110 protein-coding genes, 4 tRNA genes, 1 rRNA gene, 1 riboswitch and 1 other annotated feature (1 of these 117 running past the window's edge) are annotated in these 115,343 nt (G+C 50.3%); of the genes, 86 read left to right on the forward strand and 29 right to left on the reverse strand.

Annotated features, from left to right (window positions below; genetic code table 11):
* The 4 genes from AC0LWF_RS11990 to AC0LWF_RS12005 form a co-directional block, all read left to right on the forward strand.
* Positions 1 to 238, forward strand: a 23S ribosomal RNA gene (locus AC0LWF_RS11990); the annotation flags it as partial.
* A 178-nt stretch (positions 239 to 416) separates the two neighbouring features.
* Positions 417 to 492, forward strand: a tRNA-Thr gene (locus AC0LWF_RS11995).
* A 41-nt stretch (positions 493 to 533) separates the two neighbouring features.
* Positions 534 to 609: transfer RNA gene (locus tag AC0LWF_RS12000), tRNA-His, on the forward strand.
* 27 nt (positions 610 to 636) lie between these two features.
* Positions 637 to 711 (forward strand) — tRNA-Gln (locus AC0LWF_RS12005).
* Between the two features lie 148 nt (positions 712 to 859).
* Here the strand turns inward: AC0LWF_RS12005 and ade are convergent.
* A complete protein-coding gene (ade, locus tag AC0LWF_RS12010) occupies positions 860 to 2,608 on the reverse strand; it encodes an adenine deaminase (RefSeq protein WP_474652231.1) in 1,749 nt (582 codons plus the stop codon).
* A 55-nt stretch (positions 2,609 to 2,663) separates the two neighbouring features.
* A riboswitch (purine riboswitch) is annotated at positions 2,664 to 2,763 on the reverse strand.
* 148 nt (positions 2,764 to 2,911) lie between these two features.
* Between ade and AC0LWF_RS12015 the strand changes: the two genes are divergently transcribed.
* A complete protein-coding gene (locus AC0LWF_RS12015) occupies positions 2,912 to 3,913 on the forward strand; it encodes an aminoglycoside phosphotransferase family protein (protein WP_474651772.1) in 1,002 nt (333 codons plus the stop codon).
* Positions 3,914 to 3,932: 19 nt separating this feature from the next.
* Complete coding sequence (locus AC0LWF_RS12020; RefSeq protein WP_474651773.1) at positions 3,933 to 4,562, forward strand: AAA family ATPase; 630 nt, start codon at positions 3,933 to 3,935, stop codon at positions 4,560 to 4,562.
* Here the strand turns inward: AC0LWF_RS12020 and AC0LWF_RS12025 are convergent.
* The 6 genes from AC0LWF_RS12025 to AC0LWF_RS12050 form a co-directional block, all read right to left on the reverse strand.
* Positions 4,525 to 4,905 carry a YheC/YheD family protein gene (locus AC0LWF_RS12025; protein ID WP_474651774.1) on the reverse strand — a complete coding sequence of 127 codons (381 nt, stop codon included), beginning with the start codon at positions 4,903 to 4,905 and terminating at the stop codon, positions 4,525 to 4,527. The genes AC0LWF_RS12020 and AC0LWF_RS12025 overlap by 38 nt on opposite strands.
* A gap of 475 nt (positions 4,906 to 5,380) precedes the next feature.
* On the reverse strand, positions 5,381 to 5,620 hold the full coding sequence (locus AC0LWF_RS12030) for a hypothetical protein (RefSeq protein WP_474651775.1): 240 nt from the start codon (positions 5,618 to 5,620) through the stop codon (positions 5,381 to 5,383).
* A gap of 76 nt (positions 5,621 to 5,696) precedes the next feature.
* A complete protein-coding gene (locus tag AC0LWF_RS12035; RefSeq protein ID WP_474651776.1) occupies positions 5,697 to 7,583 on the reverse strand; it encodes a metallophosphoesterase in 1,887 nt (628 codons plus the stop codon).
* Between the two features lie 129 nt (positions 7,584 to 7,712).
* Positions 7,713 to 8,633 carry an ABC transporter permease gene (locus AC0LWF_RS12040; RefSeq protein ID WP_474651777.1) on the reverse strand — a complete coding sequence of 307 codons (921 nt, stop codon included), beginning with the start codon at positions 8,631 to 8,633 and terminating at the stop codon, positions 7,713 to 7,715.
* A complete protein-coding gene (locus tag AC0LWF_RS12045) occupies positions 8,630 to 9,517 on the reverse strand; it encodes an ABC transporter permease subunit (protein WP_474651778.1) in 888 nt (295 codons plus the stop codon). The genes AC0LWF_RS12040 and AC0LWF_RS12045 overlap by 4 nt, the downstream gene beginning before the upstream one ends.
* A 147-nt stretch (positions 9,518 to 9,664) precedes the next feature.
* The gene (locus AC0LWF_RS12050) at positions 9,665 to 10,420 is read right to left on the reverse strand and encodes an SDR family NAD(P)-dependent oxidoreductase (protein WP_474651779.1); all 756 of its coding nucleotides are present in this window, start codon (positions 10,418 to 10,420) and stop codon (positions 9,665 to 9,667) included.
* A 431-nt stretch (positions 10,421 to 10,851) separates the two neighbouring features.
* Between AC0LWF_RS12050 and AC0LWF_RS12055 the strand changes: the two genes are divergently transcribed.
* On the forward strand, positions 10,852 to 13,602 hold the full coding sequence (locus AC0LWF_RS12055) for a sensor domain-containing phosphodiesterase (protein ID WP_474651780.1): 2,751 nt from the start codon (positions 10,852 to 10,854) through the stop codon (positions 13,600 to 13,602).
* 28 nt (positions 13,603 to 13,630) lie between these two features.
* Complete coding sequence (locus AC0LWF_RS12060; protein WP_474651781.1) at positions 13,631 to 15,283, forward strand: thiamine pyrophosphate-binding protein; 1,653 nt, start codon at positions 13,631 to 13,633, stop codon at positions 15,281 to 15,283.
* Between the two features lie 27 nt (positions 15,284 to 15,310).
* On the opposite strand, the gene AC0LWF_RS12065 is transcribed toward AC0LWF_RS12060, so the two are convergent.
* Positions 15,311 to 15,880, reverse strand: a complete 570-nt coding sequence (locus AC0LWF_RS12065; RefSeq protein WP_474651782.1) for a hypothetical protein — start codon at positions 15,878 to 15,880, stop codon at positions 15,311 to 15,313.
* 577 nt (positions 15,881 to 16,457) lie between these two features.
* On the opposite strand from AC0LWF_RS12065, the gene AC0LWF_RS12070 reads away from it, so the two are divergent.
* From AC0LWF_RS12070 to AC0LWF_RS12090, 5 genes are all read left to right on the forward strand, one after another.
* On the forward strand, positions 16,458 to 17,933 hold the full coding sequence (locus AC0LWF_RS12070) for a protein adenylyltransferase SelO (RefSeq protein WP_474651783.1): 1,476 nt from the start codon (positions 16,458 to 16,460) through the stop codon (positions 17,931 to 17,933).
* 119 nt (positions 17,934 to 18,052) lie between these two features.
* Positions 18,053 to 18,985, forward strand: a complete 933-nt coding sequence (locus AC0LWF_RS12075; RefSeq protein WP_474651784.1) for a phosphotransferase family protein — start codon at positions 18,053 to 18,055, stop codon at positions 18,983 to 18,985.
* 24 nt (positions 18,986 to 19,009) lie between these two features.
* Positions 19,010 to 19,597 carry a DNA-3-methyladenine glycosylase I gene (locus tag AC0LWF_RS12080; RefSeq protein ID WP_474651785.1) on the forward strand — a complete coding sequence of 196 codons (588 nt, stop codon included), beginning with the start codon at positions 19,010 to 19,012 and terminating at the stop codon, positions 19,595 to 19,597.
* Complete coding sequence (locus AC0LWF_RS12085; RefSeq protein WP_474651786.1) at positions 19,590 to 19,922, forward strand: HAD-IIIA family hydrolase; 333 nt, start codon at positions 19,590 to 19,592, stop codon at positions 19,920 to 19,922. The genes AC0LWF_RS12080 and AC0LWF_RS12085 overlap by 8 nt, the downstream gene beginning before the upstream one ends.
* A gap of 23 nt (positions 19,923 to 19,945) precedes the next feature.
* Positions 19,946 to 20,128: an HAD hydrolase-like protein gene (locus AC0LWF_RS12090; RefSeq protein ID WP_474651787.1), complete on the forward strand. Its 183-nt coding sequence runs from the start codon at positions 19,946 to 19,948 to the stop codon at positions 20,126 to 20,128.
* Positions 20,129 to 20,175: 47 nt separating this feature from the next.
* On the opposite strand, the gene AC0LWF_RS12095 is transcribed toward AC0LWF_RS12090, so the two are convergent.
* Positions 20,176 to 20,817 (reverse strand): TetR/AcrR family transcriptional regulator, encoded by a 642-nt coding sequence (locus AC0LWF_RS12095; protein ID WP_474651788.1) that lies wholly within the window; start codon positions 20,815 to 20,817, stop codon positions 20,176 to 20,178.
* A gap of 129 nt (positions 20,818 to 20,946) precedes the next feature.
* Here AC0LWF_RS12095 and AC0LWF_RS12100 point away from each other — a divergent pair, with 129 nt between their 5' ends.
* From AC0LWF_RS12100 to AC0LWF_RS12140, 9 genes are all read left to right on the forward strand, one after another.
* On the forward strand, positions 20,947 to 21,519 hold the full coding sequence (locus tag AC0LWF_RS12100) for a cysteine hydrolase family protein (RefSeq protein ID WP_474651789.1): 573 nt from the start codon (positions 20,947 to 20,949) through the stop codon (positions 21,517 to 21,519).
* A gap of 10 nt (positions 21,520 to 21,529) precedes the next feature.
* Positions 21,530 to 22,786 carry a multidrug efflux MFS transporter gene (locus AC0LWF_RS12105; RefSeq protein ID WP_474651790.1) on the forward strand — a complete coding sequence of 419 codons (1,257 nt, stop codon included), beginning with the start codon at positions 21,530 to 21,532 and terminating at the stop codon, positions 22,784 to 22,786.
* Positions 22,787 to 22,899: 113 nt separating this feature from the next.
* A complete protein-coding gene (locus AC0LWF_RS12110; protein WP_474651791.1) occupies positions 22,900 to 24,375 on the forward strand; it encodes a sensor histidine kinase in 1,476 nt (491 codons plus the stop codon).
* Positions 24,372 to 25,058: a response regulator transcription factor gene (locus tag AC0LWF_RS12115; RefSeq protein WP_474651792.1), complete on the forward strand. Its 687-nt coding sequence runs from the start codon at positions 24,372 to 24,374 to the stop codon at positions 25,056 to 25,058. Before AC0LWF_RS12110 ends, AC0LWF_RS12115 begins: the two co-directional genes overlap by 4 nt.
* 56 nt (positions 25,059 to 25,114) lie before the next feature.
* Positions 25,115 to 26,266 carry an MGDG synthase family glycosyltransferase gene (locus AC0LWF_RS12120; RefSeq protein WP_474651793.1) on the forward strand — a complete coding sequence of 384 codons (1,152 nt, stop codon included), beginning with the start codon at positions 25,115 to 25,117 and terminating at the stop codon, positions 26,264 to 26,266.
* A gap of 130 nt (positions 26,267 to 26,396) precedes the next feature.
* The gene (locus AC0LWF_RS12125) at positions 26,397 to 27,137 is read left to right on the forward strand and encodes a YheC/YheD family protein (protein WP_474651794.1); all 741 of its coding nucleotides are present in this window, start codon (positions 26,397 to 26,399) and stop codon (positions 27,135 to 27,137) included.
* A 249-nt stretch (positions 27,138 to 27,386) separates the two neighbouring features.
* Positions 27,387 to 28,475, forward strand: coding sequence for a hypothetical protein (locus tag AC0LWF_RS12130; protein WP_474651795.1), 1,089 nt, complete (start codon positions 27,387 to 27,389; stop codon positions 28,473 to 28,475).
* 60 nt (positions 28,476 to 28,535) lie between these two features.
* Positions 28,536 to 29,423 (forward strand): L,D-transpeptidase family protein, encoded by an 888-nt coding sequence (locus AC0LWF_RS12135; RefSeq protein WP_474651796.1) that lies wholly within the window; start codon positions 28,536 to 28,538, stop codon positions 29,421 to 29,423.
* 218 nt (positions 29,424 to 29,641) lie between these two features.
* Positions 29,642 to 30,850, forward strand: coding sequence for an MFS transporter (locus AC0LWF_RS12140; protein ID WP_474651797.1), 1,209 nt, complete (start codon positions 29,642 to 29,644; stop codon positions 30,848 to 30,850).
* Between the two features lie 600 nt (positions 30,851 to 31,450).
* On the opposite strand, the gene AC0LWF_RS12145 is transcribed toward AC0LWF_RS12140, so the two are convergent.
* The gene (locus AC0LWF_RS12145) at positions 31,451 to 31,735 is read right to left on the reverse strand and encodes an NUDIX domain-containing protein (protein WP_474651798.1); all 285 of its coding nucleotides are present in this window, start codon (positions 31,733 to 31,735) and stop codon (positions 31,451 to 31,453) included.
* Positions 31,736 to 31,945: 210 nt separating this feature from the next.
* Here AC0LWF_RS12145 and AC0LWF_RS12150 point away from each other — a divergent pair, with 210 nt between their 5' ends.
* The 3 genes from AC0LWF_RS12150 to AC0LWF_RS12160 all read left to right on the forward strand — a co-directional run bounded on the left by AC0LWF_RS12150 (position 31,946) and on the right by AC0LWF_RS12160 (position 34,833).
* Positions 31,946 to 33,136 carry a MalY/PatB family protein gene (locus AC0LWF_RS12150; protein WP_474651799.1) on the forward strand — a complete coding sequence of 397 codons (1,191 nt, stop codon included), beginning with the start codon at positions 31,946 to 31,948 and terminating at the stop codon, positions 33,134 to 33,136.
* A gap of 119 nt (positions 33,137 to 33,255) precedes the next feature.
* On the forward strand, positions 33,256 to 34,350 hold the full coding sequence (locus tag AC0LWF_RS12155; RefSeq protein WP_474651800.1) for a hypothetical protein: 1,095 nt from the start codon (positions 33,256 to 33,258) through the stop codon (positions 34,348 to 34,350).
* Positions 34,351 to 34,371: 21 nt separating this feature from the next.
* On the forward strand, positions 34,372 to 34,833 hold the full coding sequence (locus tag AC0LWF_RS12160; protein ID WP_474651801.1) for a hypothetical protein: 462 nt from the start codon (positions 34,372 to 34,374) through the stop codon (positions 34,831 to 34,833).
* A gap of 39 nt (positions 34,834 to 34,872) precedes the next feature.
* Here the strand turns inward: AC0LWF_RS12160 and AC0LWF_RS12165 are convergent, their stop codons facing one another.
* Positions 34,873 to 35,421: a hypothetical protein gene (locus tag AC0LWF_RS12165; protein WP_474651802.1), complete on the reverse strand. Its 549-nt coding sequence runs from the start codon at positions 35,419 to 35,421 to the stop codon at positions 34,873 to 34,875.
* Positions 35,422 to 35,644: 223 nt separating this feature from the next.
* Positions 35,645 to 35,913, forward strand: a binding site (T-box leader).
* A 134-nt stretch (positions 35,914 to 36,047) separates the two neighbouring features.
* Here AC0LWF_RS12165 and asd point away from each other — a divergent pair.
* The 12 genes from asd to AC0LWF_RS12225 all read left to right on the forward strand — a co-directional run bounded on the left by asd (position 36,048) and on the right by AC0LWF_RS12225 (position 49,999).
* On the forward strand, positions 36,048 to 37,133 hold the full coding sequence (asd, locus tag AC0LWF_RS12170; protein ID WP_474651803.1) for an aspartate-semialdehyde dehydrogenase: 1,086 nt from the start codon (positions 36,048 to 36,050) through the stop codon (positions 37,131 to 37,133).
* Positions 37,134 to 37,337: 204 nt separating this feature from the next.
* Positions 37,338 to 38,450 carry a 4-hydroxyphenylpyruvate dioxygenase gene (gene hppD / locus AC0LWF_RS12175; protein ID WP_474651804.1) on the forward strand — a complete coding sequence of 371 codons (1,113 nt, stop codon included), beginning with the start codon at positions 37,338 to 37,340 and terminating at the stop codon, positions 38,448 to 38,450.
* 31 nt (positions 38,451 to 38,481) lie between these two features.
* A complete protein-coding gene (locus AC0LWF_RS12180) occupies positions 38,482 to 40,485 on the forward strand; it encodes an AMP-binding protein (protein ID WP_474651805.1) in 2,004 nt (667 codons plus the stop codon).
* Between the two features lie 52 nt (positions 40,486 to 40,537).
* Positions 40,538 to 41,494, forward strand: a complete 957-nt coding sequence (locus tag AC0LWF_RS12185; RefSeq protein WP_474651806.1) for a hypothetical protein — start codon at positions 40,538 to 40,540, stop codon at positions 41,492 to 41,494.
* Position 41,495: 1 nt separating this feature from the next.
* Positions 41,496 to 42,764, forward strand: coding sequence for a fumarylacetoacetase (gene fahA / locus AC0LWF_RS12190; RefSeq protein ID WP_474651807.1), 1,269 nt, complete (start codon positions 41,496 to 41,498; stop codon positions 42,762 to 42,764).
* Between the two features lie 21 nt (positions 42,765 to 42,785).
* Positions 42,786 to 43,943, forward strand: a complete 1,158-nt coding sequence (locus AC0LWF_RS12195; protein WP_474651808.1) for a homogentisate 1,2-dioxygenase — start codon at positions 42,786 to 42,788, stop codon at positions 43,941 to 43,943.
* 36 nt (positions 43,944 to 43,979) lie between these two features.
* Entirely contained in the window at positions 43,980 to 45,752 is a 1,773-nt protein-coding gene (locus AC0LWF_RS12200; protein WP_474651809.1) for an aromatic amino acid hydroxylase, read from the forward strand.
* 593 nt (positions 45,753 to 46,345) lie between these two features.
* On the forward strand, positions 46,346 to 48,607 hold the full coding sequence (locus AC0LWF_RS12205) for a stalk domain-containing protein (protein WP_474652232.1): 2,262 nt from the start codon (positions 46,346 to 46,348) through the stop codon (positions 48,605 to 48,607).
* A 10-nt stretch (positions 48,608 to 48,617) separates the two neighbouring features.
* Positions 48,618 to 48,839: a hypothetical protein gene (locus AC0LWF_RS12210; RefSeq protein WP_474651810.1), complete on the forward strand. Its 222-nt coding sequence runs from the start codon at positions 48,618 to 48,620 to the stop codon at positions 48,837 to 48,839.
* Positions 48,803 to 49,051, forward strand: a complete 249-nt coding sequence (locus tag AC0LWF_RS12215; protein WP_474651811.1) for a hypothetical protein — start codon at positions 48,803 to 48,805, stop codon at positions 49,049 to 49,051. The genes AC0LWF_RS12210 and AC0LWF_RS12215 overlap by 37 nt, the downstream gene beginning before the upstream one ends.
* A 22-nt stretch (positions 49,052 to 49,073) precedes the next feature.
* Entirely contained in the window at positions 49,074 to 49,199 is a 126-nt protein-coding gene (locus tag AC0LWF_RS12220; protein ID WP_474651812.1) for a hypothetical protein, read from the forward strand.
* 77 nt (positions 49,200 to 49,276) lie between these two features.
* On the forward strand, positions 49,277 to 49,999 hold the full coding sequence (locus AC0LWF_RS12225) for a YebC/PmpR family DNA-binding transcriptional regulator (protein ID WP_474651813.1): 723 nt from the start codon (positions 49,277 to 49,279) through the stop codon (positions 49,997 to 49,999).
* A 43-nt stretch (positions 50,000 to 50,042) separates the two neighbouring features.
* On the opposite strand, the gene AC0LWF_RS12230 is transcribed toward AC0LWF_RS12225, so the two are convergent.
* The 3 genes from AC0LWF_RS12230 to AC0LWF_RS12240 are packed head-to-tail and all read right to left on the reverse strand — an operon-like array spanning position 50,043 to position 53,232.
* Positions 50,043 to 51,047 (reverse strand): ABC transporter permease, encoded by a 1,005-nt coding sequence (locus AC0LWF_RS12230; RefSeq protein ID WP_474652233.1) that lies wholly within the window; start codon positions 51,045 to 51,047, stop codon positions 50,043 to 50,045.
* A 44-nt stretch (positions 51,048 to 51,091) separates the two neighbouring features.
* The gene (locus tag AC0LWF_RS12235) at positions 51,092 to 52,060 is read right to left on the reverse strand and encodes an ABC transporter ATP-binding protein (RefSeq protein WP_474652234.1); all 969 of its coding nucleotides are present in this window, start codon (positions 52,058 to 52,060) and stop codon (positions 51,092 to 51,094) included.
* Positions 52,060 to 53,232 carry a COG1470 family protein gene (locus AC0LWF_RS12240; protein ID WP_474651814.1) on the reverse strand — a complete coding sequence of 391 codons (1,173 nt, stop codon included), beginning with the start codon at positions 53,230 to 53,232 and terminating at the stop codon, positions 52,060 to 52,062. Before AC0LWF_RS12240 ends, AC0LWF_RS12235 begins: the two co-directional genes overlap by 1 nt.
* Before the next feature lie 163 nt (positions 53,233 to 53,395).
* Between AC0LWF_RS12240 and AC0LWF_RS12245 the strand changes: the two genes are divergently transcribed.
* Both AC0LWF_RS12245 and AC0LWF_RS12250 read left to right on the forward strand, forming a co-directional pair.
* Positions 53,396 to 53,983 carry an RNA polymerase sigma factor gene (locus tag AC0LWF_RS12245; protein ID WP_474651815.1) on the forward strand — a complete coding sequence of 196 codons (588 nt, stop codon included), beginning with the start codon at positions 53,396 to 53,398 and terminating at the stop codon, positions 53,981 to 53,983.
* A complete protein-coding gene (locus AC0LWF_RS12250) occupies positions 53,980 to 54,774 on the forward strand; it encodes an anti-sigma factor domain-containing protein (protein WP_474651816.1) in 795 nt (264 codons plus the stop codon). Before AC0LWF_RS12245 ends, AC0LWF_RS12250 begins: the two co-directional genes overlap by 4 nt.
* A 242-nt stretch (positions 54,775 to 55,016) precedes the next feature.
* Here AC0LWF_RS12250 and AC0LWF_RS12255 read toward each other — a convergent pair whose 3' ends face one another.
* Complete coding sequence (locus tag AC0LWF_RS12255; RefSeq protein ID WP_474651817.1) at positions 55,017 to 56,594, reverse strand: putative glycoside hydrolase; 1,578 nt, start codon at positions 56,592 to 56,594, stop codon at positions 55,017 to 55,019.
* Positions 56,595 to 56,744: 150 nt separating this feature from the next.
* Between AC0LWF_RS12255 and AC0LWF_RS12260 the strand changes: the two genes are divergently transcribed.
* The 13 genes from AC0LWF_RS12260 to AC0LWF_RS12320 all read left to right on the forward strand — a co-directional run bounded on the left by AC0LWF_RS12260 (position 56,745) and on the right by AC0LWF_RS12320 (position 65,351).
* The gene (locus AC0LWF_RS12260; RefSeq protein ID WP_474651818.1) at positions 56,745 to 57,785 is read left to right on the forward strand and encodes a stalk domain-containing protein; all 1,041 of its coding nucleotides are present in this window, start codon (positions 56,745 to 56,747) and stop codon (positions 57,783 to 57,785) included.
* A 98-nt stretch (positions 57,786 to 57,883) separates the two neighbouring features.
* Positions 57,884 to 58,651 carry a YheC/YheD family protein gene (locus AC0LWF_RS12265; RefSeq protein ID WP_474651819.1) on the forward strand — a complete coding sequence of 256 codons (768 nt, stop codon included), beginning with the start codon at positions 57,884 to 57,886 and terminating at the stop codon, positions 58,649 to 58,651.
* Positions 58,652 to 58,757: 106 nt separating this feature from the next.
* On the forward strand, positions 58,758 to 59,171 hold the full coding sequence (locus AC0LWF_RS12270; RefSeq protein ID WP_474651820.1) for a response regulator: 414 nt from the start codon (positions 58,758 to 58,760) through the stop codon (positions 59,169 to 59,171).
* Positions 59,172 to 59,206: 35 nt separating this feature from the next.
* Entirely contained in the window at positions 59,207 to 59,440 is a 234-nt protein-coding gene (locus AC0LWF_RS12275) for a winged helix-turn-helix domain-containing protein (protein WP_474651821.1), read from the forward strand.
* 418 nt (positions 59,441 to 59,858) lie between these two features.
* Positions 59,859 to 60,566: a DUF554 domain-containing protein gene (locus AC0LWF_RS12280; RefSeq protein WP_474651822.1), complete on the forward strand. Its 708-nt coding sequence runs from the start codon at positions 59,859 to 59,861 to the stop codon at positions 60,564 to 60,566.
* 31 nt (positions 60,567 to 60,597) lie between these two features.
* Positions 60,598 to 61,092, forward strand: a complete 495-nt coding sequence (locus AC0LWF_RS12285) for a GNAT family N-acetyltransferase (protein WP_474651823.1) — start codon at positions 60,598 to 60,600, stop codon at positions 61,090 to 61,092.
* A gap of 188 nt (positions 61,093 to 61,280) precedes the next feature.
* A complete protein-coding gene (locus AC0LWF_RS12290; RefSeq protein WP_474651824.1) occupies positions 61,281 to 61,715 on the forward strand; it encodes a hypothetical protein in 435 nt (144 codons plus the stop codon).
* Complete coding sequence (locus AC0LWF_RS12295; RefSeq protein ID WP_474651825.1) at positions 61,712 to 61,903, forward strand: hypothetical protein; 192 nt, start codon at positions 61,712 to 61,714, stop codon at positions 61,901 to 61,903. The genes AC0LWF_RS12290 and AC0LWF_RS12295 overlap by 4 nt, the downstream gene beginning before the upstream one ends.
* A 30-nt stretch (positions 61,904 to 61,933) precedes the next feature.
* A complete protein-coding gene (locus tag AC0LWF_RS12300) occupies positions 61,934 to 62,662 on the forward strand; it encodes a glycosyltransferase family 2 protein (protein WP_474651826.1) in 729 nt (242 codons plus the stop codon).
* Complete coding sequence (locus tag AC0LWF_RS12305; protein ID WP_474651827.1) at positions 62,652 to 63,800, forward strand: glycosyltransferase; 1,149 nt, start codon at positions 62,652 to 62,654, stop codon at positions 63,798 to 63,800. The genes AC0LWF_RS12300 and AC0LWF_RS12305 overlap by 11 nt, the downstream gene beginning before the upstream one ends.
* A 9-nt stretch (positions 63,801 to 63,809) precedes the next feature.
* The gene (locus AC0LWF_RS12310; RefSeq protein ID WP_474651828.1) at positions 63,810 to 64,889 is read left to right on the forward strand and encodes a polysaccharide pyruvyl transferase family protein; all 1,080 of its coding nucleotides are present in this window, start codon (positions 63,810 to 63,812) and stop codon (positions 64,887 to 64,889) included.
* 121 nt (positions 64,890 to 65,010) lie between these two features.
* Positions 65,011 to 65,199, forward strand: a complete 189-nt coding sequence (locus tag AC0LWF_RS12315; protein WP_474651829.1) for a polysaccharide deacetylase family protein — start codon at positions 65,011 to 65,013, stop codon at positions 65,197 to 65,199.
* On the forward strand, positions 65,196 to 65,351 hold the full coding sequence (locus tag AC0LWF_RS12320; protein ID WP_474651830.1) for a polysaccharide deacetylase family protein: 156 nt from the start codon (positions 65,196 to 65,198) through the stop codon (positions 65,349 to 65,351). Before AC0LWF_RS12315 ends, AC0LWF_RS12320 begins: the two co-directional genes overlap by 4 nt.
* A gap of 162 nt (positions 65,352 to 65,513) precedes the next feature.
* On the opposite strand, the gene AC0LWF_RS12325 is transcribed toward AC0LWF_RS12320, so the two are convergent.
* On the reverse strand, positions 65,514 to 65,687 hold the full coding sequence (locus AC0LWF_RS12325; protein ID WP_474651831.1) for a hypothetical protein: 174 nt from the start codon (positions 65,685 to 65,687) through the stop codon (positions 65,514 to 65,516).
* 21 nt (positions 65,688 to 65,708) lie between these two features.
* On the reverse strand, positions 65,709 to 65,861 hold the full coding sequence (locus AC0LWF_RS12330; RefSeq protein ID WP_474651832.1) for a hypothetical protein: 153 nt from the start codon (positions 65,859 to 65,861) through the stop codon (positions 65,709 to 65,711).
* A gap of 702 nt (positions 65,862 to 66,563) precedes the next feature.
* Here AC0LWF_RS12330 and AC0LWF_RS12335 point away from each other — a divergent pair.
* The 3 genes from AC0LWF_RS12335 to AC0LWF_RS12345 are packed head-to-tail and all read left to right on the forward strand — an operon-like array spanning position 66,564 to position 68,089.
* Complete coding sequence (locus AC0LWF_RS12335) at positions 66,564 to 66,833, forward strand: hypothetical protein (protein WP_474651833.1); 270 nt, start codon at positions 66,564 to 66,566, stop codon at positions 66,831 to 66,833.
* A 1-nt stretch (position 66,834) separates the two neighbouring features.
* The gene (locus AC0LWF_RS12340; RefSeq protein ID WP_474651834.1) at positions 66,835 to 67,833 is read left to right on the forward strand and encodes a phosphotransferase enzyme family protein; all 999 of its coding nucleotides are present in this window, start codon (positions 66,835 to 66,837) and stop codon (positions 67,831 to 67,833) included.
* Position 67,834: 1 nt separating this feature from the next.
* Entirely contained in the window at positions 67,835 to 68,089 is a 255-nt protein-coding gene (locus AC0LWF_RS12345) for an AAC(3) family N-acetyltransferase (protein ID WP_474651835.1), read from the forward strand.
* Between the two features lie 109 nt (positions 68,090 to 68,198).
* On the opposite strand, the gene AC0LWF_RS12350 is transcribed toward AC0LWF_RS12345, so the two are convergent.
* The 3 genes from AC0LWF_RS12350 to AC0LWF_RS12360 all read right to left on the reverse strand — a co-directional run bounded on the left by AC0LWF_RS12350 (position 68,199) and on the right by AC0LWF_RS12360 (position 71,055).
* Positions 68,199 to 68,801 carry a Gmad2 immunoglobulin-like domain-containing protein gene (locus AC0LWF_RS12350; RefSeq protein ID WP_474651836.1) on the reverse strand — a complete coding sequence of 201 codons (603 nt, stop codon included), beginning with the start codon at positions 68,799 to 68,801 and terminating at the stop codon, positions 68,199 to 68,201.
* Between the two features lie 150 nt (positions 68,802 to 68,951).
* Entirely contained in the window at positions 68,952 to 70,253 is a 1,302-nt protein-coding gene (gene murA / locus AC0LWF_RS12355) for a UDP-N-acetylglucosamine 1-carboxyvinyltransferase (protein ID WP_488656654.1), read from the reverse strand.
* Positions 70,237 to 71,055 carry a DeoR/GlpR family DNA-binding transcription regulator gene (locus AC0LWF_RS12360; protein ID WP_474651837.1) on the reverse strand — a complete coding sequence of 273 codons (819 nt, stop codon included), beginning with the start codon at positions 71,053 to 71,055 and terminating at the stop codon, positions 70,237 to 70,239. The genes murA and AC0LWF_RS12360 overlap by 17 nt, the downstream gene beginning before the upstream one ends.
* Positions 71,056 to 71,567: 512 nt before the next feature.
* Here AC0LWF_RS12360 and AC0LWF_RS12365 point away from each other — a divergent pair.
* From AC0LWF_RS12365 to AC0LWF_RS12380, 4 genes are read left to right on the forward strand one after another with little or no spacing between them, the layout of a single operon-like run.
* Positions 71,568 to 72,749 carry an alanyl-tRNA editing protein gene (locus AC0LWF_RS12365; RefSeq protein ID WP_474651838.1) on the forward strand — a complete coding sequence of 394 codons (1,182 nt, stop codon included), beginning with the start codon at positions 71,568 to 71,570 and terminating at the stop codon, positions 72,747 to 72,749.
* A gap of 38 nt (positions 72,750 to 72,787) precedes the next feature.
* A complete protein-coding gene (locus tag AC0LWF_RS12370; protein ID WP_474652236.1) occupies positions 72,788 to 73,072 on the forward strand; it encodes a stalk domain-containing protein in 285 nt (94 codons plus the stop codon).
* Positions 73,069 to 73,896, forward strand: coding sequence for a nucleotidyltransferase domain-containing protein (locus tag AC0LWF_RS12375; RefSeq protein ID WP_474651839.1), 828 nt, complete (start codon positions 73,069 to 73,071; stop codon positions 73,894 to 73,896). The genes AC0LWF_RS12370 and AC0LWF_RS12375 overlap by 4 nt, the downstream gene beginning before the upstream one ends.
* Before the next feature lie 14 nt (positions 73,897 to 73,910).
* Positions 73,911 to 74,492 (forward strand): histidine phosphatase family protein, encoded by a 582-nt coding sequence (locus AC0LWF_RS12380; RefSeq protein WP_474651840.1) that lies wholly within the window; start codon positions 73,911 to 73,913, stop codon positions 74,490 to 74,492.
* 88 nt (positions 74,493 to 74,580) lie between these two features.
* On the opposite strand, the gene AC0LWF_RS12385 is transcribed toward AC0LWF_RS12380, so the two are convergent.
* Complete coding sequence (locus tag AC0LWF_RS12385) at positions 74,581 to 74,877, reverse strand: hypothetical protein (RefSeq protein WP_474651841.1); 297 nt, start codon at positions 74,875 to 74,877, stop codon at positions 74,581 to 74,583.
* Positions 74,878 to 75,567: 690 nt separating this feature from the next.
* Between AC0LWF_RS12385 and AC0LWF_RS12390 the strand changes: the two genes are divergently transcribed.
* Both AC0LWF_RS12390 and AC0LWF_RS12395 read left to right on the forward strand, forming a co-directional pair.
* The gene (locus tag AC0LWF_RS12390; RefSeq protein ID WP_474652237.1) at positions 75,568 to 75,945 is read left to right on the forward strand and encodes a VOC family protein; all 378 of its coding nucleotides are present in this window, start codon (positions 75,568 to 75,570) and stop codon (positions 75,943 to 75,945) included.
* Positions 75,946 to 76,093: 148 nt separating this feature from the next.
* Positions 76,094 to 78,190, forward strand: a complete 2,097-nt coding sequence (locus AC0LWF_RS12395; protein ID WP_474651842.1) for a transglycosylase domain-containing protein — start codon at positions 76,094 to 76,096, stop codon at positions 78,188 to 78,190.
* Here AC0LWF_RS12395 and AC0LWF_RS12400 read toward each other — a convergent pair.
* The 3 genes from AC0LWF_RS12400 to AC0LWF_RS12410 all read right to left on the reverse strand — a co-directional run bounded on the left by AC0LWF_RS12400 (position 78,187) and on the right by AC0LWF_RS12410 (position 82,406).
* A complete protein-coding gene (locus AC0LWF_RS12400; RefSeq protein WP_474651843.1) occupies positions 78,187 to 80,331 on the reverse strand; it encodes a molybdopterin oxidoreductase family protein in 2,145 nt (714 codons plus the stop codon). The genes AC0LWF_RS12395 and AC0LWF_RS12400 overlap by 4 nt on opposite strands.
* Positions 80,332 to 80,387: 56 nt before the next feature.
* Positions 80,388 to 81,623, reverse strand: coding sequence for a nitrate/nitrite transporter (locus AC0LWF_RS12405; RefSeq protein WP_474652238.1), 1,236 nt, complete (start codon positions 81,621 to 81,623; stop codon positions 80,388 to 80,390).
* A 213-nt stretch (positions 81,624 to 81,836) separates the two neighbouring features.
* On the reverse strand, positions 81,837 to 82,406 hold the full coding sequence (locus AC0LWF_RS12410; RefSeq protein ID WP_474651844.1) for an ANTAR domain-containing response regulator: 570 nt from the start codon (positions 82,404 to 82,406) through the stop codon (positions 81,837 to 81,839).
* Between the two features lie 316 nt (positions 82,407 to 82,722).
* On the opposite strand from AC0LWF_RS12410, the gene nirB reads away from it, so the two are divergent.
* The 18 genes from nirB to AC0LWF_RS12500 all read left to right on the forward strand — a co-directional run bounded on the left by nirB (position 82,723) and on the right by AC0LWF_RS12500 (position 102,497).
* The gene (nirB, locus tag AC0LWF_RS12415) at positions 82,723 to 85,221 is read left to right on the forward strand and encodes a nitrite reductase large subunit NirB (RefSeq protein WP_474651845.1); all 2,499 of its coding nucleotides are present in this window, start codon (positions 82,723 to 82,725) and stop codon (positions 85,219 to 85,221) included.
* The gene (nirD, locus tag AC0LWF_RS12420) at positions 85,214 to 85,546 is read left to right on the forward strand and encodes a nitrite reductase small subunit NirD (RefSeq protein ID WP_474651846.1); all 333 of its coding nucleotides are present in this window, start codon (positions 85,214 to 85,216) and stop codon (positions 85,544 to 85,546) included. The genes nirB and nirD overlap by 8 nt, the downstream gene beginning before the upstream one ends.
* Before the next feature lie 14 nt (positions 85,547 to 85,560).
* Positions 85,561 to 86,391 carry a uroporphyrinogen-III synthase gene (locus AC0LWF_RS12425; RefSeq protein ID WP_474651847.1) on the forward strand — a complete coding sequence of 277 codons (831 nt, stop codon included), beginning with the start codon at positions 85,561 to 85,563 and terminating at the stop codon, positions 86,389 to 86,391.
* A gap of 223 nt (positions 86,392 to 86,614) precedes the next feature.
* The gene (locus AC0LWF_RS12430; protein ID WP_474651848.1) at positions 86,615 to 87,169 is read left to right on the forward strand and encodes a GNAT family N-acetyltransferase; all 555 of its coding nucleotides are present in this window, start codon (positions 86,615 to 86,617) and stop codon (positions 87,167 to 87,169) included.
* 171 nt (positions 87,170 to 87,340) lie between these two features.
* Complete coding sequence (locus tag AC0LWF_RS12435; RefSeq protein ID WP_474651849.1) at positions 87,341 to 87,577, forward strand: hypothetical protein; 237 nt, start codon at positions 87,341 to 87,343, stop codon at positions 87,575 to 87,577.
* A 434-nt stretch (positions 87,578 to 88,011) separates the two neighbouring features.
* A complete protein-coding gene (locus AC0LWF_RS12440; protein WP_474651850.1) occupies positions 88,012 to 88,659 on the forward strand; it encodes a DUF4912 domain-containing protein in 648 nt (215 codons plus the stop codon).
* Between the two features lie 22 nt (positions 88,660 to 88,681).
* Positions 88,682 to 91,555: a 1,4-alpha-glucan branching protein domain-containing protein gene (locus AC0LWF_RS12445; RefSeq protein WP_474651851.1), complete on the forward strand. Its 2,874-nt coding sequence runs from the start codon at positions 88,682 to 88,684 to the stop codon at positions 91,553 to 91,555.
* Positions 91,552 to 93,966 carry a sugar phosphate nucleotidyltransferase gene (locus tag AC0LWF_RS12450; protein ID WP_474651852.1) on the forward strand — a complete coding sequence of 805 codons (2,415 nt, stop codon included), beginning with the start codon at positions 91,552 to 91,554 and terminating at the stop codon, positions 93,964 to 93,966. Before AC0LWF_RS12445 ends, AC0LWF_RS12450 begins: the two co-directional genes overlap by 4 nt.
* Positions 93,967 to 94,130: 164 nt before the next feature.
* A complete protein-coding gene (locus AC0LWF_RS12455) occupies positions 94,131 to 94,418 on the forward strand; it encodes a hypothetical protein (RefSeq protein WP_474651853.1) in 288 nt (95 codons plus the stop codon).
* A gap of 121 nt (positions 94,419 to 94,539) precedes the next feature.
* The gene (locus AC0LWF_RS12460) at positions 94,540 to 95,244 is read left to right on the forward strand and encodes a Na-translocating system protein MpsC family protein (RefSeq protein WP_474651854.1); all 705 of its coding nucleotides are present in this window, start codon (positions 94,540 to 94,542) and stop codon (positions 95,242 to 95,244) included.
* Between the two features lie 116 nt (positions 95,245 to 95,360).
* Positions 95,361 to 96,542 (forward strand): ATP-binding protein, encoded by a 1,182-nt coding sequence (locus tag AC0LWF_RS12465; RefSeq protein ID WP_474651855.1) that lies wholly within the window; start codon positions 95,361 to 95,363, stop codon positions 96,540 to 96,542.
* A 266-nt stretch (positions 96,543 to 96,808) separates the two neighbouring features.
* Complete coding sequence (gene thiM, locus AC0LWF_RS12470) at positions 96,809 to 97,621, forward strand: hydroxyethylthiazole kinase (RefSeq protein ID WP_474651856.1); 813 nt, start codon at positions 96,809 to 96,811, stop codon at positions 97,619 to 97,621.
* Positions 97,618 to 98,430 carry a bifunctional hydroxymethylpyrimidine kinase/phosphomethylpyrimidine kinase gene (gene thiD, locus AC0LWF_RS12475; RefSeq protein WP_474651857.1) on the forward strand — a complete coding sequence of 271 codons (813 nt, stop codon included), beginning with the start codon at positions 97,618 to 97,620 and terminating at the stop codon, positions 98,428 to 98,430. Before thiM ends, thiD begins: the two co-directional genes overlap by 4 nt.
* Positions 98,427 to 99,098, forward strand: a complete 672-nt coding sequence (thiE, locus tag AC0LWF_RS12480; protein ID WP_474651858.1) for a thiamine phosphate synthase — start codon at positions 98,427 to 98,429, stop codon at positions 99,096 to 99,098. Before thiD ends, thiE begins: the two co-directional genes overlap by 4 nt.
* Before the next feature lie 296 nt (positions 99,099 to 99,394).
* The gene (locus AC0LWF_RS12485) at positions 99,395 to 100,444 is read left to right on the forward strand and encodes a Gfo/Idh/MocA family protein (protein ID WP_474651859.1); all 1,050 of its coding nucleotides are present in this window, start codon (positions 99,395 to 99,397) and stop codon (positions 100,442 to 100,444) included.
* A gap of 16 nt (positions 100,445 to 100,460) precedes the next feature.
* On the forward strand, positions 100,461 to 101,231 hold the full coding sequence (locus AC0LWF_RS12490; protein WP_474651860.1) for a sugar phosphate isomerase/epimerase family protein: 771 nt from the start codon (positions 100,461 to 100,463) through the stop codon (positions 101,229 to 101,231).
* A 175-nt stretch (positions 101,232 to 101,406) separates the two neighbouring features.
* Positions 101,407 to 101,625 carry a hypothetical protein gene (locus AC0LWF_RS12495; protein WP_474651861.1) on the forward strand — a complete coding sequence of 73 codons (219 nt, stop codon included), beginning with the start codon at positions 101,407 to 101,409 and terminating at the stop codon, positions 101,623 to 101,625.
* Between the two features lie 260 nt (positions 101,626 to 101,885).
* Positions 101,886 to 102,497 carry a TetR/AcrR family transcriptional regulator gene (locus tag AC0LWF_RS12500; protein WP_474651862.1) on the forward strand — a complete coding sequence of 204 codons (612 nt, stop codon included), beginning with the start codon at positions 101,886 to 101,888 and terminating at the stop codon, positions 102,495 to 102,497.
* Between the two features lie 85 nt (positions 102,498 to 102,582).
* On the opposite strand, the gene AC0LWF_RS12505 is transcribed toward AC0LWF_RS12500, so the two are convergent.
* A tRNA-Asp gene (locus AC0LWF_RS12505) sits at positions 102,583 to 102,659 on the reverse strand.
* Between the two features lie 143 nt (positions 102,660 to 102,802).
* On the opposite strand from AC0LWF_RS12505, the gene AC0LWF_RS12510 reads away from it, so the two are divergent.
* Positions 102,803 to 103,981, forward strand: coding sequence for a class I SAM-dependent methyltransferase (locus AC0LWF_RS12510; protein ID WP_474651863.1), 1,179 nt, complete (start codon positions 102,803 to 102,805; stop codon positions 103,979 to 103,981).
* 349 nt (positions 103,982 to 104,330) lie between these two features.
* On the forward strand, positions 104,331 to 105,833 hold the full coding sequence (locus AC0LWF_RS12515; RefSeq protein ID WP_474651864.1) for a malate:quinone oxidoreductase: 1,503 nt from the start codon (positions 104,331 to 104,333) through the stop codon (positions 105,831 to 105,833).
* A 52-nt stretch (positions 105,834 to 105,885) separates the two neighbouring features.
* Here AC0LWF_RS12515 and AC0LWF_RS12520 read toward each other — a convergent pair whose 3' ends face one another.
* The 4 genes from AC0LWF_RS12520 to AC0LWF_RS12535 are packed head-to-tail and all read right to left on the reverse strand — an operon-like array spanning position 105,886 to position 110,851.
* Positions 105,886 to 106,629, reverse strand: coding sequence for an aminoglycoside 3'-phosphotransferase (locus AC0LWF_RS12520; RefSeq protein ID WP_474651865.1), 744 nt, complete (start codon positions 106,627 to 106,629; stop codon positions 105,886 to 105,888).
* A 58-nt stretch (positions 106,630 to 106,687) separates the two neighbouring features.
* The gene (locus tag AC0LWF_RS12525; protein ID WP_474651866.1) at positions 106,688 to 108,751 is read right to left on the reverse strand and encodes an amylo-alpha-1,6-glucosidase; all 2,064 of its coding nucleotides are present in this window, start codon (positions 108,749 to 108,751) and stop codon (positions 106,688 to 106,690) included.
* A 24-nt stretch (positions 108,752 to 108,775) separates the two neighbouring features.
* Positions 108,776 to 110,059: an MFS transporter gene (locus tag AC0LWF_RS12530; protein WP_474651867.1), complete on the reverse strand. Its 1,284-nt coding sequence runs from the start codon at positions 110,057 to 110,059 to the stop codon at positions 108,776 to 108,778.
* Positions 110,060 to 110,101: 42 nt separating this feature from the next.
* Positions 110,102 to 110,851, reverse strand: a complete 750-nt coding sequence (locus AC0LWF_RS12535; protein ID WP_474651868.1) for a PIG-L deacetylase family protein — start codon at positions 110,849 to 110,851, stop codon at positions 110,102 to 110,104.
* 253 nt (positions 110,852 to 111,104) lie between these two features.
* Between AC0LWF_RS12535 and AC0LWF_RS12540 the strand changes: the two genes are divergently transcribed.
* From AC0LWF_RS12540 to AC0LWF_RS12560, 5 genes are all read left to right on the forward strand, one after another.
* Positions 111,105 to 111,902, forward strand: a complete 798-nt coding sequence (locus AC0LWF_RS12540; protein WP_474651869.1) for an ABC transporter permease — start codon at positions 111,105 to 111,107, stop codon at positions 111,900 to 111,902.
* A 7-nt stretch (positions 111,903 to 111,909) separates the two neighbouring features.
* On the forward strand, positions 111,910 to 112,722 hold the full coding sequence (locus AC0LWF_RS12545) for an ABC transporter permease (protein ID WP_474651870.1): 813 nt from the start codon (positions 111,910 to 111,912) through the stop codon (positions 112,720 to 112,722).
* A gap of 17 nt (positions 112,723 to 112,739) precedes the next feature.
* Positions 112,740 to 113,717 (forward strand): ABC transporter ATP-binding protein, encoded by a 978-nt coding sequence (locus tag AC0LWF_RS12550; RefSeq protein ID WP_474651871.1) that lies wholly within the window; start codon positions 112,740 to 112,742, stop codon positions 113,715 to 113,717.
* Between the two features lie 197 nt (positions 113,718 to 113,914).
* Complete coding sequence (locus AC0LWF_RS12555; RefSeq protein ID WP_474651872.1) at positions 113,915 to 114,238, forward strand: hypothetical protein; 324 nt, start codon at positions 113,915 to 113,917, stop codon at positions 114,236 to 114,238.
* Positions 114,239 to 114,351: 113 nt separating this feature from the next.
* Positions 114,352 to 115,343 carry the 5' end (the start) of a glycoside hydrolase family 3 N-terminal domain-containing protein gene (locus tag AC0LWF_RS12560; RefSeq protein WP_474651873.1) on the forward strand. Its footprint extends 1,282 nt past the window's final position, so only the first 992 of its 2,274 coding nucleotides appear in the window; the start codon lies at positions 114,352 to 114,354; its stop codon lies off the right edge, out of view.

Here is a 115,343-nt window from a genome sequence, read left to right on the forward strand (position 1 = left end):
AGTACGAGAGGACCGGGATGGACGCACCGCTGGTGTACCAGTTGTTCCGCCAGGAGCATAGCTGGGTAGCCAAGTGCGGACGGGATAAGCGCTGAAAGCATCTAAGCGTGAAGCCCCCCTCAAGATGAGATTTCCCAGTACGTAAGACCCCTGAAAGACGATCAGGTTGATAGGTTCGAGGTGGAAGCGCGGCAACGTGTGCAGCTGACGAATACTAATCGGTCGAGGGCTTATCCTAAATAAGTGAAAATCAGCCAAGGTGAAACATTGAAGCCGAGTATTTTGGCGCAAGATGTTTCATGCCGGAGAGTTCTAAGCGCTACATAAGGTGAAACTTATGAATCTTAGAATTTAAGCAAGAAACCTTCGCAAAGGTTCGTATCCAGTTTTCAAGGTGTTAAGTACCTTAGTAAGATGCCGGTGTAGCTCAGTTGGTAGAGCAACTGACTTGTAATCAGTAGGTCGTGGGTTCGACTCCTATCGCCGGCACCACTTTTTCACTTGTTTAGAAATACATAGAATTCTTCATTATGGCGGTCGTGGCGAAGGGGTTAACGCACCGGTTTGTGGATCCGGCATTCGTGGGTTCAAGTCCCATCGGTCGCCCCATAATAATCATTAAGTTTTACGAAGTGGTGGGGATTAGCCAAGCGGTAAGGCAACGGACTTTGACTCCGTCATTCCTAGGTTCGAATCCTAGATCCCCAGCCATTACTTCGTGAAAGCTGCTTACATAGTTAATTGCCGAACCTTGCTTATGCAAGGTTTTTTTGTGTTCAATGACTTGTTCTGCAATAGAGGAAGCGCAGCCCTATGGACTGCGCTCTTTGCATTCTCTTTTAGCGTAACTGCGAAGGAACTATGCCTCCACCTCAATATGCGAGAACGAAGTGAAATCAAACAAGCCTTTGTCCGTCATTTTCAAGCTCGGAATAACAGGCAATGTTAAAAAAGATAAGGTCAGCAAAGGGTTAAAGTTCTGTGAAGCACCGATCTCAGCCATGGCTAGGTTCAGCTTCCTCAGACCCTCGTTGACTTCCTCGTATGGACGGTCGGACAATAGGCCGGCAATCGGCAATGGCAGAGACGCAAGCACTTCATCGCCTGCAACGACTGTGGCTCCACCGCCGGTACGCATCACTTCTTCTATCGCCGTCAGCATCTCCTCATCGGATACTCCGACAACAACGATGTTATGGGAATCATGCGCTACGGTGGTAGCGATAGCGCCGCGATTCAACCCGAAACCTTTGACGATGCCGACACCTACATTTCCGGTCGCTTGATGACGTTCGATGACGGCGATTTTGAGCAAATCGCTGTCTACAGATGGTGAGAAAAGGCCGTCCTTCACCTCAACTTGCTCGATCCGATGATTAGTGACAAGTGAATTCGGAATGATCTCGATCACGTGGCACCGATTACCTTTTAGCGGAATGGCAAGGTGAGTCTTCTCAACCTGATGAACGTTCAGCCCAGGCAGCTTGCTGCTCAAGTTGTCTGACTTCGAATCATCCTTCGGAAAAGCTTCTTCCACCAGTATGCCCTCATCCACGACGCAGCGTCCGCGCTTAAATACCTGGTGAATCTTAACTTGCTCGAGATCGTCGAGCAGCAGTAGATCAGCTTGATAGCCTGCTGCAACCGCACCATGCTCACGGAGACGGAAGCATTCCGCCGTATTCAGTGTCGCCATCTGAATTGCGGTGATAGGGTCGAGCCCTTTGGCCACAGCGCGCCGTACAATATGATCGATGCTGCCTTCGCTCAGTAAATCGTCGATTAGCTTATCGTCGGTAACGAACAGACAGCGTCTAGAATTCCTTGTCGTGACGACCGGCAACAGCGCGTCGAGATCCTTGGCTACCGTGCCTTCACGAATCATCAAATACATGCCAAGATCGAGGCGGTCTTGCGCCTCTTGCAAGCTGATGCTTTCATGATCGCTTCGGATGCCTGCAGCCATATATACATTCAACCCGTCTCGGCTAATCCCGGCAGCGTGTCCGTCTATGAGAGCGCCTGCTTCATGAGTGACTGAAAGCTTATTCATCATCCGTGTCTCCGTATTCGCTACAGAAGGGTAGTCCATGACTTCGGCCAATCCGAGAACTTTCGGATGTTGGTAGAATGGCATTAGATGCTCCGCATCAAGCTGGGCACCGTTGCTTTCGAACGGGGTTGCCGGCACGCAAGAAGGCAGCATGACATAACTGTCGAACGGCAGACCAACAGCTGCATCGAGCATAAACTGAATTCCGTCCGTACCTGCGACATTCGCAATTTCATGGGGATCAGTTACGACAGTCGTGACCCCATGCAACAGCAGCACACGGGCGAATTGTTGCGGCGTGAGCAAGGAGCTCTCAATATGTACATGACCGTCGATGAAGCCTGGAACGATATATCTTCCTTGCGCGTCGATTATTTCTTTTCCCTCATACTTGCCGATTCCGGCAATCATCCCATCTGCGATTGCGATATCGCCTAGCATCAGTTCTCCAGTAAATACATTAACGATACGGCCGTTACGGATGACTACATCCGCAGGCTCCTGATTGCCAGCGACACGGATACGCCGACGCAAATTTAAACGGTTCTGCTCCATCATTCACACTCCTGTTTCAGTAGAAAAATAAAAAATCCCGATCACAAAAACATGTAAGTTCGTTACACATTTTTGTAATCAGGATTTTACGGCTCCTGGTAGAGACCCTCAAACCATATCATTGAGGTTATACAATTGTCTATTAAGATGTAGTCATTATACAACTAGAGGTGGCACCAATCAAGGGGAGATCTTTACGTATTGGGAATGAATTGGAAGGAGATTCTTTAGCAATGTCGAAATGACATATAAAATAAATGATGATGAGGATGAGAAATAGAGTCAGGAGGCAGCACGTATATAATGGACACGCGAGAAGCAGAACGATTAATTACGGAGTGGGCAATGGCAAACGCCAATTTGCTTGGCCTTGGTTCGAATAATCATATCCAGGCGTCGTATATTTATAATCCCGGAGGCTTCAATAACCTATCTGTCCGTTTGACAAACGGTAGAACCCAATTTCACGTTAAGCTAGTTCCTCCTCACAAATCAGAGCGACTGCAGCAGTGGGCTCGCGTCAGTGATTATCTGACTGAGCACTATGCTGCGCCAAAGCTAGTCCACGAGATAGACAACGAGATCGTGCCCGGCTATCCGTATGGACTTGTGTTTGAATATATCGAAGACGCGAAACCACTCGCGGAAGCACCATTTTCCGAGGATACGCTGATCCGCGTTATGGAGACTGCTGCGAAGCTCCATCGCGACGATCAATTACGCCGAATGCTTCCTGAGCCGGATAAGCGAACCTATATCGAGGCATTCGAGGATGAGTATATTTCTAGATTAGTGGAGGATCAGAGCGAAATCCTTGCTGCGCGCGAGTTGCTCAGTGATTTCGTGTCTGACGAAACCATTTCGTGGTTCGGGGAAGAGATTGAGAGGCTGAAAGATGCAGTGCGGCGATCATCTGCATTTTCGCATCCTGCATTAGATGTTGTACATAACGACTTGAATGGCAATAACGTTCTAACGTATGGCGAGGGCGGCTTTCGGATCATCGACTGGGATGAGCTATGCGGGTATGGTGATGCTGCAATGGACTATTCGGTACTCTTGTGGCCTATGGCGCAAGGTCAGTCTTGGCCGATTTGGAGAGATAAAGTGCTGGGTTTAGCAGGTGTTGATGCGGTTCAGCGATTAGAATTGTATTTTCGAGCGAAGCTGCTGGATGACGTTATTGATGTACTGGCCGATTATGTCGAGGCAGAGCAAGTATCAGAGCATCGGGAGGCCGCCCAAGCGAAGGCAAGAGCGATACACCTTCGTTCGTTACCGCAATATCTCGCACAATATGGCTAAAAAGTGAGGGGCCAATCCGATGCACTCATCAAAAATAATTTGTATATGCGGACCATCGGGAGCTGGAAAAAGCACGCTGATGGAACGAACGGCTCAGCGGCTTGAGAATTCGGTTAGTTTTTATTTTGATGCGTACACATCTACTTTAGTTGCTCCCGACCCAGAGGACGTTTATCAAAGATTAGTGGACGGAATTGTTACTGATCCTCTCGATATTGTCAGAAATGAGATCAAGAATGATAAGTTTTTTGAAGATCTTCAGGCCCTGTATGCTGTAAATGAGATTATGGATCCGTGGAATCGTAGATTGAAGCCGGCGAAATATATTATTTTGGAAGAGCCATACGGTAGATTGAGAGAGGGCGTGAATGAGTTAATCCATACGGTTGTCTGTATTGATATTCCGCTTGAAATATCACTTTGCCGAAGATTGATTCGGAATCTCACCTACGATTATATCAATGAACCTGTTGATGCGAGGTTAGATCATGTACTCAGCTATATAAAGGGGTTTCATGATGGAGAAGCAATGGCTATTCGATTATTGCATGAGAAGCTAAAGGAAACATTGGATTTACGATATGACGGACTAAAGCCTAAGGATGAGCTGGTTAATCATCTTCTGGCGTATATAGAGGGCATTTCATAGGAGAAAGTAATCTCAATAAATCGAATGTGCTCGTCTCTAGTCCGATTGAATCACATGCTGCGTGGAGGAGCGTTGTCTCCTCTGCAGAGGTATTCGGCGTTACGTCTGAGACAGATTGCGCCAAATAACCGGCATACTCCAGTGGACGCTGATAAATATGAGTCGTGAATGCGAGTCCGGGAATTTCGTTGTATATGCTTTTGTGCGGCTTGCCGTTGATTTCTATAATCCATAATTTGTCTTGCATATCGAAGACGAAGTCTACGCTTAATTCTCCGAGCAACCCCAGCTGTTGCTCCGCTTCCATTGCGGCCGCGAGACTCACTTGATGCAGAGTAAGCATTTGTGCTTTAGCGAACGGTCATCCATTCAACTACTGTGAAAAGGTTAGAGGGAGCTGAGAGAATCAATATGATTTCTCAGCACCAGAATATCGCCAAAAGTCGGCAGAGAGATCCAATATGATCTCTCAAGTCTACTTAGTGCTCTGAGAGAGGCATTTGCCGCTATCACTACTTCTTTCGTCCTTTTGCCGAGGGCATTTGCCGATTCACTACTAATTTACATTAAGGGAATACCCCCTCGACACCTGTCGAGGGGGTATTCCTTTAATCATCCAGTCATGGCCTCACTCTGTATAAGCAGATGCGTTCAAGTTCTCCGGGCCAACGCGGCCGATGCCTCCGGAGCTTGCGATCGCGAATAAGGTGTAAGGTTGCAAGCCGGAAACTGGCGCAGGAACATTGTAATCGGATGCCGAGAACGAAACGGTGTGAATGTCGCGTTCGAACGAGTTCAACGACTTAAAGATGAGTAGATCATTTAATCGTAAGTCCTCGAACCATATAGAGCTCAAGCAAGAAGGACGTCGGGAAATCCGTCGGCAGCGCAGCACCGACCATACCTGTGAATTGAACCCGGATGACGCCAGGTGTAGCATGCGGAATATTGAGGCCTACTTGCCCGACAAGCACAGGGATATCAAGAGGGAACGTATCAAACTCATCTAGAACAGTGGTGATATTGCTCGACGTGCGTGCATCGATAAGCTGACCCATCGTATCACAATCCTTTTCTACTACTTTATGCAGCTCTAGTAGAGAAGATTGGACATGCTGACAATTTCGCTTCTGCCTAGTGTACTCGAACAGCTGGAATGCAGATCGGCTCTTCAATGAGCTTCGGCTCTGTAGCCGCGCGCTTCCCAGCAGGCACATCAGGTTCCAGCATTGGACCGTATTCGGCGCTTGTCGCTGGCTGCTTCCATTTGCGTGTAATTGTGCGAATGCCGATTGGGTAGATGGTCAGGTCGCCGTTGCTGGCAATATGAATGCGAAGGAAGTTCTTGTAATCTTCAATCTGTAGAGATGAGAACGCTTCGTTCGCATGGCGTCCAAACCAATTCAGCGAAATGTAGAGGTAGATGCCCATAATGATGGAGCCGATGATCCAGCCGCCGTAACCGATAAGAATGCCGGAGAGCAACAGAGCGCCGAAGCCCCAAGAGAGTTGGAAACCGCTACTAGCTAGATAGATCGCACCACAGCCGATGAAGAACGCTGCCGACACATGGGCTGCTCCATGAAGGGGGCCAGCGATCCATTTATAGACGCGCGAATGTGTATCCGTAAACAGCCAGAAGCCAGCTAAGACGAAGAACATCCAGATGAAGGCGCTAGGTGATCGGCAGATTTCCGCCCAGGATGAGGAGACTATAGTGGTATAACTCGCAGATGGGGGAGGATAAGCATTGACTGACAGGATCGAGTTACAGATGATCAAATACAATATTGCGGTCACGGTGCCGAATAACGGATTCTTCCACGGGAACAGGAAGTTCAGCCAGGTTAGTCTTCTTGACTCCGATTCCGATGGGAAATCATGCTTGCGCTCAAATTCGAGCGGCTTCTCTTCGTCGAAGGAAATTTCCGGAATAAACTTTTCTCGAATATCATGCGTTGGATGAAGGAACGCGCCGCCACCTCCAGCCGTAATCTTCTCGATCTTGAGGCTGTGATCCTCCGCGCCGCCCGCGAGCTTAGGTATATACTCGAATCTGCGGTAATGATGGGAATCTCCTGCGAGGTAGACATGAATGCCAATATGGCGCTGCTTCAGCATTTTTTCCAAGTATGCGAGATTGTTCTCATTGTAGACGGGGTCATAGTCTTTGTACTTGTGCTTATACACCCAATAGGGCTCGGCGTTGCAAAGGATCACCCGCTCGCTCGGGTCGATCTGCTCCGCGACTTGCTCGAAATAGCGAACCTGCTGCTCATCGATATCCGAGTTCAGTTGTATGTCAGTGCCGAGCAGCCACCAGCCATGCGGCAGCTTGAGGGCAAAATAGCTCCGCCGCTGAGGCGCTTGCCAGCCATTGAACCACTTGCGCGCAGAGAAAATACGCGAGAAGGCGATTAATCCGTCGTACCAGTCGTGATTGCCCGGAATAGCGAAGACATGCGGATGAGGGTCTCCTGTGAAGCCTTGCGCCATATGATAGGGAGCAATGAGCCGCTTAATATAGGTTTCGCTGTTTGCAGTCGGATAGACCTGATCGCCGCCAAAAATAAGGATATTGCCGCGTTTTGTCGTATGCTTCGGGCCGCCAGAATGCCTTGCATCATTCTCAGTTTGCAGAGTCAACTCAGGCTGAGTTAGAGCATAGGCAACGGAGTAAGTGGAATTGAAGCCGTCCCCGACGTCGCAAACATAATCAATCCAAATTTCATCCCGCTCTTGATGCTTATTTGGAATGTAAAAGCCGTCTGCATCGGTCATAAAGCCGCCTTTGCCATCAGGCATATACTCCTTGGCATAATCATTAATTTGCTCTGCATGCTGGTTGTTGAACGCTTCGATAAGACGATAGTCCGAATAGCGGCCGAATAAGGTGGAAAGCACGGTCCTGGTGCCGGTTACGATGAGCTGTGCAGGGTTGAACCATTCGACCATCCGGGGCCTTACACTCGACTCCCGGATCATTTTCTCGACGAGCTTCTGCACTTTCCCGCTAATCATACGATTCTCCTTCCCTTGATATGAGACTTATCTCTAGCAATTATCGCACAGCGCACTTGCAGATCACGTCGAATGGCGCTTACGCATACAACAAAGGCTGCCATTGCTGGCAGCCTGCGGTAGATAATATTAAATATGCGAGAACTTGGAAAATTTCTGCTTATATACCTGCTCGAGGCCAATTGAGATAAGATGGAACCCGAGGATGAAGACAATGTAAGCAACAAGCGGGATGAACAGAACCCATTGATAGATAAAGAGGTAGTCTCGCGCTTGTCCAATCAAGCCGCTCCATTCATTCGTACGGCTCACATACTGAACGGGATCGAAGTACTGCGTCGTGCCGCCTACGAATATGTTGAAGATCGCAAGATGGCCGAAGAGGCTGAGAGAAAGTACGATTTCCTGCACGAATAGAATGAGGAAACTTTCCAGCAGATGCGGGAAAATATGTCTGCGAATGATCGTTAAGTGGCCTGATCCGATTGATTTGGCTGACAGGATGAACTGCTTCTCCCGTAGAATCATTGTTTTCTCTTTCATCGTAGCCGCTACAGTTGGAATGCCTACGACCGTCAGAATGATGGCAATTATGGTTGTCATATAGAGCGGAGAAGCCGCTGGGTTCATCGTAATGCCGATCATAATCATCCATACGATAATGAAGATCGGAATGCCGTTCAGGATGTTCCAGATCGGAAGCTTATCGGTTCGAGCAGGCTTTGCTTTGCTCATATAGCCGAGAGTTAAGCCAATTGCGCCGCCAAATAGAAGGCGAGCTAGAGCTACAACAAGCGATACGAAAATCGTGTATTTCGAACCGGCCAGCAGCTTCGCCAGCATATCGTAGCCTTCCTTGTCCGTCCCAAGCGGATACTGCTTATTAGGCGGAATGGGAGGAACCGTGAGTTCACCATTGCCGTTCTCATCGACCACATAAGTGACGCTTTGATGCTCATCGAGACTGTGAGGAGCAAAATATTGGCCGAAGAGGGACGCTGCAACCATGAGGGCGATGATAATGAGTCCCGCCAGTAATGTTTTGTTCATCGTACAATCACCTTCTCAGCACCATAAATAACGAGTCGAAGCAAGCTGTAAACAATCGCATAAAGCAGCAGAAGCGTTAGAATGCCATTCACAACGAGGCCGTATTGGTAGCCTTCAAAGGCAAATGCGTTGGAGAATACGAGCATTGTTACGCCGCCAAGATTAAATAGATATTCGAAAATAAACAAGTTTCCGAACAGGATGCCCATAAATTTGTGCAGATCTGCTTTGACGAAAGGCAGTACATTCGGCAGCGCGTGGTAGAAAATAATATACCGCTTGCCAAGACCGCGCGCCTTCGCAAAGCTTATATAATCCTCGGTTAGAGTATGGCTCATGTGCAGCGCGACGTTGCGAATCATATAATTCGCAGGAATGATAATCGTCGAGATAAGCGGCAATGCAATCGCCGGATCATCGGTCGAGAAGCTAGCGACGTCGAAGATGACAAAGCCGGTCTCCGTGGCGATGAACACGATGAGAAATTGCAGCAAAATTACAATAACAAAGTCAGGCAAAACAGCCGTCAGCTCCAAAATCCGCTTCAGCCATTTGATGCGGGATACAGCGAAATAGATGCCGAGCAGGACGCCAAGCGTCGCGCCGATGAGGCCGCCAACGGTGATGTAGAAGAAGGTAACCGAGAAGCTGCTCCCAATCTGATCCCAGAACGAATGCTCTGTTTTGCCAGATAGATAATGGAACGATTGACCGCTCCACATTCCTTTCAAATACTCGCCAATAGTGGAGAAGCCGCCTGACCAATTAAACGAAAGCGCGCCTTCAAAATGATCTGCTTGGAGCACGACGGGAAACATCCCAAATAGTAGCACGAACAGAAGAATACCAGGTACAAGCAACGTAATTTGTAATACTTTCGGCATGCAAGGGCTTCCTTTCAATCAGAGCGACTAGTAGATGTAGCGCGTATTTGTTATGATTTCACCCTATTAAGTATAGCCCTTTGCATGGTAGATGCAAGACTTCACAGGTAGGAAGGAAATTACAGTATTGGCGTATGGCGATGTCGGTTATTCGATATACATCATTTTGCGTGTCATGCCGCCGTCAATGACTAGATTCGTCCCGGTGACAAAATCATTCGCAGGGTCCGTGAGGTATAAGCACGCTCTCGCGATGTCATCCGGCTTCCCGACACGGCCAGCTGGGTGCTGAGAATGGTCTTCGGGGCGAAGCTGGCTGTAATCGCCTGTCTCAATCCAGCCCGGGCTGATCGCGTTGACCCGGATCCCATCAGGGCCGAGCGAAGTGGCAAGTGCATGCGTGAGCGAGAGGATGCCGCCTTTGGACGCTGCATAAGCTTCCGAATTCGGCTCTGACATGATCGCGCGTGTTGAAGCGATGTTGACAATCGCGCCGCCTTCGACATTTCCACGCATGAGTTTGGCTGATTCTCTTGCGAATAGGAAGCTGGCTCGCAGATTGGTGTTGATGACGTAGTCCCATTCGTCGACGGACAAGTCATAGACGGATCTCCATGCGCCGAGTCCTGCATTGTTGATGAGCACATCCAACCGGTCCGATTGCTCCCGCAGCCAAGCGAAGAACGCTTCAATGGCAGAGGCATCACTTAAGTCGAGTGCGTGAGTTAGTGGTATTTCATAGCCGCCTGCAGCTCGAATGAGCTCAGCAGTCTGTTCCAGTGACTCGCTGTTCTTATCAATAAGTACGGTACGCGCTCCGTGCTCCGCATAAGCTAGCGCTAACGTTCTGCCGATGCCGCTGCCCGCGCCGGTAATGAGCACAACTTGCTGGTTCGCTTTCATTCAATTCCCTCCAAATTACGTGTATGTATATGATCAGATATACATGGCAGTGAATGGAATGTCAACTGAGTGTACGATGAATAAAATCACTGAGTTGACGGGCATACTGTTACTGTCAATGGTTCTGAGCAAGGACGTTGACGTGAGGATATGGGCGGCAGACATTCTTTGGAATGTCTGTCGTCTTTTTTGTGCATACCTTATTCACTCCAGGTCCCAATATTACGGAAACTATTCACCAAAGTTGTAAATAAATGTTACCAAATTCGACGGAATGGGCTCAAATCCCCACGATTTTTGTAGTTTTGATGGCGTTTTCATAATTAAGTGTAGATATCTGTAAGGATTCCATAGTATTTTTATACTAGAAGGAAAAATAGAGAAGTCCCAATAGATTCATGGATACCAACTACGGAATGGGGATTAATTTAATGTTAAAAGAACAAATGAGATATTCTCGTCTTGCGAATTTAACGAAGTTAATCAATACGAAGCTCGAATTGCGAGAAGTATTGGAGCATGTGACGACTGCGATATCCGAAGAAATCGTCCGATGCAATTCCGTAGGCATCTACTTGCCCCAGGAGGATGGTACATTCCGCGGATATGTAGGTAAGCCGAGTGTAATTAATGGTTGGACTATAGATATGCATGTTATTGATACAGAGATGGACCTACTTGCGAAAGAAGTCATTGAAACGAAGAGAACGATCTATATCCCTGACACGTCGAAGGACTCGCGGCCGGACCCGAGAGCCGTGCAAGGCTTCCAGATCAAGTCGTTGCTCGTCCTCCCGATTTCCTTCGAGCAAGAATTGTTTGGCCTGGTCTTCCTGTTCGATTACGGTATCCCAATGAATTTGACGAATTCGGAAATTCAAACCGTAGAAGCTTATGTGAATATGGCGGCGGTAGCCATCCAGAACGCGAAGAATATGACGCATATGGAGAATTTGATTTACGAGAAGCAGCTGCTGCTCGATGTTACTCGTGATCTGGCCATGTGTTCGACCATGCAGGAAAGCTTGGACAGCTGCTTTTTCTATCTCGGCAAGGTGCTCGATAACTACAACATCGGCGTGCATCTCTTGGACCCGATTACGGAGACCCATATTCGCCCGGCCAAGCTGAGCAAGAACAGCGACTGGACAGAGGAAGATTGGATACAGCAACATAGCAAAATTCGTATCGACGAGAGCAACGATCCAGTCATCCAAGAGGTCATTCGGACGAAGAAGGCACTCGTCATTCCTGATGTATTCGCGGACAGCCGCCCGAATCATGAGGTTTGCCGCAACTTTGGCATGAAAGGAATGCTTGTATTCCCGATCGTATCTTTGGGTGAGGTGCTCGGTGTTATTCCGGTCGTTAATCTGGACGATAATGAGACGTTTGCCAATTTCACCGATACTACGCTGCAGCTGGCTCAGTCCATCGTAGACGCAACAGCTTCGACGCTGTCGAATTTGCTCTATATGGAGAAACAGGAAATTATCATTAAAGAACGGACCTCGGAAATTACATTCAAGAACCGTGAGCTTGAGCGTGTCATTACTGAACTCCAGCAGCTTAGCCGGGAAAAGGAGCTTATTCTGAACTCTGCAGGCGAAGGCATCTTCGGACTTGATCTTAACCGGAGCATTACGTTCTGTAACCCGGCTGGCATTACGATGCTTGGTTATGAATCGAGCAGCGAGCTCATTGGGCAGCCGTTGAACATTATTTTTAGCGGGAAGCATCGGGAGAGCCAGGATGATAAGTTTCTAAGGAAGGACAATACGAGCTTCACCGTTGAATACGTCATCTCTTCGATCCGCGAGGGCGACGAAATTGTCGGCGAGGTTGTAACGTTCAAGGATATTACGCAGCGGAAGCAGATGGAAGAAGAAATCAAGTACCGCGCGTATTTCGATAGTCTTACCGATCTGCCTAACCGTCTTCTGTTGAAGGACAGGCTTAGCCAGGGGCTAACTCAAGCGCAGATCAACAGCGAGAAGCTGGCTGTACTCTACTTGGATTTGGACCGTTTCAAGTTCATCAATGACTCGCTCGGACACAGCTATGGGGATTTGTTGCTGCGCGACGTGGCGAAGCGGCTCAGCGACTGCGTGCCTAAAGGAGCGACCGTTTCCCGGCAGGGAGGCGATGAGTTTACCATTTTCCTCCCGAACATCAAGAATGAGAACGAAGTACAGAAGGTCGTTCAGCTCGTCATTGACTCCTTCACGGATCCTTTCCAGCTGCTGGAGAATGAGATCTACATGAAGGCGAGCATCGGCATTAGCTTATATCCGGATAACGGCGACACGACAGAGATACTCATCAAGAACGCGGATACCGCAATGTACAAGTCGAAGGAAATATCGGGCAACAGCTACCATTTCTTTAAAGAAGGGATGGACACGCGAACGTTCGAGAGAGTGAAGCTAGAGAACGATCTCTATAAGGCGTTGGATCAGAATGAGCTTGAAATCTACTACCAGCCGCAATACAACAATAAGACGAACCGTATTGTAGGCGTAGAAGCTCTGCTTCGTTGGAATCATCCGAAACAGGGCATGATTGCCCCTGATTCATTCATCCCGATCGCGGAGGAAACTGCACTTATCGTACCGATCGGCGAATGGGTGCTGCGAGAGTCATGCAAGCAGCTTAAAGCTTGGCAGAATCAAGGTTTCCCGCTTGAGAGCATATCCGTCAATTTGTCGGTGCGCCAGTTCGAGCAGAACAATCTGTTCGCTATGGTCAGCAGCGTACTTGCGGAAGTTGGCTTGCCACCAGAGCAATTGGAGCTTGAGCTGACAGAGAATCTGATTATTAAGAACCGCGAATTAACGCTCAAGACGATGAAGGAATTGAAGGGGCTTGGCATCAAGATCGCGATTGATGATTTTGGAACAGGCTACTCGTCCCTCGGCTACTTGAAGAGCTTGCCGATCGATACACTGAAGATCGACAAATCGTTCATGCAGGATATTACCAATGACGACGATAACGCGGCAATAACCGATACGATCATTACACTTGCGCAAAATTTGAATTTGAATGTAATTGCGGAAGGCGTTGAAACGAAACAGCATGTAGAGTTTTTATCTGCAAGGGACTGTTACTTAATGCAAGGCTACTTTTTCAGTCGTCCCATGAAAGCGACGGATATTGCAATGCAATTTCTTACTGTTTAAAAATTGGGCGATACGGAGGCGAGCTTCAATGAGAGCAGCTAGAGCCGTTTTGGAATTTTTGAAGGAAAATGGTGTGGAGCATTTGTTTGGCATCCCAGCAGGCTCGGTCAACGCAATATTCGACGAGCTGTACGATATGCCAGAAATCGCGCCAGTCGTAACTAAACATGAAGGAGCCGCTTCTTATATGGCGGCCGCATATGCGAAGTACACAGGCCGGCTCAGTGTGAGCATTGGCTGCAGCGGTCCTGGCGCGACCAATCTGGTCACAGGCGCAGCGAATGCGATGCGTGAGCATTTGCCGGTGTTGTTTCTGACGGGAGCGGTGCCGGTGGGTACGATGGGGCTTAACGCTTCACAGGAGCTTGATGTTAGCCCAGTCTTTCGTCCGGTTACCAAATACAGCGTGCTGGTCACAGAAGCGAAAGATGTGCTTCGCGAAGTGGCCAGAGCGTGCCAAATCGCGATCTCCGGTGTACCTGGACCTGTACATGTCGCCCTTCCGATTGACGTTCAACATGCAGATATTGGCCACCCCATTATCCCGCCATTATTACCGAGAAAACCAATCGTTCCGGCCCTCGCTGTCATTGAGAAAGCTGCGAAGGCACTGCGAGAGAAGAAGCGCGGCTGTATCTTCGTTGGGCAAGGCGTCAAAGCCTCAGTCGATTCCTTGCTAGAGCTGGCAGAACTGCTAGACTGGCCTATCGTGACAACGCCTCAGGCGAAAGGCTATATACCGGAGAGCCATCCGCAATATGTCGGCGTGTTCGGCTTTGCTGGACATGAGGCTGCATCGAGGTTAATCGCTGAGGACAGCGGAGGCGCTCTGCTTATCGTAGGCTCCAGCCTTGGCGAGACAGCGACGAATAACTACAATGCGAATTTAACGAAAGGTCGTTACACGATTCAGCTGGATTTTGACCAAACGGTGTTCAATCGCAAATATAGCATCGACCTGCCGGTGCTAGGAGATATCAATATAAGTCTGCTCATGCTAATTGAGGAATTAAGAACGCTCGGAATTCCGGAGAGAAGCGTTCCCGCGGATGGGGATTATAAAGGCAGCGTAGAAACACGTCATGTCCTGACCGAAGAGTACACGACAAGGAATGTGCTGCTGCAGCTTCAGCAATGCTTGCCTGCGGATACGCGGTACACGGTGGATATCGGGGAGTTTATGTCCTACGTCATTCATCATATGAAGGTACTTGATAAGGATACATATAATATTAACGTTCATTTCGGAGCGATGGGAACCGGTATCGCCTCCGCAATTGGCTCCAAGCTGGCAGAGCCGGAGCGACCTGTCGTCTGCGTCACTGGTGACGGCTGCTTCTTCATGCACGGCATGGACATCCTGACGGCGAAAGAGTTTGGCTTGCCTATCCTATTCGTTATCATTAACAATGCGCGTCTTGGCATGGTCTATCACGGTCATTCGCTTCAGTTCAAGCGAACGCATCATGCCTTCGAGCAGGAAGCGGTGGATATTGCGGGGATGGCCGCGGCAATGGGCATTCCGAGCTTACGGGTAACTGGTATGGACGGGCTTCAGCAAACCAGCATCGAACCGTTGCTCGCCCTGAATGGACCAGCAATCTTGGAGGTCGTGTTGAAAGACAATAACACGCCTCCAATGGGCGATCGTGTGAAGTTCTTGTCATCCTTCGGCAAATAACATAACCGCTTGGAATTTATTAGAGGCTTATAGGCTTATACATGAAGTGCGGATGAAGGTGATAAGGGCTCGCATGGTTTGGCCCTTGAAGGCGTCAGATACGGGTTCGCCAGATGGGTCCGCATAGCTGCAGCTAGAGCTGGCTTGATCGTACGTGAATCCTAGCTGGACAAGTGCATCCACTAGCTCATGCGGCATGGAGTTCTGATTAGTCTGCTGCTGAGCGTAATAAGCGGTTGGCGTAATGGTGACATCCACGTCTCCGGCCCCGGTATGTACGATGAACAAATCTCCTTGCTTCTGCAGCATCCAATGTCCTTTCGAGAATAACGAGATTCGCGCGCCGTCCAAACCAGAGAGCGCGTCCAGATTGACCGCGAGCGTCTCGTTCAGCGTTCTGCGGACGTCCGGTCCCGTTACTGATCCTGCTGCTTGCTCAAGATAAGCCTCTAGGACTGATTGCGGGAGAGGCGTTAGCGGTAATGTGCCAAGGTCAATGTTGAAGATTTGGTGGATCATGGCAAGCAGTTCCGTGCTGCTAATGTTCGCGGCGCTTGCTTCAATAAGATTGTCCATCTGTGCGGCTTTCGTCATCATGGTATCTCGCTCGCTCCCGTCATCAATGAGTTTCATTAAGCTCATTAACAATTATAATGGAAAAGCTTGCATAGTTGTGCATCAGATTCGCAATTTCAGCGAAGTATACGAAAGCCCGGACTTTATGGTCCGGGCTTTGCGGTTGTCCTAGAATGGGAAACGATAGGGATCCATTGTATGTCTGGATTCCTCTTACATTGTAACGGTTGCCAGCAGCGTAAATCGGGATATAGGGAGCGATTATTGCCGAATTTGGCCAATTAGCCTCTCTGACAACCATTACAATTCGAGCAGGGTTATTCGTGTGTCAATAAGCACTGTGGCAACCGCTAGCGAACTCGGGTACGACCGTCGCTGCCGACTCGCATACATTCTAAACATACATATTCTACAAATCCGCCGATTGAAGGGCTGGGAAAGCTCTGAGCGTGCAGATTCAGCTCACTCAGATCAGGAAACTCTCCACACGCTTTTCCGTTCCTCATGCGGCGCAAAGCACTATGGAACATATGGTTATTTTCAGATGATTCATCTAAAATAGAGCTAATGAATTTGGAGCCAAGAGAGAAGGGATAGAATGTCCGACCAACAAACGGCGAATGAAACGGGCTGGAACCTTGATAACAGCTATGCACGCTTGCCGGAGTCTTTTTACACACGTATGAAACCATCGCCCGTGCGCTCACCGAAACTGGCCGTTCTGAATGAGCCAGTCGCAGCAATGCTTGGGTTACATGCAGATGCGTTAAGAACGGATGCGGCGCTTGCTGTGTTTGCCGGTAATGAAGTCCCAGAAGGTGCCGCACCGCTGGCACAGGCCTATGCCGGACATCAGTTTGGCTATTTCAATATGCTCGGCGATGGGAGAGCGCTGCTGATAGGCGAACAGATTACGCCGGGAGGCGAAAGGTTCGACATTCAGCTGAAGGGTTCGGGACCGACGCCTTATTCCAGAAGCGGGGATGGGCGCGCGGCGCTTGGTCCGATGCTGCGCGAATATATCATTAGTGAAGCGATGCACGCGCTTGGTATCCCGACGACACGGAGTCTGGCTGTCGTGACGACAGGCCAGTCGATCATCCGCGAGAGCGAGCTGCAAGGCGCGATACTGACTCGTGTCGCCGCCAGCCATCTGCGGGTAGGCACGTTTCAGTACGCAGCAGCGAAGGGGCATGTCGATGAGCTTCGCGAACTGGCGGATTATACAATTGAGCGGCATTACCCTGAGATTTCTAGTGAAGAGAATCGATATCTCGCTCTGCTGCAGGAGGTCATCAAGCGGCAAGCCTCATTGATTGCTAACTGGATGCTGGTCGGCTTTATCCATGGCGTTATGAACACGGATAACATGGCGATTAGCGGGGAGACGATCGATTATGGACCATGTGCTTTTATGGACATATACAGTCTCGATACCGTATTCAGTTCCATCGACAGAGAAGCGCGATATGCCTATGGCAATCAGCCGAAGATCGCGGTATGGAATCTTGCTCGTTTCGCCGAAACGCTGCTGCCCTTGCTCCATTCGGATGAGGAGCAGTCGGTTAAGCTTGCGGAGGAAGCGCTTGGCAAATTTGCAGAGCTGTATCACGGGCACTGGTTAGCGGGTATGCGAGCGAAGCTGGGCCTATTCGGCGAAGAGGCAGAGGACGTGAAGCTCATCGAAGATTTGCTTCGCTTGATGCAGCAGCAAGGCGCGGACTACACGAATACGTTCCGTGCATTAACATTTGGCCGATTGGACGAGATCGCCATGTCGTGCAACGCTGATTTCACAGCGTGGATGGAGCGGTGGCAAGCGAGACTCGGACGGCAAGCGGAGTCGCCGGAAGCGAGTCATCAGCTTATGCGAAGCAGCAATCCTGCCGTTATCCCGCGCAATCATCGGGTAGAAGAGGCGCTCGCAGCAGCGGAGCAGCGTGGCGACTTGAGCGTCATGGAGCAGCTGCTCGCAGCGCTCTCGAACCCGTTCGCGCATTCGCCCGAGCAGGAGGCATATGCGGAGTTGCCTTCGCAGCACGGACGGCCTTATCGGACGTATTGCGGGACGTGAGTTCAAGGTTTGGAAGCGTATGTTGGCGATAGACATTACAAAATGTCTATCGTCATTTTTATTTTTGCGGTACACTGTTTCCTGTAATTGTAAATCCAATTGGGGCAGGTGAAGCTAGCATGACCGCATATGAGAAACCGATTATCCAAACAACAGAGATCGAGCAGATCCTGACTGCGCAGTTAGGGACTAGCCATATCACCGAGCTCATGCCAATGACAGGCGGGAATCTTAGCCGTGTGTTCTCGTTTCGGTTTGATGGGCGCGACGGAGTCATCAAGTTAAGCGATCTGGCAGGCGCTTACGATACCGAGCGTTTCGTATCGGAACTCTTAACGGGTCATGGTGTGCCATTCCCACGTTGCCTTGGACAAGGGCAGGTTAGGGAATTATCCTTTTCCATACTTGAGCGTGTTCCTGGATCAATGTTGATTGATTGCACAGATGAGCAGAAAAAGGCGCAGCTCCCCGAGTTGATCCGGATTTTAGCACAGATGAATGAAGCACAGGTTGATAAGACGTATGGCTACGGCTGGATCAAGCCGGATGGCAACGGGTCTTCTCCGACTTGGATGGCACATATCGAGTCTTTCTACGCGGAGGATCAGACAGGGAACTTCTGGGAAGGATGGTATGACCTCTTCAAGACGACTATTCTGGAAAAGTCAGTGTTTGACGAGTGTTACGCTCGTCTGCTGCATTATGCACCGTATAATGAGCCGCACCGGCATTTTGTTCATGGCGACTTTCAACCTTGGAATATTATGTCCAGCGGAGAACGGATTACAGGGGTTATAGATGGCAACTGTGTGTATGGCGATTATTTGCTCGATCTGGAGACGCTGATCGGCTCATTAGGCGAGCTGGATGTGGTTGCAGCTTATCAGCAGCACGTTCAAGCGAAAGGCATTATAATTCCGAATTTCGAAGAGCGAATGCTAGGCGCGAGATACTTCAAGGGGCTTGACGCGATGCGCTTCTACGCGAAGATGGGCTGGGAAGATGCATATCATCGAGTTTCGAATACATTGATGAATCTCGTTAATAAGTAAGATCTGAGAGGATGTATAGTTAGCATGCCACCTGAGCGTACACTTGCACGCTGTGCATGGGTCAACGAGGACCCGTTGTATATGAACTATCATGATCATGAGTGGGGCGTTCCGGTCCATGACGATCAGAAGCTGTTCGAGCTGCTCGTTCTTGAAGGGGCTCAAGCGGGACTGAGTTGGTATACGGTTCTGCAGAAGCGTGAAGGTTATCGGGAAGCCTTCGACGGGTTCAATCCGGAGCTGGTTGCAGCTTATGACGATGCGAAGGTGGAAGTGCTGATGAGCAATCCTGCTATCATTCGCAATCGGCTTAAAATCCAATCTGCGATTACGAATGCGAAGTGCTTCTTGAAGGTTCAGGCTGCATATGGCAGCTTCGACAAGTACATCTGGCAGTTCATCGGTGGTGAGCCGGTTCAGAATCATTGGCAATCGAAAGGCGACGTTCCCGCTACGACGCCGCAATCAGATGCGATGAGCAAGGACATGAAGAAACGCGGCTTCAAATTCGTCGGCTCGACAATCTGCTATGCATTCATGCAGGCGAGCGGGATGGTCAATGACCACCCGATGGATTGCAATTGGTATGCTGGGAGGGGTTCACTTGTCTAATTTGCAGGCTGTATTCATCGATCGGGACGGCACTATAGGAGGAACGGGACATTTTATCCATCCGCGTGAGTTTGAGTTATTCCCCGGCGTACAGGAGGCTTTGCTCCTGCTGAAGAAGCACCGGATTAAAGTGATCGCCCTCACGAATCAGCACAATATAGCCAAAGGGCTTGCGACAGAGCAGGAATTCATAGAGCAGTTCGAGTCCTATGGATTTGACGCATCGTATATTTGTCCGCATGAGCCGGAAGAGGGCTGCGGCTGCCATAAACCACGTCCTGGTCTGCTGCAGCTTGCTGCACAGAGGAGCATCAACTCGATCTGACGAGCTGCGCAGTCATTGGCGATGTGGGCTCCACGGACATGCTTGCTGCTGCGGCTGTTGGCGCGCGCAAGGTTCTCGTCAAGACAGGTTGGGGGAAGAAGTCGCTCGATACTTACCGGCACAAGTGGTATGACCAGGCGTCACCTGATTATATCGCAGATGATCTCCTGGACGGGGTGAGATGGCTCATGAAGGATCTCGTCTAAAATAAAAAAAGACAGTAACAAGGACGCCCATCACTCGGGCGTCCTTATTATTTGCCAATAAACGTCGCGCACAGATGCTCCACAATCTCATCTGCCGAATAGCCGCGCACATCGCGTTGGAACAAGTAGGAGTCGCTGCTAAGCGCCGTGAGAAGGAGATCAGCTTTGAACACGCTGTTCGGAGGACTCAGCTGCTGCTTCTGCCGTCCCGTTGCCTCTATCTCGTCGAAGTGTTTAACAAGCAGCCCATGCAGCTCATCGTATAGAGGACTGCGGGTTCGTGACTTCGGCTTGCTAGTCTGTGCTGTATCTTCAACACCGGCGACAAGCTGCGTCTTCGTCTCTCTGAAGCGAATAAATAGGGTGAGAATGCCCTTAAGCCGCGCTTCGGGCAAAGCTTCTCGATTCAGCTCCAAGTAGGCTTCAATATCTTCGAATAAGAGTACGATATTGTCTTTAATCAGATCAAGGCAGAGCTCGCTCTTGTTGCGGTAGCGCCGGTACAGCGTCCCCGGGCCGATCTGTGCTTCCGTTGCAATTTGGTTCATGCTGACTTGCTCGACACCATGCTGCTCGAACAAACGAAGCGCAGCGTCCAAGATGCGCTGCCGATTCTCTGCTGCGTCCCGACGTTCAGTGCGAGGTGGGATTAGGTTGTCGGATTTATTCGATTTGTCGATTTCACTCATTGTATGTTCACGTCCTATGGTATAAGTTCTATGCTCGAACTCGCATTGACAAGCGGAGATGTCTCCACTTAATATAAAGAGGAGAGTTCTCCGCTTAATGCTATCATAAACGAAGAGGAGTGTACACAGATGTCTACACCTACAGGCAATACTGCACTATTAGTCATGGATTTACAGAACGGAATCGTTTCCCGCTTTGCGCAGAACGAGGAACTGCTGCTGCCCTTTCAGAAGGCAGTCGAAGCTGCCCGCAAGCATAGCATACCGGTCTATTTCATTCGAGTCGCTTTCCGTGAAGGCTATCCGGACGTTAGTCCGCGTAACAAAGTCTTTTCGCAGATTGCGAATTTCGGAAGCATGACCATGGATGACCTCGCAACTCAAATTCACGATGTAGTGAAGCCAAATCCAAGCGAGCATGTAATTACGAAGAAACGAGTTAGTGCGTTTGCCGGCAGCGACCTTGAGCTCATTCTGCGCTCGCGCCAGATCGACACGCTCGTCCTAAGCGGAATTGCAACTAGCGGCGTTGTGTTGTCGACCCTTCGTGAAGCGGCAGATAAAGATTTCGTCATCCGAGTGCTCGCTGACGCGTGTCTTGATGCAGATCCAGAGGTGCATCGCGTACTGACGGAGAAAGTATTCCCCCGGCAGGCAGATGTGCTAACTGTTGACTCGTGGATCGACAGCTTGAAAGTGTAGGCTGACCGCTATGCCCATATGGAAAAGAAATCTATTCGTTTGCTGGTTCGGGATGTTCGTTACGAGCATCGGCATGAGCCAGATTGCGCCCGTATTGCCTCTCTATATCAAGCATCTTGGCGTAAACGATACAGATGCGATCTCTCAATACTCAGGCATCGCATTCGGCATCACCTTCATCATATCGGCGATCTTCTCTCCGATATGGGGGCAGGCAGCCGATAAGTATGGTCGGAAGCCGATGCTTCTGCGTGCGAGCCTTGGCATGGCCATTGTTATCTTCAGTATGGGATTCGCCCATTATGTGTATGTATTGATCGGCTTGCGCATGCTGCAAGGGATCATTACAGGCTACGGCACCGCATGTACGACGCTCATTGCAACTCAGACAGATAACGAGCATGCCGGTTGGGCGCTTGGAACGCTCTCAACATCGAGTATCGCAGGCTCGCTGCTCGGACCGACAATCGGCGGCTTTATTGCAGAAAATTTCGGGATGCAGAACGTGTTCTTCATTACTGGTGCTCTCATGATGATCGCATTCCTAACGACATTGTTCTTCGTGCAAGAAAAATTCACCCGCCAACATAAGAAGACGCTTCGCATGAAGGAAGTGTGGGAAGCTGTTCCGTATAAGAGTTTAACAGTCATGATGCTCGTCACGTTCTTCGTGCTGACCATTGCACTTTACTCTGTCGAGCCGGTGTTGACGGTCTATGTGACGAAGCTATCGAGCAGTTCTCATCATGTTGCGCTGCTCTCAGGGGTCATCTTCTCCGCTTCCGGTCTTGCCAATATTATCGCTGCTCCGAGGCTTGGCAAGCTGGCTGACCGTATCGGCACGCACAAGATTATTCTCGCTGCGCTAATTGTCGCTGGCGTGACGTTTATCCCGCAAGCTTTTGTCACGAGTCCATGGCAGCTGATGGTGCTTCGCTTCATTCTCGGCTTGTCGTCAGCGGGACTTATGCCGGCTGTGAATACAATCATTAAGCGTATTACACCTGCGGCTATCACCGGACGCGTATTCGGACTGAGCATGGGCGCGGCATATTTGGGCGTATTCATCGGATCGCTGCTTGGCGGTCAAGTGGCTGCTTGGTTTGGCGTCGAATACGTCTTCCTGGTTACTAGCGCACTGCTTCTCATAAATGCGGTGTGGGTGTATTTTCAAGTGTATAAAAAGGTTCAGTTCATGCAATTGATGAATCGCTCCAATTCGGTCAATCCGGCAAATCCCGTAAATCCCGTAAATCCCGCCAAATAGCTGGCGGGATTTTGTTCATACATTTTTAAGAAATGGTTCACGCATAATTAAGAAGCATCCTGTACGCTTATCGAAGACTTAGAAGCTGTCACTGACGAGGAGAATAGAGCTGCATGTCAATTCGCCTGAAACTATTAGTATCCTACGCGGCCATGCTGTTCATACCGCTTGTATTAATTATCCTTATCACATCGCTGCTGCTCGTCTCGCTCCGAGGGGAGTTATCTACTGTACATGGGGCATATGAGTCGACGGAAAATATGTTCGACCATGAGGTCGTGGAGCATGTCGCGAAGGAGATGAAACGTTCCATTCAGCGTGATCCTGAGCTGATGACAGATGCTAAGTATTTGGATGAATTAACGACAGAGCTGCGGAAGAACGATGCAGGTATGGTTATTCGTATGGATGGCGCCATTGTTTATCACTCGGCTATCATCGGACAAACACCGGAGCTCATGACAAGCTTGCCGACATATAAAGGCCCGAATGCCGTTACACGTGACCATGTGCGTAGACTCGGCAATATGGACTATCAGTTTATTCAGTTTGACTTACTTAGCAGAGACAAGAAGAAGAGCACCGTGTTCATCATTACGGAAATTAATCCGATTGTATATTTTATTCATCAATATTTTGGTGCGATGTTTGTTGGACTGCTTATTATACTGATCGGGACACATGTGATTCTGACGACGTACATGTCGAAGAATATTATTAAACCGCTGCAAGCGCTGCGGAAAGCGGCTCGTGAGATCAAGGAAGGACGGCTTGACTTTCAGCTCGATGTCGCGCGCAAAGATGAAATTGGCCAGCTTGGAACCGCATTCGAAGAGATGCGATCGAGGCTTCAGAAGTCGCTAGAGGTACAGCAGCAGTACGAAGCGAACCGCAAAGAGCTGCTCGCGAGTATCTCCCATGATCTACGTACACCTCTGACAGCCATTCGCGGCTATGTGGACGGCATTATGGAAGGGGTTGCCGATACGCCGGAGAAGAATCACAAATATATGCAGACGATCGCCATGAAAGCCGACCAGCTGGATCATCTCATCAACGAGCTTTTCCTGTACTCGAAGCTGGATTTGAACCGTCAGCCTTTTCAGTTCGAAGAGGTCGCTCTACTGCCGTTTCTGCAAGATTGGTCAGAGGAGCTGCAGTTTGAACTGGAGAAGAAGGGTATCGAGCTGCAAACTGATATTCGGCTGCCCTATGATGTCGTCGTTACGATGGATCGCGACCATTTCCGTCGTGTTCTGAACAATATTATTCAGAACAGCGAGCGGTATATGGATAAAGCGATGCCAGTAATTCGCATAGCCGCTTATCAGCATCCGAATGCTGCAGTGCTAGAACTTACGGATAATGGGACTGGCATTGAACCGGTTGCGCTTCAGCATATTTTTGAGAGGTTCTATCGAGTTGATCAGTCACGCAGCGTCAATACAGGAGGCAGCGGCCTAGGGCTCGCCATTGCCAAACAAATAATGGAAGGGCATGGCGGTGCAATTGCTGCTATAAGCAAGCTGACTGAAGGTACAACGATTCAATTGACGATCCCCGCTAAGCAAGGGAGTACGAGCGTATGAAATCCATTCTAATCATCGAAGATGATGTTACTATCTCGGAGCTGCAGCGGGATTATCTTGAGATCAGCGGGTTTAAAGTCGATATCGCAGCAGACGGCGAGCAGGGTCTGGAGCTTTGCTTGAATGGTTCATTCGACTTAATCATTCTCGATTTGATGCTGCCCAAGATGAACGGCTTCGACGTTTGCAAAAGAATCCGCGAGAAGAAGGACGTTCCGATTCTAATGGTCACCTCAAGGCGCGAGGATATCGACGTAATCAGAGGCCTCGGAATAGGTGCGGACGATTATATTACGAAGCCGTTCAAGCCTGCGGAGCTTGTTGCTAGAGTGAAAGCTCACCTTGCACGGTACGACCGTTTGATCGGCACGAAGGAAGAGAAGAATGACATTCATATTCGCGGTTTATATATTGATCCTGATACCCGCAGTGTGCTGGTCAATGAAATGGAAGCCGTGCTGACGACCAAAGAATTCGATCTGCTCTATTTTCTAGCTAGCCATCCGAACCGCGTGTTCACAAAGGAGCATCTGTTCGAACGAATTTGGGGCGTTGATGCAATGGGAGATCTACAAACCGTCACTGTTCACATCCGCAAAATCCGTGAGAAAATCGAGGCGGACTCGGGTAATCCGACCTACGTTGAGACGGTCTGGGGCACAGGGTATCGGTTTAAAGGTTAAAATGACCTGATTATCAATTACTAGTCAGTGAACAATTTAGAAGGAGGCGGCATGACATGAGTAATCAGGGAACTGTGCTCATTCTGACCGGAGATTACGGAGCAGGCCATCTGAGAGCGGCTGAAGCGTTGAAAGACTCGCTGCGGGAGCAACATTCACACTTATCCGTGCAGATCGTAGACGTCATGTCCGTCACGCATCCGATCTTTAGCCCAGTCAGTAAATATATGTATTTGCGCAGCATTCATCATTTTCCGCGGACTTACGGTTTTCTCTTCCGAAGAACGAGGCAGCAAGGCGCAATTTCGAATACGTTCAAGACCATTCAGAAGCTTGGACTTCACAGATTGCATTCACTCATCGACCGAATGAACCCGACAGCAATTGTGTCTACGTTTCCGCTCGCGGCAGGCGCGGTCTCTATATTGAAGGGGGCCGGGCTCGTGGATGTTCCTTGCACCACGGTCATTACGGATTACACGGATCACAGCTACTGGCTGTATCCGCATACCGATCTCTATCTCGTCGGAAGCAGTTCTGTTGCTGAACGTCTGCGACAAGCGGGCATCTCCAGCAGCCGAATCGAGGTCACAGGAATTCCCGTCAAATCCGCCTTCTACAGCTTGCTGTCGAGACAAGCCGCACGGGAGCTGTTCAGCCTACCGTCCAATATGCCAACTATTATGATTATGGGCGGTGGGGAAGGGCTGGTCGCTCGCGGAATCGGCGAAACGCTTCTCCGCACACATCGGTTGCTTAGCGGCGGTGTCCAGTTCATCGTCGTCTGCGGTCGTAATGCGAAACTTCAATTAGAGCTTGCCCAGCTGGTCCATTCGAATCGCATCTCGGCACTCATTACGGGCTACACGGAGCATATTCCTGAGTTTATGGCTGCATCCGATTTGCTCATCACGAAGCCGGGAGGCCTAACTTCCTCCGAAGCGCTAGCTGCTGGTCTTCCGATGGTGCTCGTTCAGCCGCTCCCAGGACAGGAGGAGGATAATGCCGCTTATCTTACCGCTTGCGGAGCGGCTTTGCGTGCCGATGAGCCGCAAGATGTACCGATGCTTCTGTTGGGATTGCTGAGCAGTCCGGATAGGCTGCGATTAATGATGAGACGAGCGCATCAAGCGAGCATTCCGAACTCAGCGGATGTCGCGGTTGCAACCATCATGCGGCAAGTTGCGAATGAGCTAATCATTTCTTGAATTTATGCAGCACACGATAGAAGCCTAACAACGCAGCGTCAAGAACCGAATACAGTATATACAGCTTTATCGGTGCGGTACGAGCGTAAGAAGCGTGAGGCAAACAATCGGTTGAAGATGGGGGAACATCATGACGCGTTATGTGGGGAGCAAATGGAAGAAGACCGCTGCACTCATGCGGGAGCGAGAGTTATCAGAATACGTGCCCGAAACCGCCCAGTTGTCCAAATCATCGCTTCATTCGTTATTGAGAAAATATGAGATGGTCTATGTGAAGCCGGTCGTTGGCATGCATGGGAATGGCGTCATGCGTGTGGAGCGCACAACGGCGGGCTACCAGTTTCAATTGCAGGAGCGTGTCCGCAGCTTCACGCATTTCGATGACATGTACCGTTCCATTCAAGCGCATACCGGCAAGAAACGATATCTTGTCCAGAAAGGGATAAGGCTGCTCAAGCATAATGGCCGAAGATTTGACATTCGCGTCATGGCCCAGTTTTCGCCTAAGCGGCAATGGGAGACGACGGGCATTATCGGAAGGGTTGCCGCCAAGAACAAAATCGTAACCAACTTCCATGGCGGTGGTAAGCCTGTCGCAGCAAGCCGATTGCTCGCGGAGCATACGAACTATGTTTATCCTAAATTGCATTCCTTGTCCAAGCTTGGAGTAAAAGCAGGCCAAGCGATGCAGCAAGCATTCCCAGGCGTGTATGAGATTGGGCTCGACGTAGCGCTTGATCAATCACTGCGTCCATGGATATTGGAAGTGAACACGAGCCCAGACCCGTATTTGTTTAAGAAGCTTCCAGATAAAACGATCTTCAAACGCATTATGCGCTATGCCAAAATGTATCCGAAAAAGAGAGCCTGATTCCGACCAGGCTAATAGAGAGTCCGAGGAGAGGTCTATGAGACTACTTCTCGGGCTCTTTCTTATGGACATAACTTCCAAATTAGTTATTGTTGATAGATACAACATGTGCTAGAATCGCATTTAGGTAAAAATGCCCACAATTACAACATTTTTAAATACGATTAGGGGAGGAAAGGTTTACGTGGGGGGATTTGATTCTAAATAAATATTTCAAACTATCGATATGTAACATAATTGGGAGGAACTATGAACAAGCGAATTATTCTATTCATGCTCACATTTGCACTCATGCTCACAATGCTGCCGGTTTCTGTTGCGCAAGCTGCGACGAAGGCCGAGCTGCAGAAGAACGTCGCACTTATTATATCTGCATTCGCGAAACAAAGCGGATATACAGCAGCTGACGTGAATTCAATAATTACTGATCTGAACGATGATAACAGCCGGGAAGTAATCGTCTGGATCAAGCATCCGATGGATTCCGATAATGATTTCTCTCTTGGTGTTTACAGTCTTGGAACGACGAAGAAGCTGCAGTACAAGGAGCTCTATTCCAGTGATTATATCTACGACTCGTATGTCACTGTAAAAACGATCAGAAACCCGCGTTACAAAACAAGCATCGCAGTTATTTCCTCATCCAATAATTACATTGGTGCGGACGTATATACGACCAAATATGGAGTGCTTAAGGAAGTTAGTTCCGTGTACATGACCGCACCGATGACTAACGGCGTCTATATGAAGGACATTAACGGCGACGGCTACGAAGAGTTTGTCGGCCTGAACAACGAGTACGATCTTGGCAATGAGCGGCTGAGCAACGCGGAATATCCGGTAGGAAAAGTCATTTATAAGTGGAATGTGAATAAATTAACATATGTTCCTTCGCAATATGGCAGTGACGGCAAGCTGGACAGCACGCGTAAGCCGGTTGGATCCATAACGTCTGCGCAAGCACTTGCTCTGCTGAAGAAAGCTTATACGATGCAGATTGGAATGACAGGCTACTATGAGTTCGACACTGTACGCGCGAAGATGAAGCCTTCCTTCAGCAATAATATCGTTTCTGGATTTATCCGCAACGGATTGAAGTATGACTATGGCTTCGGGTATAAGCCGATTTACCAGACGAACGAAGATAATGTCTGGTTGCTGCCTAAATTCACGAACGCGCCAGTACAATTCAATATTTCGACAGACAAGAACCGTATTAAGATTGTGCAGAAGCAGAAGAAGGAATATAGCGGCGGCAGTTATGACCGAAATGCGACAGCAGTGCTTGTAAAAACAAAATACGGGTGGAAAATTGATGATTACGGCTACAATTTCTAATCATCAACTACTTGTCCAGTCATATATTGATTAATATTCAAAATATGAATGGGAGGTTGTTTGCTTCTGAAACCGTACCGTGCAAAGTCAGTCGTGCTCACGATTCTGCTCGCGTTCATTGGGGCATTCCTTGTCCCAGCTAACACGAACGCAGCAGGGAGTACGAACGAGCTAATCATTGTCAACAAAGAAACGAATAAGCTAGCGTTCTATATGAATGGCGAGCTCATTAAAACGTTCTCGGTTGGAACAGGAAGGTCGCCTGATCTGACACCGGAAGGTTCGTTCAAGATTGTGAACAAGATCAAGAACAGACCGTATTACAAGGACCATATCCCAGGCGGCGATCCAACGAACCCGCTCGGCGACCGATGGCTGGGGCTGCAGGTTGGCACAACGTATGGTACGACTTATGCCATACACGGGAATAACAATAGCAAGTCGATCGGCAAGTACGTCAGCGCAGGCTGCATTCGCATGCTGAATGACGAAATTCATTGGCTGTATCCGCAGATTGTGATCGGCACGAAGGTCATTATTACGACATCGAAGCTGGATTTTGCCAAGATTGCGGAGCAGAATGATTATCCGGTCACACACTATTTTGCTGGATCGCTGTTTATGGATGGCAAGTCGGTGAAGCTCGATCATGAGCTATTGATGATGGATTCCCGCGTGTTTATTCCCATGCGAGAAGTGTTTGAGCTTCTCGGCGCACAAGTAGGCTGGGATGAGCAGACGAAGACAGTTACTGCGGTCATAGGCTCTCGGACCATCACGCACAAGGCTTTAACCGGGACAGTGAGCGTTGGAGGCTCTACGGTAGCGATTACAAATTCGCGAATTGTCGATAACTCGCTGCTGCTGCCATTACGAGATATTACGGAGCTAATCGGCCATCAAGTCGATTGGGATGGAGCGAAGAAACAAATTCGTATTACTTCATAGTGCACTAATATACGTACTGGGCTGCCTTGTTGGGCGGCCCTTTTTGTTATGGTATACAAAATTCGGTGAATCGTTTAAATTAGAGAAACAATATATTTATCAGGGGTAAAATGATGAATTGGACGAAACGATTCACCAAAATGAGGAAACATTCGGACAGCCGAAAATATTTAAAATTGATTACGAGCGAGGGTATTTCGGGAGGGATGCTTGGAAGCATGCTCGGAGGACCGTTCCTGACCGTTTTCATGCTGTATCTTGGCGCATCGTCGGCACAGATCGGCTTCGCGCTTGCGATTCCCGCATTCGCCAATCTGGCGCAAATATTCACGGCGATCATTACTCATAATGTCGATAATCGGCGAGCATATGTATTCGGGTACGGCGTTCTATACCGGGTGCTGTGGGTGCTGACGGGACTGATCCCGTTTGTACTGCCTCAGAGCTACTGGGTGTATACATTCATCACGCTATATTTGCTATCTTATTTGTGCTCGAACATTGCTGGCGTCATCTGGGCATCGCTCATTAGCGACATGATTCCCGGACGGGTGCGAGGACGATACATGGGCATAAGGAACACGATCGTCGGCGGACTTGCCGCAGCAGCGGTGCTTGCTGGCGGTCAACTATTGGAGTTGTTCTCGAAGCAGAACGGATTTATCGTCTTGTATGCCATTGCGGCAATATGTATGGTATGGAACGGTTATCATTTGTTTAATTATCCGAATCTCCCCTACGAGAAATCGCAGGAATCCCATAAGCTGCGTCTGCTTGTGAAGCCGCTTAAGGATCGCTCCTTTTTACGTGCGACGTTATTCCTTGCAGCATGGATTTTCTTCCAGAACATGGCGGTTCCGTTGTTCTCCTATGTGATGCAGGACGTGCTCACCATTAGCATACAGTGGGTAACGATCATTACAACGATCCAAATGATAGTCATGATGGCGAGCTACTATGTGTGGGGCAACTTGAATGCCAAGTACGGGACGAAGCGTGTGCTGTTGCGGACATTGCCAATTATCGCTGCAGCTTGCATGCTATGGGGCGCAATTGCTTGGATTCCGGCGATTCCGGTGCTAATTCTGGTGCATATGCTGCTTGGCGTTGGCACTGGCGGCTTCACGCAGCTAACGTTCAATTTCACGATAGAAGAAGCGCCTGGCTCGGAGCGGACCATCTATGTGGCTGTCTTTGCAGCGTTGACAGGCTTTACCGGATTTCTAGGTCCAATTCTCGGCGGGGAAATCTATCGGAAGATGAGTGCGATGCCGACTTGGCTGGAACACTACGGCTTCAGTGCTGGCATGGGGCTTGTTCTGCTAGGCTTAGCGCTCACTGCGGGACGATCCATGTTGAGCACAAATCGCGCAAATTTCAGCAGAACAGCAGTTGTGCGCAAGCAACAAGAAGAGCTGGTCAGCTGATTTAGCTTAGGAATGCTGAGAAAGCGTATGTGCTCTCGGCGATGTGAACCGCCGATTTGGCATGCTGAGAGAGCGTAGAGAGTGTCGGTTCAAAGTTGCGAGAGCGGCTTTTTTCTCTCGTAAGCCAACTCGTCGCGAAGCACGGTATTAGTTGCGAGAGGGGCTTTACCTCTTCCAGACACGAATCTGCACTATTTGTTTCACGAGAGCACGTATATTAGATTCCTCAGCTCCGCCAAGTTGCAGATTTCAGCTGGTTCTCTATCTGAGAGCGCTGAATCAGCACTCTCAGAGCATCAATCAGCCGATTTTTGTGCTGAGAGAGCGTATATGATCTCTCAGCTCCGCCAAACCGCCGATTTCGGCTGGCATGCTGAGAGAGCGCCGACAGGTTTGTAGTTTTTGTACTGTTTGTGTGTACGCGGTAGCAATAGGTGAGCCTGAGAATTCCAACGGTTGCACGAGAGTTTAGCATGCCCAATTCGGATGAGTTCGCTATACAAATCCCAAATTAGCGATTCGTGGCATCCGTTAGCGTAATCGTATTAAACGGCTCATTAAGCCAAGAAAAGGTCGTACTTCATATATTTGTTATTTGTTTCAATCGGCGTAATTTTGAACTTCTGAAACTTCCGTATCATCAGACTTCATTTCTTCCGACACAAGTTCCATTTCGAATATGAAATATAAACTTTGTTCCAGCTTGTTTTCTACTTGTCGCACACCTGATCTTATACCAAGAAGTCTTATAGGTATGGATTCAACACCTGTTTCCTCCTTTACTTCTCGTATTGCTGCTTCTTCAACTGTTTCTCCATCATCAACAAAGCCGCCAGGTAGCATCCAATAATCCTTATTTGCGCCATAAGTAACCTTAACAAGCAATCTTTGCTATCTTTAACAATTAAGCCACCTGCAGAGCAAGAATCATTCATCCAACACACATCCGACCCATTTGTTGGACATTTTATCATGCATGGATATAGATGGAAGATATTTATAATCAATAAATTTATTGGGTTTGCCTATGAATGTGTTAACGATACAATTATTGATGTTAACGATGAACATGTCGTTGCAGTAGGAGGTGAATGGATGCGTTATGATTTTGACCGAGTCATTGATCGCCGGAACAGCTCCAGCTTCAAATGGGATGGTGTTGCTGCCAGCTATGGTCCCATCGAGGATGCGATTCCGATGTGGGTGGCAGATATGGATTTTGCTGCGCCGCCGGAAGTGGTGGAGGCTTTGCAGATGCGAGCCGAGCACGGCATATTCGGCTATTCGTTCCGTTCGGATTCGTATCTCGAAGCGATTACCGATTGGCTAGAGAGACGGCATCAGTGGCGTATTGATCCGACGTGGATCGCGCATAGCCCTGATGTGATCGCCGCGCTGTCAATCATCATTGAGACGTTCACAAAGCCAGGGGATAAAATTATCTATCAGGCACCTGTCTACAATTTTGCTAGAATTATCGCTAATCAGGGGCGTATCGCAATCAATAATCCACTTCGCTATGAGGAAGATACCTATACCTACACGATGGACATGGACGGCTTGGAAGCGATGCTTGAGCATGATCAGACGGTGACGATGCTCATCCTTTGCAGCCCCCACAATCCGATCGGTCGCGTGTGGCGGCGTGAGGAGCTGGAGCGATTAGGACAAATTTGCGAGAAATACAACCTGCTCGTCGTGTCGGACGAAATTCATGGTGATCTCGTATATGAGGGCAGCAAGCAGATCCCCTTCAGCTCGATGTCGGCGGCTATTGCAGCTCGTTCGATCACCTGCATGGCCCCGAGCAAAACGTTCAATTTATTAAGCATGCATGCTGCCACCGTTATTATCCCGAACGAAACGTTTCGTGCACAGTATAATCATGCGTTGAATAGGCTTGGGCTGGATTCCCCAAACACGTTCGGCATCATCGCACTTGAAACGGCTTATCGTAAAGGTGAAGGATGGCTGAACGAGCTGCTTCATTATTTGCAAGGCAACATTCAGCTCATAACCGGGTTCTTCGAAGCACGACTGCCACAACTACGCGTCATACAACCGGAAGGGACGTATCTCATTTGGCTGGATTGCCGGGATCTCAAGCTGAGTACGTCTGAGCTCGAACCGTTCTTCGCGCACAAGGCGAAGGTCATTCTGCAGCCTGGCTGCTCGTTCGGCGAGCAGGGGGCTGGATTCATGCGGATGAATGCCGCTTGTCCGCGTTCCGTATTGGAAGAGGCCTTGTGCCGAATTGAAGCTGCCATCCATGCAATTCTCGATTAAGAATGGCAATTTTTTCGATGCAGCTGATAGAATAAAATGGGATTGGTATTATTTTGAAACAATCTTCTGCAATCCTACGTACAATTGGTTAACTTGAATCGGTATGGAGGGTTTGACGCATGGGAGTAATGGATTGGTTACGCGAACAGTTCTCCGGGCAGAAAGTATGTCCAATTGAACATCTGGAAAGCTACAAAAGGCTTGGAAAGCAAGTCTATTCGCTGCATGTCGAGCTGGCAGAGAGTACCTCTGCGCGTGCTCAAGCGATTGTGCAGGCTGCACGAAGCATTCAAATTATGGCTGATGAGCTGCTCGGCGATGCGCTTGATGGTGATGTTCCTAAGGCCGTGCCGATTGTAACGCATGATCAGGCAGACGTCTGGTACGGCATGCTGCCCGATATTATGGTCGCCGCAAGACAAGAAGCTGCGTTCTCGAACTCAGCGCGACTGAAGCTGCCGATTCGGCTTGGCACTCAGATTGAAGGTCCGAAGCCATGCCCCGAACAGCACATCGCCGGACTGAGGAGAGCTGCCGCAGGACTCGAGGAGCTGCTCGCGCTCGAAGTATCCGTTGCTCGAGGTGAGAAGGACACGTACAAGGAAGCGATTCTGCTGTACGAAGAAGCGAGAACGCGCAAGCAAGCCGGCGATTCTATCGTGGGCACGATATCGAATGGACGACGTGTCTCCGAGGAGAGCCACGAAGATGCGGAAGAGCAGTATTGGATGGCGTTATCGAATTACATTCTTGTCGCGCAAGGCATGAAGGATCCTGAGATACTAAAGAACTTGCACACAGCTGTTCCAGGCGTAAATGGCGTCATCCCGTGTAAGCTAGACTCAAACGACATCTGGAAAGTGACTTCGCAGATTGCAATTGAGGAAATCCGCAAAGCGGGCGAGTACTTCCAAGCGGAGCGCGATCTTGTCGAGCACTGGGAGAATTTCATTGAGACGAGAGTAGAGCGCGAATACGAAACGACTGTTGAAGAGCTGCTCAAGAAAGGCCACATCAAGGAAGAATCGTATTGGTACTGCTGTCCATTCCCGGCTGTGTACCGCGTGCAAATGGATTCGGTCAACGTGCTAGGCCATGTGATTCCAAGAGGGCATGTGTTCGTGTTCGAATACGGTGATGACGGGGAGCCAGGCCGATTCATTACACAGCCTACTTTCCAATCCGCTGATGAGCGAAAATATTGCGACGACTAAAAAACCGGCAGGAGAGCAATAATGGGACTAATAAATCGAATGATCCGCCTATGCCGAACGTTGACGTATAAGGAAGAGGAGCCTGTCTCCTTCGAGGTCTATCATGAAGCTGCAAATGAACGACTGCGCGAATTTGCCGTTATTGTAAGCCGGCTTGAGTCTGAGCTGTTATCAGCCAAAGATCGGCGTCAAGCTATTGAGAAGCAGCAGCAGCAGTTTCGGGAGCAAGCGGAACAAGCCGCTGCTCAGCAGGATGCAGAGGCGGCGAAGCGGTATCTCGAGCAGGCCTACAATAGCAAGACTCGTTCTGATGCCATGCAGCAAGATATTAAGAAGCTGGAAGAGCGAATAGCCGTGACCAAGCAGCGCTTCACGGAGCTGAACTGCGTTATTGAAGAAGCAAGCAGCAAGCATGATGCAATTATGATTCGGAATTTGCTTGCGACGACGGAGAACGAAGCGAATAAAACCATTCATAGATAAACGAAAGGCTGCCGGTCGCTGTTGACCAGGCAGCCTTCTTCATTCAGGCCTTGTAAACAAAATCGTTATGGAATGGATAGCTTCATTCACATTAATTAATGCATCCCGGATGACCAGCTCATCAATCGCTTCCGCACCTTGGAGAATCGGTTCTCTCGAGGCGATTTGTGCCATAAGCTCATCATTTTGCTGAATTCTCTCATCCGTAATGGCTTGGAGTGATTTTAGATGCTGTTCATATTGCTCGCGCTCTGGAGATTTGTAAGGAATCCCTTGCGACAGTGTGATCAAGGCATCGTCGAAAAAAAACTTCATGTAGAGGACAATTGGGCCTGCCAGCAAGTCCTTCATCGTCGCTACTTCCTCGTCCGTCGCCTTAACTTCATCGACGAGCTCCCAGAACTGCCGGATGGTCTCAGGCGTCAAGTTGTTTCGGTCACGCACGACCCGTGCGACGAACATTTGAAACCGGTCTTTCTGGTGCTCGGTCATGTTCTTGGCGAGGGTGACTTGGGAATCCTCCGTCCGGACCGGGGTTTCCTTGTCTCTACCCAGCTGCCATCCGCAGCCGACTAAGCTGACTACCATCACAATTGCAAGCGCGGAAGCTGTGAGCCATCTCAGTTGAATCGCCTCTCTCGTCGGGTGTGATACAAGTTAGTAAGGCTTTAAAGCATCTCCTTCCTAAAGTATGTAATCGGTGCTCGTATCAGTAATAAACAATTCGCTGGCTCGGCTTCAACTTGTATGCTGCGAATTTTCAAAAAATGATTTACCTTGCCACCGTAATCTGATAATATAAACGCAACATTCAAATGCGATGAAGAGAAGAGTAGGTAAAGAACTGCTTTTACAGAGAGCTCCGGCAGCTGGAAAGGGGCAAAGCAAACTTTATTGAAAAAAGGCTCAGAGCAGCACACCGGAACTCGCAATCGGCGGGGGATGGGGTGACAGGAGCTCCTGTTACAGAGCTAGAGTATAAGCATTAGCTTTCCGTAATGCCGTACTCGAAGAGGCTGGAATGGCGACATTTCGGCGAATCTAGGGTGGTACCACGAGCATGCCAATCTCGTCCCTAAGACTTTACGAAGTCTTGGGGGTGGGATTTTTTTGTTATAAACAGTGCTGTTGCAACTCGGCTCACGCATGCATAAGGTACACCAAATGAGATTATGTAGCGAAAATATATTTTATCTGAAAGGAATTGAATTGGAATGACAGATAAGCTAAAAGTTGGTATTGTCGGTGGCACAGGGATGGTCGGTCAGCGTTTTGTTGAGCTGCTCAATCAGCACCCATGGTTTAAAGTAACAGCAATTGCTGCGAGCGCGGGTTCCGCTGGCAAAACATATGAAGAAGCAGTTTCAGGCAGATGGAAGCTGTCCACGCCAATTCCTGAAGCAGTGAAGCAAATCGTTGTCCAGGATGCATCGAACGTAGAAGAAGTTGCAGCTGGCGTTGATTTCGTATTCTGCGCAGTCGATATGAAGAAGAATGAAATCAAAGCGCTCGAAGAAGCTTACGCGAAGACAGGCACGCCTGTCGTTTCGAATAACTCGGCACACCGCTGGACGCCAGACGTTCCAATGGTCATTCCGGAAATTAACCCAAGCCATCTTGAAGTCATCGCGGCACAACGCAAGCGTCTCGGAACGGAAACAGGCTTCATTGCCGTGAAGCCGAACTGCTCCATCCAAAGCTACGTGCCAGCTCTTCACGCTCTGCTTGATTTCAAGCCGACGCAAGTTGTCGCTTCGACTTACCAAGCGATCTCTGGCGCAGGCAAGAACTTCACCGATTGGCCGGATATGCTCGACAACGTCATCCCTTACATCGGTGGCGAAGAAGAGAAGAGCGAGCAAGAGCCGCTTCGGATCTGGGGTACGGTTGAGAACGGTGAGATTGTGAAAGCAAGCGCGCCGCTCATCACTACACAGTGTATCCGCGTTCCTGTAACAGACGGTCACTTGGCGACTGTATTTGCTTCATTCGAGAACAAACCGGCGAAGGAAGAAATTCTTGCTCGCTGGCGTGAGTACCAAGGCCGTCCGCAGCAGCTGGGATTGCCGAGCGCGCCGAAGCAGTTCATTACTTACTTCGAAGAAGAGAACAGACCGCAAACAAAGCTTGACCGTGATATTGAGAATGGAATGGGCGTTTCCGTTGGTCGTCTACGCGAGGATTCGATCTACGATTTCAAATTCGTCGGTCTGTCGCATAACACGCTCCGCGGCGCAGCAGGCGGTGCAGTTCTGATCGCCGAACTGTTGAAAGCGGAAGGCTACATCGTAGCCAAATAAGCTAAGTTACGAAACAGCAAGCTAATCCGAGTTTACTCGGGGGCTTGCTGTTTTTTTTCGTTTCGGGCAGGAATAGAAACAAGCTGTCGACAATAAATTGGAAAGTTCGCCCATCCGCCGAATAAATATTAATACAGCAGCTTCGTCACTATAGGCAGATGCTGAATAACATAACGGTAAATGTGAAAAAGGGATGAGGACAGCATGAAGAAACAGCGACGGATTGGCCAAAGTGGTTCGGATTTCTTCCCAGTTCGGGGCGTCGAATATCTAGAGCTCTATGTGGGAAATGCGAAACAAGCCGCACATTACCTAAGCAAAGGCTTCGGCTTCCGCCAAGTTGCGTATGCAGGCCTTGAAACCGGAGAGTCCGGCAAAGTGTCGTATGTGCTTGAGCAGCAGCAAGCACGAATCGTTGTGAGCGGCGCGTTATCGCCAGATCACCCGATTGCGGAGTTTACGAAGAAACACGGCGACGGCGTGAAGGATATTGCGATGCGCATGGATGATGTAGAGAAGTCTTATCATGAAGCGGTGTCGCGCGGCGGCATTCCGGTGATGGAGCCGAAGGAAATAAGCGATTCGAATGGCACGGTTCGGCTCGCCGTTGTCGGAACTTATGGAGATACGGTGCATACGTTAATCGACCGCAGCGATTATAAGGGAGTCTTCATGCCGAAGTATGAAGCTTGTGACTTGATCATTCCTCCTAGTCCGACGGGGCTAATCGGCATCGACCATGTCGTCGGCAATGTAGAGCGGATGGAGGAATGGGTGGAGTACTACGAGAAGGTAATGGGCTTCAAGCAGATGATTCACTTCGACGACAAAGACATTTCAACGGAATACTCGGCGCTGATGTCGAAGGTGATGTTCGGCGGCGGGCGAATCAAATTTCCGATTAACGAGCCGGCAAACGGCAAACGCAAGTCGCAAATTCAGGAATTTCTCGATTTCTATCATGGCCCGGGCGTGCAGCATATTGCGATTCTTACGAATGATATTATTTCAACCGTGTCTACGTTACGGAGCAACGGCATTGAATTCTTGAGTACGCCTGATAGCTATTACGAAATGCTGCCGGCTCGGGTAGGCGCTATTGATGAGGAGATGACGAAGCTCCGCGAGCTTGATATTCTTGTTGATCGCGATGATGAAGGTTACTTGCTCCAAATCTTCACGAAGCCGATCGTCGACAGGCCAACACTGTTCGTCGAAGTTATACAGCGCAAAGGCGCGGTCGGATTCGGGGAAGGCAACTTCAAGGCGTTATTCGAGTCGATTGAACGCGAACAAGCCCGCAGAGGCAATCTGTAGGAGAGGCTGATGCTGTAAGGAGATGCTGAACATGCGGCAAAATCCGGTATGGCACCCGACAAAAGAATCGATGGAGCAGACACGGTTATTTCAGTTTATGCAGAAGCTCGGCTACGACGATTACGATGCGTTCTATGCACGGTCTATTGCCGACATCAGCTGGTTCTGGGATGCAGTTGCGCAGGATATGGGCATCGTCTGGGAGCAAGGTTACGATCAGACCGTCGAGCTTACGCGAGGGATTCGCTGGCCTCGGTGGTTCACCGGCGGACAGACCAATGCTGCGACGAATGCGCTCGATCGTTGGCTTGCTGATCCAGTCACTGCGGAGCGGCAAGCGCTCATCTGGGAAGGCGAAGACGGAGCTTCGCGCAGCTTCACGTACAGTGAGCTTGCAGCTGAAGTGAATGCTGCTGCTGGCGGCTTGAAGCGGCTCGGCGTGCAGAAAGGCGACCGGATCGCGATCTATATGCCCATGATCCCAGAGACGGTCATTGCACTGCTTGCCATTGCTAAGCTCGGAGCAATCAGCATTCCAATCTATTCGGGCTACCGCGCTGATGCGGCTGCGAAACGTTTAGCCGTGGCAGGGTGCACAGTTGTGATCGCCGCCGATGGCTTCTATCGTAAAGGCAGGATTGTCCTGCTCAAAGGGGAAGCCGATAAGGCGGCGGATGCTGCGCCAACTATTGAGCATGTCGTCGTCGTCGGGAGGCTTGGCATCGGTTCCACGATATCACGGCAAGACCGCGATGTGGATTGGAGCGAGCTTGCGCGGCGACACGAAGCTGTAGACACACACGCGGAAGCAGAAGCAGACGCAGTCGCGATACAAGCAGAACCGATGGAGAGCGATGATGCGCTCATGCTGCTCTACACTTCCGGTACAACTGGCGTCCCGAAGGGAATTATTCATACGCATACGGGCTTCCCGATTAAAGCCGCTTTCGATGCGGGCTATGCAATGGATGTGAAGCCAGGCGATGTCATGCTGTGGGTGACAGATATGGGCTGGATGATGGGTCCATTTCTCGTTTACGGCACCTTGCTCAACGGCGCTGCGATGGTGCTCTATGAAGGAGCGCCGGATTATCCAGAGCCGGATCGCGTGTTTTCACTCGTTGATAAGCATCGGGTCACACATCTTGGCATATCGCCAACGTTAGTCCGCAGCATCATGAAATACGGAGATGCTTGCTATCGCGATTGTACGCTGTCGTCATTGCGAGTCTTCGGCTCAACAGGTGAGCCCTGGAATGAGGAGCCATGGCTGTGGCTGTATGAGCAGGTCGGCAAGTGTCGTGTGCCGATCATGAATTACTCCGGCGGCACTGAAATATCCGGCGGTATTCTTGGCAATGTTCTGCTGAAGCCGATTGCGCCGGCTGGTTTCAATTCGCCCATTCCTGGAATGGATGCCGATGTTTATTCGCATGAGGGGAAGCCAGTGCGCGGCGAAGTGGGTGAGCTTGTTTTGAAGAGCCCGTGGCTCGGCATGGCAAGCGGCTTCTGGCAAGACCCCGCGCGTTACGAGCAAACGTATTGGTCGCGATGGCCGGATACGTGGGTACACGGCGATTGGGTGACCATCGACGATAATGCCGGCAGTTGGTATATTACCGGTCGATCCGATGACACGCTCAACATTGCAGGCAAGCGGCTTGGCCCTGCCGAGCTGGAATCCGTGCTGACCGCTCATCCGCTAGTCGTGGAAGCAGCGGCTATTGGCGTCCCTGATGATACGAAGGGAGAAGCAGCCGTCTGTTTTGTTGTCATTCATCGGCCCGATGCGAGTGTGATTGCTGATCTGAGCCATCTTAGCCATGAACTACCCCTGATGGTTGCCGATCAACTTGGAAAAGGGTTCAAGCCTAAAGCGATCTATGAAGTAGAGGCACTGCCGAAGACGAGGAACGGAAAAGTGATGCGAAGAGCGATCAGAGCAGCTTATCTAGGCGCTCCGCTTGGCGATCTGACGACACTGGAAAATCCAGATGCGATTGAGGCCATTCGGCATTTGGCAAGCGATGATTAGAAGAGTAGATGCATCACTCGCGATCCATTCGCAAGAAGGAGGCTGTGAAATCATGACAACGAGCATTCAGCCTTTCATGGAAAAGCTCATTGATTATGCGGGTTTGTTCCCTCCAGCAGAGCTTCCCATGCAAGCGGCAATCCAGCAGTATCACAGCTATATGCATGATCAAGACCATTGGATGTTAGGGAAATTCGTCATGCCGATTGCGCGGCTGAACGAGCTTGCCCCCTATAAGCGGATGTTCTCAGTTAATCATCCGCTATCGTTATCGGTCATTGGGGATCGAAGCCGCACCGCAGCGGAATGTCTGGCCCTCTTAACTGGCAGCCTCGAATGGATCGAAGAATTCCGTAATCAATACCAGCTAGCTGCGGCTGTTCACTCACTGGAGCTGCCGCTGCCGGCGGTTTCAATAGATCAGGAACTGCTTCAGTCCATCGCGCAAGAAACGTCAGCCGCTCGGTTACAAACGTTTTGTGAACTGACCTACCCGCTGGATGCGCAATGGGAGAATGCAATGAAGGAAGCGATTGAGCAGTTTGCTGCTTTTAATGCGGAGTCTGATGTATTGCTTGGCATCAAACTGAGAACGGGCGGCGTAATCGCCGGGGCGTTCCCTTCTCCGAGCCAGGTTGCTGCAGTGCTTGCAGTGTGCAGAGACGGGCAAATTCCGATGAAATTCACTGCAGGCTTGCACCATCCTGTTCGCATGTTCCGGGACGAAGTGAAGACGAAGATGCACGGGTTCCTCAACGTATTCTTCGCAGGTTTACTTGCTTGGGAGCATGGGTTGGATCACGATGCGATTCGTTCCATCTTGGACGACGAGGACCAGGAAGACTTTGAATTCGGAGCAGATGGCATCAAGTGGAGGCAGCTTGCGATGTCTTCTGATGCCGTGAAGTGGTGTAGGGCAAATGCGATGATCTCGTACGGCAGCTGCAGCTTTGACGAGCCGCGCGAGGAGCTGCGAAAGCTGAACCGTTTGGAGCAGAGGAGGGGATAGCGTGACACGGAGAAGATCGTTTATCGAAGTGGAGCCTGAGTCTCATTTTCCCATTCAAAATCTGCCCTATGGTGTATTTCGCCCTCAGCAAGGAGGACTGCCGCGCATCGGAGTCGCGATTGGCAACTATGTGCTCGATTTGGCTGCGCTCGATGAAGCGGGCTGCTTCGCACATATCCCAGCTGTGACGGGGAAGAGCATCTTCGCTCAACCGACGTTGAACGCATTCATGGCGCTCGGGCGGGATGCTTGGCAGTCAACGCGTGCTGCAATCGCGCAGCTGCTGGATAAGGAAGAACCTACGCTTCGCGATGATAAACGGCTGCGGGCAGATGCATTCCACTTGCAAAGCGAGGTTCAGCTGCTGCTGCCTGTGCAGATCGGCGATTATACGGATTTCTACGCTTCCAAGTCGCATGCGACGAATGTCGGTACGTTATTTCGCGGCAAAGAGAATGCGTTGATGCCGAACTGGCTTCACTTGCCTGTGGGCTATCACGGCCGGGCAAGCTCGATTGTAATTAGCGGCACCGATGTGCGCCGTCCGAGCGGTCAGATCAAGCTGCCGAATTCGGAGGGTCCGATCTTCAGCCCGAGCCGTCAGGTCGATTATGAGCTGGAGGTTGGGTGGATAATCGGAACAGGCAATGAGCTGGGCAAGCCTATCCCGATCAACGAAGCGGAGGACCGCCTATTCGGACTTGTCCTCGTTAACGACTGGAGCGCACGTGATATCCAGGCATGGGAATATCAGCCGCTGGGCCCGTTCCTCGGTAAAAATTTTGCCACCTCTATCTCCCCTTGGGTCGTGCCGCTAGAAGCGCTAACTCCATTCCGCATCTCAGCTCCTGAGCAAACGCCTACGCCTCTGCCTTATCTCACGCAGGACAGCGCGACTTCTTACGATATTAAGCTCGAAGCCAATTTGCAAACAAATGCGGGTGAGCAGCCAGTAACCATCACATCAAGCAACTACAGCAGCCTCTATTGGACGATTGCCCAGCAAATCGCGCATCACTCCGCAGGGGGATGCAATCTGCAGCCCGGAGATCTGCTCGCATCAGGCACGATTAGCGGGGAAACGAAGGAAGCTCGCGGCTGCATGCTGGAGCTGACTTGGCGAGGGACGGAGCCGATTCAGCTGCCGAGCGGCGAGGAGCGGATCTGGCTCGCTGATGGTGACCGCTTGACCTTGACCGGTTATTGCCAAGGCGATGGCTACCGTGTGGGATTCGGCGAGGTGACAGGTCGAGTGCTGCCAGCATTTTGAGGGAAGGAGGTTCTAATCGGCATGCCTTTCTATCATCGAATGGGGGACATACCGCGTAAGCGGCATACGCAGTTCAGGCGCCAAGACGGCACGCTGTACCGGGAACAGGTGATGGGGACGAAAGGCTTTTCCGGCATTCAGTCCATTCTGTATCATCATTCCGCACCAACGGAGATGCTCAGAGCGGAGCTGCATGCGCCTTGCTTGATTGACTATGAAGATCAAGGCCCGCTTCGCCATCGGCATATGTTGACTACACGTGAACAAGATAGTGGCGATGCGGTAGCAGGGAGGCGCTGCATTCTCGGTAATGAAGACGTCACCCTCTCTATCGTGAATCTCGCGCAGACGATGGACTACTATTATCGCAACGCCGATGGAGATGAGCTGCTATTTGTCCACTATGGGAACGGCAAAATCGAGTCGATGTTCGGCACGCTCAGCTATGGGCCAGGCGATTATATCGTCATTCCGACAGGCACGATCTATCGTGTCGTTCCGGAAGCTGAAGCCGGAAAGCTGCTCGTCGTTGAGACAACAAGCTGGATTACGACACCGAAGCGTTACCGGAATGAACAGGGACAGCTGCTGGAGCATAGCCCCTATTGTGAGCGGGACATTCGCCTTCCCGAGAAGCTGGAGACACATACGGAAGAAGGGGAGTTCGAAGTCTATACGCGCCGAAGCGGGTTTCTGCACAAGCATATCTATAGGCAGCATCCGCTCAATGTCGTAGGCTGGGACGGTTACTTGTATCCGTATATTTTCAACATTGGGGATTTCGAGCCGATCACCGGCCGTATCCATATGCCGCCGCCGATCCATCAGACGTTCGAGGGACATAATTTTGTTATCTGCTCCTTCGTGCCGCGGTTGTTCGATTATCATCCGGATGCAATACCAACGCCGTATTTTCACAGTAATGTCGATAGCGATGAGGTGTTGTATTATGTGAAGGGCAATTTCATGAGTCGCAAAGGCGTCATGGAAGGCTCGATTACACTTCATCCGAGCGGGATGCCGCACGGTCCGCACCCGGGCAAGATTGAAGCGGGACTCGGGAAGAAGGAGACGCTTGAGCTGGCGGTCATGATCGATACGTTCAGGCCGCTGCGCGTGGCAAGAGGAGCGCTGCCGCTGGAGGACCCGAATTATCCGCTTAGCTGGATACCGAATTGAGTCATACTTGTGCAAAATCGTGAGGGAGTCGATTGAATGAAACAGATTCCGCCACATTTGAAGAAATACGTTGCTCAGCAGCATTACGACGAATATACGCCGATTAATCATGCGGTCTGGCGTTATGTGATGCGGCAAAATCATCATGTGCTAAAGGATCGCGCACATCCAGCGTTCGTTGAAGGATTGCGCAGCTCCGGCATTGTGACCGAGCAAATTCCACGCGTCTCCGAGATGAATGACTGTCTCGCGAAGATCGGCTGGGGCGCTGTCATTGTGAACGGGCTCATTCCCGGTGCCGTGTTCTATGAGCTGCTGGCGAGCGGCATTCTTCCGATTGCCGCTGAAATTCGCAAGTTATCGAACATTGAATATACGCCTGCGCCGGACATCATTCATGAAGCGGCGGGGCATGCGCCGATTCTGTTCGATCCGGAATATCGCTCCTACGTGCAGCAGATGGGAGAGATTGGGACGAAGGCTTTCTCGATGAAAGAGCGAGGCGAGGCGTTCGAAGCGCTTAGGCAGCTAACGATCGTAATGGAGGATCCGAACTCTACGGACGAAGAGAAAGCTGCCGCTCAGCGGCTCGCCCGGCAGAAGCAGCAGGCTGTGGTTGGACTATCTGAGGCCGAACAAGTGTCGCGGCTCTTCTGGGCGACGGTCGAATATGGGCTCATCGGCGAGCTCGATCATCCGCGCATTTATGGCGCGGGGCTGCTGTCCTCGGTCGGGGAGAGCAAGCACTGCTTCACGGATGCGGTAGCGAAGCTTCCCTACTCGGTAGAGGCTTGCGCTGCGAGTCCCAAGGTTGTGACGGAGATGCAGTCCAAGCTGTTCGTTTGCAAGAGCTTTGATGAGTTGAAAGCAGGCGCGGAAGTGTTGGCGAGCACGATGGCTTATCGCATTGGCGGAACTGAGAGCTTAGAGAAGGCGAAGCTTTCCAGGCAAGTTGCGACATTCGAGTTCAACTCGGGGCTTTGCGTGACGGGCATCGTGCATGAGATTGTGACCGATCAGGCTGGAGAAGCGGTCTATGTGAGGACTGCCGGAGAGACTGCTCTGTCAGCAGGTAAACAGCAGCTGCCTGGACATGGTACCGATTATCATGCATCCGGATTCGGTACGCCAATCGGACAGCTGACAGGCGGGATCGCACTGGAGTGCTGTGACGATGCAGCGCTGGCGGGGCTCGGTATAGCAATCGGCAGCTCATCGACGCTTGAATATGCAAGCGGAATAGTCGTGAACGGCAGAGTAAAACAGCTCCTTCGGCAAAATGACGCCATCCTCCTCATCTCATTCGAGGATTGCACAGTAACGCTGGCGGGGCGCGAGCTGTTCAAAAAAGAGTGGGGCACGTACGACATGGCGGTCGGTTCTCGAATTGTCTCGGCTTATCCCGGAGCAGCTGATCCGATAGCGTACTATAAAGTTGAGTTGGAATTGGAACAAACTGAGTCGGTACTGGAGGAGCAGGGGCTGGAGAGAGAGCAGGAGCAAGAGCAAGTGCAGGAGGCGTTCGTTTCGCTGACCGAGCTGGAGCAGCTGTATCAGCAAACTGCAACCATACGAGCAAAGCAATTCTTGAGTGAGTCGGACGTGTCGGCTCTGACAGACATCTATCAGAAATTAGTCAACATGTATCCGACAGATTGGCTGCTGCGTATGGAGCTGCTGGAGCTTGCGGTGAATTATTCTGAGCTTACCTTGCTAGAAACGCCGCTTCGAGAGGAACTTCATATGCTGAGCCAAACTCCTGCACTAACCAACTTGATTAATAATGGTCTTGCGGTCATCGTCGTCTAGCTGCTCTCGCGGCGGCGGCACTCTCGATAAGGAAACAGCCGAACTCGGCAACTTGGCGAAGCTGAGAGAGCATAATAAGAACTCTCAGCACGATAATCGGTCGATTGATGCTTGGAGAGTACAGATTCAGCACTCTCAGATGTGGAACCCGCCGAAATCGGGTTCGAGACTCTCTATATGTGCTCGCAGCTACAGGATATGGGCTAGTTTGTTTGAGTTCAGCACTGAGAGTACGCATACGTTCTCTCAGCAAGCGTTCAGCAAGATATTAGAAGCTGAGAGCACGCATGTGTGCTCTCAGCTTCTAATTATGGGTTTTTTAGGGTTCGGCGCCTGAGAGCACGTATAGGTTCTCTCAGGAGATATTCACAGTGTTTTGGAGGTTGAGAGCACATATATGTTCTCTCTGCCAACCTCACCTCGCGCCGGCTTTCTCACTGTCAAAGTCAAGTTCCTCCATTCAGGTATGTATGATATGAAGCCTTAATCCCATTCAATCCAACATAAGGAATTCGTCGCAACCTTTCTCATCCGCATGCGTCTATGGGAGTATACAAGCCTATATTGGACAGGAGGATGAGTCGTTGTTACGCATGAGAAATGCTCGTTATGCATTAACCGCACTATTGCTTATCGCATCCATTGTACTTCAGCTCCCCATGATTGCATTCGCCAAAACAGAAACAGACAATACAACTATTAAAGTGACGATGAATGGCAAAAGCTTTACCCCGAAGTCCGCTCCTTATAGGGACGGAAGCAATGTCTACTTGCCTTTGCGCGATATGGGCGAGCTGCTTGGCACGACGGTATCATGGGCGGCGGCGACCAAATCGGCAACGCTGTATTATCCGAATCTGTCTATTAAGCTGATCGTTGGCGAAATGAAGGCGACCGTGAATGGACAAGCAATGGCGCTGAACGCACCGGTTCAGCTCGTTCAAGGCCGCATCTACGTACCGCTTCGTTTCTTGTCTGAGGCGACCGGGGCTAAGGTAGAATGGGATGCTGCTGCAACAACGGTACGTATTACGCGCAGCGACGACTTGTTTAAAGAATATCCATGGAGCACGATGTGGTTGAATCGCAAAACAGGCGAAATCTATATGACGAAGGACGAACAAACGCCGGTTACGTTGCTCGGCAAGCTGGACGGGACCATTCAAGGCACGATCTCGATCAACAGCGGCGTGGCGACGAGCAGCGACTACGTTCTTACTATCGTCGATAAAGTAGGCGTGCAGTATACGGCTTACGAGCTTCTTGTACACGCGAAGAAGATCGTCGCTCAGCAGAAAGCAGTCTACAAAGGACGTTATGAGCAAAATGCCTCCTACACGGAAGTGCTTATCTCAGACGCATGGCAACCACGCTACTTATTGACTGATGGACGCAACGTGACTCTATACGATCAGAGTGCGAAGCCAATTGAGAATTACAATCTACCAGCGCTGTTCGGTAAAGACGATGTGTATACGCTCCAGAGCATAGGCGTGGATTATATCGTTGCAAGGCCGAGTTCAACGGGACTGTTGACGCTGCTTGATAAGAAGGACAATTCGATCGTCGTATTGGCGGACAAGCTGCTGACGGGGGACGAACTGAAGTATGCCCGCACGAACCAGACTCCTTATCTCGGTGATACGCTAAGTTTTGCAGCAGATATGGGCCACGGGCAAATGGACTTCTTTTATTCGAATCCGCTTGAAACAAACAGGCAGTCCTATCGACTTACATATATGCGCCCATCTTACGAGAAAGAGCGCGAGCAGCTTCCAAAGAGCAAGCCGCTCTATGAACTTGCAGCAAGCTGCAGCCCGCAAACGGTGGAATCTGTGTATCTCCAGCAGGGAGATCTTGCGTATTTTCCGTTAGTGGGTGCCAATCCGGATGATCATGACAAGATTAACAAGGCATGCAGCTTGCTCAAGAAGTTCGTTTCGAAGGGTGTCGTAAAAACGGTAAAGCCTGTCGTAACGGAAACCTTCTTCCATGGCATGGACATCGAGTTCACGGATGGGATTAGCTATATCGAAGTAGCAGAAGGGGCGGGCCTTACAATTGCACAGGGCAATAACAAAGTGCTTGTTCTGCAAGACGCTGAATCCTACAAGCTCTATAACGAATTGAAGGTGGAGCCGCCGCCGCTTGCCGTTACTCCGAATCCTGCTCATTTTGGAGAAACGATTCATCTGGCAGGGGTCAATGGCGATTCGCAGAAGGAGTCGACTCTCACCATATATTGGGTTCCGATTCAGAATAACTATAACAGCGCTGATCCCGATCTTTCTCTTATCATTTATAAGAGTACGGCGAAATTTGGACGTTATTCGGTTGATTTCACGATGCCTGCTTATGGGACGGCCGTTGATGGAACGTTGAAGCCTATTCCACTGGGTAAAGGCTGCATTCGGACTTCCGGAACGAACTACGGTAATGGATCCAATCTACGTGCGGATATCGAGCTCAAGCCGGCGACAAGCGTGTTTCTCTCGGTGAACGGTGTTCCTGTTGCCGATCCGGCGTCCAAGCTATTAACGGAGAAAGGGAGCATGTATATTCCGGTTCGCGCGGTTGCGAAGCTGTCCGGTCAAACCGTCGCTTGGGATGCGAGAACGAGCAGCGTTCTTGTTCGGACTAATGCATCTGCAGTAGCTTCTTACACAGGCGGCGCTTCATTGTGGATCGATGGTAAGCTAGCGGCAGCAGAGCTTGCGCCTATCATTCGCGGTGGTGTAACATACGTTCCGATTCGTGCTGTTACGGCTGCTTTCGGACTGCCTGTTGTATGGGATAGCGCGAGCCGAAGCGTGAATTTGACAGTGAAGACAACTACCAATTCAGTCAAGGGATAGGAGAAGCGCGATGATTGGAAAATGTATCGGAGTCGGATCAAGCTGCGAAGTTTATGAATGGGGCGGGAGTACAGACAAAGTTGTAAAGCTGTATCATCCGAATTGGGAGCAAGAGGATGTGCAGCGCGAGTACAGGAACAGCTCAGCTGCATGGAATAGCGCTCTGCCGGTGCCAAGACCCTATGAGATGGTGACATGGAAGCGCGGAACGGAATTATCTATGAGAGAATAACCGGAGAAACGCTCGTTAGTCGCATCTTTCAAAGCTTATATGCTTTAGAGCCATTCGAGGCGGAAGAAGTGGATCATGAGCTTCGGCAGTATGCGCGAGTGTTGAAGACGATCCATCAGACGCCAGCTGAAGGGTTTATGACGAGTCAACGCGATAATTTGAAAGCGATCATCGGTCATCCTGAACCACTTAGCTTACCGCATGTTCATTGATGAATATTGCAGCATATCTGGTGTGACTGAAGCTGCGATTCGAGCTTGGTATCCACCGGTTGCTGCACGTTCCATGGCGTCCGGCGCGCTGCCTGCTGAGCAAGTGGAGAAGCTGGCTGCAATGATTCGGGAGCAGATCAAGGGTTAGCACTTGTCTTCCCTATGCTTTATTCAATATAATGGTTCAAGGATCATTATATCTTCGTTTAAGAAAGTGGGTACAGCATGGGACGCAAGTGGAATAATATTAAAGAGAAGAAAGCATCGAAGGACGCAAGCACAAGCCGAGTTAACGCTAAGTTCGGCATCGAGATTTATGTGGCAGCCAAGAAAGGCGAGCCAGATCCGGAGTCGAACCAAGCCCTTAAATTCGTACTCGAACGCGCCAAAACATACAATGTACCGAAATCCATTATCGATCGCGCGATTGAAAAGGCTAAAGGCAGCGGTGATGAGAACTATTCAGAGCTTCGCTATGAAGGGTTCGGCCCAAGCGGTTCGATGATCATCGTCGATACGCTGACGAATAACGTTAACCGCACAGCAGCGGATGTTCGTTCGGTATTCAATAAACGCGGCGGCAACATGGGCGTTAGCGGCTCGGTTGCTTATATGTTCAGCCCAACTGCGGTTATTGGCGTCGAAGGCAAATCCTCTGACGAAGTGCTTGAACTGATGATGGAAGCGGATGTAGACGTTCGCGATATTCAAGACGAAGAGGATTCGGCGATCGTATATGCGGAGCCGGATCAATTCTACGCCGTACAAGCTGCTTTCAAGCAAGCGGGTACGACTGAGTTTACAGTAGCGGAGCAAACAATGCTCGCGCAGAACTTCGTTGAGCTGTCGGGAGACGACCTTGTTCAGTTCGAGAGACTCATTGATGCGCTCGAAGATTTGGAAGATGTTCAACAGGTCTACCACAACGTGGAGTTCCCTGAAGAATAAGAGAATGAAGGCTGCCGGCGTTGGTGCGCTCGGCAGCCTTTTTTTATGCGCGCGAACGGATCTCTTGACGCATGAACATTGCGTATGAAACGCCAAAACAAAGCATGGTCGCAGCAAGCAAGCCGACAAGTTGAGGCCATGAAAGCAGAATGCTCTGGCCGAGCGGAAGCGGGCTTGCGATTGCGCCGACGACTTGAGCGGTCGTGAGCGGTCCGAGCGATCGAACGCCAGGCGTAAGCAGTGTCGTCGTCAGTTCGGTGAAGAGGAAGGACGGAGACAAGCGATTAAGGATTAACATTAACTTGGCATGCCGAACCAGCATGCTAATGGCGGAAGAATCGGCTGGCGCGGTCGCTTTATCAATTAGCCCCACGATCATGCTGTAGAAGAGTGAGAAGAAGATCCACAGCGCAATGCCCGACAGCGCGGAGGTGGCCGCTTGGCGGAAGCGGATCGAGAACAGCAGGGACAGATTTAACCAGAAGCCGACGTATACCACTGCGACGAGCAGGAAGAGAACGACTCTGAACACTTCTTCAGGTGTCGGCGGATAGCCAATGGCAAACAGTCCGAGTCCCATAACGAGAAAGCCGAGTGCATAGAGTACGACTGCGATGAGCAGCAGTGAAGCGATAAATTTGGCTCGGATAAAGTCGTCCCGGTAGATTGGCTGGGAGAGCAAGCGGCTCAGCGTACCTTTATTCCGTTCAGAATTGATAGCATCGAAGCCGAGCGAGATTCCGATGAGCGGTCCTAGAAACATGACGAAGGTCGTAAAGTTCGGCAGTGTTCCATCCGAGGCCGTGAACATTTGCAGGAAAAGAAAGGACGTGTCGGTCTCCTGCGTCTTCACCCCGGCTTGCAGAGCGGTCACGGCAGAATAGATCGAGCCGATACAAGCAAGAGCAATGAGGCCGATTAGAATGCCGAAACGCCAGCTGCGCAGATGATCGCCGAATTCCTTGCGCACGATAATCCAGAAAGGCGCAGGCGCATGGCGGTTTACCGTTGCGCCTTCTGAGGGGTGAGGATTTGCTCTGCGCTTCATCGTCAGCCAGCTCCACAGTTTCTCCGACTTGGCAGCTGTTTCATTCACGCAAATCCCCCTCCTTCGAAGTATCTGTGGTAGATTTCATCAAGCCCATATTGCTTCCGGCGAATGGATTGAAGCTGAGCTCCGCACCGAATGACGATGCTTGCTGCTTCCGTTGTCAGATCTCGCTTTCCGTGCAGGGTGACTGTTGTTGTTTCGGTTCCTTGCTGCACTGCTCCGCGAACCTCGACAACACCTTCTAAGCCAGATAGTTCGCTTAATGCCGCATCGCTGAAGCTGGATGCTTCAAGCTCTACCGTAATCAAGCCTTCCTGATCGAGCTGCTTGGCGAGCGAAGGGACATCGCCGAACGCGATGAGCTCTCCGCGTACGAACAGACCGACTCGATCGCAAATTTGCTGCACTTGATGCAGGTGATGCGAGGAGAGCAATACGGTCAGCCCTTCCTTGCGGCTTAAATTGTGAATGAGCTGCAGCAGCTCGCGCACGCCTTCCGGGTCGATGCCAAGCGTCGGCTCGTCAAGAATGATGACAGTCGGGCGCTTAATCAGCACATCGGCAATGCCCAGCCGCTGCCTCATGCCGCGCGAGAATGCGCCGACCTTCTTATTGGCGACCTCGGCAAGCCCCACGCGCTCGAGCAATTGTTCCGCCAGCATGTGAGCCTCTTCGCGATGAATCTGGTTCAGCTGCGCCGTGAAGATCAAGTTATCGAGCGCGGACCGATCCTCATAGAAGCCGACGTCGTCAGGCATATAACCGACTCGACGTTTGATCTGCAGCGGCTGCCTTGTCGGGTCGAGACCGCATACCAGCGCGCTGCCGCTTGACGGCTCAGTTAGTCCAAGCAGCATGAGGATTGTCGTCGTCTTGCCTGCGCCGTTTGGACCAAGCAAGCCGAAGATTTCCCCTTGCTGGATCTTCAGGTTAAGCCCGCTGACCGCTACATGATCGCCATAGATTTTCTTTAAGCGTTTCAGTTCAATGATAGGTGTTGTCTCCACGATTACCGCCTCCCGTACTTACGGAACAGGAAGTAGATGCCGGCTGCGACGATGATAATTATGAGAATGCCAACCCAGCCCCAGAGCACGCTCGTCTTCACGGCAATCCGGAACTGGGCGCTTGCTGTTTTCTCTACGCCAGCCGCCGTCATGTTGACGACATAATCGCCGGCAAGCGCTCGCTTATCTGCTTTAATGATCGCCTGCACCTGTGCGGTTTGCCCCGCGGCGATGGAATCGAGCGTAGCCGGTACAAAGGATACTTCCCAACCGGTTGGGCTGTCAGCAGTCAGGTTAATGCTTTTCAAATCAGCCGAGCCGGTATTTGTGACCGTCAAATCTACCTTGCGTTGTGAGCCTGCAGTCACATCCGTGCTGAGCAGATCGTTAGGCGTACCCAGCGTAAGTCCGTATGTCCCGGTAACAGCGGCTTCAAGGGTTAGATCGGCGGAAGTGGAGTTGTTCATCGCTGATATCTGAATTGGATACTTGCCTTGCTTTACCGTTTCGGGAGGCTTCACGCTTACGCTGATCGATTTCTCGCCGCCAGCGTCGACATCGACAGAAGTAACGCTGTTGCCGCCGTCATTGTAAGTGATATCCCAGCCCGGATCCGCCTGTGCGTTCAGACCGTATGTTTGCTTCGATGCGGTACGGTTGCGCAGCGTAAGGCTGTATGTGAACGTGGAATCTGGATGACCCTGCATATTCGGCTGATCGGTCGTCAGCTCTGTTCGAAACGTGCCTTGCTCCGATACGTCAACGGCGATCGGCAGCGTGCTTCCGTTTGCTCTTACGCCAAAATGGTAAATGCCTTTATTTACTTCAAGCGGAACGTTAAGCTGCAAATTCACGCTCTGGGTATCGCCGGCTTTAACCGCGAGACGGCTGACTGTTCGGCCGCCAGCAGTCAGCTCATACTCCCATTTGCTGCCCCCAGGATCAAAGCTTAGATCGACCGTTTCCGTTGAATTGCCGTGGTTGATGACGTCAATGGCGTAAGTAATGGAGTCGCCTGGCGAAGCTGACAGCTGTAAGTAAGGCGTATACAGCTCGATAGAGCTCGCAGCGGCGGCTGGCTCCGCGTTCACGCCTGCGATGATAAAAACAACTCCCAAACTTAGAATGAAGGCTAAAAACTTCTCGAACCATGATTTGCTGCATGCATGCCGCATGCGAATCCCTCCCAGATGAGTAGTAACATTCACCCATGGTACGCAGCTCGAGATTCGTTGGATTTATCCGCGTTCATAAAAATTTCTGTTTTCGTATGACGCGATTTCTGTTACAACGTAGGTAGGTAGAGTTGAACCGATTTGCGCTGTGAGGAGGTAGAACATGCACCTTCCCGAGGATGATTGTTATACGCTGCGCACCATGTGCGAGGGTTCTGTCGAAGCGTTCGAGCTGTTCTATGAGCGGTATGCGCCACTTGTCATGAAGGTAGCGCTGCGCGTATTGCATGATCGCATGGAAGCGGAAGATGTTTGTCACGATGTGTTCCTGGAAGTGCTTCGTAGGGGAGGCAGCTACGATCCTCAGCGAGGCTCGGTTACGTCATGGCTTGCCATCTTGACAAGAAGCCGTTGCCTCGATCGGTTGCGCAAGACGAAAAGGCTCGTCCAAACGGAGCAGTTGGAGATTGCGCACGAGACTATAGCGCCGACCGAGGAGATGGTGCTCTCCTTGCTCCGTAAGGATGCGCTCGTCGACGCGCTGCAGGCGCTCCCGGCAAGTCAGCGAAAAGCCGTCATAAGCAGTTATTACGGCGCGCAGACACACCGCGAGCTCTCGGAGGAGTGGAAGATGCCGCTTGGAACAGTAAAGTCGTTAATCAGGTATGGCTTAAACCATTTGCGGAAACAGATGGAGAAACGGGGCTGGACTCACGAATCGGACGCGTCCGGAAAGGAGGTTCGCAAATGACGCTGCTAGGGGCTGTAAGCAACGACTGCTGTCCGTTTTATAGGGAAGAGGATTGGATCGACTTGTATGTCAGCGGCAAGCCAGATGAGATCCGTATTGCCATGCTTCAGCATAAGGAAGCATGCGCGTATTGCCGCGACGCAGCTGCGGAGTGGGAGCAGCTGCTCGGGTCCACCGAGCTTGCTGATGCAATTGATGGTGCAGCGCGTGTCGAATTTGCGGACCTCATGCCGTCGTTAGCTGTTCGGCGGAGCCTGGTCAAGGAGGTTCGGAAGCAAGGCTTGCAGCGCAGAATACGCACCATAGCTACAAGCAGGAAGCGATGGATTACCGCGGCAGCGACTGGGGTTGTCCTCATCATGTGCCTTATGGGGCTGAACCGTCTTGTCCATGAGCCTGCCAACCAGCGGAATCATTACGTTGAGCAGCATGAACCTCAGGCGATGCCGTTCATGAGCGATCCGCATACAGCAAGCTATCAAGTACATCCATCCAGCGAGGAGCTTGGGGAAGGGTACGTCTGGTTCAACGATGATTCAAGAGAAGTGCTTGTCATGCTCGAAGGCTTGCTGCCAAGCGACAGCCACGATGTGCAAGCGTGGGCGGTTAATGAGCGGGGACGCGAAAATCTTGGTCTGCTGCATCATGCGGAAGCTGGACGGGCGCATCTGTATATCAAGAGAGAATCACTCGCGAGCGTTGATATCATCGTTTTGACGGTGGAGCCGCTCGGCGGAAGCTTTAGTCCAACAACTCCGGATGCGTACACCATCCGGCTGCATCACCGATAAAGCAAGCGAAGGAGCACAGCAACCAACATGACACCAATCTTACTTATTCCGGTCGCGATAATGGTTCCGGTTATTCTGTTCATCGGTTTTATCGTCGTTTACAACAAACGACAGAAGCATGGAGATAGCGAGTAACTGGCATTGTGCATGTTTCTTACGTGGAATAATCGACGTACGGCATAAAGCAACTAGCAAAGCAAGCCCCGTTCGGTTATCGAACGGGGCTTATTCTATTCCCATAGTCACGGTGTATAGTTCACATCAGCGGAATACTTGTTGTTGGCGTTCCAGATTAAGAACTCATGAATGCCTGAATCATGTAGCGCTTGAATTTGGGCGTCGACTTGCTCTTTGCCATAATGGATATAACTGCCCTTCGCCAGCCAGGAAGCGGTAAAGTCTTGTATCCATGGCCTCGAGATCGGAGGCGTCGCAAGTGCGCCGAGCTTCTCCTTCTCTCGCTTTGCATACTCGAACACGAGGCGATACGGCTCGATATCCGGATGCTTGATGCCGAAATATCCGTCGCTCCAGTGGCTTGGATAGATCATGGATGAAATGACGTCGACATTTTCCGAGATGCGGCTGAAATTTTGCCCGATGCCGGGTGCTTCCGGCAGCGTCGCGGAGTATCCGAATATATCGACAGACACTTTCACCCCGTAAGGCTTCAGCTGCTCCTTCGCAAAATGCACGAAGTCCGTAACCGCGTCAACGCGCAGCTGAGTGAACCGTTCTTTCTCACTGAAATCCGGCGCCTTCGGAATCGTCTTCTTGTAGTCGCTGAGCGCTTTCCGCGCATCGTCCATCGCTTTCTTGTTCTCGTCCGTATTGCTGCCGTTATAAGTTGTGGTCGCTGTCTCATACGCGGACTGCAGAGGAGCAAGCCCCGAATCATACGCTGCTGTTGCTTCCGCATAAGCCTTCTCTTCTTCAATGAACTTGGTCGGCTTCTTATCCTTGTACTCTCCCATCGAATATTGAAGCACTTTGTCTTTGCGCTCGAAGCCTTCCGGGAAGCGGACGTAGTCGAACTGGATTTCCTGGAAGCCGAGCTTTGCTGCGAGGATGGCTGCGTCGACATTGTGCTGCCAGTTCGCCTTCAAGAATGGATTGATGAATCCATCACCGTTGCCGTTGCGCCAAACTTTGCCGTCCAGCACATAGGATAGCTCGGGATGCTTCTTCGCAAGCACCGTATCCTTGAACGCTACGATGCGGGCAATCGGATAAATGTTGTGGTCATGCAGTGTCTTGATGAGTGCCTGAGGATCACGCATATACGGCTGGCCGAACTCTGCGAGATCGCCTTCGGGCTTGAACGTAATGTAGCCATCATCGTCCTTAATATCGATTACCATCGCATTGAGCTCCGTATCATCAACAAGCTTCAGAAGCGTCTGCATCCGCTCGCCGCCTGCAGACCAGCCCGTTACATAGATGCCCCGCACCGCGTCCGGATATTGGAAGGTGTAAGGCGGGACGAACGCTGGCTTAGATGGCGAGGTCGATGGATCATCAGTTGGGGTAGTGGTAGGATCATCCGACGGCTTGGTCGAAGGATCGCCGGTCGGCTCGGTCGAAGGATCCTTCGAGTCATTATTCGATGGCGTGTTTCCAGAATCATTAGAAGGTGTGCTCGGCTCCTTATTGGTATTCGAACTGGAAGCAGGGGGATCGTCTTTCGTACCCGTGTTGTCCGTTTGGCTCGTAGAATTACTTGGCACCTTGTTTGTATTTGTAGTCGGCGAATCATTCGAACAGGCCGTTAACGACAGCAGCAGTGCGCTCAGCAACCAAGCGGCAAATTGTTTTTTCACAGCGTATGCTCCTTTAGCTCGACGTTTACTAAACTATATGGCACGAGCCCGCCTCGAATGCTTCGCCGGGTAAAACTTCAAAGCAGCAGCAGAACTTATTGGGCCGATACGCGTTTAATTAGTACCTCACGTGGAAGGAGTATCCTTAAGATGCTAATGACTGGAAGTTGGAAAATAATCTCAAGTACGCTGGTTCTCGCTGTTGTTACGATAGCGCAAGGATCTAGTCTACACGCTGAAGAGGTGGAGCAGGCACCCTCGTTATTCCTGGACGGGAAGCCATTCGCAGTACCCGTCATCATCGAGAACGGCATCAGCTTTGTTCCGATGCGCCCGATCTTCGAGGCGGAAGGGGCCAAGGTTGTATGGGATGAAGCGGCTCATTCGATTACAGCGAAGAAAGACGGCTCGGTTATTACGTATAAGCTAGGAGATCAAGCCGCTTACAAGAATCAGGAGAAGCTAGAGCTTCCAGCCCCTGGGCAGATCATAAACGGATTAACGATGGTTCCGCTGCGATTCGTGAGCGAGCTGCTTGGCAATGCGGTCAAATGGCATGCTGCGCTGCATACGATCACCATTTCATCGGCACATTCTTTTGATACAACAGTTACATATGGTGTTAATTTAAGAACGGTTCCTGGCGGCGAGGATGCTGCAACCGTTGTCCGTATGCTGCCGAAGGCAGAGCATATCCATGTCATTCGGGAGGTTGACGCGAATTGGCTGGAGGTGCAAACGGAGGATAATGGAATCGGATTTATTTCCGCCAAGCCGAAGTATTCGGATTACAAGAGTCTCAGCTTGTCTGCGATGCAGGCGGATGCCGTTATCACGTTCGGCGGGGCTTACCTGGGCACGCATTATGAGTTCGGGGCAGATTCTGATCAGACGAAAACGTTTGATTGTTCTTCATTCGTCAAGCATGTCTTTGGTGAGGTGCTAGCTATTGATCTTCCAAGGCTCTCCTACGATCAGGCGAAAGTAGGTACGGAAGTGAAGCTGGACGAGCTGCGCAAAGGAGATCTCTTGTTCTTCAGCGCACGCGGGCTCGATATCGGACATGTCGCAATCTATGCGGGCGATGGCCGTATTCTGCACACTTACTCGGATAAGCTAGGCGTTCATTTTGAAAGCTTCGAGGGACAGTGGAAAGAGCGATTCGTTACAGCGCGTAGAGTGATTGAATAGAGGCGGAAGCCTATTTTTGATTGGAGCCCGTTATCCGCCGTGCCGTTTCTCGTCTAGGAGAGTAATCTATCCTTGGTAGGTGCGAAGGAGATGATGGAATGCCTCGAAAAGGCGGCCGCGGCTTCTCAATCAAGAGCAAGTGGACGAAGACCAAATGGTTGCTGTCAGACCGGAATTTAAGACGCTTCGTTCCTGAAACAAAGCCATTTACGCGTAAATCGCTTACACAAATGACCGGCAAATATAAGATGGTATACTTCAAACCGACTGGCGGAACAGGTGGCGGAGGAATTGCGCGAATTATTCGTAGCTCGGGCCGTACGTTCCACGTGAAGAAGGATTTGCGTTCGGCAAAGTTGTCTTCAAGGCGCGCGTTATACCGCAAGCTGAAGTCAATCGCCCGCGACAAGAGCTATTTGCTCCAGATGGGTATCAAGCTGAGTACATGCCGCGGCCGTCCATTCGATCTCCGCATGACGATGCAGCGGTCCAAACGACGCAAATGGGTGCCGACCGTGATGTTCGTCAAGCTCGGGAAGCCGGGCAAAGTCGTGACGAATTATCATCAGGGCGGCAAGCTGGCGCTAGTTGAGCCGACCTTGCGGCGCACAGGCTACAACAAGTCGCAGGTTGCGAGCTATACGAAGCAGCTGAGGAAGCTCGGTATGGAAACCGCGCACTGCTTCGACAAGCGCAGCAAGAAGTTCAATGAGCTTGGGCTGGATGTGGCGCTCGACCGTCAAGGGAAGCTGTGGATTCTCGAGGTAAACACGCGTCCGAGCTTCAGTGCGCTCAAGTCGCTCAGCGACAAGAGTCTGTATCGCACGATTGTGCGGTATGGCAGAAATTATGGACGAACAAGATGAAATGGCTGTCGCCGTCTGTTGACGGCACGGCTTTTTTCATGTTTATTTCAGAATTCATTGGTATAGTTAAGCTCTATGGATATCGTTACAGGAGGTTAGGAAGAATATGCGTATTTTGCTGGCTGAGGACGATGAGACGCTCGGAGAACTAACTGAGCATCAGCTGAAGCGGCAATATCATGTCGTCGATTGGATGAAGGATGGTCTGCAGGCTAAGGAAGCGATTGCGGCGGGCCGTTATGACGTATATGTGTTCGATTGGATGCTGCCCGAGATGACTGGTCTCGACCTTGTGCGCGAAATTCGCAGCAGGGAGGATCATACTCCGATTCTTCTGCTGACAGCCAGAGACGCCGTCCAAGACCGAGTGGAAGGATTGCGCGCTGGGGCGGATGACTATATGATCAAGCCATTTGCATTCGAGGAGCTGGAAGCGCGATTGTTCGCGTTGTCCCGACGTCAGGATCGAGGTTATCAAACGTCGGATACGCTTGTCCTGGAGAAATTTCCGCGCATTTGAGCCGGTTCGAAGTAACGAAATCAGGAGAGTCAATTGTGCTGACACGGCGTGAGTTTCAACTGCTCGTCTGCTTAATGCGCCATGCGGGACAAGTGCTCTCGCGGGAGCAACTGCTCGATCAGGTCTGGGGACTTGGGTCGGATGTAACGCTGAATGTTGTCGATGCGACGATTAAATTACTTCGCAAGAAAGTGGACGGGCCCTATGATGCAAAATGTATTCAAAGCGTCTATGGCGCAGGCTACCGGCTTACGATAGGTGGGGAATGAGCGTCATGTTCAAACGAACGAGAACCCGGTTAACGAGAGAATTCTCGCTTACCGTTGGCATAATTCTAATGATCCACAGTTCCGCTTCACAAAGAGAGTGATAAGCAAGAAGACAACGGGTGGATTTCATCGACCATACGCAGACGATATTCGAGATGAAAGCGAAGAGAGCGCAAGGCGAGAAGAAAGTGATTGAAAGAGACTAACACAAAACTATGACTAGCGCTCTTCGTCGGAGTCCGATAGTTCAAAAACCGCTCTTTTCCGAGAGCGGTTTTTCTATGTTGCAAAATCAACATGTACAACAGGAAACACACATGTTAGAATCGCCATTAATGCCATAAGAGCTGGGAAGCTTGCGGCAATGGAAGTCGAGTTTACTGATGATTAACAGTGGTTGTGCAAAGGAGAGAGCAAAGTGATTTTGACAGGGGCGGTCATTAACGCAGCAGCAATTATCGGGGGAGGTACGCTTGGCATCGTCCTCCCTCGTGTCAAAGAAGAGATGAAGAAGACCGTCATGGCTGGACTCGGGATGCTTGTGTTTGTACTTGGAATCGGGATGGCGCTGAAGTCCGATAATTTCGTCCTGGTTGCGTTTAGTTTAGCGATCGGAGGAATCGTTGGCGAGTTGCTTGCAATCGAACATAGGCTGCAACAACTAGGAGATCGTTTGCAACAGCTTATCTCCAAAGATAAGCATAGCAATATCGCAGAAGGCTTCGTCACGACGACGCTCGTCTTCTGCATTGGCGCGATGGCCGTGCTTGGATCGATTGAGAGCGGGCTGCATAACAATCATAATATATTGTTCACGAAGTCGATTTTGGACGGATTTTTAGCCTTGTTGTTTGCATCCACGCTCGGGGTCGGAGTGCTATTCTCGTCTGTGCCAATCCTGTTGTACGAAGGGTTCCTGTCACTGCTGGCTTCGATCATTACGACGTGGGTGGGACAGTCGATACTCGATGCGATGATCGTCGAAGTGACTTCTATCGGCGGGATTCTCATAATGGGCATCGGGATTAATATACTGAATGTGATGCGGATTAAGGTAGCCAATCTGCTCCCTTCCATCGTTATTGGCGCATTGCTCGTGCCGATCTTAAGATGGTTCGGAGGATAAGCAGGTATATCGTCAGAAAGAGGTGAAGAGCGTGGATAGCAGAAGCACTATTCAAGTACTGTCTCCTGCAAACGATCAGGATGTGGAATGGCTTCGGAGCTTGTGGGTTACGGAGTGGGGCGGCGAAGATATGATCATGAGGGGAAAGAAGTTTCAACTTCGGGATTTCCAAGCCGTCATCGCCCGGGCTGATGGCTTGCGCGTCGGAGCAGCTACCTATCAAATTCGTGATCATGATGGTGAATTGACCAGTATCAATGCCACCGTTGCAGGGCAAGGGATTGGAACCCGGCTAATTGCCGAAGTAGAAGATAGGGTCAAGCAAGCTGGACTTCATCGCATCTGCCTGATTACAACGAACGACAATGTGGATGCAATGAGGTTTTACCAACGTCGCGGGTATCGAATGAGTGCCATCTATCCGGGATCGATTGAAGAGGCAAGAAAACTGAAGACGACGATTCCGCTGGTTGGCTATTATGATATTCCGATTCGTGATGAGATCGAGCTTGAGAAATTATTGTGATTGTAGGGACAGCTATACCTGCTACTTGAGACACCTATCATTTGGGATAGGTGTCTTTTCGTCTTGTACTGCCATACGAACATTTCAGAGATGCTGGTGTGTTGTCCCATTCGCTCGTCCTCCTATCTGTATACGCTAGTAAGTATGAAAAATAGAAGTTTTGCATGGAATTGGAGGATGGAGGAGCGATGAAAATTATCGTAAACGAGAAAGAGCTGAAGGAATACTTTGACGGGCTTGCCCGGCTGTTAATGAGGCCGAAGGCAGTACTGCCGCCGGTCGCATCGGAGCCGGACGTGGATTCGGAACCAGTAATGGAACCGCAAGACGCATCAACGCTTATCGCTGAGCTGCGCAAGGCGATTCAAGAAGAATTGGCTTCAATCGACAACGGGGGGCAGCGCGATGCCGTCGCACCTAGCTTGTACAAGCTGGGGCAAGTATTTGAGCCGTACACAAGCAAACCAGCTGAGCTGTCAACAACAGCCGGGACAGTCGAAGGAACAATCGCGAAGGTGGGCGAGGATTTCTTAGTCGTGCGCGAACATGGCGGAATGAGCGTAATCGTGCCGCTGGAACAGCTAGTCGCCTTTCAGCTAACTGGGAAGCAGGTGGAACGATGATTGAAGAGCTGCAATCACTCGTGAATAAGGAGGTTCAGATCGCAACTGCACTGGAAACGATTCAAGGAACGCTTGTGTCGGTAGATGGCGCAGCGTTGACACTCCGCACATCGGAGGTTTTCGGCTATGAAAGCGGCAGCTATGCAATTATTCAGCTGCGGTTTATTTCATATATTCGGCTGTTATAGAGATTGTGGTAAGTAAGGGAGGAGAGAAAATTGACGTTTCAACGTGTACCGGGACTTGTCAGCATTGTCACTACTGTCTACAACAAGCTTCCCTATCTGTCGGATTGCTTGGAAAGCCTGCTGGGCCAGTCCTATTCGAATTGGGAGCTCATAGTCATCGATGATGCTTCTACTGACGGTTCTTACGAGTATGTGCTGAATTGGCTTAACAGCAAAGAGACAGCATTGCGAGAATGCAAGGGGATTTATACGCTTCGGCTACCGCGCAATGCAGGTTATGCCGGCGCCATCACTGCTGGGATGTTTCTAGCCAAAGGCGAGTTTATCGCGATTCAGGATGCAGACGATCTGTCACATCCGGAGCGGCTAGCCAAACAGGTTCGATATCTCAAGCATAACCCGCAGATCGAGCTGCTTGGCACGAATTACGAAGTGTTCGAGGATGGACAACCGGATCGCCGGATGCCGGTCTATTGGCTCAAATACGGCACTCAGATCGGGAAAGTCTACGCTGAAGGTGGGCATTGCATCTGTCACGGAACCGCGATGTTCCGAGGCACGGTGTTTGATCAGATCGGTGGACATACTAGGCGAATTGAAGGGGCGGAGGATTACGAGTTTATAGCAAAAGTGATTAAACCAGGAGCGAGAAATGTGGACAATTTGCGGGAGGTGCTGTATTACTACCGCAAGCATCAGAAGCAGCGTTCGCGTGCCTATTTTGGCAAGTCGCAGAAGGAGAAGGACCATGAGGCATAATCGCCGGATTCGGCTACTGATGGTGATGGATAGCTTGGCCGTCGGCGGTACGGAAACTTATGTGCTAAGCCTTGTGAAAGCTTTCCCGTCGCTCGGCGTCATGCCTGTATATGCTGGGGGAACAGGTGTGATGTACGAAGCCTTTGCTCGTGCAGGGTGTCCGATTCATCGCGTGGATCTAACGGCGGAGCAGCTGCAGGATCCAGCACGCCAGGAGCATGCGGAACGTACGCTTACTCAGATTATGCGCAGCCGTAAGATAGATTTGGTGCATATTCACCAAACGCCATCCGGCTTGTATGCGGCGCAAGCGGCGAGAAAGCTGGGCATCCCGGTTGTGTTTACGGTACATGGCGCTTACTATCCGCAAGATCAGCTACAGCAGCTGCAAGCAGCAGGCAGTGCTTTCATCAGCGTTAGTCTGCCGGTCCAGGCGTATTTAGCTCGCCAAGGCATACCGTCGCATGTGATCGCGAACGGTATAGATTTTGAACAGTATCGTTCCGAATCCGCAAGCGTGCTTCGTGCCGGTCTTCGCATTCCGGACGGGAAGAAGGTGGTCGTCTATGCGTCCCGCCTGGCGTGGGATAAGGCGGTCGTATGCGCAATGCTCGTTAGAGCTGCTCGCACCATTCAATTAAACGGAACGATTCCCCTTCATGTCGTTATCGCAGGTACTGGCAACCAAGCTGCCGCTATTGCCGAGTTGGCAGAGGCGGTAAATCTCGAATGCGGTACTTCCTTCGTTCATCTAGTAGGCAGTCAAATGCAGATGCGAGATTACTATAATCTAGGCGATCTTGTTGTCGGAACCGGACGAGTTGCACTGGAGGCGATGGCTTGCGGCAAGCCCGTGCTGGCGATTGGCAATCACGGATATTTTGGTTTCGTGGAACAGTCTGTACATGACGAGGCGTGGAAGTATTATTTTGGCGACCATGACTCCAAGGAACGTCCTACCGAGCAGCGAATCGGAGAAGCGATCAGCGAAGCACTTACATCTGAAGTTAGGCTCGAGGAGATGGGCCGGCAAGGGCAAGCATGGGCTCGGGAGAATTTTCATATCCGTGACAAAGCGCTTCAGATGAAGCAGTTGTATTATTCGTTGCTTGGCGAAAACTTGATCGGAATGGAGTGATTGTGACGAATGCGAAAGGTGCTGTATCTAGGATGGATCGGCTTCAACAACCTTGGAGATGAGTGGATGTGGGAGATGTTCAAGGCGATGGCAGAGGCTAATCTGAAGGAGGAGGAATATCGGGTTATTCCTTCTTTTCCGCAGGAGGATTGGAAGAAAGTAAGCCAGTACGATACGATCGTTCTCGGCGGCGGATCGCTGATCGTTCCAGGCTATGTCGATCTGGTGCATGATGCGCTGGAGCTTGGGAAGACCATCATCATCTGGGGCAGCGGCCATGATCGGCTTCATAAACTGGAAACTGCGCCAGATGGACAGCTAGTGCCGGAGGCAGCCAATGAGAGCGAGCAGTATCGAATGAAGCTGAGAGCTATAATGGAGAACAGCGCTTATTGCGGGATCCGCGGGCCTTGGACGAAGGACTATGCAGAATCGCTGGGTGCTCTACCAAAGCATATCACTATCAGCGGAGATCCCGCCATGCTGATGAACGCGCTGAAGCCAGAGTCGGCATTGCAGTCGGCCGGAAGCGATCCAGGACAGGGGCAGCATCGGACAATTGGCATCAACTGGGGCACTACGTATAACCGGCTCTACGGCGGCAATGAGGAACTAGTCGAGGACCGACTTGCAGAAGCGGGCCGCTCGCTGTTAGCGCAAGGGTTTAGGCTTCATCTCTATTCGGTCTGGGGTGCTGACGGTGAGGCGCTGGCAAGATTGTACCGCAAGCTTGGCAGTGATGAGCGTGTTACTCTCGATTCTAAAGTATACTCCGCATCCGAGTATGTGCGGCTGATCGCTGGATTCGAAGCGACAATTAACTTCAAGCTCCATGCGAATCTGTTATCCGCAGCGGCGAATGCTCCGTTCATCTGCATCGGTTACCGGTTCAAGTGCTTCGATCTGATGCATGGGCTAGACTTAGCCGATTGGATCATCCCTTCGAGTGACCTGCAATTGGCCGAGAAGCTGACGGAGAAAGTCCAAGCGGTTGCGGCTTGGCGGGAAGGGTTCAAAAGCAAGCTGGAAGCGGGGCGAGAGGCGTCATATCAATCGTTGATTACGCCGTTTCGGGAGCGGTTATTCTAACCTGATGCAGAAGTGTTGAAATGACAACGAAGCGGGGAACGAGTTAAAATAGGAGCGAGCATACCTCGAATGAATAGAAAGGAAGTTTCAGCCTTTGAAATAAAGATTTTGGATATCAGCCGTGACGCTGCTTGTACTAGTCTTGCTGCTTATCGGCGCGCTGAAATTGATGAACTCCCGAAGCTTCCAATTTTATGGCGGTATTATCAATCATATCAAGACAGAGGAGAAAGTGGTCGCGCTCACCTTCGATGATGGCCCGTCCGAGAATGTTGAGAAGCTGTTACCCTCGAGCAAACGAACGAATTGATTCGAAAATCGGGCTATACAGGTGAGATTGATTTCCGGCCTCCCTATGGGAAGAAGCTATTCAGCTTGCCGCATTACTTGCATGATAAGGACATGAAGACGATTATGTGGAGCCTTGAGCCTAAACGAGCTAATCCAATCGGGATCGGATAAATAAGTGAAATGAGGAAAGGCTGCCAATCTGATGATGGCAGCCTTTTTTTAACATTGGTCCAGCAATTCGCACCCGAGAGAACCTATATGTGCTTTCACCGCTGCAGTTCAACCAACTTACCTAATTACCAACCCCCAGCATTTTGCCTCAGGGAGCCCAAGCTATCGTTGAAATCGTTTGAACAAATAGTTGATCGCCGCAGACATGGATTCTTTATTACGTTTTTCTTGATCGGCTCTATCAAGTGCGAGCAACCCAATGCTATAGCCAAGAATGCTCAATGATGCCGATATCCGCGCAAGATCGTCAGCCGTGACCTGCTTATTATTCTCCAACTGTGATCGCCCCCAGGCGTACTAATCATTTTTCTCCGTGCGAGCTTTCAACACAGCAAATAAACCAAATAAATCGCCAATGACCAGAATGACCGCAGAGAGCAAAGCGAGGTCATCGGCCGATATATTGTTCAGCTCCGGCAATGCTGGAATTTCGTCTATTCTCTTTGCCATCCGAATTGCCCCTTGTATCGTTCAATGATAACAGCCTATGCGGAACGTGCTCCTAACGCGTAGGCGAATGACAGGGGGAGGAACAGGAGTCCGAATAAAATTTGTGCGGGCAGGAAATTTATCGGGCTGTGGTGAAATGGGAATGGTGGGAAAATCATCCAATGGAGGTCGGAGTGGCACCAATCTTACGACACACAGCACCGCCGAATCTGAAGCCATGGCAGCAGAACATCCTGCTCCTGTTGTTTATTGTGAATACCATACTTTTTTATTACATTCCATACCATCTGCTTGATAAGTCTGCCGACTGGGTCGACGGGTCTGGGGTTGTGGTTGTTGGTTTTTTTATGTCCTTCAGATCTATGCAGAAACGGGACTATATGAATAACCAGCTTAGGCCGACTACCGCTATCCGAAAACTCATGACGTGTTTGATCATAATAACGGTTCTAGTTGCTGTTTCTTATTTTTTGCAGAGTCGCTCTGGAACGGATTGCTGATGGGGATATGCATTTCTATCGGGTTTATTGTAAATGAAGCAGTAGTAGAACGTTTGATTAAAAGATTTGCGAGGATGAATGATGCTCTATAAAAGCTCAAAGAGCATATTGTGCAAAGAACGACTCTAGACATTTCTTATATATCTTAAACCTGCTTCAATTGTTATCCTTTGCGTAGCAATTAGACAGGGGGATGATTCAAGTGCCAGTAACCGTTCGGCCTTATCGCGCTGGCTTAGAGGAACAGGTTGACAAATTGAGTCATAAAGCATGGGTGCTTTTTAAATTTAACAAAGATTATGAACATCAGAAGATGAGCTGCGTTTTCGACGGGCAAGATACATTAATTGGTATAGGTTATGAAGTTGAAACGCTTGTACATGCGAGTGATGAGGAAAATATGCTTTTACTTGAGTCAATGGGCTATAGTTTCTCTGTAAAGCTGGAGCTTTTCTCAAAAGACATCAAATAAAATGAAAGTGAGAACAACGATGAACCACGATCAATTGGCAATGGAAGTCATTTCGCAATATCGGTTAACAGATCCAGAGCTGGAATTTATTAGACATAATGAAAATTTAACTTACAAAGCGACGGACAAGGCAGACGGCAAAAGCTATTTGCTCAGAATACATAGCCCAGTTACAGCAGGCTTGTCGGGCATTCAACATACGCCCAAGGGTCTGCAAGCGGAAGTGACTTTGCTTCAGGAGCTCCATAGGAATAGCGATCTTCAAGTGCAGGTTCCTGTTGCTAATCGATCTAACGAATATGTATCTCGAACCACTTTGGGAGATTCGATTTGTTACGCAACGCTGCTTTCGTGGATTGAAGGTCCCTTATTGACAGCGGAGGATAGCAGCAACTCAGAAATCGCATATAAGTTAGGTGAACAACTGGCTCTTCTTCATCAATTTACGCGAACGCTAACTGCCACCGAGCAATTCGAACGGCCTATCTATGATGCAGCGAAAATAGAGCTCACCATGAATGAACTCATATACGGTGTAGAAAATAAGGTTTTCAGCCCGGAGCTGTATGAGGTTATTGTTCAAGTGTGTGCGGTTGTAAAGGACCAACTCCACTACTTAGATGCGCAGAAGGATACATGGGGGCTCATTCATTCCGATATTCAGTTAAATAATGTCGTTATGGGTGACGGCATCCCCTGTTTCATTGATTATTGTTTATCCGGCTTCGGTTATTACTTGTTCGATATAGGCAGCGCAACGACTGTTCTGAAGAGTGGAGTGAGAGATTCGTTCTTAGAGGGGTATGCTTCGAAGGCAGCGTTCACCGCTGACAGCTTAAGGATCGTTGAAGGATTAATTATTATGGATGTATTATTATGCTACACCTTTTTTATACGCGATCCGGAGCGAAACGGGTGGATTAAAGAACATGCCGAGAAAGCGTGCGAGAAGATATGGAAGCCGTTTCTAGAGGGGAAAGAGGTCTATTATTCGTTCTAAAATGATAGTTACTAGTGATGATATTACATATGCTATCAGGAAATTAGGACTTTCAGGAAAACCAATTTGCGTGCATTCTTCCCTCCGATCCTTCGGACGAGTTGACGGTGGGGCAGAGACTATCGTTCAATGTTTTCTGGATCAAGGGTGCACAATTGTAGTTCCCACCTTTTCTTGGATCTACTCAGAAGTTCCACCGATTGACCTCAGACCGATGCGAAACGGTTATAGAGATTATAGTTGGGTAACGATGTGATTCTTGGAGGGCCCATATTGTGATGATGGGGAACGGTGAACTATAACATCCTTTTGGTGATGTCAGTCGCATGTTAGGATGTTCAGTTCACCGCATCCGAGAACGGTTTTTACTGCTCGAACGTCTCCAGCGGGATATTTAAAATATTCACCTTGCTGCCGTCTTTGGCGCTATATTCGAATAGCTGCAGCATTAACGTGCCGTTCTTTGGCAGCTTATTGGCCGGAATTAAGATATCCAGCTTGAAAGCCGACCAAGCCGGTGCGCCTTCGCTCAGCATGTAGTTTTTCTCTAGCAAATAATTGTGCCCGTCCTCTACGGCATAGCTCATCGTCGCTTCAAAAACTCTGCCCTCGCCCGTTACCGTGTATTTGCCACCGCTCCCCGTGATCTGCACATTACGGAACGCATTGTTCTGGATCGGTCCACCGCCCCCGTACGTAATGATGACCCGTCTCTGAGCGCTATCCCAGCCGACGGTCGCGCCTAGCAGATCTCCTACTGCGCGCAGCGGCACATACGTGCTGCCTTTATAGTTCATCACCGGCAGCTGATCGCTCTCATAGGTCGATCCGTTCACTTCAATGGGATAAGGCGCCTCACCTAGCGCAAATTGCTTCACCGTCGCAGCCATCGTCGGCATAGCCAGCATCAACATGCAACCGCTAAGGAGACCAATAACAAATCCGCGAACTCCACGCAAGCTCTTCATCGCTTCACGCTCTTTTCTTAGGCCATAGCCCGAAATTTGGTGTTAGGTTACATAGATCATCCTATGCGGGAGACAAGCACGTTTACCCCTTCGGCCTTGTTTATAAATGCAAAGGAAGCCTGCCGCGATGGCAGGCTTCTTTTGCATATGTTAGTTACTTCGCTTTAGCATTACATCCCGCACGAGTTCCTCTTCGCTGTCGAACATGCTGATATTAGCGCCAAGGGCTCGGAAGGAGCCAATGACATCCTCGTAGCCGCGCTCAATGTGCTGCACGCCAGCGATCGTCGTCGTTCCTTCCGCGCGCATTCCGGCGAGGATCAAGCAGATTCCCGCGCGAACATCCGAGGCATGAACGAGCGCTCCAAGCAACGGCTTGCCGCCTTGGATCGAAGCGACACCGGAACGGACTTTAATGTCTGCGCCCATGCGGACAAGCTGATGCGCATGATTAAAGCGATTCGGGTAGATACGCTCCCCGATAATGCTTTTGCCGCGGGCTTGTGTGAGCAGTGCGGTCAGTGGCTGCTGCAGATCGGTTGCAAATCCGGGATACATAGCTGTACGGACTCGTACAGCGCGAAGAATTCCGTTCGAATGCGCAGTGATCGCGTTGTCCTGTACGTCCAGCTCGAGACCGATTTCGCGGAGCTTTGCCATGCAGGAAGAGAGGTGCTCAGGAATAACCTGTTGGACGGTTACCGATCCACCAGTAACGCCGGCAGCCATAAGGAATGCGCCTGCAATGAGCCTGTCTGGAATAACGATATATTCGCCGCCGTGGAGCGAAGAGACGCCTTCGATGCGAATCGTATCGGTTCCGGCTCCTGTGATCTTGGCGCCTAGTTGATTCAGCAGGTTCGCCGTATCCGTCACTTCAGGATCACGAGCCGCGTTCAATAGAACGGTAGTTCCCTTCGCGCGTACAGCTGCCAGCATGACATTAATGGTGGCGCCGCTTGTAATCATATCGAAGTAGATAGTTGTGCCGCGAAGCTCCTTAGCCTCAACTGTATAGTAGTCCGAATGAAACGTGAACGTTGCGCCCATCATTTGTAGTGCCTTCACATGCTGGTCCATCGGGCGGCTGACGAAGTCGTCACCACCTGGGTAACCGACACTCACTTTGCCGAACTTCGCCAGCAAAGAGCCGACGAAATAATAAGCTGCTCGGAAGGAAGAGGATTTGAAGGGGTCAAGGCTGGCATTCGTAATTGGACGCGGGTCCATAACGACAGTGCCTGAACCTTCATGTAGGACATGCATTCCGAGATCTTGAGATAGTTCATATATGATCCGCAAATCCGCGATATCAGGTATGCCGTGCAGCGTAACCGGCTCATCCGCCAAGCAGACGGCCGCGAGCAATGCAAGTGAAGCATTCTTTGATCCGGGAATATGTACGCTGCCGTGAAGAGTGGGGGTCCATTCGACTTTAATGGCTTTCATCATCTGCGCCTCCGCTAGCCAAATTTTCATCTGCGATAATGACATTGATGTTGCGGTTCTCGAAATCTTGTATGAAGTGCTCGGGAGCACCTTGGTCCGTAATAAGGATGTCAATTAGTTGTAGAGGGACGGAAGTAGCGAAGCTTCGAACGCCTAGCTTCTCATGAGGGGCAAGACATATCCGGCGATTCGACGCTTCAGCGGCGGCGCGGATCAGCGCGGCGTTCTCCGGGGTAGCGACTGTGATCCCTTTCTGGGAGATGCCGCCTCCTGTAATGAAACCGATATCGTAATTGAATCGACCAATCATCTCCTGGGCGATTGTATCAATCATGCTGTCCCCTCCGGGGCGCAGCTTGCCACCAACCAAGTAAGCTTCGATCTGCGGCATCATGCGGAGGTTTTCTGCAATTGTGAGTGAATTGGTAACAACCGTGAAAGGCATCTCAGCCGGCAGATACTTGAGCATTCCGAATTGGATGCCTGCGCCGCCAATGAAGACTGTATCGTTTGGTTGGATATATGAGGCGGCCAATTGGGATATGGCGTTCTGATGCGGCGCTCCATCGCCGTAACGGAGGTTCTTAGGTTGCGGCTTGTCGCGAACCTTGCGCGATGGAGCATCGTAGACTGGAACCGCGCCTCCGTATGTTTTTCGCAGCAGCCCCTGATCTTTCATAATGGTTAAGTCTCTGCGGATCGAGTCAATAGATAGCTGGAATTGCTGGGACAGTTCTTGGGCGATCACCCGACCATCCTTCGCGAGTATCTCGAGTATGCGCTGCCTTCGTTCCTCTGCGAGCATGTTAACCTCCAAGGCTTGGTTGAAAATATGAACAATCTGCTCCTATCCTATTCCGTATCCTTCATCATTGTCAATAATTTTATTCTGTTTAGTTCTGCTTTGTTCGTGTTTATTCAGTGTTGTTGGTATCGAGGCCTTTCACAGCATCTATAATAAGCGATACGAATCCTAGCTTATCACCTTTATTTCTATGATCAAATCTTTTGGAACGGTAAATGAACCCTTCCTTAAACATTCCACTCCTTGTAGTGAAACACACCATTTTCATCACGAGGTTGTTACTATATTCACCAGAACCAATGACCACTCGTATTTCTTCGTTATTCGCAACCATTTTTCGCCCCCTTAGCCCTGCATGTTCAGTGTAGCAATAACGACTTTATCCATAAATGGAGGCAGGTTACTTGTGTATGGATATTTGTGCTTTCAATAATTCTGTTGAGTTGAAAAGAGGCTTCAAAAGGATAAAATAGAATGAGTTAGTAACTATGCCAAAGAAAAGGGATTAAACGATGACGATTAGACTGTACTACAATTCTTCCTATGTAACCGAGTGGGAGACGAAAATTACGAAGTCGCTCAGGAGAGATGATGGATGGTACGTCCTTTTGGAGGAAAGCGCGTTTTATCCTCATGGGGGTGGCCAACCTTGTGATACGGGAACGATTAACGGTATCGCTGTTCTCGATGTTATAAGCGAGGAAGATGAAGTGCTGCATAAAGTTGAGCGGCTGCCGGAGGGTACGGATGCGTCCTGCCGGATCGATTGGCAGCGAAGATTCGATCATATGCAGCAGCATAGCGGCCAGCATCTGCTGTCGGCGGTTTGTCTGAAGTTATTTGATGCAACGACGCTAAGCTTTCACCTTGGCAGCGAATCCGCGACTATCGATGTGGAGAAGTCTGAGTTGACTCTGGAGCAATTATCCCTTCTAGAACGGGAAGTGAACCAGGCTATCTACGATAATCACCGAATTGCTAATTATATGGTTTCCGAAGAGGAGGCTAGCCGATTGCCGCTTGTAAAGTCGCCGAAAGTGTCGGGGACAATACGGATTGTTGAAATCGAGAACGTGGAATACAATGCGTGCGGCGGAACGCATGTTTCATCTACGGGTGGAATCGGGATGATCAAGCTGCTAAGAACGGAAAAGATCAGAGGAAATACTCGAATTTCATTCAAATGTGGAAATCGCGCCTTAACGGAATTTAACGATTGCTTGGGGATTATAGGGAAGCTTTCTTTAAAATTCAATTCTGGGAAAGAAGAAATTATCGCACGTGTTGAGAAGTGGGAGCAAGAGCAAAAACAGCTTCAAACGGAAATGGCTGCTCTCAAGGAGCAGAATGATTCGTTTATCGCGCGAGAACTATTGGATCAGCAGGAAAGCGGCATAATTGCTCATCAATTTGAGAACAGGTCGTTGAAAGATTTGCAAAGCCTGGCAATAAAGCTCGCTTCATTGACCAATGATCCCGTGCTGCTCGCTGATCTTATGGATTTCAAAGTGGTATTGTCGCACAGCGGGCGATTCGAGCGTTCTTGCGGTGCATTTTTCAAGGAACATCTTGGCGAGTACGGAGGCAAAGGTGGAGGCAGCAGCACTATGGCGCAGGCTGGTTTTGGGACGCTGAACGAAGCTTTGGCTTTCTATGAATTCGCAAGCATAGAGTTCAAGAGCATGGTCGGTTGACGAGAAAATGGTCCGATTGCTGACAATGCAGGTTTAGAATCGAGTTTTCTCTATCAAAGGAGGATGATGACAGAGTAACCGTGCATTATTTGGGGACAGATTATATTTATGAGGTTGGACGGAACACCGTCCTTATCGGTGAGAAACGCATCTATAGGGATACAATTATTGAACGATATGAAGATATTACTTATGTTCCCGCACGACAGGTTGCTGAAATTATTCATGCAAAACTAACATGGAACAACAATCTCAAGAAAATAAATTTTTCCTTCTCAAGCAATACCTCCAATTCCAAAACAAAGGATGGAGAAAAGACATGAACCATTTGCAAGCAGGTTATGGTTTGGACCGCAATGGATTTATTGTGAGCGATGTAAGTTTAGCCAAGATTGCTAGCGCATACTTGCCTTGCATCACAGAAACGGTTGAGAAACTAACCATGCTGTTTCCGGGTCAATTGCACAGTGTCTATGTGTACGGCAGCGTTGCACGAGGTGAAGCTGTCGCACTTAAATCAGATTTGGACATTCTGGCTATGTTTGATGGAGAGTTGAATCCTGGCGAGGTAGCGGCAGTAAAGAACCTGAGCAGTCAGTTATCTCAAAAGTATATCTCTCTCGTTCGTGAAGTCGGTATCGCGATTGGAAACATTGACCATGCTTTTGCTCCAGAAAATTATTATGAGCAGGCCTTTCTTAAGGAGCTGTGTGTCTGCGTTCACGGAGAAGATATTCGTGGGCGTTTTGGTCCTTACAAGCTCACATGGGAGATTGCAATTAGCTTCAACGGGGACATTCCTGACGTTTTTTCAAGGACAATATCTCGGTTAGAACAAGCAACTGACAAGGAATTCATAACCATTACACAGATATTTGCTCGTAAACTCATTCGAACATTCTACTCGATGCTGATGCTGCGATCTCAAATTTGGACCACTCGACTTCATGAACAGTCAGAAGTCATTATTCGCTATTATCGCGATAAGGAATCTGTTATTCGAACGCTGCAGCAATGGATAGATGAGCCCCCGTCAGACCGAGACACCGTACTGGACCTCTTTAAGAGGGAAGGTCAGTGGGCGAGTGATAACTTTGAGCTTGAAGCCTGCATCTCGACTTCTTACAATAAAATGAGAATTGAGTAGAGGATGTGAGGAATATGACTAAGATTGGACTCATAAGGCATGGAGTTACGGATTGGAATATTGAGAAACGTGTACAGGGTCAAAGCGATATACCGCTTAATGATATAGGAAGACAACAGGCTCGGTCGTTGGCGAACCGGTTGAAGAGCGAGGAATGGGACTATATTTTCGCAAGTGACCTTATAAGAGCTAAAGAAACCGCTGAAATTATTGCTCGGACAATGGGCTTAAACGTAAAAACAGATGAAAGACTAAGGGAAATGTATTGCGGCGATATTGAAGGAACGACTTTGGATGAAAGAATAAGCAGGTGGGGGGACGAGTGGGGAAAACTTCAACTAGGTATCGAGGATGACGAGACAATCATGTCGAGAGGAATGTCATTTATTGAGTATATCTCCACGTCTCTGCCTGGGAAAAGAGTGTTAATTGTTAGTCACGGGGCATTGCTTGGTGTAACTCTTAAGGGATTAATCCCGCATGTAGATACAGAAGAGCACTTGAAAAACACTTCAATGACTGTTCTGAATCTCGAGTCAAAATGGGAATGCGAACTGTATAATTGTTCCAGACACTTGAGCGAGTCGTTCAATTAACAGGCGAGTCAGCTGATCGATCAAGGAGTAGTTTGCCGGTCGCAGCTGCTCCTTGTTTCGTTGAGGTATCGGGAGAGTTAGCGGTCATTTATTGCGGATCTTTGGCTTGATGCTGGCTAAGCGAAGCTTTCTTCGACGCTAATTGTTTGGCGAGATCAGCCTGGCTGCGAGTTAAGATCTTAATCTCTTCGTTTAATTTATTAATACGTGTCATTTTGCTGCTCAAATCGTTGTGGGACTGGCTTAGTTTCATATCTCTTTCCAATTGTTTGATCTTCGCTTGAGCTTTCTTTAGTTTGTTCTTCTCGGTTACGATGTTGCTTTCTATGTCAGCGATATCCCGCTGGAGCTTGTTGACGATTGCTCTCGTGAAATTAATGGACATTCATGCACCTCATAATCATGTAGTGTAGCCTGATATTACATTTTACTATAAATAACTCCGTTAAGCGAGCAGGCAGGTAAGGAGGGGCTAGATGAGATGCTGGCGATATGTTGGTATCCTTTCATCATTAGGAACGATTGTGCTATGGATAATTCTGTGCTTCTTTAACCCATACAATTCTGCTCCACAAGGTAACGATGTATTGACTAGAACTGTTTTATTTCTTGTAGTACCAGCATTAATTGCAGTAGTAGGCTCAATGATTAGGAGTCGGGTGCATTTTTAAGTTATTTATTGTTGCTTCATTCGGGTATCTGTTGTCTGGGATTATGATGAGTAAACGTGTAAATTCTGATTAATCAGGAGGAGTTAAGGTCCCGATGAATGATAATAAAATAGTAAATGAGTCGTTTGAACAAGCTGCAAATATATATCAGCAAGCACGCCCGGAATATCCAGAGGAATTGTTCGATGACCTGATCGTGTGGCAAAATTGAATCCAGGTGATCGTTTGTTGGAAGTTGGCTGTGCAACAGGCAAGGCAACACTCCCTGTTGCCCGGAGAATAGGATAAGGGTATCTCTTTAATTGAAGAGTGGCAGGATAGTGCAGTACCCGAGTGGAAGAATATAACGCAGGAACAGTAGCAGGTAGCCTCAATCGAATAATAAGGAGCGAGCATCGATGTCACTGATAAGCAAAGTCGGTCAAATTATGGTGTATGTCAACAATCAAGATGCGGCAAAGGAGTTCTGGACGGAGAAGCTTGGTTTTGTCGTCATTTCGGAAATGGATAACGGTGAAGGCTTCAGATTTATTGAAGTGGCGCCGTCCCAGCAATCGGAAACAAGCATTGTTCTACATAACAAAGAATTCGTAGCGAAAATGTCGCCTGAACTGAACCTTGGCACACCGTCGCTCATGTTCTACTCAGATAATCTGGATCAATTCTACAGCGACTTGAAGAACAAGAATGTCACAGTCGGCGAGCTGGTGACGATGCCATTCGGCAGATGCTTCAACTTTGCTGACGATGAATCGAATTATTTCGCAGTCATGGAGAAATAGTGAAGGAATAAAGCCATAGCTGTGTTATTACATCCGCGGATCCCGCGGATTTTTTTGCGTTTGTAGTCCTAACCTACTGAAAATACGCATGCTCTACGAACTACTATCTGAGTGCCTAAGTAGGATTGGAAGAGCAGGTGGTTCATTGATGAATAGTACTCGTAAGGAAGAGATCAAGAAAAAGCGTCGAATCGGATGGACGAAAATAGTCGTATCACTTACATTGGCCATGGCGTTCGTTGTATTTGCTGGGTGGTTTACGCTTCGTACTTTGGTGAATAGGCAAGATATATCGCTGCTCGCAAAGCCGCTCCCGGCAGAAACGGTTATTATGGACGATAATGAGAAAGAAGCAAGCCGGATAAAGTTGAACACGACGATTGAACCGGTGAGCTATGACGCGTTGCCGAAGCAGCTTATTGATGCTGTAGTTGCTGTAGAGGATAAAAGATTCCTCGAGCATCACGGCACAGATGTTTGGGGAATAGGGCGGGCGCTGTTCACGAATGTAACGAACGGCAAAACGGTCGAAGGCGCGAGCACCATTACGCAGCAGCTGGCGAAAAACGTTTTCTTGTCGCAAGAGCGGACATGGTCGCGCAAATGGAATGAAGCGCTGCTCGCGAAGAAGATCGAGCAGACTTATAGTAAGCAGCAAATTATGGAGATGTATTTGAATCAGATCTATTTTGGCGAAGGAGCATGGGGCATTAAACGGGCGGCGAGCACCTATTTCGGGAAGAGCGTCCAGAAGCTTACGTTGTCGGAATCTGCGCTCCTCGCTGGCATTATTAAAGCGCCATCTGCTTTGTCGCCATACAAGCATAAGGATGAAGCGAAGGATCGGCGTAATGTGGTACTGCGGCTTATGCGAGATCAGGGCAAGATTAGCTCGAGCACGTATGAGGCGGCAAGCAAGCTGCCGATCCGACTAGGCAGCGCTAAGTCGAGCGGGGGGGAAGGACTGAAGTATCCTTACTTTGTGGATCAGATTATCCGCGAAGCTTCTGAGCAGTACGGATTGTCCGAGAATGAAGTGCTGCATGGCGGATTACGCATCTATACGACGCTAAATACGAAGATGCAGCAAGCAGCTGAGCACGTTTATGCGCAAGCGTCCGTCTTCCCTAACAGCAGCTCAGATCAGCTCATTCAGAGCGGCGCCGTACTGCTAGACCCACGTGACGGTGGCATTAAGGCGCTTATTGGCGGCAGAGGGGAGCAGCCGTTTCGCGGATTTAACCGGGCCGTTCAACTAAAGCGCCAGCCGGGTTCGACGATGAAGCCGATCTCCGTATATACGCCGGCATTCGAGCGCGGTTATCTGCCGAGCGATACGCTCATGGACGAGCCGGTTGATTTTGGCGGGTACGCACCGAAGAACGCCGGAGGCGGATACCACGGCGAGGTGTCCATCTATGACGCTATCGTCAACTCATATAACATCCCGGCAGTAGAGCTGCTGAATGAGATGGGCATTGATGCGGGAATGGACGCTGCAGAGCGGTTTGGAATCAAGCTGTCTGATGGAGATCGGACGCTCGGACTCGCGCTTGGCGGCTTACAAGAAGGCGTCTCGCCGCTAACGATGGCGGATGCGTTCAGCACTTTTGCAAATGATGGCAAACGGTTTTCTGCACATGCGATTGCTCGTATCGAATCCGCAGACGGAGAGCTGCTTGCCGAAGCGGCATCGGAAGAGCCGATTCAAGTAACGGACTCAGCTGTGGCGCGGACGATGACTTCGATGCTGGAGGGCGTCGTGCAGGAAGGGACCGGCGAAGCCGCAGCTATCGAAGGTCGTCCGATTGCCGGCAAGACGGGGACGACAGAGATGCCAGGTACTGGCGGCGAAGGGATTAAGGACAACTGGTTCGTCGGGTACACGCCTCAGCTTGTCGGTGCAGTATGGCTTGGCTATGATCATACGGATGCCTCGCACTACTTAACGACGACGTCGAAGGCTGCAGCAGCTGTCTTTCACGCGCTTATGAGTGAAGCGATGAAGGGCGAGCCAGTGATGGATTTTCCAAAAGCTCCTCAGCTGTCAACGAAGAAACACGGCGATCAGGGTGGCAAGGGGAACAAAGATGAAGCGATGTCGAATCCAGGCGCAGGTCGCGATCATCCAGCCGGTCCTAAGGAACCAAAGAAACCGAAGGATGATCACAAACCGCATGATAAACATGGACCTGACGGAAAGCATAAGCCAGGCAAGAAGAGAGATAAGCACAATGACGATTAAAGTGGAGAAGGTTGACCGGTGCGTTCCAGCCGGACTGCACATACCTTGAACTCTGGCATTCGGCTGATCGGGTGGAGAGCATCGTTCGTCAGCAGATTGATCGAATGCTCGCCGCCCCAATGGAAAGGAACGAAGACGCTCGTGGGATGAATGTCCGGTGTCACCTTCACATCGAAGACGAGCGAGCCTCTTCGCGTTGTCAGCCGGAGGCGGTCTCCGGGGCGAAGTAAGATTTGCTCAGCGGCATGCGGGTGGATCTCGGCTACAGGAACAGGCGCTTTCTTCAGCAACGCCGCTGTTCGCCTTGTTTGAGCACCGCTCAAATAATGATTGCCGAGCCTGCCTGTGGTCAGGATGAACGGATATTCGCGGTCAGTCGTCTCAGCAGGCTTCATCGGCGTAATCGCGTGAAGCTTGGCGCGTCCATCTGGGTGCGAGAAAGCGCCGTTCTCGAACATGCGCGGCGTACCGGGATGGTCTGGTGTTGGACAAGGCCAGAACAGCCCTTTCTGTTCCTTCAATCTCGTGTATGTCATGCCGTTATAATCGGCGATACCGCCAGCTGAAGCGAGGCGCAGCTCATTGAAGACCGCCTCCGGTGAATCGAACGCAAAGTACGAGCCTCGTCCTAGCTTCTCCGCCAGCTTGCCGATGATTAGATAGTCCTCGAGAGCCTCACCCGGTGTTTCGAACGCTTTGGGGCGATGGAAGACACGACCCTCCAAGTTCGTTAATGTTCCTTCCGCTTCGAGGAAGGATGAAGAGGGCAGCATCCAGTGCGCGTAATCAGCGGTCTCGGTTGCGAACATATCGATAATGACGAGCAATTCAAGCTTCTGCAGAGCCTCGGCGACTCGTGCGCTGTTGGGGCTGGAGACAAGCGGATTGGAACCAAGCACAATCATCGCTTTAATCTCTCCATCGAGGATTTTGCCATATAGCTCATACGCCGAGACGCCTTTGCCGGGAAGCTCCTCTGGGTCGATGCCCCAGACGGATGCGACATGGCTTCGCGCTGACGGATCTTCGATCAATCGGTAGCCGGGCAGCTGGTCAGCCTTCTGCCCATGCTCGCGGCCGCCTTGGCCGTTCGCTTGTCCGGTAATCGGACCGAAGCCGCAGCCGGGCTTGCCGATCTTGCCTGTGACGAGGCAAAGGTTAATGTAGCTGAGCGTATGTTCAACGCCATTCACTTGCTGCTCAATTCCGCGTGCCGTGAATATCATGCCTGTCTCGGCTTGCGCAAAACCGCGAGCTACGGTCCGAATGACTTCCTTCGGTATGCCGGTATAATGCGACACGTTATCGGGAGAGAAGGGGCGCACCGCTTCGCGGATGTCAGCTAAGCCATTCGTATGCTGCTCCACGAACTTTGCATCGTACAAGCCTTCCTCAAGAATGACATGCATTAATCCGCTTGCGAAGACGGAGTCAAACCCGGGCTGTAGATTTATATGAATATCTGCGATCTTCGAAGTCATTGTGCGGCGGGGATCTATCGTAACGATGATGCCGCCTTGCTTCTTCGCTTCGAGCAAATAGGGGATCATCGTCGGCTGGCATTCGGCAATGTTGGTGCCCGCAAGAATGATGTACTTCGCTTTCGGTATATCTTCGAGCGCTAGATTCAAGCCGCGATCTACGCCGAAAGCACGATTCTGAGCTGCTGCCGCCGAAGACATGCAATAACGCCCGTTGTAATCGATGTACTTGGTGCGAAGCGCGACACGGGCGAATTTGCCGAGCAGGTAACACACTTCATTCGTCAGCGAACCGCCTCCAAATACGGATACCGCGTCATTCCCGTATTGCGCTTGAATCGCTTGGATTCGGCTTGCGATGTCGCTGAGCGCGTCATCCCAGCTCGCCGCCGACCAAGCCGATGCCGTGTCACCCGAAGCGACCTTGCGCATCGGCGCAAGAAGCCGCTCAGAGTGGACAGCATGACCAAGCACATTCAGACCTTTCTGGCACAACCGACCGGTAGCAACAGGGAAGTGCTGGCTCGGTTTTACTTCCCAGCCCGCTTCATTATCGGCGCGGATGAGATCGATGCCGCACTGCATGCTGCAGTAACAGCAGTGAGAGTGAAGCCGCTCTGCATTTGAGGATGCAGAAGCGGTGAGTGGCAATAGCGCCATCGTAATTCCTCCTTTATGCTCGGCTGGCGGCGGGAGCTGCGTCTTTAAGACTCTCGCTATGACGCGATCGTTGAACTGTGAGAATCAACATGAGAGGAGCGACCGGCTTTGAACCATGTTCGCTTCCACGAGCCTTGCGTAGCCAAGATTAAGCCGATGCATGTAAGCGCGACGCCGCTAAGGATGAGAAATCCCATCGTGTAAGACCCGGTCGATAGCTTCAGACTGCCTAACAGATTCGGCAGAAAGTATCCGCCTAAACCGCCGGCTGCCCCGACGATGCCGGTCACGATTCCGAGTTCGTTCTTAAAGCGCTGCGGCACGAGCTGGAAGACGGAACCGTTACCCATGCCAAGCGCCATCATGCCGATAAACAGCAGCGGAACGATGAGATAGAGCGGAGGGAGAAATGAGATGGAGGCCATCATCAGGGCGGTCACGCCATAAAGTGCCATAAGCATGCGTACGCCGCCGAATTTATCTGCCAGCCAGCCGCCAAATGGGCGAAAGAAGCTTCCGGCGATGACGCAGACAGTCGTGAAATCAGCCGCATGCACCGGACTTAAACCATATTGCGTATTGAAGAAGATGGTCAGGTAGTTGGCCATGCCGACAAATCCACCGAAGGTGACGCCGTATAAGAGACAGAACATCCAAGTGTCTCGCTGCCGCAGTACTGCGCCGTAATCGGCAAGCTTGCGCGGCGATGGCTGATTGGGGCTATCCTTAGCCATGAGGGTGAAGGTGATGAACACGACAGCGATGGGAATCAGCGCGAGGCCGAAGACGATATGCCATGATCCGAAATGCTCTGCGAGCCGATTCGCGAATAGCGTTGTGAAGACAGTGCCGCTGTTGCCAGCTCCGGCAATGCCCATCGCAAGTCCTTGATATTGCGGCGGATACCAGCGGCTCGCGAGCGGCAAAGCTGCAGCGAATGAAGCGCCTGCTATCCCGAGCAGTAGTGCAACGATATACAGCTCGCTAAGCGAGTCGGCGAATTTCCATCCCCATATAAGCGGAATGACGGTCAGAAGCATGCCGATTTGTCCAGTGCGTTTAGGACCGATGACGTCCGTCATATAGCCGAGCACAAGCCGTAGAATAGAGCCTCCAAGTATGGGAAGTGCGACCAAATTCGCCTTTTGCGCAGCGTCCATCTGGAAATCGTTCATAATGATGACGGCTAACGGTCCGAGCAGAACCCAAATCATGAAGCTCGTGTCAAAATATAAAAAGGCGCTCGCGAGCGTTGGGGTATTTCCGCTTTTCAAAAAGCTCTCTTTATTCATCATCTTCTTCAGGTCTCCTCTCCCGTCCCCGGGTTTATTGAACATAAAAAGACCGCACTGCAGTCATTAGAACTGCAATACGGCCTCATCGCCACTGGCTGCACATCGGTGTGCATGCCAACTATTTACGGAACAGATACACGTCATTGTGATCTTAGTTGCATTATATGCGCGGTGAAATGTTCATGTCAATATAGCTAACATAATATTTTGCTAGCCATGAATCAATTGGTACACCTTAACGATCGAAGCAGCGATATCTCCGATTCGTTTCCGCTCATTCATCGCCTGTTTGCGCAAGAAATCATACGCTTCCGCTTCCGAAATACCTTTTACCTCACATAGAACGGTTTTCGCTTGATCAATCCATTTTCGTTCTTCGAGACGCATGAGGAGCTGTTCGCGTTCTTCAGTCCAGTGCTTGCGCTGCTGGAAGTTTCGGAGGCCCCATTGCAGCGCTAGCTTCATTTCGCTCACAGTCATTGAAGGGAATAAGAGACCATCTGGTGTGTAAACCCAGTCGCTCTGTTTGAGAGCGGCGTCTTCGGAGCAAAGCCAATAGGTGGGCAAACGTCTCATCGTTGTTATCGTCGTCTGCCAATCGATCAGTTTGGCATGCGGTACGTGAAGGACGACGGCATCCGCGATATGGATATGATGCTGTGCTTCGCTTGATGTTGCTGCGCGGTATAGCTTATGGCAGCTTTGCTGTAGATGTGGGGGAGATTGGATGGCAAGTGATCCTGGTTCGATAAGAAGAATTGTTCTCGGTATAACAATCACCTCGCATAGATGGCATATTCGCCATTCATTCTTACAAAAGGAAGAAAATATGTAATCAAATATAACACCAATCATGGGGCGCGTCGATATCAAAATGGAATGAGCTGAGTAAACTTCGTGTAAATGAACGACTTTTGCCTGAATTGTGTTAAGTTTGTTGACATAGTCTTTTCTCGTCGCTATACTAAAGCCAAGAATATGAACTTGGTTGGCACAACGGCGTGCCTCTTAATTCAGGCAATGGAGCCTATCCTGCTTTGTCATGACGACAGAGCGGGGTAGGCTTTTTATGTTTTTATACGAGGAGAGAGACGCGATGAGACAACGATTGGTAATGATCGGCAACGGCATGGCTGGCGTTTCGTTCGTGGAGCAGCTGTTGAAGCTGAATCCAAAGAAATTCGACGTCACTATTATCGGCGCTGAGCCGTATCCGAACTATAACCGGATTATGCTCTCGTCTGTACTAGCTGGCGACGCGAAGATGCAGGATATTATTCTGAATGATTGGGATTGGTATAAGGAGAATCACATCACCTTACACACGGGCGAGACTGTGACTTCGATTGATCCAGCTGCGAGAGCTGTCATAACGGAACAAGGCGCTACGATTCCTTATGACGAGCTGGTGCTGGCTACCGGCTCGTTGCCTCTCATGCTTCCTCTGCCTGGGGCGGATAAAGAAGGCGTCATTGCATTTCGGGACATCAAAGATTGCGAGACGATGATTGAAACCGCGAAGCATTATCGCAAAGCAATTGTAATCGGCGGCGGGCTGCTCGGACTTGAAGCGGCAAGCGGATTAATTCATTTGAATATGGAAGTGAGCGTCGTTCATAAGCATGCTCACATTATGGAGCGTCAGCTCGATGCGACCGCCTCGCGCATGCTGCAAGAAGAGCTGGAGCGGCAAGGGATGCGGTTCTTGCTGCAAAAGCAATCGGACACGATTCTTGGAGATGCTCGGGTGAGCGGACTCCGCTTTAAGGATGGAACGGAGGAGGAAGCTGATCTCATCGTGATGGCTGTCGGCATCCGGCCGAACATGCAGCTCGCAAGCGAGAGCGGCGTTCAAGTGAATCGAGGCATCGTCGTAGACGATTATATGCAGACGAGTATTCCTCATATCTATGCGGTCGGCGAGTGCGCGGAGCACAGAGAGAAGTTATATGGTCTGGTTGCTCCGCTTTACGAGCAAGGCGCGATTCTCGCCAAGAAGCTAGCGGGGGTTGCGGTAGAGGGCTATAAAGGGTCGATCGTTTCCACGAAGCTGAAAGTATCGGGCGTGAATGTATTTTCGGCGGGCCGTTATGCAGATGGACCGGGAACGAAGGCGCTTCGTGTGCAGGATGATTTGGAAGGTGTATATAAGAAAATCGTGTTTGAGAACGGCAGAGTCGTAGGCGCGGTTCTGTTCGGGGATACAATCGAGAGCTCTAAAGTGTACGCAGCGATACGGAGTGGAGAAGATTATTCGGGCCGTGAGAAAGAAATTCTATTCGGCGGAGCAGTTGGGTCAGCTAGCGGCGGCGGGCGGAGCTTGAGCGAAGCTGATCTTGCAGCGGCGATGAGCGGAGACGAGATCGTCTGCGGCTGTAACGGGGTCGCGAAGGAAACCATTGTAACGGCTATTATGGAAAAAGGCTGCGTCAGCGTTGGCGAAATTAAAGCGTGCACGAAAGCATCCGGCAGCTGCGGAACTTGCAGGCCGCTTGTGGAAGCGATACTTGCGGCGACGATTGGAACCGAGCAAATTGCATCGGTGAAGGAAGGGATCTGCGGGTGTACGGTGCTTGCGCGCGATGATGTCGTCGAGGCTATTCGCCGCATGAGGCTGACAACGACCAAAGAAGTGATGCATGTGCTCGAATGGAATAATCCCGAAGGCTGCTCGAAGTGCCGCCCTGCACTTAACTATTACATCGGCATGATCTACCCGGAAGACCATGAGGATGAATTGGAATCCCGGTTCGTCAATGAGCGCAATCACGCGAATATTCAGAAGGACGGAACGTTCTCGGTCGTTCCTCGTATCTACGGCGGCGTAACAACCCCGGGAGACTTGAAGAAGATCGCATCTGTCGCGGAGAAATATAACGTGCCGCTAGTTAAGATTACTGGCGGTCAGCGTATTGACCTGCTTGGCGTGAAGAAGGAGGATCTTCCGAATGTATGGAAGGATCTCGATATGCCGTCAGGTTATGCTTACGGAAAAGCGCTGCGGACGGTGAAGACATGCGTCGGCAATACATTTTGCCGGTTCGGCACGCAGGACGCCATTAAGATGGGTATTGACTTGGAGAAGAAATTTGAACGGTTGAATACGCCGCACAAGGTGAAGCTAGCTGTCTCCGGTTGTCCGCGGAACTGCGCGGAAGCAACGATTAAGGACCTCGGCGTTGTTGCGATTGATGGCGGCTGGGAGCTTTATGTGGCTGGCAACGGCGGAATGCGCGTGCGAGCAGCGGATCTGCTTACGAAAGCGAAGACGGAGGAAGAAGTGCTGGAGTGGACCGGCGCTTACTTGCAGTACTACCGCGAGACGGCGAATTTTGGCGAACGGACAAGTGAATGGTCGCTCCGAGTCGGTCTCGATACGATCAAGCTGGCGCTCGCGAATCAGGCAGATCGCGATGCGCTCAACGAGCGAATTGATGTGACGCTTGGCCGTACGCAGGATCCGTGGAAGCAAATCGTGGAGAACGATGATCTCCTTAGCGCCTTCGAAGCGCTTACGGCGCCGGTATCCTCAGAAGCAGCCGCAAGCAACGAGTCAGATGTATCGAACACGAGAGGGGGCGCTAAGGATGAATGAAGTCATCATTGGACATGTGTCCGAATTTCCGGAGCGCAGAGGGCGGGTCGTTCGTTTAGGCGATCTTGAGCTTGCGATGTTCAAGCAATCCGATGGCACGGTCACAGCGATTGAGAACCGTTGCCCGCATAAGGGAGGCAAATTGTCGGAGGGTATAGTGTGCGGGAGCCATGTATATTGTCCGCTTCATGACTGGAAGATCGGCTTGAATGATGGACTCGTGCAAGCCCCGGATGAGGGCTGTGTGGAGACATTCCCTGTCTATATCGACGAGAGAGATAACGTTGTACTGCGGATCGACCTGAGCGAGCCCAAAGTATCATAGAGGAGGAAAGCGTTATGTCGCGATTAGATGGCAAAATCATTGCAGTGACCGGTCCGCGAAAAGCAGAAGAGCTTAGCCGTATGATCGGCAAATTCGGCGGTAAGGCTGTAATCCGTCCAGCGCAAGGGACGGTGTTTCTCGATGATTCGCAGATTGAGCAGCAGCTGCGGGCGCTCATTGAGCATCCGGCTGATTGGCTCATCCTCACGACAGGCGTCGGTACAGAAGCGTTATTGCAAACCGCGGAGAAGCTTGGCTTAACCGAGCCGTTTCTCGCTGCGCTTGGCCGGATGAAGCTGGCAGCCCGCGGTTACAAGACAGTGAATGCGCTCCGCAAGCTCGGGCTAGTGCCAGAAGCACGCGATGAGGACGGCACAAGCGCCGGTCTGATGCGTGCTTTAGACAGCTATGACTTGCAGGGTTGCCGTGTTGCGCTTCAGCTTTATGGCGATCCTGCGCCGAAGATTACCGGTGAACTGGTGCAGCGCGGCGCTGTGTGCGAAGAGCTTCTACCCTATCGGCATATCGCGCCGGCTGACGAAGTGATAGAGCAGCTGCTTCACGAGATTATGCATGAACAGATCGACGCTGTAACCTTAACGAGCACGGTACAGGTTCGTTATGTGATGGGCTGTGCGGCACGTCTCGGCATATTGGAAGCGGTGCGTTTCGCTTTTGCGACCAGCGTGCTTGCGGTTGCGATTGGCAAAGTGACTGCGGAAGCGATGAGAGAAGAAGGCGTCGCGCGGGTCCTATTCCCTGAGGAGGAGCGCATGGGCAATATGCTCGTCGCGATGAGCAAATATTACAACGAAACCGACGAGCAATTGTTAGCTGCTAATTGAATCAGGTGTGGAGCGGAGTGGCGTGCGTATCAAATAACAAGCGGTTCACAGAGTGTCCGAGTGAGAAGTCTTTGGGACTTCGGCTCGGACATTCTTTTATATTGCTCTCCATTCTCACTCGGTAGAGCCTCTCAAGAAAGTCGTCGAAGAAGTCTTCTATTTATGCTAACTTAGTAGAGGTATAGAAGTATAAGCAAGCAGGTGGAGGAGGTTAAGTAGCTGAATGACGACTCATTACGCTTGGTCAGGCTCCAAAGTCAGGCTGCGTCCGGTAAAGCCGGAGGATTGGGCAGATTTTCACAACAATGATTTCGATTCCGAGAATGCAAGATTATGCGATGAGATTCATTTTCCGCGCTCGGAGGAAGGAACGGGGATGTGGGCGGTACAGCAGGCGCAGAACGGCCCAGACGGAGATAATGTTTTTCTGGCTATTGTAACCCATGACGGGACGCTTGTCGGTAGCATGAACACGATGAGCTGCAATGCGCGCACCGGAACGTTCAAATATGGGATCTCTATCTTTCGAGAGCATTGGCGGAACGGCTATGCCACGGATGCGGTGAAGACGGTGGTGCGCTACTACTTTGAAGAGCTCCGCTATCAGAAAGTGAATGCGTCTGTGTATGCGTTTAACGACGGGTCGGCCGCACTCCAAGAGCATCTTGGATTCCAGCTGGAAGGCACGCTGCGCAATATGATCTACACGAAGGGCCGGCATTACGACGAGTACGTTTATGGCCTGACAAAGGCTGAATTCGAACAATTATACGGATAATCCTCACAAGACTGCCGATTTAGGCAGTCTTGTTCTTTTTAGTCACTTGTTCGACTAGGCGCTTACGCAGCATAATCGAGCATATAAAACGATCGATGATTGGGGGATGCATGTTGATGCCGAAAGTGACAGCAGCGCTAATCGGAGCTGGTCAGCGAGGGGCTCGCGCGTATGGTCCGTATGGGCTTGAGAATAACGATTCATGCGCCAGCGGAAGGGCATGGGGGAGGTGATTTCGGCATAATGCGAGACTTCATTAAACTGGTGAGTGAAGGCGGCAAGGAGGCGAGTCTTACAGGAGCGAAAGTGTCCGTTCAGAGTCATCTGATGGCATTCGCGGCTGAGAAATCACGTCTCGAAAGTCGTGTTATTGATATGGAGCAGTATCGGCAAGAGCTGCTTGGATAGCTTATTTTATGCTGTTTGACGCTTGAGAACGGACTGAACGAATCCCTCATTTGTTCAAAATGCATGAGAAGTGACTGTTTTGTTACAAGGCGTGTCAGCCGCAGCGTGATTGCTGTCGAAGCTCGGCCAATATAAGGAAATAAGCCGACAGCATGAGTCAAACACGGAATAGGTATTTAGTCCCCTAGTTCTTAGTGCCTGTTTGTGTATCGCGCTGATAAAGCGTATTCAATGCTAGATTTTCACGAAAAAATAACATGAATTTGGAAATAGAGACATGGGACATCTGCTGCAGATGAGCCCTTGTCTCTATTTTTTTTTACCTGCATCGTTCGAGCAAATTTTCAGCCAGATCCCTTTATAATGCGTAAATATGCGGCAGGTGTTTAGCGATTGTAGAGCGGCCGCAATGATTAAAGGGGGTACGTTGTCGTTTGGAAGAAATCATTCGATTAAAGCAAGAAGGATTGTCTCAGCGGGAAATTGCAGCGCGTCTTGGTATTAGCAGCAGTAAGGTCAGGTATCATCTGGCGAAGCATGGGCTTCTGCCACAGGGTAGCCGCAGCAGCGGAAGAAACGGTGAAAATGTAGAAGCTCCTGATGTGGACTTTGCATACTTGCCGCACGCTGCAGGCCTCAATCAGGACAGGCTCGTGCTGCTCCCGAGAGATCCGAATACCTTATATGTCTATTGGATGCTGACCGAGCGGCGAATTCGGATGATTGAGCAGCATTTTCACTGCGCATGGCATGAGCTGCCCAAATGGCTGCGGGTATATGACGTATCGTACACGTCATTCAATGGCGATAACGCGAACCGGTCATGGGATATTCAGGTGGCTTCGGATGCAGACAATTGGTTTGTTAAAGAGTTGTCTGCGGGAACGGTCTTCTGTGTCGATTTCGGCACGACTTCGATTGACGGCAGATTCATTACGCTGCTTCGCTCCAATGTAGCCAAGACGCCGAGGCTTCGTGGCGAGCACAGCTACGCTGATCATAATAGCGTGTGGGCAAGTGTTGAGCCAATCAAGCAGCCCGATTGGGCTGAATCGTTCACCGGGTACTCCATTGCAGAATAAACAGCCGGAAAGGAAGTCTACTGTGGAAAAAGGTTATCTCTCCATCGTGCTGCACGCACATTTGCCTTATGTGCACCATCCTGAAAGTGAACGCTATATCGAGGAACGCTGGCTGTTTGAGGCCATTACGGAGACGTATATTCCGCTGCTCGACATGATGGAAGGGCTCGCTCGGGATGAAGTGGCGTTCCAGTTGACGATGTCGATGACGCCGACGCTGCTGTCCATGCTCGCAAGTCCGCTGCTGCAGGAGCGGTATGTTAAACATATCGATCAGCTGATCGAACTAGCAGATAAAGAGATTGCTAGAGTACAAGAAGATGAAGCGCTGCTGCCGGTGGTCATGATGTATGCGGAGAAATTCCGTCATATGCGTCGGCGCTTTGTTGAGACATACAGCAGTTGCATCATCAAAGGCTTCAAAGCGATGTCGGATCAAGGCTATTTGGAGATCATCACCTCATCCGCAACGCATGCCTTCTTGCCATATATTCGCACGGAGCAAGCGCTGCGAGCGCAGATCGAGAATGCGGTGAAGGTGCATCAGGCCCATTTCGGCAAAGCGCCGCGCGGCATATGGTTGCCGGAATGCGGATACCGCGAGGAGCTTGATCATGTGCTTCGGGAATTCGGCATCCAGTTCTTCATGACGGATAGCCATGTGTTCCGGCACGCGGATCCATCGCCGGCTCAAGGCGTATATGCGCCAATCGTAACTCCCGGAGGTATCGCCGCATTCGCAAGGGATGAAGAAACATCGAAGCAAGTATGGAGCGCGCAAGAAGGCTATCCAGGTGATTACGATTACCGGGAATATTACCGTGATATTGGCTACGAGCTCGATATGGACTATTTGAATCCCCATCTCCCGATTGACGGGCTGAGATTGAACACCGGGATGAAATACTGCCGCATCACGGGCAATAACGCCGAGAAGCAGATATACAATCTGGACTGGGCACGCCAGAAGGCCCAGCACCATGCAGGCAACTTCATGTTCAACAGGGAGAAGCAAACGGAGCATCTAGCGGGGAACATGCACCGCAAACCGATCATCGTCGCGTCGTATGACGCGGAGCTGTTCGGCCATTGGTGGTACGAAGGGCCGATGTGGCTGGAAGAGCTGTTCAGAAAGCTGGATTCCGAGCAGCAGACGGTGAAGCTGTCGACGCCAGCGGCTTATTTGGCGGAATATCCGGTCAACGAACAGTGTCGTCTCGCATTCTCGACGTGGGGAAGAGGCGGATATGGCGAAGTATGGTTGAACGATACGAATCAGTGGATCTATCGTCATCTACACAATATGGAAGAGCAGATGATCGAGCTTGCTGATCGGTATCCAGCAGCGGATAGTCAGACGACAAGAGCGCTTAATCAAGCGGCACGCGAGCTGCTGCTGGCGCAAAGCAGCGACTGGCCGTTCATTATGGATAATCGCACAATGGTAGATTACGCCGTTAGACGAGTGAACAATCACGTCGGCCGTTTCGGTCGGATCTATGAAATGCTGCGGGCGGGATTCATAGATGAGCGCTGGCTAGCTGAGGTTGAGCTTCGAGATCATCTGTTCCCGGAGATGGATTACCATGTTTATCACTCCGGTAGATACACCGGCAGCGATAACATCGTCCATTTACAAGCTTCATCGTCAGGCTTCAAAGTGCTCATGCTGGCGTGGGAATATCCCCCGATGGTTGTCGGCGGTTTATCGAGACATGTCTATGATCTAAGCCGCACGCTTGCACGACTTGGAACAGAAGTCCACGTCATCACGTGTCATGTGGACGGCTGCCCGGCGTATGAGGTTGATGGCGGGGTCCATGTGCACCGCGTGCGGGCCTATCAATCTGCTAATCTCTCGTTCATGGAGTGGATTCTGCAGCTGAATCTCGTTATGACAGATTACGCTTCGCATTTGATCAGCCATTATGGCGTGTTCCAGCTGATTCATGCCCATGACTGGCTCGTGAATCAAGCGGCGAAAACGTTGAAGTACCAGTTCGGCTTGCCGTTAGTGGCAACGATTCACGCGACCGAGCATGGCCGCAATCAAGGCATTCGTACGGAGCTGCAGCATCAGATTCATCATCAGGAGTGGGAGATGACCTATGAAGCTTGGCGTGTCATCGTGTGCAGCGAGTATATGGAGAGAGAATTGCAGGGGCTTTTCCAGCTGCCAGCGGATAAGCTCGATGTCATCGCTAACGGTGTGATTATAGATGACTTCCAAGTACTTGATTCCGCAGAAGCTGCTTCACAATCCCGAGAGCCTTTCGCGCTGCCTGATGAGAAGATCATCTTCTATGTCGGCAGAATGGTAAGAGAGAAAGGCGTTCATGTCCTGCTCGAGAGCATTCCTGCTGTGCTCGCGGCATGTCCGGATGCGAAGTTTGTGCTAGCGGGCAGAGGACCGATGCTGGATGAGTTGAAATCCCGTGCATTCGAGCTTGGTATTCGCGATAAAGTCTTTTTCCCTGGATTTATAGACGACAGCACAAGAAATCGGCTGTTCCGGTCAGCCTACGCCGCTGTTTTCCCGAGTCTCTACGAGCCATTTGGCATCGTCGCGATTGAGGCGATGGCAGCTCAGCTCCCGGTTATCGTGTCTGGTGTCGGCGGGCTAGCGGAAATCGTCCAAGACGGTGAAGATGGCTACACGGTTCTACCAGGTGATGTGCAGTCTTTAAGTTCGCGGCTCATTATGATGCTGCAGGATGAGTCCAATGCCGAAGCGATGGCGAGAAATGCATTCCATAAAGTGCTTGATCACTATGATTGGAATACGATCACGCGCGAAACAATCGGCACGTACCGCCGAGTCGTACTGGAGCAAGCACAGCTGCAAGCCAGCAAGGAAGCGGCTGCCACAATTGAAATTACAGGAGGGCTACAATGAAAGCTGTCATTATGGCTGGTGGAAAAGGAACCCGACTTCGTCCATTAACGAGCAATACACCGAAACCTATGGTTCCTCTCTTGGACCGTCCGGTCATGGAATACACGATTGCACTGCTGAAGAAGCACGGCATTACGGACATCGCGGTAACGGTGCAGTTCATTCCTGAAGCGATTCGGAATTATTTTGACGATGGTTCGGATTTCGGTGTCCGTCTTCATTATTTCGAAGAGCAAAGCCCGCTCGGCACAGCCGGCAGCGTGAAGAATGCAGAGCAGTTCCTGGATGAGACGTTCGTGGTCATCAGCGGTGACGCGCTCACGGATTTCGACCTTACCCGCGCGATTGCGTATCATCGGGAGAAAGAGTCAGTCGCAACGCTCGTGCTGACGCAAGTAGACAGCCCGCTGGAGTTCGGCGTCGTGATGACGGATGAGAATGGCCGCATCAATCGGTTTCTCGAGAAGCCGAGCTGGGGCGAGGTGTTCAGCGATACGGTCAACACAGGCATCTATATCTTGGAGACGGAAGTGTTCCAGTATTCGGAGAAGAATGAAGAGTTCGACTTTAGCAAAGATCTATTCCCGATGCTAATGAAGAATAATCGTCCGATGTATGGCTATGTAGCGGATGGATATTGGTCGGATATCGGTAACTTGAACCAATACAGGCAGACACAGTTCGATATGCTGGACGGTAAAGTCGCTATCGAATTGCCAGGACATGAGATCGCGCCAGGCGTATGGGCAGGCGAGCGTGTGAAGATTGATCCGACCGCTTCGATTATCGGTCCAGCCTATATCGGGGAGCGCAGCGTCATCGGGAAACAGGCTATGATTGGCGAATATAGCATTATTGGCGGCGGGTCGATGATTCTGGATCGGGCATCCGTAGAAAGAACCGTGCTTTGGAAGCACAATATGCTGGATAATAACGTGGAGATCAATGGCGCTACGCTATGCCGCAATGTGATTTGCCGTTTCGGCGCTTCGATTCGAGAAGATGCGGTGCTAGGCGACAATTGCGTTGTTGGCATTCATAGCGTTGTATCCTCAGGCGTGAAAATGTTCCCGAACAAGTCGGTAGAAGACAATGCCGTCTTGAAGCATTCGCTCATTTGGGGCGAGCAGGCAGCGAAGACGATCTTCGGGCAGTTTGGCGTCAAAGGCGCATGCAACGTCCATATGACGACCGGCTTCGTGAATCGATTGTCGATGGCGCTCGGCACTGCGCTTCCGCTGGGGGTTACGGTCGGTATCGGCTATGACGCGGCGCCGTTCGCTGAATTAATGGCGGAAACGTTCGCTGCCGGACTTCATGCTTCGGGTATCCATACGTATCATTTTGGCGCAATCACTTCCTCCATTGCCCGCTATGCGACATGTCATCTCGATTGCACAGCTGGCATCTATATAAGAATGACGGAGGAAGATGGAGAAGAGCAAGCGGTCATTGAGTTTCTGGATGAGCAAGGCTTGCCGATTACGAAAGCGATGGAGCGCAAAATCGAGAACGCCTACGTGCAGGAGGACCAGCGCATCATCAAATTGAGCGAGGTCGGGCGCAAGCGCACTTGCCCGGAAGTGGGGCGGCTATATCGCCGCGATCTGCTCGAAGCCGTGGATACACAGCTTATCGCAAGTCGATCGTATAAAGTAGTGACGGTATATAACGGGCATAATCTGAATCATGTACTGCCGGAGTTTCTACAGGAGCTGGGCTGCCGCGTCATTCAGCTGAACAGTGTCGTAACGGAACCGGCGGAGCTTGCACATTGGGTGCGAGACAACGGTGCTGATTTTGGCGTCATGCTCGACACGAACGGGCAGCGGATTCAGCTTGTCACGGAGCAGGGGGAGCTTATCTCGGATGAGCTTACTCACATGCTTCAGATGCGCATCCAGCTGCAAGCTTCCAAGGACGACATCATTCATGTGCCGGTTCATTTTCCGGAGATCGCAGAACGGATGGTTGCGCAGAGCAATCGTAAGGTAGCGCGGACGAAGGCGGACACGCGTTCCATCCTGGAGAGCTGTCAGCAAGGCGGCTTCCATGTCTATCTCGACGGTATCTATACACTCGTTCGCAGCATGGAGATGATGGCGTTCATGGGGACGACGCTATCCGAGCTTGTCAAGACGATACCTGCTTTTGCGCTATTGAAGGAAAAGGTTGACTGCCCTTGGTCAGAAAAAGGGAAGGTTATGCGTTTCTTGATGCAGGAGACGAAGGGGAAGCATGTCGAGCTTATCGATGGAATCAAAATCTTCCATGACGAAGGCTGGACGCTCATTCTTCCTGATCATGAGAAGCCGATCTTCCAGGTATATGCGAATGCACAGTCGCAGCTGGCAGCCAAGCAGATGGCGGCGTCTTATGCGGATAAGATTCGTAAGTATCGGAGCAGTTAGTTGAGGAACAAGCATATCTAAAGCAGCTACTTTTCAATTTCCAGAGGCTATGATATGGTGAAATAAATGCATACGGTTGTGAAGTACACACCGCTCTTTCTGGACACGACGTGTCCCGGAATGGGCGGTTTTTTTTATTTTACTTAGCGATGAGCGTAACAGATATGAATTTTCAGATGGCTTATCAACAACGGTTTGAGAAGCAGCTAGTCAACGCACAAGGTGATAGAAAGCATCGGCTCGAGGAGGGGCACGGTCATGCGGAGAAGGATCATCTCATCATCGACGGTTGGCAAATCCTCAGCTTTGCTTACGATGAAGTGAACGAACGACCGCGAATGTGCGAACAAACGCTGTACCGGATGACAAACAAGAAACAACTGCTCCTGCTGGGTAAGGTATCCAAAAGATCCATATGTGCCCACAGCTACAGAACGTTGGTTACTCAATGAATAGAAAAAGCAAAAAATATAAATAATTGATATGAATAGTTGTCTAACTCACCAAGAATCATTAAAATACAGGTAGGGTCTAGGGGATATCATGCCTCTGCCTAAGATAAGAGTGTATGTAATGGAAACAACTTACAAACAGGTTCAGAACGAGCTTACGAGCCACATTGGCAGATTGCTGAGAGAGGCTTTCGGCAAAGGGCCACAGTCCATCTACGTCAGCATTAACAAGCCTTTCGTGGTTATTTATTTACGTAACTTCCTTTCGCCAACGGAAAAGATTTTACTTCAGCAAGATCAGATCTATTCGATCCAGAACACGAGAGATTTGTTAATGAAGTCGTTATTTCCGGAGATGAAAGCTTACATACTTTTGCTTACAGGGTTGAATACTCAGGAGTTCTACTATGACTGGGGCTTGCACAATCAGTCCGGCGTCATGGTGGCGATTGAATCCGAGGAAGAGCACGCACATGCAGCAAGCATACAAGCTACGTATCCCGGCCAAGAAGAACTTCATCAAGAAATTGACTTGATCAGTCATAACGTCGAGAAGAAGCCGGAGAAAACGTATTCATATCAGATTAACGATCGAACATTTGTCGTTATTCGCAACGGGATTTTGATTAGCATCGAAAAAGAATTAATTCGTATCGGACATGAAGAGACGCTGAAGCTGGCAAAGCGAAATTTGGAGAAAGGCCATCTTCATCGGAACAATCGTTTCTCGAAGATACTACATGCAGGCGTAGTTGATGTATTCGTCGATTGGGATTTCCATCTCGATAAATCCGTCATAGTCCTCATCCTGCATCCAAGTTCATAAAGGGACTTAATGAACCAGAGACAGTGCTGGACATAAGCCTGAGTAAGAGCCCGCGTGAGGCTTTTATTTAGGCTTTTCTCATTTTTAACTATGCAGAAGGAGTGTTATCTGTGTACATGAACCATTCATATGAGTCAGAGCAAATTGAGAGTATCTTTGATAATCCGATACCAGAAGAATATTGGCAGTTATTTGAGATTTCGCCAGGTGGGGTATCCATCGCTACGGATCGAAACTGTACCACAATCATTCACAATCGGAAAGCGTCGCGAATGCTCCGTATACCGGCAGGAGGAGTATTCTCTCACTCATCACTAAAGCCGCCTAGCGTCAGAGTGTTTCGAGAAGGAATCGAGCTGCTAGCGGACGAAATGCCGATGCAGCGCTCCGGATGCGATAGAGAAGAAGTGCAGGATGAAGTTTTGGAATTTGTATGGGAAGATGGTCATCGCACGGTTTCTGTTTGGAACTCCACTCCTATTCTAGGCAATGAAGGGGAAGTGCTCGGCGTGCTCGCGACATCGGAAGAGATCACGCGGTTCGTGCTTCGGGAGCGAGAGACTCAATTGGATAAAGAATATTTGGAGACCGTCGTTAGCGAGAAAATCGAGGAACAAACAAGGCTCCGCAGCGAGGTCGAGCGGCTGGATCGGTTCAGCTTAGTCGGACAGATGGCAGCCAGCATAAGTCATGAGGTGCGGAACCCAATTGCCACGGTCAGGGGGTTTTTGCAGTTAATGCAGCGGAACCAGACATACAACGAGTACTATTACAAGCTCCTCATCAGCGAACTGGATCGCGCCAACGAGATCATTGGCAATTTCCTGTCGCTCTCGAAGCAAAATGATTCGATGGTTCGAGTGGAGCAGGACCTATCGGAAACATTGGGAGTCGTGCTCCCTTTGCTGGAAGCAGATGCAACGATGATGGGGAAGAATGTGGTGTTTATCGAGAAGTCTGTATCGGTTGTCCCGCTTAACTCGAAGGAAATTCAACAGGTTCTCATTAACCTGGTAAGGAACAGCCTCGAAGCTTCTGAGAAAGGCTCTACTGTCATTGTTGAAATATACGAGAATCAGGATCAAGTAGGCTTTTCCGTTCAGGACGAAGGCTCAGGTATCCCGAAGTCAATTATTGATCAGATCGGTACTCCTTTCTTGACGACGAAAGAGAAGGGGACGGGTCTTGGCCTGTCGATCTGCTTTGATATTGCTAGACGGCATTCCGCAGAAATTCAGATTAAGAGCGAGTCTACGGGGACGACATTTACGTTTGCATTTTCCAAGCCGGCGCTCTGAATAATCTTGTTGCATTTTCCAAAAAGGTAGACTACACTTGTCACAATTGAATAAACGCGGGAGCTTGCGGAATGCAGGCTGAGAGTACGGCTAACCTGTCGTAGACCGTTTAACCTGTTGGGTAATGCCATCGTAGGTAGGGTACTGCTAAAGCATGCGTTAATTAATGCGCTCTGCCTGCGACTAATTTGTTGCGGACGGGGCGTTTTTTGTTGCTCAGGCATGTTAATGCTTGAACTATATCATGTGAGGGAGAAGTGGGTCAGATGAATAATCAAGAAGTGGTACAGATTTGGTCGAAAATGAAGCAGGTGAATCCGCTCGTTCACAATATTACGAATGTGGTCGTTACGAATTTTACAGCGAATGGGCTGCTCGCGGTTGGAGCGTCGCCAATTATGGCTTACGCCAAGGAAGAAGTCGCTGACGTTGCTTCATTCTCAGGCGCGCTCGTGCTCAATATCGGCACATTGAACAACACGGAGATCGAGGCAATGAAGCTGGCTGGCGCTTCCGCCAATGCACACGGAGTTCCTGTTGTGTTTGATCCAGTTGGCGCAGGCGCGACAGCTTACCGTACACAGACGGCAAGAGATCTGATGAGTACGCTACGCGTTGATATTGTTCGCGGTAATGCGGCAGAAATCGCTAATGTGGTGGGTCGTGAATGGAGCATTAAAGGCGTGGACGCAGGTGAAGGAAACGGCGATGTGCTAGAGCTTGCGAAGCATGCGGCGGAGCAGTTGAATTCCGTTGTCGTTATAACCGGCAAAGAAGATGTAGTCGCGGATCGCACATCCGCTTACGTCGTTCGTGGCGGCGACGCGATTTTAACGCGTGTTACCGGCACGGGCTGTTTGCTCACTTCGGTGATTGGCGCATTCGCAGCGGTCGAAGCTGATTTCGCGAAGGCTGCAGTCGCAGCGCTTGTTATGTATAGCGTAGCAGCGGAGCTCGCAGCGGCGAAGACGGCGGAGCAAGGGCCAGGCAGCTTCCAGATTGAGTTCTTGAATCAATTGGCTCGCGTATCGGCTGATGATATTGAACGTCTTGGTCAAGTGGAGCGAGTTGACGGATGACAATTGCACGCGCACTTACAATAGCAGGGTCAGACAGCGGGGGCGGCGCTGGCATTCAAGCCGACCTCAAGACGTTTCAGGAGCTGCGCGCATTCGGCATGTCGGCGATTACAGCCGTGACAGCTCAGAATACGCTTGGTGTACAAGGAATTTATCCACTGTCGACTGAGGCCGTGGCGCAACAGATTGATGCCATCGGTGAAGATATCGGTGCAGATGCCGTGAAGACAGGTATGCTCTTCTCCAGCGACATCATCGTCTGCGTAGCTGAGAAGCTGCAGCAGTATAAATGGGATAAAGTCGTCGTCGATCCCGTTATGATTGCCAAGGGTGGTGCAGCGCTGCTGCTTAAAGAGTCGATTCGCGCTTTGAAGCAATCGCTTCTGCCGCTTGCGTATGTGGTGACTCCGAATATTCCAGAGGCGGAGCTGCTAACAGATATGCAGATTATCTCGCTGGAAGACCGCAAGGAAGCTGCAAGGAAGCTAATAGCCTATGGTGCGAAGAATGTGGTGATGAAAGGCGGGCATGATCCGGCCGAAGCAGATGAAATCGTCGATCTGCTCTATGATGGCCGCGATTTCTACGAATTCCGCAGTGAGCGCAAGGCGACGCGGCATACGCACGGGACAGGTTGCACATTCGCAGCTGCAATCACAGCGGAGCTGGCGAAGGGGCAATCGGTTCTTGATGCTGTACCGGTTGCCAAAGCATTCATCCAAGCGGCAATTGAAGATACGCTGCATCTCGGGCAAGGGCATGGTCCAACGAATCACTGGGCTTACCGGGATAGAAGGAATAACAGATGAGTGAACTTACATGGCACGATTCGGCGATCCGAGAGGCGCTTAAAGTGTATTTCATAATGGGCAGCAACAATTGTTTGAAAGATCCGCTGCAAGTGCTGGAGGAAGCGATCGAAGGCGGTATTACGCTATTCCAATTCCGAGAAAAAGGAACAGGTGCGCTGAAAGGCGAGGCAAAGGTGGAAATAGCCTCGCGGATGCGTGAGCTGTGCCGACGGCATGGCATTCCTTTTATCGTGAATGATGACGTGGAATTGGCCATTGCGATTGACGCGGATGGCGTACATGTCGGGCAGGAGGACGAAGGCGCAGCAGCGGTCCGTCAGCGAATCGGCGGCAAGCTGCTCGGTGTATCGGCATATAACGTGGCAGAGGCGGAAGCTGCGATTCGGTCTGGCGCTGATTATATTGGGGTCGGTCCATTGTTTATGACGCAAACGAAGGAAGATGCCAAGGAGGCATCGGGGCTGCAGGTGCTTGCTGAGATGCGAGAGCAAGGCATCCAAATTCCGATTGTCGGCATCGGCGGCATAACGGCTGCGAATGCGGGACAGGTCATCCGCGCTGGAGCGGACGGTGTTTCCTTCATCACCGCGATCTCACATGCGGAGGATCCGACTGGAGCTGCACGAGAGCTGCGGCAAGCTGTCCAATCTGTAAGAGAGGACTAGCGGCTATCGAATGCGATTCTAGTAGGCGCGGCCAACGTGCTTTTGTATCAATATCTTCAATTGCTTCTTGCGAAGCTACCTAGCTGGATCAAACCATAGGCCAATTAACACAGATTGAGACGAAGGAACCCGCTGCACCGTTTGGTGCAGCGGGTTTTTCTCTCGTAGTTTGTCTAGTTTTGTCAAATCACAATTCACGTCTTGAAAGCGCTATAATAATTGAGTATTCTAATAGAGATGTTGAAACGTTTCAATTGGTTCCAATAAATCCAGTTATTTAGGAGAGGATTATTGAAGTGAGCAATTCGTCTATCTATCGAGTCGCTTTTATCGGCTGCGGGAAACGTGCACATGAGCACGCCATCGGCATTAAAGCCGACAGCAGACTTGAGGTTGTTGCCCTATCCGATATCTCAGCGGCATCTGCAGAAACATTGAGTAAGGAATTTGGATTCCAAGCTAACATTTATACAGATCACAAGGAAATGCTTGCTAAGGAGAAGCCGGACGTCGTTCTGATCTGTCTCTGGACACCGCTTCATCTGCCCGTATTCCGGGATTGTGCAGAAGCAGGGGCGAAGGCTGTCCTCTGCGAGAAGCCGATGTCGGCTACTTGGGGCGAATGCCAGGAGATGAGCCGCATCGCGGAAGAGACGGGCTGCCAGCTGACATTCTCGTTGCAGCGCCGCTTTGCCAAAGGCAACCAAACGGTACGCCGACTCATCGGGGAAGGCCGTATCGGTCAAGTTATTCGCATGGATCTATATTCGCCGCCTAATTTATTGGACTGCGGTATTCATACATTCGATCAAGCGATCAGTTATATGAACGAGACATCGGCCAAATCGGCACTCGGCGCTGTTGATACAACTGAAATTTACAACTGGTTCAACGTACCGTCTGAGTGCGGCGCGTCTGGTCAGGTTGTTTTTGCCAATGGCGTTCAAGCGAACCTCTACTCCGGTGCCATCGATACATGGGAACCGGATGGCGACGTGTCCAAGATCTGGGCAGGCGTTCGCGTAATCGGCTCAGAAGGATTCATCGAAGTAATGTGGGATGGCCAAATCGTCAGGGGCGTGAACTATGCAGATCCGTCCTGGAAACCAGAGATGGAATTATCCTCCATGTCTGATCAGATGATTGGGTATGTCAGCCAGACGATAGACAGTCTGCAAACTGGTGAGGAGCCGGAAGCTTCGCATCGGAAAGCGCTTCGCGCCTCAGAGATTATTTTCGCAGTATATGAGTCGGTACGCCGGAATGCGCGAGTCATGCTGCCGCTAGCCGATGTAACGGACAGCCCTTTCATTACGATGCTTGAGAACGGCCAATTTGCCAAATAGGAGCGTGTAATTGACGATGACTAGACCAAAACTCGGATTAATCGGTATTGTTCATGAAGAAGCGAAGCAGGATTTCTGGGGTACGATGGAGCGTGTGGCTGCAATCGGCTATGAAGGTATTGAAGGCGGCTCAGAGCTGCTGAATGGGGATGTGAAGGCGAACGTTGCACGGTTCCACGAACTGGGACTTCAAATCGCAACGCACAGCGTGAACAAGGAACAGCTTCGCGATCAGAAGCTGCTGGACAATGTCATTCGTGAAGCGCATGCGCTGCAAACGAAAGATGTAACTTACTGGTGGGAGGTTGCCGAGTCACGTGATCAACTGCTGCTCGACGCTGAGCTGTATGATGCAGCAGGCGCTCGTTTCGCTGCGGAAGGGCTGCGTTTCTGCTACCACAACCACGCGCATGAGTTCCAGAAGACATTCAATGGTTTGTACGCGCTCGATATATTGGCGGAGCATACCGATCCGCGCAATCTGTACTTTAGGCTCGATGTTGCTTGGATTACGCTTGGCGGCGCAGATCCGGCGCATATCCTCCGCAAGATGGCAGGCCGTGTGCCAGCGATTCACTTGAAGGATGTCTACGGTACAGATGAGATTGGCAAATGGACGGCAGTGGGAACCGGTGTCGTACAGATAAAAGAATCCATCGAAGCAGCACAAGAAATCGGTGGTGTCGAGTGGATGACGGTCGAGCAGGATCAGCTTCGCAATCTGTCTGGTTTAGAAACGGCAACCGTGAGTTACTTGAATCTGAAAGAGAAGGGCTTGCTGTCGTAAGAAACAGCTTTACCCAAAAAACCCGCCAGCAATTTGGCGGGTTTTTATTTTTTCACACCGTGCCTGCCCGTTATCAGTTAAGATAAAATTAATACCTAGTTTACATTTCGTTTAGATGCATCCGCTATGCTGATGATACAAGATGCAATGGAACTGCAGAGAGGGGGCGTTAGCTGTGAACCTGTTCAAATGGAGATTCGCAAGAACGCTGGGGCTCTTCGCGCTCGGAATCGGGATGTATATATGGACGCTTGCCATGGGCGATCCGATCTACGTCAAAATCATCTTGGCAGAGGCAGGATCCGTGATGCTTTTCTGTAGTATTTGGATGATCTTGAATAGCTTCAATGACAGACCTACTATTGTGGTGATTAGCGATGAACTCGAAATGTAAGGTATGTTTTGGCATTCCTATTTAGCGTATATGCTAGTTCATTATGAAGAGAAAAGGGCTATCCCATTGTCATCAGCGATGACATCAGGGACAGCCCTTCATTGTGTTACGCCATTAGAAGTAGTCAGCTTGCTCCATCTCCTTCAATATGTAATAGATTTAATTTACATTGTGCATGATAATAAACAATATATGAATTAGATTGTAGCCTGTTTGTGACGATAGTTAAAAGAGTTCCAAGACGAAGAAAGGAATTGGTTATGACTGAGCCTACGAAGCCACGGACAGATCCGCGAATCATACGGACACGCCAGCTCCTCAAGGATGCGCTAATCGACCTGCTGCAGGAACTGGAGATCGAGAAAATATCGGTCAACAAAATCGCAGAGAAGGCGACCATTAATCGTGTCACATTCTATCTGCATTACCGCGACATTCCCGATATGCTCGAGAAGATAGCGGACGATATGATTGAAGAGATTAGAGAAGTGATCGATAAATCGATGATAGGAAAGCAGAGAGCAGAGGATGCGGATTCACATAAGTTCATCAGCTTGCTCGAGCATATTGCGGCGAATAAGAAGTTTTACAAAGTGGTATTGGGTACGAGGCGAATGCCGATCTTTACGGAGCGATTGCTGAAAATGTTATCTGAATCGGTAGCAGCTAGAGTGGATCAGGAAGGGCCGGATTCTTCCATCGCGAAGGCGGGCATTCAGAAAGATATCGCCATCTGGTACGGCTCCTCTGCCTTAATTGGCACCATCGTATCTTGGATTAGGCATGATATGCCGTATTCGCCTACCTATCTGGCGAGGCAGTTCACATTGCTGCGAACGCATCAGTTTATCGATCAACAGGCACAAGAGTAGTGAGAAAAGACATAAAAAAAGAGCAGCAGCGCTGCTCTTTGGCGTACGTTCATATGGGTTCGGATCTGTCAGATCTGAATAGGAATGGCGGAGCCGACGGGATTCGAACCCGCGGTCTCCTGCGTGACAGGCAGGCATGTTGGGCCACTACACCACGGCTCCGCATTTCATAAGACGCTCTAAAGCACAAGGTGAATAGTACCACGAATACGAAGATAGGTCAATGCTAGCGAACAAACACATAGTCCGCTAGATTGCGAGGTGAATAGCTTAATAGAAACAGGAATGAGAAAGAAGGAATTGGCATGAGAATCGATTTGGGCTGCGGAGCCCATAAATTCCACGACTGTTACGGAATCGACAAGATTGCGTATCCGGGGGTCGATCTTGTGCATGATTATAATGAACGGCTGCCGCTGAAGGATCATTCCGTTTCTTTCGTCATGGCCTCGCATAGCTTGGAGTATGCAGATAACTTGATGGACGTGATGAAAGAGCTGTACCGCGTATGTCGTCACAAAGCGATAATCTGTATGGTCGTTCCCTATGCGCACGTCAGCTCTCATATGGTAAACCCGCAATTTAAGCAGTTATTCAATGAGCATTCGCATCGCTATTGGACAACAAGTCCTGATCGTATATTGAGCCAGGATGAGTATATCATTTCACAAAATACGTCGTGGTCCGCACCTGAGATTGAATTGGAGAATGAGCAGCCGATCATAGATTTGCGCCTGATGCGAATGGAGTTTTTTTATTTTCCAGCATATAATAGCGGCTTCGATCAGCAGGAGCTGTCGCTGCTTCGTCAATCGCAGCTTAATGTGGCGAATCAGATGATGATGCATCTGCTCGTTGTGAAGCAGCCGATTACAGAAGCGGAGCTACAGCAAATAAAAGATACAGAGAAATTCGAAGAGCCGGATTCGATTACAGAGCTTAGAGATACAAGCGCGGCGAAGGAGAATAAAGAACGGCTTTTCTATCTGGATCATATGCAGCCGATCATCCGCCAGCAGAAGAGCAAGAAGAAAACAGCTAGTAAGAAAGCCAATGACAAGCAAACTACTTTGAAGAAGACTGTTACTAAGAAAACGGATGACAAATATAAGGAAATCCAAAAGACAGCAGTTGAGAATGCAGATGCTGGAATAACGGATGAAAAGAATGCAGATGCCAAGAAAGCTGAGTTACCGAATGCAGATCTACAGAATGCGGAAGCAAATCAGCGGGATACTAAGGTGACCGAAGCCAAGAAGACAGATATTGAAAAAGGGGATACCAAAAGAACGGGCATCAAGAAAACGGTTGTTAAAAAAGCGAATCCAACACAATCCAAACCGAGCTATAAACAACTGACGCTGCCAAGCAAGGTGGGGAGCAAGAAGAAAGCTGAGCCGCCACTAAGGAAGCATTCGAACAGTGCGCCAAAAGCAAATAACACAAGGTCTGTCAAAGCAGTCCGAGATCGTATGAAGCAGTGACCGCTGGTCACTGCTTTTTCGTATTGTCGACCTCTGTTGGATGAAGTACTTCGGCGTGAATGTGACGGACGCTTGTGCTATTTTTCATGTCAATTGTGTTAAACTTCGGATGAATTGGGCAGCATCTCACGTGTTAACAGCTAAAGGATACGGTCACAGAAATTTACCGACTTTTAAATCACAACTAACTATCATATAATAGTATGTAATTAATAGCGCTGACCGACGAACGACTGGTTATGAACCGAGAAAAGTACGGCTGCAGGCACAGCTAGTTGATCAGCTTGGGCAATTTTCGTAACGCGCCTACTTCTTTTCTTCAAAATATTAGCATGTAAGGAAGGTAGAAATGAGTAACAGACAATCGAAAACAGACGTTATCTTGATTGGTGCAGGAATTATGAGCGCGACCTTGGGGGCGCTGCTGAAAGAACTGAAACCAGAATGGGAAATTAAAGTGTTCGAGAAGCTTGCGAGCGCAGGCGAGGAAAGCTCCAACGAATGGAATAACGCGGGCACCGGTCATGCGGCTTTGTGCGAATTGAACTATACAGACGAGAAGCCGGACGGCTCCGTCGATATTACGAAAGCGATCAAGATTAATGAGCAGTTCCAAGTATCTAGACAGTTCTGGTCTTATCTGATTAAGCAGAATCTGATTAGCAATCCGGAAGAGTTTATTATGCCGATACCGCATATGAGCTTGTGCCAAGGGACGAAGAACGTTAACTTCCTGAAGAAGCGTTTCGAAGCGATGTCCAGCAATCCGCTGTTCCAAGGCATGGAATACTCGGAAGATCCGAAGAAGCTTGCTGAATGGATCCCGCTTATTATGGAAGATCGCGATTCGAATGAACCGATCGCGGCAACCCGCATCGATACAGGAACAGACGTAAACTTCGGCGCTCTGACACGTGTTATGTTCGAGGCTTTGAAGAAGAAAGATGTTGAAATAAATTACAACCACATTGTGAATAATATGAAACGTACGCGTGATGGCGAGTGGGATTTGAAAGTTCGCAACATGGGTACTGGGGCGGTAGAACGCCACACGGCGAAGTTCGTCTTCATCGGCAGCGGCGGCGGAAGCTTGCATCTGCTTCAGAAATCCGGCATCCCAGAAGGCAAAGGGATCGGCGGCTTCCCGGTAAGCGGACTATTCATGGTCTGTACGAATCCGGAAGTGGTTGAGCAGCATCATGCGAAAGTATACGGCAAGGCGCCGCTTGGTGCTCCGCCGATGTCCGTGCCGCATTTGGATACACGCTTCATTGATGGCAAGAAGTCGCTGCTCTTCGGTCCGTTCGCAGGCTTCTCGCCGAAGTTCCTTAAGACCGGCTCCATGTTCGATTTGATCACTTCGGTGAAACCTAGCAACGTCGTTACCATGATGGCAGCCGGCGCGAAGAGTATGTCGCTCACGAAGTATCTGATTCAGCAAGTTATGCTTTCCAAAGAAAAGCGTATGGATGACCTTCGAAGTTTCATCCCGACCGCGAAGAGCGAAGATTGGGATCTTCTCGTAGCTGGCCAGCGCGTTCAAGTTATTAAGGATACAGAAGCCGGTGGCAAGGGTACGCTTCAATTCGGTACAGAAGTTGTCACTGACGCAGATGGTACGATCGCTGCACTGCTCGGCGCATCGCCAGGCGCTTCAACCGCTGTTTCTGTTATGCTTGAAGTTCTGAACAGATGCTTCCCGCAAGAGATGAAAGCATGGGAGCCGAAGATCAAAGAAATGATTCCTTCCTATGGAGTGTCTCTAGCGAAAAATCCAGAGCTCATCAATGAGATTCATTCCTCAACATCGGAATTGCTCGGACTAAACCGTGAATTGGAAACAGTAGAGTAATATAGATAGCAAAGCCCTCGTCCCTTAACAAAGGACGAGGGCTTTCTCAATGCTACCATTCCATTAGCTCCATGAGCTTCGCGAAATACGCAATACCGTTGTCGTGAATTTGATCTCTTCCATAAGCGTCCAAGAATAGCTCATCATATTGGTCGGTCTTCAAATTATAATGCAAGGTCCAAAGACCCCAATACAGATCATGATGCCTGTCTCCGATTCCGCCATCACCAAGATCAATGAAGCTTTGCAGCTCGAAGTTTTTCATTATGATGTTAGGGAGACAGTAGTCTCCATGCGTAAGGGTATCGTCGGATGGAATGTACTTGATCGTATCGAGCGCAGATAAATCTTTGTCTTTGCTCCTTGCGACGGATAAGAATTCTTCCGTCTTATTCGAATAAGGGCAGCCATCCACCTTGAGCGAATGGAGCTTGCGCAAATAATGACCGAATACCGTCGCCAACCGGTGCGGATCATTCAGATGATGCTGCTCGGTTCCGTCGTCGCCGCTGATTGCTTCTGTCAGCAGGTAGTCATGCTGCTCATCCGAATGGTACGCGATCACCTTGGGAGCTAGCTGATGGTCATGAATGAATGAGGTCATGGCTGCTTCTCGTTCTAGCACTCCTCGTCGGTTGACCTTGAGGAAGGCATGGTTCGAATCCATTTTCTCTATAAAATAAGTTCTGGCATCCTCTGAGCAGCTGCTGTCATAGAAGGAAGCTCCTTCTAAATACGGCTGCATGGCAAGCGGTACGGATTCGATCTGGAATGAAATTGCTGTTATTTTCATCATTAGTTCCTCCATTCCCGTGAAACGACCGCATTCTCAATCTGAGAGTGCGGTCGTTCTATTACTCCGTTATGAAAGGGTGCTCGTGCGCCGGATCGTCCTCACACGTGACTTGCCACAAGCCGTCTGTAACGGCTAGCGTATACCGGTGGCCGCGATACTGGATATGCTTGAAAGTGCAGTCTCCCCAAGGCGGGAGGGAGAGCTTAACCTTCTGCTCCTCCAGGTTAGGCATGAAGCCGATGCCTCCCATCAGCATCGCTGCAGCGGGCATGGCGCTCCAACCTTGCAGGTTAGACCCTTTGCCGTAGACAGGTCCATAATATTCAACAGGCGTTAGCCAGCCATTATCGAGCGAGACTTGGAACCAACGAGTGAGCGGGTAACGCCAGCCATCATCGCTGTTGCGCAGCTTCGCAAGCGCATAAATTCCGTCCAAATAGGGCCAATCGCTGCCGTTATGATAACGATAAGGAGCCATGCTTTTCTCGACCTGGTGATGGACTGCAAGGTAGAACGGGAAGACGGTCATGACGCCCCAGTCTCCGTACTGCTGTTCGTTATTGTTTCGCGTCTCCAGCTTTGTAGCGAGAAGCTGCATGATTGCTGCAGTTTCATCCGCCGAGACGAGGTCGAACAAGGGGAGAAGGGCCAATTCAATCGACGTATTTGCTTCAACGTAGCCGCTTGTGTTTATGTAGTTGAAGTAACCGTGCTCATCGAGCAGCTTCCTCAGACTGTTGCTCGCTGCCTCGTATACCGCAACGAATCGCTCTGCACCAGCCTCATCACCAGAAGCTCTGCACACCGCAGATGCTGCATACAACGCCCGGCAATACAATGCCAGATCATAGGTAACGTAGCCTTCGCGATACACATTATCCACCCAGTCGCGACGATGGTCAGGCTTCAGCGCAAGCCCCGGATATTCCGCGGATGTCCGGTTGCTCAGATACGCAATCGCTTGCTCCATGTGCGCCTTGACGGTGCGGCCGTTCACTAGCTCCGAGAGCACGGCGAAATCGTTCGTCCAGCTTAAGTAATCATGCACGATAAGCGCAAAGAACGATGGCGAGTCAAAGTGATCCGGCCAGAAAGGTTCATACTTGCCGCTATCCTGATTGTAGATGACCGCGCTAGGGCATTGTCCATCTGCGCCGATGCCGTGAGCAAGGGTAACAATTTGTCCGCGCACCCATTCGGGACGGTAGGGCAGGCTAGCGACCAGCGTCCAATAACCGTCACGGAAATACGTTCTTGGCGGACTTTGATAGTCGATGCCGGCAAAATAGCCCTTGAAGCTCTCGCCTAAGTCCTTGTACGAGGAGAGAGAGGCGCTCAGGCAATAACCGTACAATGCATTCAGCTCCGTGTCGTTCGACTCGAATGTCTCGCGAAGCCATTGATTCTCCTCGTCAATGGTTGTTGCATGGCGCTGACAATCCGCAATATCGGCTTCCGCGCGTTCACGGGAATAGTTACCGCATGCTCCGCTAAGCAGCCAGACGAATCGCTTCTTCTCGCCAGGTTCTATAGTTAAACAAACACGCAGCTGGAACCGGTTGTCTTCATGCTCGAAGCTGGTCAATTGATCTTTTGCAGCCAAGTAGACGGTGTAATCCTCAGCGAGCGAGTAGGTGAAAAGGCGCTCCTCAGAAACGTCAAGTTCAGGTGTCAGCGATGCTGTATGGCCTTCTGTGCGCAGCTTCTCCAAATGATAGGAGGCTGTGTCAATCTCGAAGCCGAAATGCAGGTCGATCTGGACTGACGCTGCCTGCTCATTATGAAATTCATAGACCGCGAATAGGGCATTATCGCTCGGGTGGCTGAACAGCTCCGCCGCAACTCGGACTTCGGCGTGATCCTCATATTCGATGCGCTGCTTCTTCCCGAAGCATGTTACCACTTTGCGCTGCGAGAGTGGCGCAGGCTCGCCATTGACAGTCCATCCGGTATACCAGGAACCATCCTTCAGCACCTTCCACCTGCCTGCGACCGAATAGCGGTGCACACCGCCGACACCGTCGAACTGCGCCATCAGTCGATTGTTCGCAATGTCGTACATAACAGGGGCGCAGCTATCTCCTTCTGAACGAGTGCCGCCCCACATAGGCATATGCTTCATCGGATGACCAACCGCCTTTCTATTCTATAGATTCGTACCACGCAGCTGCTTCTCTCGTCTGCTGTATTGACGCAAATACCATACCGTGATGAGCAAAATAATAAACGGCAAGCCCCCGATCAAGAAGCGGAAGCCGTTAATCGCGCTGTCCGGCTGCGATGCGGCGTTCTCGTCGAAGCCGCTAGTCGCGAAGAAGATGCCCATAATAGCGTATTGAATCGACATGCCGATACGGATGATGAAGCCGTTGATGCCGTAATACATCCCTTCGCGGCGACGTCCCGAGCGCTCTGCGTCATAGTCAATAACGTCCGAGATCAAGACGTGCAGAGATAACATGAAGCCGGAGACCGGAATGCCTAGAAGCGCGCCAATGACGATAACGGCTGACGGTGAATGCGCGAATAGAAAGCCGAGTGAGATGATGGCGTACAGAACGGAAGAGAGAATTGCCGCTTTCACGGTTGCGATACGTAGGCCGCTCTTCGCCCAGATGAACGACATCGGGATGGCAACAATGAAGACAGCTCCTAGGAAAATCGAGTTCTGCGTTGCTGTCAGCTCCACGACATACTTCGTATAGAAAGCAGTCAATGAGACGAACATCGTCGTTGTTAGCTGGATGAGCAAATTGGCAACAACGTAGGATGTAAATAGTTTATTTTTGAGCGTGGTGATGGCAGCTTCCTTGAACCGGAGCGGATTCTCGGAGTACGCCGGATTCTCGAAGGAACCGTAGAGTGAAGCATAGAGTGTAATAATACCGATCAAGGCAAATATACCTGCGGTTAAGCTCCAGCCGAGCGATAATCCGAGCGATTTGGCAAGCGCAATACCGAAGATCATGCCAATAATGCTGAATATTTGCTGATAGGCGGATACTTGATAGCGGTCTTTCTTCGACTGATACATTTCTGGGAACAATGCCCCTGTGTTAAGACCGATAAAGGAGTAGAGCAGATCAAAGATTAACGTAATCGCAAAGAAATAGACAAGCAGCATCGTCGTATTAACCGCTGGCGGACTGAAGAGGAAGTAGAAGACGATGCCGAACGGGAGACTGCCAAACAAGATATATGGAATCCGTCTGCCGAAGCGGCTGCGCGTACGGTCGCTGACATGGCCTGCCAGTAGATTGAAGAGCGCGTTCAAGATCCCGTAGACGATCATGCCGATAGAAATGGAAGTGCCGGAGACATGGAGTACGTCTACATAGTAATAGACGGCGACAGCGCTGAACGCTTGCCACAGGACGCTTAGTCCAATCTGGTTCAGTGAGTAAGCTATCTTCTTGGACGTGGATGCCATAGCTGAAATGCCTCCTAGGTAAGGTGGATGACTGGTTCGAATTTAGCTGTATAAAGCTGACGGGAAGAAGTGCAGCTGCTGGGTCGCGAGCACCTTGAACGCTTCCGCGAAACCCGCTTGCTCCAAGTTCAGCTTGCTGTGGAGCTGCGAAGCTTGATACTCGAAATACATACGGAGCATCGGCCATTCCTCATTATCGAACTGGCTCTCGTGAGCAAGAATCGAAGCGAGCTTGGTCTCCCAATGCGTAGTGATGTCGAAAAACGTATTCGGATGCGAGGTCGCATAGAAAGCGATTTGCGGGACCGTATGCGGCTCGCCCTCAGGGAAGCGAACCTTGTTCGCTGCGAACAGCATCGCTGTTGCGACAGCTTTGCCTGTCTTGATATGATCCGGATGGGCTTCGTACGCCATCCACGGATCAACGGTCATCAGCATGTCCGGTTTCTCTGCGCGAATAATGGGGATCAGCTGCTTCAGAAGATCGTCTTCGGAGTAGTCGCCCATATCGTGGAAACCGAGATCAAGCTGCTTCGATACACCAAGCAATTGGCCAGCCGCTTGCTTCTCGTACTCTCGAATGCGGACAATCTCTTCAGTGGTGGCGGCTCCTGTCGAGCCGCTTGCGCTTCCGTCCGTGACGGTGATGTAAACGATTTCACAACCTCGCAGCGCAAGTTCGCGCAGCGTGCCTGCGGCGCCAACCTCGTTATCATCGGGATGCGGCTGAACGCAGATGATTTTCTTGACGTCCAGTAAGCCGGGTAAGCCTAGTAACTGTCTAATATCCATTGTTATAACCTCCAATACGACACATTTTAACATAATCTGACGCGAACCAACATGTGATTTTTTAGGAGAGTGCTGCCGTTTTTTATGCAAGTTCCAAGAATTAACAGGATTAACTACCAGAACGATTATAATAGAAGTTGCCCAATGGCGGCTTCTTTTTTTTCATCAAATGCAATGACAACATCCAAAAAATAGTGGTAATATATGGTGAATTGATTGCGTTTACAATAGAGATAGAGAAGAGGGGGCATCTATGTTTCAAGCGTATTGGTATATGACGAAGCTAAGAGTGTTAACTGGACTCGCTTATCGGTTTGAAGTTTTCGCTTCTGTCGGCACGAACCTCATTCTTATGGTGGCGTCCGTCTTCCTATGGAAAGCTGCCTACAGTGGAGGTTCAGGAGGTAGCGCCGGAATGACGCTGCACGACCTGGTTACGTACACCATCGTCTCGATTTTACTGGCGTCCCTGTTCGTCACGGACGTTCAGGACACCATCTATTACAAGATTCGCGAGGGCAAAATCGTCACGGATTTCTATCGGCCTGTCCCATTGCTAGCCTGTTATCTCGCAGAAGACATCGGGGCAATGCTGAGCTCCTTATTGAATAAGGTGCTGCCTCTGTTTCTAGTGGCATCTCTATTGTTCGGCATGCCACTGCCGTCAACTGTGGCAGGCATGCTGTTGTTCATCCCAAGCTGTCTGTTAAGCTATGCCATACTCTGGCTTCTGAGCGCGCTTGTCGGCTTGGTCGCGTTCTGGGTGATGGAGCTTGGCAACATGGGGAATGTCAAAGACGCCATCGTACGCATCCTCTCCGGCAGTCTTGTTCCTCTCTGGCTCTTCCCGCAATCTGTTCAAACGATATCCGCGTACTTGCCGTTTCAATACACGTATCAAACACCGCTTGGCATCTATATCGGCGCTACCGGAACGGTGGAAGCATTGCGAGCTATGGCGATTCAAGGAGTATGGATCGCAATTCTATTTGTCTTACTCGCGCTCTTCTGGCGCCAAACCAAATCCAAAACATTAATCCAAGGAGGGTGACGATAAGATGGCGACGTTCCGTCACTATTATTCGGTTGCAACTTGCTTCGCCCGGCTTGCGATTCAGCGACAGCTCGAATATCCGCTGTTTCTGTTCAGTTGGCTGCTCATGATTCCGATCCAATATTTCTCGGGCATCTGGGTGCTGAAGATTATCGTCGACAGGTTCCAGCCGCTTAATGGATGGGATTTTCCAGAGCTAGCTTTCATCTATGGACTGGGATTGCTGAGTCACGGCATCAATGTCGTATTGTTTATCAATACATGGCATATGGACGGTATGGTCATAGACGGTGCCTTCGACCGGCTGCTGCTTAGGCCGATGAACGTGTTCTTCCAGCTCATCGCAAGCTATTTCAACTTTATTGGACTTATTGACCTCATTCCTGGCGTTCTGATCTTTGCGTATGGCTGCCATCTTGTTGGCTTCGAGTGGACGATTATGAATATTATCAAAATCATCCTCGTTATTATCGGCGGCGTTCTCATCCGCGCAGCGTTGTTCATCACACTCGGTACGATCGCGTTCTGGACGAAGAGGAACGCATCTATGGTAGGCTTCGCGCTCTCGATGCTGGAGAGAGGAACGATGTACCCGCTGAGTATTTTCCCGAATTTGATCCAGCTATTGTTCACCTTTCTTATTCCGATCGGGTTCATTACGTTCTATCCCGCGATTGAGTTTCTTGGGAAAGCAGGAGAGTTCGGACTGCCCGTGCGCATCGCGCTATGGACGCCGATTATTGGCATTCTCTGTTTCTGGTTATCTCAACGGATGTTTAAGTTCGGACTTAAAAATTACGAAAGTGCAGGTTCATAAGCGGGAGGTGTGCAGCGATGCCAGTTATTGAAGTTACAGACTTGGTTAAAGAATATGTCATTGTCAAGAAAGAGCGGGGACTTCGCGGGGCACTCAAAGGGCTCTTCTTTCCCGAAAAAACAAACGTACGCGGCGTGGACGGCATCAGCTTCTCCATCGAGCGCGGTGAAATAGTTGGCTATATCGGACCGAACGGCGCTGGTAAAAGCACGACGATCAAGATGCTCACTGGCATTCTGCATCCGACAGATGGCACGATTCGCGTATGCGGTGTCTCTCCGCAAGCAGACCGGAAGGCAGTTGTTCGCAAGCTCGGAGTAGTCTTCGGCCAGCGGACGCAGCTGTACTGGGATTTGCGCCTCGGAGAGTCGTTCGAGCTGCTCAAACGAATCTACCAGATTGATGATCAAACCTATGAAGACAATATGAAGGTGCTTACCGAAGTGCTTCGTCTGGATCAATTCATAGATACGCCTGTCCGGCAGCTGTCGCTCGGTCAGCGTATGCGCGGTGACTTGGCTGCGGCGATGCTTCACTCGCCGGATGTGCTATTTCTGGATGAACCGACGATCGGTCTTGATGCGGAAGCGAAACGCTCGATTCGCGGGTTTATTCAAGAAATGAATCGTACGCGCGGCATCACCGTTATTCTGACGACGCATGATCTGGACGATGTTGAAGAGCTGTGCAGCAGGCTTATTATCGTCAACCACGGAAAAGTCGTCGAGGATGGACCGATTGATGAATTGATCGGCAAGCTGACGCCGAAGCGGCTGCTCGTCGTCGATCTACAGCGTCCATGCGCAGATGTTGAGCACCCATCCGCCCAAATTATTAAGCAGGACGGGCTGCGGCTCTGGTATCAATTCGAGAAAGCGAGCATTACAGCGGCTGAGTTAATCGCCGACTTATCGCAGAAGCTGCCGATTCAGGATCTAAGCGTTCAGGAGCCGGATATAGAGGATGCGATTCGGGAAGTGTACGCAACTACTTAAGGGAGCGCGGGGGACTAAAGCCTCCGTATGCGTTGATTTAATGACATTAATTATAACGAGGTGACTTGTTGGTTTTACGACTTTCAATTTGTTTAACCACGCTAATTATTGTGTTATGCGGCTGCTCCAACGATGAGCTTTGGAAGCCAAACTTTCCAAGCGCGCATATCGAGTACTTCAAGAGCTATGGTTGGACTTTGAAGCAATTTGAATCGGAGTATACGTATGCGCCAGGATCATTGCCAGTATCCAAGGAGCACTACGATCTGCTCATTTATGAGGCCAAGCTCGACCTCGCACCATACACATCGAAGCAACTCATAATATCAGGGTATGACCTCGACGAAGCTGTCGGACCATATAACGATGTGATTGGTTATGTTCTTGAGTGCGAGGGCAAGGTTATCGGGGGCTATCTGACGCTTCAAACAGAGACATTGAATGGAGATATATATGACATAACTAAGGGACCGACCGTTCCGATTGTGAATCGGGAGGATGTGTTGACGGGCGGTCCGTAGTGTAGAAGCCCGCAGCGATTGCGGGCTTTTTTCATGCCCAATATCGCAACTATCCCGTTCTCCTCGCGTCTAACTTGGTAAAACAGAGACAATACCAGGAGTGGGATAATTCTATGCAATTGAAATCGATAGTTCTATCGGGAGCTGTGCTTGGCACTTTGCTAATTGGGGCTGCTTCTGCAGCAGCAGCATCGTCGGCGAAAGAACAACCGTTCACCGACTTAACGAACGCGAAATGGGCAGTGGACGGCATCCAGTATATGGCGCACCGCGGGACGGTGGCGGGATATGGGAACGGAACCTTCAAGCCGGAAGGGCTTGTAACTCGTGCACAAGCAGTCACGTTCATGGTGCGGGAGCTTTACCCGGACAAGCTGGCGAAAGCGGGTCAGACGTACAAGGATGTTCCCAGCACTCATCCGTTCTACATGGAAATCGAGGTCGCTGCTGAGATGGGACTTGCAGGCGGATTCCCGGACGGGTCGTTTCATCCTGACGAACCAATTAGCCGCGCAGAAACGGCAGCGATTCTTTCCCGAGCTTATCAGCTGAAGAGCGGAACGCAGCAGGTCAGCTTCTCCGATACGAAGACGCATTGGGCGGCTGAGCCAATAGCGATTATGAGCTCGAACGGTCTGATAGGAGGGTACGATGATCACACGTATCGTCCAGATCGTCAGGTCACGCGAGCGGAATATGCGGTATTCATGTCGAGAGTCATTCGTTTCGAGAGGGCAGCGGCCATTCATTCTCTTGATTGGGATAAGCTCATCTCTTACATGACAGTCAGCGAGCAAGTCGGCCAAATGCTTATGCCGGACATCCGGCAGTGGAACGGTCAAGTAACGACCACCGTGAACGATGGCATCAAGAATCAGCTGCATAATCAGGATTTGGGTGGACTTATTATATTCGAGAAGAACATCGTCGATGCGAAACAGCTCACGACCTTAACGCATGATCTGCAAGCTGAAGCTGGCGACATCCCGCTGTTTCTGAGCACCGATCAAGAGGGCGGGGTCATCGAGCGCATTCCTGGCGGAACGAATCTGCCTGGTCAAATGGCGTTAGGCGCAACAGGGGATGCAAAGCTCGCGGAAGCCGC

The sequence above is a fragment of the Paenibacillus sp. sgz302114 genome, assembly GCF_056120345.1.

Excerpts from the sequence above, each read along its gene's own strand:
- AC0LWF_RS12365 (WP_474651838.1), top strand. The coding sequence starts at position 71,568 with ATGACGATTAGACTGTACTACAATTCTTCCTATGTAACCGAGTGGGAG.
- AC0LWF_RS12455 (WP_474651853.1), top strand. The coding sequence starts at position 94,131 with ATGAATTTTCAGATGGCTTATCAACAACGGTTTGAGAAGCAGCTAGTC.
- AC0LWF_RS12200 (WP_474651809.1), top strand. The coding sequence starts at position 43,980 with ATGAAACAGATTCCGCCACATTTGAAGAAATACGTTGCTCAGCAGCAT.
- AC0LWF_RS12025 (WP_474651774.1), bottom strand. The coding sequence starts at position 4,905 with ATGCTTACTCTGCATCAAGTGAGTCTCGCGGCCGCAATGGAAGCGGAG.
- AC0LWF_RS12040 (WP_474651777.1), bottom strand. The coding sequence starts at position 8,633 with ATGAACAAAACATTACTGGCGGGACTCATTATCATCGCCCTCATGGTT.
- AC0LWF_RS12030 (WP_474651775.1), bottom strand. The coding sequence starts at position 5,620 with ATGGGTCAGCTTATCGATGCACGCACGTCGAGCAATATCACCACTGTT.
- AC0LWF_RS12140 (WP_474651797.1), top strand. The coding sequence starts at position 29,642 with ATGCTCGGAGGACCGTTCCTGACCGTTTTCATGCTGTATCTTGGCGCA.
- AC0LWF_RS12245 (WP_474651815.1), top strand. The coding sequence starts at position 53,396 with ATGCACCTTCCCGAGGATGATTGTTATACGCTGCGCACCATGTGCGAG.
- thiM (WP_474651856.1), top strand. The coding sequence starts at position 96,809 with ATGAATAATCAAGAAGTGGTACAGATTTGGTCGAAAATGAAGCAGGTG.
- AC0LWF_RS12290 (WP_474651824.1), top strand. The coding sequence starts at position 61,281 with ATGAAAATTATCGTAAACGAGAAAGAGCTGAAGGAATACTTTGACGGG.
- AC0LWF_RS12205 (WP_474652232.1), top strand. The coding sequence starts at position 46,346 with ATGAGAAATGCTCGTTATGCATTAACCGCACTATTGCTTATCGCATCC.
- AC0LWF_RS12110 (WP_474651791.1), top strand. The coding sequence starts at position 22,900 with ATGTCAATTCGCCTGAAACTATTAGTATCCTACGCGGCCATGCTGTTC.
- AC0LWF_RS12380 (WP_474651840.1), top strand. The coding sequence starts at position 73,911 with ATGACTAAGATTGGACTCATAAGGCATGGAGTTACGGATTGGAATATT.
- AC0LWF_RS12345 (WP_474651835.1), top strand. The coding sequence starts at position 67,835 with ATGATAGTTACTAGTGATGATATTACATATGCTATCAGGAAATTAGGA.
- AC0LWF_RS12520 (WP_474651865.1), bottom strand. The coding sequence starts at position 106,629 with ATGATGAAAATAACAGCAATTTCATTCCAGATCGAATCCGTACCGCTT.
- AC0LWF_RS12305 (WP_474651827.1), top strand. The coding sequence starts at position 62,652 with ATGAGGCATAATCGCCGGATTCGGCTACTGATGGTGATGGATAGCTTG.
- AC0LWF_RS12150 (WP_474651799.1), top strand. The coding sequence starts at position 31,946 with ATGCGTTATGATTTTGACCGAGTCATTGATCGCCGGAACAGCTCCAGC.
- AC0LWF_RS12075 (WP_474651784.1), top strand. The coding sequence starts at position 18,053 with ATGACCGCATATGAGAAACCGATTATCCAAACAACAGAGATCGAGCAG.
- AC0LWF_RS12065 (WP_474651782.1), bottom strand. The coding sequence starts at position 15,880 with ATGATGACGAAAGCCGCACAGATGGACAATCTTATTGAAGCAAGCGCC.
- AC0LWF_RS12195 (WP_474651808.1), top strand. The coding sequence starts at position 42,786 with ATGCCTTTCTATCATCGAATGGGGGACATACCGCGTAAGCGGCATACG.
- AC0LWF_RS12510 (WP_474651863.1), top strand. The coding sequence starts at position 102,803 with ATGAGAATCGATTTGGGCTGCGGAGCCCATAAATTCCACGACTGTTAC.
- AC0LWF_RS12045 (WP_474651778.1), bottom strand. The coding sequence starts at position 9,517 with ATGCCGAAAGTATTACAAATTACGTTGCTTGTACCTGGTATTCTTCTG.
- AC0LWF_RS12310 (WP_474651828.1), top strand. The coding sequence starts at position 63,810 with ATGCGAAAGGTGCTGTATCTAGGATGGATCGGCTTCAACAACCTTGGA.
- AC0LWF_RS12540 (WP_474651869.1), top strand. The coding sequence starts at position 111,105 with ATGTTTCAAGCGTATTGGTATATGACGAAGCTAAGAGTGTTAACTGGA.
- AC0LWF_RS12385 (WP_474651841.1), bottom strand. The coding sequence starts at position 74,877 with ATGTCCATTAATTTCACGAGAGCAATCGTCAACAAGCTCCAGCGGGAT.
- AC0LWF_RS12530 (WP_474651867.1), bottom strand. The coding sequence starts at position 110,059 with ATGGCATCCACGTCCAAGAAGATAGCTTACTCACTGAACCAGATTGGA.
- AC0LWF_RS12340 (WP_474651834.1), top strand. The coding sequence starts at position 66,835 with ATGAAAGTGAGAACAACGATGAACCACGATCAATTGGCAATGGAAGTC.
- AC0LWF_RS12160 (WP_474651801.1), top strand. The coding sequence starts at position 34,372 with ATGGGACTAATAAATCGAATGATCCGCCTATGCCGAACGTTGACGTAT.
- nirD (WP_474651846.1), top strand. The coding sequence starts at position 85,214 with ATGAATGAAGTCATCATTGGACATGTGTCCGAATTTCCGGAGCGCAGA.
- AC0LWF_RS12350 (WP_474651836.1), bottom strand. The coding sequence starts at position 68,801 with ATGAAGAGCTTGCGTGGAGTTCGCGGATTTGTTATTGGTCTCCTTAGC.
- AC0LWF_RS12450 (WP_474651852.1), top strand. The coding sequence starts at position 91,552 with ATGAAAGCTGTCATTATGGCTGGTGGAAAAGGAACCCGACTTCGTCCA.
- AC0LWF_RS12050 (WP_474651779.1), bottom strand. The coding sequence starts at position 10,420 with ATGAAAGCGAACCAGCAAGTTGTGCTCATTACCGGCGCGGGCAGCGGC.
- AC0LWF_RS12395 (WP_474651842.1), top strand. The coding sequence starts at position 76,094 with ATGAATAGTACTCGTAAGGAAGAGATCAAGAAAAAGCGTCGAATCGGA.
- AC0LWF_RS12425 (WP_474651847.1), top strand. The coding sequence starts at position 85,561 with ATGTCGCGATTAGATGGCAAAATCATTGCAGTGACCGGTCCGCGAAAA.
- AC0LWF_RS12070 (WP_474651783.1), top strand. The coding sequence starts at position 16,458 with ATGTCCGACCAACAAACGGCGAATGAAACGGGCTGGAACCTTGATAAC.
- AC0LWF_RS12295 (WP_474651825.1), top strand. The coding sequence starts at position 61,712 with ATGATTGAAGAGCTGCAATCACTCGTGAATAAGGAGGTTCAGATCGCA.
- AC0LWF_RS12545 (WP_474651870.1), top strand. The coding sequence starts at position 111,910 with ATGGCGACGTTCCGTCACTATTATTCGGTTGCAACTTGCTTCGCCCGG.
- asd (WP_474651803.1), top strand. The coding sequence starts at position 36,048 with ATGACAGATAAGCTAAAAGTTGGTATTGTCGGTGGCACAGGGATGGTC.
- AC0LWF_RS12490 (WP_474651860.1), top strand. The coding sequence starts at position 100,461 with ATGACTAGACCAAAACTCGGATTAATCGGTATTGTTCATGAAGAAGCG.
- thiD (WP_474651857.1), top strand. The coding sequence starts at position 97,618 with ATGACAATTGCACGCGCACTTACAATAGCAGGGTCAGACAGCGGGGGC.
- AC0LWF_RS12125 (WP_474651794.1), top strand. The coding sequence starts at position 26,397 with ATGACGCGTTATGTGGGGAGCAAATGGAAGAAGACCGCTGCACTCATG.
- AC0LWF_RS12115 (WP_474651792.1), top strand. The coding sequence starts at position 24,372 with ATGAAATCCATTCTAATCATCGAAGATGATGTTACTATCTCGGAGCTG.
- AC0LWF_RS12225 (WP_474651813.1), top strand. The coding sequence starts at position 49,277 with ATGGGACGCAAGTGGAATAATATTAAAGAGAAGAAAGCATCGAAGGAC.
- AC0LWF_RS12100 (WP_474651789.1), top strand. The coding sequence starts at position 20,947 with ATGTCTACACCTACAGGCAATACTGCACTATTAGTCATGGATTTACAG.
- AC0LWF_RS12215 (WP_474651811.1), top strand. The coding sequence starts at position 48,803 with ATGGAAGCGCGGAACGGAATTATCTATGAGAGAATAACCGGAGAAACG.
- AC0LWF_RS12095 (WP_474651788.1), bottom strand. The coding sequence starts at position 20,817 with ATGAGTGAAATCGACAAATCGAATAAATCCGACAACCTAATCCCACCT.
- AC0LWF_RS12515 (WP_474651864.1), top strand. The coding sequence starts at position 104,331 with ATGAGTAACAGACAATCGAAAACAGACGTTATCTTGATTGGTGCAGGA.
- hppD (WP_474651804.1), top strand. The coding sequence starts at position 37,338 with ATGAAGAAACAGCGACGGATTGGCCAAAGTGGTTCGGATTTCTTCCCA.
- AC0LWF_RS12185 (WP_474651806.1), top strand. The coding sequence starts at position 40,538 with ATGACAACGAGCATTCAGCCTTTCATGGAAAAGCTCATTGATTATGCG.
- AC0LWF_RS12400 (WP_474651843.1), bottom strand. The coding sequence starts at position 80,331 with ATGGCGCTATTGCCACTCACCGCTTCTGCATCCTCAAATGCAGAGCGG.
- thiE (WP_474651858.1), top strand. The coding sequence starts at position 98,427 with ATGAGTGAACTTACATGGCACGATTCGGCGATCCGAGAGGCGCTTAAA.
- AC0LWF_RS12080 (WP_474651785.1), top strand. The coding sequence starts at position 19,010 with ATGCCACCTGAGCGTACACTTGCACGCTGTGCATGGGTCAACGAGGAC.
- AC0LWF_RS12550 (WP_474651871.1), top strand. The coding sequence starts at position 112,740 with ATGCCAGTTATTGAAGTTACAGACTTGGTTAAAGAATATGTCATTGTC.
- AC0LWF_RS12250 (WP_474651816.1), top strand. The coding sequence starts at position 53,980 with ATGACGCTGCTAGGGGCTGTAAGCAACGACTGCTGTCCGTTTTATAGG.
- AC0LWF_RS12270 (WP_474651820.1), top strand. The coding sequence starts at position 58,758 with ATGCGTATTTTGCTGGCTGAGGACGATGAGACGCTCGGAGAACTAACT.
- AC0LWF_RS12165 (WP_474651802.1), bottom strand. The coding sequence starts at position 35,421 with ATGGTAGTCAGCTTAGTCGGCTGCGGATGGCAGCTGGGTAGAGACAAG.
- AC0LWF_RS12055 (WP_474651780.1), top strand. The coding sequence starts at position 10,852 with ATGTTAAAAGAACAAATGAGATATTCTCGTCTTGCGAATTTAACGAAG.
- AC0LWF_RS12405 (WP_474652238.1), bottom strand. The coding sequence starts at position 81,623 with ATGAATAAAGAGAGCTTTTTGAAAAGCGGAAATACCCCAACGCTCGCG.
- ade (WP_474652231.1), bottom strand. The coding sequence starts at position 2,608 with ATGGAGCAGAACCGTTTAAATTTGCGTCGGCGTATCCGTGTCGCTGGC.
- AC0LWF_RS12035 (WP_474651776.1), bottom strand. The coding sequence starts at position 7,583 with ATGATTAGCGGGAAAGTGCAGAAGCTCGTCGAGAAAATGATCCGGGAG.
- AC0LWF_RS12210 (WP_474651810.1), top strand. The coding sequence starts at position 48,618 with ATGATTGGAAAATGTATCGGAGTCGGATCAAGCTGCGAAGTTTATGAA.
- murA (WP_488656654.1), bottom strand. The coding sequence starts at position 70,253 with ATGATGAAAGCCATTAAAGTCGAATGGACCCCCACTCTTCACGGCAGC.
- AC0LWF_RS12330 (WP_474651832.1), bottom strand. The coding sequence starts at position 65,861 with ATGGCAAAGAGAATAGACGAAATTCCAGCATTGCCGGAGCTGAACAAT.
- AC0LWF_RS12105 (WP_474651790.1), top strand. The coding sequence starts at position 21,530 with ATGCCCATATGGAAAAGAAATCTATTCGTTTGCTGGTTCGGGATGTTC.
- AC0LWF_RS12500 (WP_474651862.1), top strand. The coding sequence starts at position 101,886 with ATGACTGAGCCTACGAAGCCACGGACAGATCCGCGAATCATACGGACA.
- AC0LWF_RS12180 (WP_474651805.1), top strand. The coding sequence starts at position 38,482 with ATGCGGCAAAATCCGGTATGGCACCCGACAAAAGAATCGATGGAGCAG.
- AC0LWF_RS12120 (WP_474651793.1), top strand. The coding sequence starts at position 25,115 with ATGAGTAATCAGGGAACTGTGCTCATTCTGACCGGAGATTACGGAGCA.
- AC0LWF_RS12015 (WP_474651772.1), top strand. The coding sequence starts at position 2,912 with ATGGACACGCGAGAAGCAGAACGATTAATTACGGAGTGGGCAATGGCA.
- AC0LWF_RS12435 (WP_474651849.1), top strand. The coding sequence starts at position 87,341 with ATGGTCCGTATGGGCTTGAGAATAACGATTCATGCGCCAGCGGAAGGG.
- AC0LWF_RS12375 (WP_474651839.1), top strand. The coding sequence starts at position 73,069 with ATGAACCATTTGCAAGCAGGTTATGGTTTGGACCGCAATGGATTTATT.
- AC0LWF_RS12535 (WP_474651868.1), bottom strand. The coding sequence starts at position 110,851 with ATGGATATTAGACAGTTACTAGGCTTACCCGGCTTACTGGACGTCAAG.
- AC0LWF_RS12260 (WP_474651818.1), top strand. The coding sequence starts at position 56,745 with ATGCTAATGACTGGAAGTTGGAAAATAATCTCAAGTACGCTGGTTCTC.
- AC0LWF_RS12360 (WP_474651837.1), bottom strand. The coding sequence starts at position 71,055 with ATGCTCGCAGAGGAACGAAGGCAGCGCATACTCGAGATACTCGCGAAG.
- AC0LWF_RS12430 (WP_474651848.1), top strand. The coding sequence starts at position 86,615 with ATGACGACTCATTACGCTTGGTCAGGCTCCAAAGTCAGGCTGCGTCCG.
- AC0LWF_RS12155 (WP_474651800.1), top strand. The coding sequence starts at position 33,256 with ATGGGAGTAATGGATTGGTTACGCGAACAGTTCTCCGGGCAGAAAGTA.
- AC0LWF_RS12020 (WP_474651773.1), top strand. The coding sequence starts at position 3,933 with ATGCACTCATCAAAAATAATTTGTATATGCGGACCATCGGGAGCTGGA.
- AC0LWF_RS12230 (WP_474652233.1), bottom strand. The coding sequence starts at position 51,047 with ATGAAGCGCAGAGCAAATCCTCACCCCTCAGAAGGCGCAACGGTAAAC.
- AC0LWF_RS12060 (WP_474651781.1), top strand. The coding sequence starts at position 13,631 with ATGAGAGCAGCTAGAGCCGTTTTGGAATTTTTGAAGGAAAATGGTGTG.
- AC0LWF_RS12465 (WP_474651855.1), top strand. The coding sequence starts at position 95,361 with ATGAACCATTCATATGAGTCAGAGCAAATTGAGAGTATCTTTGATAAT.
- AC0LWF_RS12460 (WP_474651854.1), top strand. The coding sequence starts at position 94,540 with ATGGAAACAACTTACAAACAGGTTCAGAACGAGCTTACGAGCCACATT.
- AC0LWF_RS12130 (WP_474651795.1), top strand. The coding sequence starts at position 27,387 with ATGAACAAGCGAATTATTCTATTCATGCTCACATTTGCACTCATGCTC.
- AC0LWF_RS12240 (WP_474651814.1), bottom strand. The coding sequence starts at position 53,232 with ATGCGGCATGCATGCAGCAAATCATGGTTCGAGAAGTTTTTAGCCTTC.
- nirB (WP_474651845.1), top strand. The coding sequence starts at position 82,723 with ATGAGACAACGATTGGTAATGATCGGCAACGGCATGGCTGGCGTTTCG.
- AC0LWF_RS12265 (WP_474651819.1), top strand. The coding sequence starts at position 57,884 with ATGCCTCGAAAAGGCGGCCGCGGCTTCTCAATCAAGAGCAAGTGGACG.
- AC0LWF_RS12525 (WP_474651866.1), bottom strand. The coding sequence starts at position 108,751 with ATGAAGCATATGCCTATGTGGGGCGGCACTCGTTCAGAAGGAGATAGC.